A 115,343-nucleotide genomic window follows, 5' to 3' on the forward strand; every position below is an offset into this window, starting at 1 on the left:
ATGGACGTGCAGTGGGTGTGGTGTCACCCACGATCGCGATATCAACGCGGCACGTAACATTCTCGCGGCCGGGCATGGTCGTCTAGCAGTAGGAATCCCCGTCCTTTAGGTCGGGGAGGATGTCAATCAAACCTAACGTGAATCATTAGTCTGCACGACTGGGTGATAGCAGCTCAATCTTGTAACCATCTGGATCTTCTACAAATGCCAAAATACTTGAGCCGTGTTTCATGGGACCTGGCTCACGGGTGATTTTTCCACCACGCGCACGAATTTCTTCACAAGCTTTATAAACATCTTCAACTTCCAAAGCGATATGACCATAACCATCACCAAGATCATACTGATCCACGCCCCAATTATGAGTTAATTCAATCACACTATTTGTGGCCTCATCACCATAGCCAACAAACGCTAGAGTAAACTCACCCTCTGGGTAATCACGACGACGCAATAATTTCATACCCAATACTTCTGTATAAAAAGCGATGGAAGCCTCAAGGTCACCAACACGCAACATTGTATGTAAAAGCCTCATTGTTTACTCTCCTTAACGCTATAACAACATAAATAAAGCACTGCCACGCAGGCCGGCTGAGTCTACCCATATGACGTATTATTTCACAGTCTCCTACCCAGACACTATGGCAAACATTCTTATCTTACCAGTGACTAGGTAATCCCCCCATTTATAACAGGGTTCAAAAGTAGATATCAGGCCACTATGGCCAACTTTTGTTTAGGGGTAATGCCGCCAAGCCCCATATTAGGGCGTTCGTTATTGTAGTGCCAGAGCCATTGAGTCGCATAATCTTGAACAGCTGCAATGCTCTCAAATAAATACTGGGCGAGCCAGTCATAACGCACAGTACGATTGTAGCGTTCGATATAAGCATTCTGTTGCGGATTACCAGGCTGAATAAAATCAAGTTTAGTTGCCCAGGCACCTAGCTTTCCGCTGATATATTCGGGTCCATTATCACAGCGAATTGAGCTAGGCTTACCGCGCCATTCAATAACCCGATCCAGTGTTAGAATCACGCGCTCTACCGGTAGTGAAAGATCAACTTCAATGCCCAAGCCTTCGCGATTAAAGTCATCGATGATATTCAAAAGCCGGTAATTGCGACCATCACTCAGCTGATCATACATAAAGTCCATTGACCAGCAGGCATTTATAGCTTCAGGAACGGCCAGAGGCTGCGGTTTATCACGCACTAAGCGTTTCCTAGGCTTGATACGTAGGTTCGGCTCAAGCTCTCGATAGATGCGGTAAATGCGCTTATGGTTCCAGCAAAAGCCTTTCACGTTACGCAAATATAGAAAGCACAATCCAAAGCCCCAGTTTCTATGGTTATGAGTCAGACGAATCAGCCAGTCAGCAATTTCAGCGTTTTCATGGCTGAGTTTGGCTTGAGAGCGATAGCAGGTTTCACTGATGCTAAAAATCAGGCACGCCAATCTAATGCTGATTGCTTTTTCATTAACGGCTCGTTGTGCCATCTCACGACGCCGAGACGGCTTCACCACTTTTTTTCGATGGCCTCTTTAAGAATCTCGGCTTTCAAACGCTCCTCAACGCTCATTGTTTTAAGACGACGGTTTTCTTCTTCAAGCTCCTTTAAGCGGGCCATCATTGACGCATCCATGCCGCCAAACTTGGTGCGCCATTTATAAAAGGTTGCACTGCTCATGCCGTGCTCACGGCACAGCTCAGGAACTGGCACACCATTTTCGGCTTGCTTCAAGACTGAGAGGATTTGGCTGTCGGTAAATCGTGATTTTAGATCGCTGCGCGTTACTGCGTTGCATGCAGAATCTCCTTGCATATAGCTTATGGAAAATTCTACTTATGAGCACTGCTATTTTTCGGGGGGATTACCACTATTTCTTGTTATCAATGCTGACGCGCCGCGAGCGAGGCCTGATTTCTTAGGCAGCAGCCGTTGACATACCGGACTTATGCCGGACTTACGTAAACCTCCGCAGACAGAGACGAGTAGCATTCCCCAACTTCACTATACTTTGCTGCTTGATGTTGAGTGCCGCGCTGACGCCCTCATGCTGCGGGTACGAAGATTTACGCGGAGCTTACTAAGCCTGAAAACTTTTATTAGGATCTTTGACAGGTACCTGTTCGAGTAGCTGAATGATGGCTGCATTACCACCCAACTCAGCCAGTTCCAAAAGATAACTTTTCTCAACATCAAGCATGGAACGATCAACTAAATACTGCTTTACCACGGTTTCTTCGCCATTGATGATGGCACTTTTCAAAGCAATGAAATGTCCCATGCGATGCTTGTTTCTTGTAGACATATCACGCCCTCTTAAGCAATAGGATACGACCTTCCACTTAACATGCAGCATTAGTGGCCCGTCAAAATTTAACCAATTAAAAATAAATCCATAAAATGATTAACCGCTGTAGCTTCAAGCTGAGCTTGATCTTTACATAAACTGAAGATGGTTTCGGATTGCTGGCTCGGAAAACGTGTGGCTAAATTCGCTTTAAACTTCTCCTCCAGCAGAGGGATCCCTTCTTTACGACGGCGGCGATGGCCCACAGGATATTCCACAACCACTTCCTCTGTACCACTACCATCTTTAAAAAACACCTGGATTGCGTTAGCAATTGAGCGCTTATTTCCCTCCAAATATTCGGCACTGAAGCTTTTATCTTCAATAATCTCCATCTTTTCACGCAACTCATCGATCAACGGATTCGCCGCATGAAAATCATCCTCATAATGCTCCGCTATTAAATCTCCAAAAATTAATGGTACAGCAACCATATACTGCAGACAGTGATCACGATCTGCTGCATTAGCTAAAGGACCTGTTTTAGAAATGATACGAATAGCTGACTCATGAGTACGGATGACGATTTTCTCAATCTCTGCCCACCGCCCCTTAACCATTGGGTGCAAAGTAACAGCGGCTTCAGCCGCAGTTTGAGCATGAAATTCAGCCGGAAAAGAAACCTTAAATAAGATATTCTCCATCACATAAGAACCGTAGTCTTGCGAGAAAACAAACTGGCGTTCAGACAGCGGCTTAAGCATATGATCTTTATTAGTCGTTGCAAAAGAAACGTCATAAAAGCCCCACTGCGGAGCTGTTAAAACACTCGGCACCCCCATTTCACCGCGCATTGACATGTCGGCCAAACGTACTGCTCGTGACGTCGCATCACCTGCAGCCCATGACTTGCGTGAGCCTGCATTGGGTGCATGGCGGTAAGTGCGCAAAGCTGAACCATCGACCCATGCCTGGGAAATTGCAGCCATAATTTGCTCTCTATTGCCTCCCATCATTTTAGTTACAACCGCAGTTGAGGCAATTCGTACCAATAAAACATGACACAAGCCAACACGATTAAAGGCATTTTCTAATGCAATCACTCCTTGAATTTCATGAGCCATAATCATAGCTTCAAGGACTTCGCGCACGAGCAAAGGTGGCTCACCTCGAGCCAACCGAACCTGAGACAAATGATCCGCTACAGCTAAAATACCACCTAAATTATCTGATGGATGCCCCCACTCAGCAGCTAACCAGGTGTCATTGTAATCTAACCAACGAATAATACAGCCAATGTCCCAAGCTGCTTTAACCGGATCAAGTACATGTGATGTGCCAGGTACACGAGCACCATTCGGAACCAAAGTGCCAGAGACAATAGGGCCAAGATGTTTAGTGCACTCTGGAAAGCGCAACGCTAGCAAACCACACCCTAGTGTATCCATTAAACAGTTACGAGCAGTATCTAGTGCTTCGACACTGATGACCTTATAAGTTAATACATAATCTGCGATATCTTGAATGACCTGATCATAATCAGGTCTTATATTTATGTCTGCATTACTGGTCATTTTATTATCCTTATTTGTCTGACTGATTGTTTAAGCAAACTCCTATCTGTTTTATCTCCGTTTAATGATGCTTTTGCACACCATAGCTCAACTGAAACACCCAAAAGCACTCTATTTGAAATAAAAAAGCCACCGCAAGGGTGGCTTTTTTAGAGTTCAAGCAACAATTGCTACTGCTAGCTTACAGCAAGCGACGACCTTTAGAAGCCGCAATACGTAAGCGCAATGCATTGAGCTTAATAAAACCTGCTGCATCAGCTTGATCATAAGCTCCAGCATCATCTTCAAAGGTTGCAACGGCAGCATCAAAAAGTGAATCGTCTGACTTGCGACCAATGACAATAATATTACCTTTGTACAGTTTTAAACGTACAACACCATTAACATTTTCTTGCGATGCATCAATCATCTGCTGCAACATGGCGCGCTCAGGGCTCCACCAGTAACCGTTATAGATCAGCTCTGCATACTTAGGCATCAAGCTATCTTTTAAGTGTGCAACCTCTCGATCAAGGGTAATAGACTCAATCGCACGATGCGCTTTAAGCATGATGGTACCACCTGGGGTTTCATAGCAACCACGCGCTTTCATACCCACATAACGGTTTTCGACGATATCAATACGACCGATACCGTGCTCACCACCAATGCGATTCAACTCTGCCAATACTGTTGCCGGTGTCATTTCAACACCATCAATGGCAACAATGTCGCCCTTACGATATGTCAGCTCAATGTATTGTGGCGTTTCAGGTGCTTTTTCTGGAGAGTTAGTCCAGCGCCACATATCTTCTTCACTTTCTGCCCAAGTATCTTCTAAAACCCCGCCTTCATAGGAAATATGCAGTAAGTTAGCATCCATTGAGTATGGTGATTTTTTATTACCATGACGCTCAATTTCAATACCATGCTTAGCTGCGTAATCCATCAATTTTTCACGGGATAGTAAATCCCACTCACGCCAAGGAGCAATGACCTTAACACCAGGCTTAAGCGCATAAGCACCTAGCTCAAAACGTACTTGGTCATTACCTTTACCCGTTGCACCATGTGCAATTGCATCAGCACCGGTCTCATTAGCAATTTCAATTAAACGCTTAGCAATCAAGGGGCGTGCAATAGAAGTACCAAGCAAGTACTCACCTTCATAGATGGTGTTAGCACGGAACATTGGGAAGACAAAGTCACGAACAAACTCTTCGCGCAGATCGTCAATGTAGATTTCTTTAACACCTAGGGCTTCTGCTTTAGCACGTGCTGGCTCGACTTCTTCACCTTGACCTAAATCAGCGGTAAAAGTAACAACTTCACAGTTGTACGTATCTTGCAGCCACTTAAGAATGACCGAAGTGTCCAAGCCACCGGAATAGGCGAGAACCACCTTCTTGACGTCTGTCATGCCTTCAACTCCACGAAAATATGCAATAAAAAATCTATTCTACTGCTGACAGCCAATAATTTATAGTGCCATCCAAGCGAAGAATAAAATAACGTACCAACAAATGGCGCAGCTAGATTTAAATACGCTATATCAAAAAGAGCGTACAAAATTACAGCTACGCAATATAAGGCTGTGCAGCCCTCATTTTACAATTCAAGCCTTTTTCATAAACTCTGATTTAAGCATAATTTTTTGTCCATCAATACGACAATCTAAATCATGGTCACCGTCAACAATACGAATATTAGTTACGCGGGTACCCATTTTAATCACAGTTGAGCTACCTTTAACTTTTAAATCTTTAATCAAAATAACCGTATCTCCATCAGCCAAAGGCGTACCATGGGCATCTCGGACCACTTTTTCATGACTTTCTTCGACTTCCTGCTCTGCATCCATAGGCCACTCATGACCACAGGTTGCACACACATAGTTCTGAAGGTCAGGATAAGTGATTTCTTCTTTACAAGCAGGGCAAGGTGGAAACTCTGACATACAATTACATCCTTCTAACACGTATTGATAATCCAGCATGGTTTTAATTGGCCCAATCAGCATTTAAAACTGGCATGCCCGTTCGAAACTGCAAGAATAACCAACTCCACCGATTAAGGCTATTAAGCTTCATCAAACCCTGATCGCTGATCATCGCCCTTTGAGTTGCTCCATTCATTGCGGGACACTAATGCCGCTGGCGACGCACCTCAATAATATTTGGCAACTGTGAAATACGTCCCAATAAGCGCCCTAACTCATCTAAACCAGGCACCTCTACAGTAATATTCATCGTAGCCGTGTTATCTTCTTTACTGACGCTAGTTTGCAGTGCGACGATATTCATCTTTTCATTCAACAAGACTTGTGACACATCACTGAGCAAGCCCGAGCGATCGTAAGCGCGTATCAGCACATCCACAGGGTAGGTCTTCACAGGCTCAGTCCCCCAGCCCACTTGAATCATACGCTCTGGCTCACGGCGACTGAGCTGTAAAGCCGTTGAGCAATCTTGTCTGTGAATCGTCACACCGCGCCCCACTGTGATATAACCTACAATGGGCTCGCCCGGCACAGGCTGACAACAACCGGCCATCTGTGTCAGCAAATTCCCTACGCCATGGATCCGCACCTCATCTCGGCCTGGTGCATGTTCACTGGGTTTACGTGGAATCAGATCCAACTGCTGCTCGCGTCGCTCATGCGGCTCTATTAGATACTGTGCAGCACCTAAAGCGTGCGCCAAGCGCACATCTCCCGCACCAAGACCAGCAAATAAATCTTCACTGGTTTTAACGTTCAAGCGCTCAGCTAAACGTTCATAATTAATGGGGCCGATAGCCAGTCGTGCTAACTCACGCTCGAACATCTGCTTACCTGCCGCAACATTCTTATCACGTGCTTGCAGCTTAAACCACTGCGCTACTTTTGCTCGTGCGCGTGCGGTGGTCAGATACCCTAAATGCGGGTTCAACCAATCCCGGCTAGGGGTACCATTTTTACTGGTAATTACCTCAACTTGCTCACCGGTTTTCAAGCTGTAATTGAGCGGTACAATGCGTCCATTTACTTTAGCGCCACGACACTTATGACCAATTTCTGTGTGTACACGATAAGCAAAATCCAAAGGCGTTGCACCTTGCTGCAAATCAATAGCATGACCATCAGGCGTGAAGACATAAACACGATCTGGAACAATATCAATCCGCAGTTGATCCGCTAAACCTCCAATGTCCCCCAACTCTTCATGCCACTCAAGCACTTGACGCAACCAAGAAATTTTTTCTTCATACTGATCTGACTGGCTATTAATATCGGTGCCTTTATAACGCCAGTGCGCACATACCCCTAACTCGGCTTCTTCATGCATTTCATGAGTACGAATCTGTACTTCTAGCACCTTTCCCTCAGGCCCAATCACTGCTGTGTGCAACGAGCGGTAACCATTTTCTTTAGGGTTAGCAATATAGTCATCAAACTCTTGAGCAATATGACGCCAGCGTGTATGTACAATCCCAAGTGCGGTATAGCAGTCCCGTACTTGCGGCACTAAAATACGCACAGCTCGAACATCGTAAATCTCACTAAACTGCAAACCTTTCTTCTTCATTTTGCGCCAAATCGAATAAATATGTTTTACTCGACCACTGACATCGGCATCCACATTGGCTCTGCTCAATTCGTCACGCAGTTGTTGCTCAACATTACGAATAAAGCGCTCACGATCAATCCGACGCTCATGCAGCAAGCCAGCAATTTCCATATATTGCTCTGGCTCAAGGTAGCGGAAAGATAAATCTTCCAACTCCCACTTGATGTGCCCAATTCCTAACCGATGGGCAAGCGGTGCATAAATATCAAAAACCTCACGAGCAACACGTAAACGCTTCTGCTCTGGTGCATTTTTTACTTCACGAATGGCACAAGTACGCTCAGCTAATTTAATCAGTGCAACACGCACATCATCTACCATAGCCACGAGCATGCGACGCAAGTTTTCCACCTGACCTTGCGCATTCAAAACAACATTAGTATTCGGATTAAGGCTAGCGCTAATGGCAGCCATCCGTAGAACCCCATCAACCAGCTTACTTACAGTTGGGCCAAAGAGGCGCTCAACCTCTACGAGCTGTGCTTTTTCTTCTCGCACAGTGCGGTATAGAATCGCGGCAACTAAAGTATCCTGATCAAGCTTTAAATCCACCAATATTTGTGCAATTTCTAAACCAGTGCGCAGACTCGATGCACCCTCCGCCCATACCCGCTGAGCAACATTCGCTTTATGTTCTGCTGCTTGGGCAAACTCCGTGGCCTTTAATAGGCCCTCCGCATCAAGCGTAGGATCTATCGTAAGAATTTCACCGACCCATTTCGGCAAATCAATGCTGCCATCTTCACGAACGGGATGTTCTGTTCTGACCTGTACCATGACCAATCCTTCGAGCCTAAGACTCTCACAACCTGCGAGCTCAATAGGCCGCCTATTTTTTCACAAACAATGCCATTGCTTCGGCATGCCCCGTCTGGGCAAACATATCCAGTACACCTGCTTTGTGTAAACGGTAGCCACGTGACGTTAATACTGCAGCATCACGCGCTAATGTAGCAGGGTTACAAGAAACATAAACAATACGTGAGACTTTCAACTTCGCGATATCTGCAACAACAGCTTGTGCACCCTCACGTGGTGGATCTAATAAAGCAGCTGCAAATTTACTACAAGCCCAACTATTCTCACGCAAGGGCCGAGTTAAATCACTGTGATAAAAGCGCACATTATTAATCCTATAGGCCTCTGCATTGCCACTTGCACGTCTCAACATAGCAGCAACCCCCTCAACAGCCACAACCTCTGCAGCCTGCAGTGCCAATGGCAAAGCAAAATTACCTAAGCCGCAAAACAAATCTAGAATACGCTCATCTGCCTGCGGTGCTAACCATTCCAATGCTTGTACAATCATGGCTTCATTCATGATCGCATTCACTTGAACAAAATCACCTGGCTGATACGCAATATCTAAAGCAAAACGAGATAAAGGATAGCTCAGCTCTTGCCCCGCTTGAGCAGGTTGAGGTTCACCTACCCCCTGCAGCCATAATTGAGCCCCCTGCTCAGCGCAATAAGAGCGTAGTTGTTGCAAATCCTCAGGGTGAAGTGCTTGTATATGGCGTAATAATAATGCAGTACTGCGACCACTAAATAATTCCACATGACCTAAAGCTTGCGGTTGCTTAAACCCATTCAATAAGGTTCCTAAGCCAGCGAATAAAGGCTGTAATTCATCAACTAAAACGCTGCAGTCCGTCACTTCCACAATAGTAGAACTGGCTAAACCACGAAATCCCACATACACATGCTTCTGCTTAGCATCGTAACGTACTGATACACGTGCACGGCGACGATAAGCAAAAGCTGGCCCCAATAAAGGCTTTGCCCACTCTTCAGGTGTTACTCCCTCACGGCTGAACTGCTCGACCAAATTGGCATGTTTGAGTTCAACCTGCTGAGCATGGGTAATGTGCTGCAATGTACACCCACCGCACTGCCCCACCCATTGACACTTCGGTTCAATACGTTGAGAACTACGGCTGTGTAAGGCCACCACTTGCGCCTCCACTACTTTACTGCGCGCGGATAATACCTGCACCTGTACCTGCTCACCCGGCAAGGCACCACTGACAAACCAAGTACGCCCTTCAACAAATGCAATACCACGACCATCATGAGCTAAGCGCTCAATCTTGAGCACCTGTTTTTTGCCCACAGGCAAAGTATTTCGCTCACCACCGGCAGGTTGAAAGCGCAAGCTTTTAGGTGCTTTGGAACGTTTCATACAGACTCCAGAGCAAAGACACCGCTCGATAGATAGCGATCACCCCGATCACAAATAATGGCTACTAAAACTGAATTTTCAACGGTCTTAGACACTTCCAACATGGCCGCCACTGCGCCACCGGAAGAAACGCCACAGAAAATACCTTCTTCACGGGCCAAACGGCGCATACAATCTTCCGCATCTTCTTGCCCCATATCGATCACCTGATCCACTCGACTGGCCTCAAAAATACTGGGCAAATATGCTTCAGGCCAACGACGAATTCCCGGAATGGTTGCTCCATCAGTAGGTTGCAAACCAATCACCTGAATCTTAGGGTTTTGCTCTTTCAGATAGCGAGAAACCCCCATAATAGTTCCTGTTGTTCCCATAGAACTAATAAAATGGGTAATTTGGCCTTGGGTCTGCTGCCAAATTTCTGGTCCTGTAGAATTATAATGCGCTACCGGGTTGTCTTGATTAGAAAACTGATCCAGAACAATCCCCTTACCCAGATCTTGCATCTCTAATGCTAGATCACGAGCCGTTTCCATAGAATCCACCAGAATTAATTCAGCACCGTACGCCGTCATTGCAGCTTTACGCTCAGCTGTTGAGTTATCCGGCATGATTAACAGCATTCGATAACCTTTAATTGCTGCAGCCATAGCTAAGGCAATACCTGTATTGCCTGATGTTGCCTCAATTAAAGCATCACCTGGTTGAATACGCCCGCTACGCTCTGCGCGCTCAATCATAGATAAAGCCGGTCGATCTTTAACCGAGCCCGCAGGGTTATTACCCTCGAGCTTGACCAATAACGTATTTGTTGTCTCACCGCCAAGACGCTGTAAGCGGATGAGTGGAGTATTGCCGATGCAGTCGGCCAAGGTTGGGTAGTGAACAGTCATAGAATAAAAACAGCATCAAGTTTAGAAAAGATGCCTATGATAGCGCCAAATGCAGCCAGTCCATAACCCGCGTATGCATCAACTTATAACCTAAGACTATAAAGCTTAAGTATATTGCAAATTTACTGGTTATTGCATGCTGCTATACCGGCATCCCTCAGGCACATACACTGCCCTTTACAGGTCCAACCCTGTTTGAACTACCGCAGCTTTCGGCAATTTCCAATCAATAGGCGTTTGCCCTGTACGCTGTAAAAACTTATTGCACTGACTGAAATGACCATTGCCTATAAAGCCCCGATAAGCTGATAACGGAGACGGATGCGCCGAGGTCAACACCAAATGCCTAGTACCATCAATGCGCTCACCTTTACTACGGGCATGAGCTCCCCACAATAAAAACACGACGTTCTCACATTGCTCATTCACACAATCAATGACTCGATCCGTAAAACGCTGCCAGCCAGTCTTAGCATGAGAGCCGGCTTTGGCTTGCTCCACTGTCAAAGTCGTGTTGAGTAGTAACACTCCCTGCTCAGCCCAACTTTGTAGGCAACCGTGTTCAGCAATAGGAATATTCAAGTCCCGCTGCAACTCTTTATACATATTGAGTAAAGAAGGTGGAATCGCGACCCCTTCAGGCACAGAAAAGCTCAAGCCATGCGCCTGCCCTGGGCCGTGATATGGATCTTGGCCTAAAATAACAACCTTGACCTGAGGCAATGGAGTTAAATTCAATGCATTAAAAATCTGTGCCCCTGGTGGGAAAATCACTTTTCCCTGCTGTTTTTCCTCGCGCAAAAAATCAGCCAAGTTACGCATATAAGGCTGCTTAAACTCATCTGCTAAAACAGCCTTCCAACTTGCTTCTAATTTCACCCGGTCATCTTGCGTCATACTTTAAACCTATAATAAAAACAGCCCTATATACTTAAGGCGCTATTAAAAACGATACACCAGTCAATCAACCTATCCATCACCAGTTTATGGCTTATTGCCTAACTAGGCGTCGATTTTCAATATGAACCGGCTCTGAGCTGCGCACAGGGTTTATATCTAAACCTCCACGGCGTACATAGTGCGCACTAACACTTAAAAATTCCGGCTGCAGACACTGATATAGATCTAGATAAATACGCTCTACACACTGCTCATGAAAGTCTTGATGCTGACGAAAGCTCACTAAGTAAGTTAATAAGCTAACATGATCTAAAGCAGGGCCGCGATAATTGATGATCACAGTCCCCCAGTCCGGCTGACCTGTTACGGGACAGTTCGATTTTAATAAGTGACTATAGAGCTGTTCTTCTACTTGATTAGTACTGCAGGCCAACATTTCGCTATGGGGATGCTCATAAATACTTAAATTAACATCCAGGTCATCAATGCATATACCTTGCGGCTCATACACCCCTTCAGCAACTGCATCACGCAAGGCTTTAATCTTAACCTGCACCGGTGCTTGTGCAACTTTAGATAAATCCTCAACTAGCACCGCCTCAACGTCAGCAAAACTGGCAAAAACACTTTGATTTAAAGAGTTGAGATACAACTTAAAGGATTTGGATTCGATAATCTGCGCTGAGTCTGCAGGCACTGTGAACTGTGCCATGGCTACAACAGGCTTACCTGATGGCAACAACCACGACAGCTCATAACAATTCCAAATATCAACACCTACATAAGGGAGGTTTTCAGCGGTAAAATCCAACTCTTGCCACTTGACACTTCGAGCAATACCAAAAAGCAAGCTGGGATCATACTGACTGATATAAGCGCTAGTTTTCCCGAGAGGAGAATCTTGGGCTGGATGATTTGGCATGAATGCTGCTCCGTAAATAAGTGGGAGCAGCATTGTAAAGAAAGTTAAAAATAGCGCCAGCTTTGTACCGGTTTAGATCTGTAGAGCAACGATCCCAACCACAATACAAGCAACACCGATCATACCTTGAGTACCTAAACGAGAGTTAAACAACCAACGGTCTAGCAACACTGTACCTAAGACCCCTAACCCTCCCCACACGGAGTAGGCAACACCTAAAGGAATATGGCGTACAACAAAGCTTAATAAAACAAAGGCCGCAATGATGGCTAGCAACCCAGCAATGCCCCAAACTGCTTTCTTAAACCCTTTTGAGCGCTTAACACAATAACAAGCAATCAAATCAAGTGAAACTGAACCGACTAATAAGGTAACTGGAACAATCATAGCGCCACCTCACCTAACCTAGACTTAGATGCTTTAGCTTGTTGTTGCACGGCAACTTTCTGCAGCGCTGGCTGCTTTTTCGCTTCACTGACTTCCTCTTCCGGCTGTCCCTTATCAAAGGTGACCAACAGCAAACCTGTCAACATCAAACCAATAGCAAACATTTCAACCATAGTGAGATATTCGCCAAACAATACAACACCGGCAAGACCAATCAAGAACAAACCTAAGCCTTCCCAAATGGCATAAGACACCGCCAACGGGATACGTATCACTGCTCGCGAGAACAAATAGAAAGACAATGAAATCATAACTGCCATGACTAAATAGCCAATAACAGGTGAGCTGGTTGCTGCGTATTTCATACCTACTGTGCTGATTACCTCAGCAATTACGGCTAAAGCCAACATTAACCAGTAATACATTTTAAAACCCCTTATAGGGATTCTCTGAAAAAGCACTCAAACCTTAGTCTTGGTTTATATACAGCAGCTCTTTTAGAGAGTCCTTAATTTCTAGATACAACTATTCGTTCAAGTTGCTCAACAACTCGAAAGACCTTAAAACAAAAATGTTTAAATAAACTGTGTAACAAGAAGGGATTAGCTATGTACCGCTGCGCCAGCGTTTCTCATAGATATGAAGCTTTAAGATGGGAGTGAAACCAAACCACGAGCTAGACATTAAACCACTTTTGGGTGACTTCGATACATGTAGTCTAGCATAAAAAATAAACAAATCCTAATTTAGGTCTATACGCATCATTCGAGGAAACTGTCAAGAGTTGCCCCTCTGTCCTAATAATTACGTTTATAGAAAATATCCAATGAGTTCGCTAGTCCACTAGCCGCTTCTAGGTACATGCGCTTACTCAACTCATAACGCAAAGCTAAAGTACTCGCAGGCTCAAAGACGCCAACCCCATAACGCAAACTCATACGCTCACTAAGACGCCCTGTTGCCACAACACTTGAAGTGACACCACTGCCTTCGCTTTCTAAGCTAAAATCTTGGACACCAAATGCTTCTGCAATTTTGCTGGTGATAGGAGCAGTACCCATAAGGCCTAAAGCCAATGCAGCTTGTGCCATCAAATTACCATCGTCATCGCCCCCATGGAGTGGGCGTCCTAATAGCAACCAAGACAGTGCTTGTTCTTGACTCATTGCAGGGTTAGAAAAAATCTCACTTTGCGGCTGCATGGCCGGTCCAGTTAAACGCAAGCCCGCTGTAACGTCACCCGTCACACGCACCGCTTCTATATCTAAGAATGGATAACTTAAGGGCCCTGCAAATAACAACCGCGCTCGGCGCAACTCTAAACGCTGTCCATACGCACGATAGCGCCCATTGAGCAGTTCCAACAGCCCCCGCCCTGCTAAATTATCCCCCACTTGTAATTGCCCACGCAGATCTGCCTCCAAACCAAAACCAGTAAAACGTAAGCGATCAGTACCAACATCCAAATCAATGTCCATCCCTACCTGTAAGGCACTCGTAGGTTCTCCTTGCCCTAAAACTCTTGCGTCAGCAGAAACATGCACTGCCTGTTCAGGCAGCTGAGGAATGGTAATTAAACCTTCAGGCACAGCAACTTTACCACTAATAAATAAGCGCTCATCCTTCAAGCTGATATGCAAGTCTGGCGCCATTTTAATATCGGCGTAAGGTTCAACATGCAAAGGTAGCTGATCACCTTTTACATCAATGTCCACCAATAGTTGATCCGCCCAACGCACAACACCGGCAATGCTACCCACTCCCTTATCACCACTTTTCCAGCCACCATTGAGCTGTAAATGCTCACCTTTAATGTCAGCACGCAACTGCAACTGCTGAAAAGGCACCGGTAAATCTCCACCACTCAACTGTGCTTCACTGATTTGTACGAAGCCTGTTACCAGCGGTTTAAGCAAGGTGCCGGCTAACATACCACGCCCTTCGAGCTGTCCTTTAATTGTTTCAACCTGACTCACAAATGGACGTAAAGCAGATAAATCAACATTATTGATATCAAAATGACCTTGAAGTTTTTTCTGCTCACTGCGCGGATCAATATTAGCAAGTACTTCTAAATGCCCACTCTCAACGCCTGTCAGTTGCAGTTTAGAGCTAATTGCTCGATCACCTAGATCACTATTGAGCTGTAAAGTTTTCCAAGCAAAGGTTTCCCATACTTCTTCATGCTTAACTCGCAACTCCCCCTGCCCAGCATCCAAACGGATTACTCCAATGGGCCCCTTATCACGCAACTTAACTTGAAAAACACCGTTGATCTGCCCATCTAACTGTGCTTCTTCTGGTAAAAATGCCTGAAAAGCTGCCAAAGGGAAGTTCAATAAGCGATAGTCAATTTGAGCTTGCGGTAATAAACGCTGTTTGCCTGCACATAAACTCGCACCGTTATGCTTAAAACAATGCGCAGCAACCATTAACTCACCATTATCTCGGTATTCAATGGCAGTCTTTTTGTCTAAAGCCCAATCTTGCTCATGGCTGCTTAAGAGTAGTTTATTTAACTGACCCAACCAGTTTCCCTTATGCAAACCACCAGCCAATTTAATCTCTGTGTTTAATAGTGGCCCTGCAAGCGTCAACTGTCCTTGGTGCTTGTCTAGACGCCCTCTACCATCAATATGTAAAGCACCAATTTCGGTTTCACCACTCCAAATATGCTTGGCATCCAAACTCAATTCAGCACGCTGTTGAGATAATAATTCCGCCAACAACTCAAACTGTCCGACGCGCTGACCATCGTAAGCAACACCCTCAGCTTGCAACTGTACTTCAGCCAACGGGTCAGCCAAATGACCAGACAGCCGAATATGACCGTTGGCCTGTCCCGCCAAACCAGGCCACAATTGCACTAAACGTGGCAACTCAATACGAACATCACCTGCTAATGCATCATCAACTCTAGCAACCGCATAAATACGATTATCACCTAAACGAACATCCGCATTGTTTAATTGCCAAACCGGCGTCTGCTGGGGCTTTTGCTCACCCTGCAGATCCATCTGAAAAAGAGCAGGAGAGCTGCGTAGAGTACCTTCTAAATCAGTCTGCACGCTCATTTGCAGCAGGCCATCTGACATTACCCCTTGAGTTTGGATATGCCCAGCCAGTTCTCCAGACAACTCTGCGAGCCAGTAAGCAGGGTCCAGCTGGCTAGCTTGAACATCAGCTAGCCACTCCAACCCTTGAGCGAATCCCACTGTAGCCGTTCCCAGTAAGCGGCCTTGTCCTGCTTCGAGCAAGAATTCACTGAGTTCTATCTTTTGTTCATTACCAAAAAAACTTGTCAGTAACGTAAAAGGCCCTGCAGGGCCTAGCAAATCACCATCGATCTGCCCCTGATATTGACCTGTAGCATAACTGACTTGTCCGGTTAAACGTTGCAATTGCACAGGAACTTCTTCTTGCTGCAATAATTGATGCCAAGGAAAATCCTGCCACTGCAATTGAACATCAGCTGTTAATTCATTTTTCCAATGAGCTACACCCTGCACAGCCACAAAAGCTTTTTCGTTGGCACTTAGACGTAATGATTGCAAACGCGCCTCTGTCGTCTGCACTAAAGCGGTCAGACTAAGCTCCATTTTATCTGCCGTGCTCGAAAGTACACCTAGGCCATCCACGTGATAGCCTTTTTGTAAGTCCCCTTGCAACTCCAATGCCAAATCAGCAACCGTCAAAGTATCCGGCAAGTCTGGCGTCGCCTTAAAGTCAGCAAGTTTAATACTGATCTGTGCCGGCACATTCACATCTAGCGCCTGCACTTGCCCTTTAAGCTGAGCTGCAGCATAACCCTGAGTCGCTGCAACAAGGTTTAAGTTTTGTAAACTGCCTGTGAGCTGCGCCACTACATCCAAAGCGGGCGCATCGGGTACCGGCACATATGCATTGACTTGTAAATCCACAGGCCACCCCAAGCTAGGCATTATACTGCCTGTAACATTTACCTTATATTCCTGATATTGCAAAGCAAATTCAGAAATGTAAATCCCTTCTTCTACCCAGCTAGCACGCAACTCTGCATGACTTACTAGGGATTCTCCGTTAAGGCTAAACTCATCCACCCGCACCTCTCCCACTTCAATGCTCAGTGGCAGTTGCAGATCAGGCAATTCAATGCCTTGTGCAGGCTCATTTGTGGGCATCGATTCAGGTAACTGTAATTCAATTCGTGCAGCAGTCAACGCATCTAAGCACAAAGTACTGCGCAATAAACAGCTGGGACTCAAACTCATGTGCGCCTGATTGATTTGCACCCTCATATCATCATTTTCCCAAAGCAGCTCCTCTGCATGCCATTGCGATAATAGAGCACCACGCCAACCTTGCACTGTTAAACCGGGCACTTGTTTAAGAACCCAACGACTACCACCCTGAGTAGCCAACAAAGCACTAGAAAGACCAAGTAATACAATAGTCAGAATTAAAACACTCAACACAATACCAATGCTGATGCGCTTCATAATTCAGGCCCCATAGAAAAGTGAATCCGCCATCCCTTGTTTTCATGGAACGCACGAGCCAAATCAAGACGTATAGGCCCCACAGGAGAAATCCAACGAATACCCACTCCCGCACCTGTATTCATCGTATCGCTTAAAGCGTTAAATGCGTTGCCTTGATCAATAAAGGTGGCAAAGCGCCAGCTTTCAGCAAAGCTATATTGATACTCAATACTACCTGCAAACATATAACGCCCACCTTCACGATTATTCTGCTCATCTCTTGGCGACAAGGTTTGATAACCATAACCTCGTACACTTTGGTCTCCCCCAGCAAAGAAGCGTAATGATGGCGGAAATTTTTTATAATCATTGGTACCAATTGCACCAATTTGTGCACGACCGAGCAGACGATGCTTATCGGCAAAAGTGTGCAAACCACGTGCTAATGCCGAAACATGAAACACATCAGCATCAGCTAAAAGACCTTGCTTCGCCCCACGTAGATCCCACTGTAAGCGATAGCCGTGACTAGGGTCGATCGGCGAGTTACTGCGCAATACTGAATAACCAATTCCAGGCATTAAGAAACTATGACGACCACTTCGCCCACCACTGCCAAAATCATACTTTTCTTCTTCCCAACGTAGCGACACAACCCTCATCCATTCACTGGGCAACTGTGCATGCCACTGCCCCCCAAAACTGGTTAAACGACTATCGGCATCGACCAACTCCTCACTCTGATAACCGGCAGAAAAGCGTAGGTGATCAGTAAGCGCAGCCTCTAAAGGAATTTGATACCAAACAGCTGCACTCTGCCTAGGTTGCGACACCTCACTCTCAACCCCTAGTTTATGCCCACGTCGATTTACCCGATGCTTCTCCCAACCAAACCGGCCACGTGGGCCCACATCAGTGGAGAAGCCTGCACCTAAACTAACCGTCCGTGGCTTAACCGGTTCCAAAACAACTTTTACAGGTATATCTAAAGGACCATTAGGATCACCCACTGCATCCACACGCACGCGCTCAAAGTAACCTGATGATTGTAAATTTTGGCTGAATTTCGCCACTAAAGCAGCCCGATAAGGAGTGCCTGGTTGAAAGGGTTGTAAATTCCTTAAGAGCTTCTGATTAATTTTGGACTGTTCAGAAAATGTAACCTCACCAAAACGATAACGAGGCCCGCTGACAAATACTAAATTAATATCTACCACGCCCATTTGCGGGTCGATTAATAGTTCTTGCTGAGTAAAGTGCGCTGCAAAAAAACCAAAGCGTAAAGCTTGGTTCTGGAGCATGTTTTTTACATCATCATAAGCACTGTGATCCAAGCGTGCGCCCACTTTTAAACGCTTATCATCAGGTATCGCAAAAGCAGGTAGTTGTGCAGCCTCACCCTGTACTTGAATATTCACTGTGCGCAAACGCACCGGCTCCCCAGCCTCAATCCGAACCTTTAATTGAGGCTTAGTATCCTCAGTCACTCGCACTGAAATCTTGGCTTGGTAATACCCCAAAGCCTCACTCGCGAGGCGTGTTTGTTGCCTGACTGCTCGCTTTGCAGCATTTAATGCTTTCGCATCACCTACCGCCAGCGGCTTAAGATAGGCTTCAATATTGTGCTTTAATTCAGGCAGCTCAGGCTCCACCTTCACATCTAAAGACTCAGCTGCCCATACAGATATAGGCAAACAAATACAGAAAGTCATTAAAAAACAAATGGCAATACGCCTGATGTCAGCACTCATAAAGAACCAGTAATTGGATTAATAAATTGTATCATCCGCAGAGTTACACTGACTTGCATGCGACTGGATGAGTTGCGAGCACTCTACAGGTCAAAATAACAGTCAAAGTATAGCCTGCAAAAAAAAAGAATTTCACCCTTTATCCTCCGCACTCTCAGCAGAGCCGTAAACACCTTTACCATTACACTAAAGTAAACTTATAGAGCACCTTGCCTGAGCTTCGAGTAAAATCACTCAACTTCGCCGGAGAATTTCACCTCATAACTCTCAATCAGCGCAACAAGGATCTATAATCCCTTGCATTACACTCAGTCTTTACTGAGGCGTATGTATTTTTAAACCACCGGACTGTATTTCAAACAAGGGTTAGTATGAAGTTTATTTCTTTTAATATTAACGGGTTACGCGCACGCCCTCACCAACTGGCTGAACTCATTGCCAAGCACAACCCAGATATCATTGGCCTACAAGAAATCAAAGTGGCCGATGAGCAATTCCCTGAACAAATGATCCGAGATCTAGGCTACACCGTGCACTACCACGGACAAAAAGGTCATTACGGTGTCGCTCTGCTTTCTCGTCAAGAGCCCCTATCCATCCATAAAGGTTTCCCAGATGATGACGAAGATGCTCAACGCCGCTTTATTTGGGGTGTCTATAATGACCACTCTGGCAATCCAGTGACCGTCATGAATGGCTACTTTCCACAAGGTGAGAACCTCAGCCATGCAACCAAATTCCCTGGAAAAGAGAAGTTTTACGCTGACCTACAACAACTGATCGAAACCCAGTTTACCCCTGCTGACCCACTGATCGTCATGGGTGACTTTAATATCTCTCCAGAAGATAAAGACATTGGTATTGGCGAGCAGAACGCTAAACGCTGGTTACGCACTGGTAAGTGCAGCTTCCAACCAATCGAACGTACATGGCTAAAAAAGCTTAAAAACTGGGGTTTAGAAGATAGCTTCCGCGTCCTACACCCGCAAGTTAACGACCAATTCAGCTGGTTTGATTACCGCAGCCGTGGCTTTGAAGACCAGCCTAAACGTGGCCTACGCATCGATTTAATTATGACTAGTCAGGCACTCAATGCTCGCTTACTCGATGCCGGTATTGACTACGAGCTACGCGCTATGGAAAAACCTTCCGATCATGCACCAATCTGGCTGGAGCTCAAAGCATAAAGCAATCAATAACGACTGTTGTCTGATTGAAAAAGCATACGCTAGCCATTTAATTATGGAAGGTAACGCTCCAACCATAAACAAATATAAGAGCTCGATATACCACTTGCCAATCAAACCATTCAAACGCTCGACGGCGAAGGGCTCAATGCTGCGGCTGTCGTCCGCTATCTCAAGCCACCACCGCATCTGGAAACTGGCGAACCCACAATTGGCCAGTTTCCAGATGGTACATCCAATTTGACGTATTTACTGTCTTCCCCTGAGCAAGACCTTGTCCTGCGCTACCCTTCTTTTGGCAACAAGGCTCAGCCTACACAAGTGATATGGAGCGAGAATTTTAATTCTTAACCGACTCAATGCAGACTTTCCATACTGCCCAAAAGCCTATGTGCATTGCACTAGGCAATGGCAGTATTATTAATGTCGCCTCAATCAGTGATGTAACCTCGGCACAAATGCAGGGCATTTATTCCATTACAAAAGCAGCGGTAATTAGTATGACTAAAGCTTTTGCTAAAGACTGCGCCAACGTTGGTATCCGCTGCAACACCCTACTAACAAGTATAACCAATACTAAATTTGCAGCTGCACTCACTTCTAACGACGCCATTTTAAAGCACGCCCTATAACTCATTCCTCTTAAGCGTGTGGCTAACCCTAGCTGAATGGGTGGAGCTGTAGTGTACTTGGCCAGTGATGCTTCTAGCTACATCACAGAAACCACACTGACCGTAGTTGGCAGAATACTGGCCTAGGCCCCTCACGGCGACAAGTTGAAGGTATTACTGCAATTGACGTGCCTTATACTTGACCAAAAGAGTCTTTTTACTCTATTCCTACTCGGCCCTGTGTATGGCGCTCAAACGCTCACACCCTTCGACACTTTGCATTACAAGCTCGGCATTACAAGCTCGTGATCGCACCGCTATTCTTTTAACATGACCAGATAACAACACTGAACAAGCTTGCCTCAAGCTCAGTATAATCTCTAGCAGAGAACCTCCTGCGTTGCATTCCCACACTCGGCGTACGAGGTATTTTGCCTTTCTGGTAAACTCTGCTACCTGAATGGATGCGTCACTCTGTACGCTCGCTGTTTTTCATTGAAAAGGAACATCTGTGCGCCCCTCAACTGATAACAACTACCAAGGTCATAAGCCGAACTGGAAAATCATTGCCGAACTCTGGCCCTACTTAACGGAATTTAAAGGCCGTGTTGTCCTCGCTGTAGGCATGCTCATACTGGCCAAAGTCACCACAGTTTCTACGCCCATTGCCCTTAAATATATCGTCGATTACCTAGATCAACATCGTGCTGCTGATATGCTCCTATGGGTGCCTATTATGTTGGTTATTGCATACGGCACACTACGCTTTAGCAGCACTCTCTTTAGTGAATTGCGCGATGCTATCTTTGCTCGCGTCGCAGAGCGCGCCATGCGCCGTGTTTCTTTACGTGTTTTCCGTCATTTACATCAACGCGAACTGGCCTTTCACCTCGACCGTAAAACCGGTGGTTTAGCCCGAGATATTGAACGCGGCACCCGCGGTATCAGCTTTCTGCTACGTTTCACCTTATTCAATATAATTCCAACTCTTCTAGAGATCGTGATGGTCGCTAGTATTCTTTTGGTTGCCTTCAATGCCAGCTATGTTCTGGCCATTTTTATATCAGTACTGATATATGTAGTTTTTTCCATACGTGTTACAGAGTGGCGCACCGGCTTTGTTCGCGAAGCCAATATCCGTGATAATCAGTCAAATTCGAAAGCCATCGATAGCTTACTGAATTATGAAACCGTTAAATACTTCAATAACGAGCGCTTCGAAGCTGAACAATATGACAATGACTTGGTACTGTGGGAAAAAGCACGCCTCAAAAACCGCCTATCAATGGCTGCATTAAACACTGGGCAAGCCTTTATTATTGGAGCATCCCTCATAGGGATTTTAATCATGGCCGTTAACGAAGTGGCCAGCGGTGCAATGACTTTAGGTGATTTCACTATGGTGAACGCCTATCTCATCCAACTTTTTATTCCGTTAAACGCACTGGGTTTTGTCTACCGTGAAATTCGTCAATCATTAGTCAATGTAGAACGACTCTTTGGTTTGCTAGAAGAACACCCCGCCATTGAAGATGCACCTTATGCTCAAGCACTTCATTTAACTCAAGGCGAGATAGCCTTCCATGATGTGCACTTTAGCTACAATCCTGATCGCACTATTTTAAAAGGCGTCAGCTTTACAATCCCAGCAGGGCATAAGGTTGCAGTAGTTGGCGCAAGCGGGGCTGGCAAGTCCACACTCGCTCGCCTGCTATTTCGTTTTTTTGATGTCAGCAGCGGTCACATCAGCATTGACGGTCAAGATATTCGCCAAGTGACCCAAGACAGCCTGCGTAACCTCATTGGTGTCGTACCGCAAGATACAGTGCTGTTTAATGACAGCATCTACAATAACCTTGCCTATGGTCGCCCGAGCGCTAGCCAAGAGGAAGTTGAGCATGCCGCACGGCAAGCTAACTTACATGATTTCATCATAAGCTTACCAGAAGGATATAAAACCAAAGTTGGTGAACGTGGTCTTAAGCTTTCAGGTGGTGAGAAGCAGCGTGTAGCTATTGCGCGAGTATTATTAAAGAACCCACCGCTACTGATTCTAGATGAAGCTACATCCGCTCTGGACTCGATCTCTGAGCATATCATTTTAGATGCCCTGAACGAAGTCAGCCGACAACGCACGACTTTGGTCATTGCCCACCGCCTTTCAACAGTCAGCGATGCCGATACCATCTTAGTAATGGAACAAGGCGAAATTATAGAAAGTGGCAGCCATAATGCGTTGTTGGCTCTAAACGGTTACTACGCCAAGCTCTGGCAGCAGCAACAGCACACTACTAAAACCTGAGTCCAAGCCAGAACAATCTTCATGAACTACCCGCCACTTTAGTAGTGGGGGGCCTAGGTCATGCACGGACTTAGTGGAGGGGGCGTTACACCACAGCAGAGGTTATGCTAATTGACTCGGCTAACTCTCTAGCACCGAGGGTTTCTGTCATTGATATCCAGCAGCGTAACCCTTCCTTGGGGAGGTTGATGCTGGCGTTATAATCACGATCTAGAGTTTTATTGCAACTTGGGCACTGCCATTGCCGCATGGCTAGGGTGAGCTCACCCTTACCAAGCGCATGATCGCAACCTGAACAGGTTTTAAACGATGGAAACCATCGTCTAGCTTGATGAGCTGTTTGCCATACCACTCTGCTTTGTAGTCCAGCATCGTGGCAAACTGTGACCATGAACTGTCGCTGATCGCTGTAGCTTAATTGAGCGGTTGGTAACAGCAATCGTGCCTTTTGGGTTGTTGGTCGTGTAGCTTTCCTTAATGCCTTTCCTTTTGAACTTAGGGTAGCCAAAACCACCCTTGAAAAAACGTTGAAAGGCGCTTTACAGGTCAAGCTGGACGTTGGCCAGCGCCAAGCTGTCCACTTCTTTAAGCCATTCAAATTCTTTTTTGTACTGGGCAGGCGTGTTTCTTAGTGTGGTCTTAGTTTTTTCATAATGCTCTACTTTATCGTGGAGCATTTTATTGTAAACAAAGCGAGCGCAACCAAACGACTTGGCAAAAAACACCTGCTGTTCTACCGTTGGGTAGAGCCTGTATTTATAGGCTTTAAGGACTTGCTTGCTCATTTTACTGGCCTTACCCCTGACTTACGATGTACTGCTTTACAACATCAAGCGGTGCACCACCTTTGCTCTGCTCGATACAACAGCATCAAATACCTTTCTGCGGTACTTGGTGATAAGTATCAAGTGATAATTGAGCAAAAAGACCGAATGATAATTTGTGTCTAAGAGCATCTATTTTCAAGAACCCCTAGCCTTAAGACTGAATCTTATTTCATCATGCAAACACCTAAAGGTAAGATCAAAAGCGCATTCATCCCACCACCTAAGACCTAAAAGTTGGGGAAATTCTGCTAGCAATTGTTAAAGACCTACTGTAGCCGCTACTACAAGTAATCGACAACCTGGGCAGCAACCAACCCAATCGGTGTGTCGCACGCATAGCATACATCTATTATTTCAATGCTAAACATCAGTAACTTTAAATGCTTTAAAGTTTAGCTAAGTGCCCAATCACAATATCCATTAACTCATTGGTAATTTCATCTTGGCGCACACTGTTTAAATCTTGCTGCACGGCATCCAGCTGCTCATCTACCGATTGCTCAGCCTGCTGCATCAATGCCAAGCGCGTAGCATTCTCTGTGACCATTGCTTCCGCCGAAGCACGAAAAACACTGGCAAACACATGATTACGTATCAATGAAGCTAAAAGATCCTTCGTCCTCATGGTGTAATCAGGTAAGGAACGCGACGACCAACGCTGCTGCGGTTGCAACAATGCTTCATCCAAAGGCAATAAAGGACGTATTACTGTTTCTTGATAGCCATGCTTAGCTCGTTGAGTAAAGATTAAAGTTACTGCTAAGTACGCCAACGCCTGCCCCCGACCTAAACGCTCAATATGCGTCACTATATCCCCAGCTAAACGCCCTATCCCATCGGCCGAAGCGGGCGGCATCAAAATTGCATCAGGAATAAAATCATGCTCGTATAACGCATTAGCTAATCGTGATCCAATACAAAGGATATGTTGCTGCAACATAGGTTGTTTCTGCGTATATTGCACAACTGCACCAGCGACAAGCTCGTTATAGTTGCCGCACAAACCATGATCCGAACCAAAAGCAACAAGCAAACGTTGAGCAGGCTGAGTCACTTCAGTCAGCTGACTCATACCACCAGTGCGGTAAACAAATGCAGCCAACCCCTGCAACACCGTACGGTGATAAGCCTCAATGGATTCTGCAGCTTGTTCATAGGGCGCAGCATTAATTGCTGAGAGAGTTTTCATGGTATGCACAATCCCTCTAATACTGGTGAGGGTGTCATTTTTACGGCTTAAATGCTCTAGGGTTTGCGCCATTTAAATTCTCACTCAGAATCAGCAACTTCAGGCAAATCAAATGCAGTTAGGGCATTGCGCGCGCACTTCACGATCAGCTTATGATCATCATCTTGCAGGGGTTGGTTGTCAGCAATACGCAGCTCAATCTCGAGCAGCTCTTGCCGTGCCGCTTGGCGCACCACCCCCATCGCAGCATTGATCTCTGTTTCACTTAACCGATCATACAAGCCTGCTATCGCCGCAACCAAAACCACTAATTGCTCTAAAGCAGGCATTGGATCACGTTCAGCTTGGCGCAACGCCGTCCGCACTGCATTGCCACGAGCTAAGCGTGCACGAGTGGTATCATCTAAGCGTGTGCCAAAACGAGCAAAATCTTCCAGCTCTTCAAATTGCGACAATGTAACTCGCAAGTTACCGGAAACACCACGTAAAGTACGGTTTTGTGCTTTCCCCCCCACACGGGACACGGACAACCCTAAATCTACTGCTGGAAATTGGTTTTTACGCACTAATTGCGGTGATAAGTAAATCTGCCCATCGGTAATAGAAATCAAGTTCGTCGGAATATAAGCAGATAAGTTACCTGCTTGCGTCTCTACCACCGGCAAAGCAGTAATAGAACCACCGCCTATTTCTTGGCCAAATTGACCAGCCCGTTCCAACAAACGAGCATGAACATAGAAAATATCGCCCGGAAATGCTTCCCGCCCTGGCGGTCGACGCAACAATAAAGACAGCTCACGGTAAGCACGCGCATGGTGCGTCATATCATCAAAGATCAGTAATACATCCTTCCCCTGAGCAGAAAAGTACTCTGCCATGGTCATAGCCGCATAAGGCGCAAGATAAGACAACCCAGGCGCTTCTTCATCACCTGCACTGACCACAATACTGCGCTGCAACATATCGCCATCAGTTAAAGCACGAATCACTCGTGCCACAGCATCACCACGTTGACCAATGGCACAATAAATACAAATCACTTCTGAGCGGGCTTGATTCAAAATAGTATCAATAGCAATAGAAGTCTTACCAGTTTGACGATCACCAATAATCAGTTCTCGCTGACCCAACCCCACAGGAATCGCTGCATCAATCGCTTTAATCCCCGTTGCTAAAGGTCGATAAATCGGGGTGCGATTCATAATGCTTGGTGCTTCTGCTTCTATTGGATGCTCTGCAATAGCATCAACAGGACCTAGTTGGTCCCGTGGCCGGCCCATGGCATCCAGCACGCGCCCAAGTAAGCTCGGACCTACTGGCACACTCACCACTTGACGGGTGCGATACACAGTTTCCCCTAAGTGAATATTTTCTGAAGGCCCTAATAAAATCACTCCGAGGCGACCAGGTTCCAAGTCAAGAACCACACCTTGAACACCGCAGGCAAACAACAACATCTCATCAGCTAAGGCGCGTGCTAGCCCTGACACAATGGCGACGCCATCTGCTACTTCAGTAACCACCCCTGTTTCAGTAAGCACAGGCTTAGGTGACGGGCTACGAGTCAAGTGCTCAAGCCAAATACTAAAGCTCTGTTCAGATGTTTGAGGAATCGAATGATCAAATTGGCTCACGATGCTCTCCTTAACGCGTTTCAAGACGTACAGAAGTAGCTGTGGATGCGTGCTGGGTGAGCAGCTCAGACAGTTCATCCATATAACTGTCAGTGGTCCAAGATACTTGCGCGCCCCCAACCTGCATCACCAAGCCTGGGGCTTGCTCTATATCGGTTGCAAACTCTAACGTCACCTTAGGTAACCATTGCTGTACTTCCTGCTGCAACAGTGCCTGGGTAGAGTCAGGCAGCTTATCACGGGTTGTTACTCGTGCTTGCTTACTGTCAGCCGCTGCTTGCTGCAGATCTACAGCAACCGCCTGCAGCTGCTTACCAATATGGCGCACTATAGCGTCTTCTAAATTTTCATCAGCTAAATCATGTAAAGCTTTACGGGTCAATTTTAATAAGACCGTGGATCCTGCCTGTTGCAAACGCTGATTAAAGAGGTTCCGTTCATGCTCTAAGTGCTGACGTAAATCCTGCTGCTCTTGTTGAAGTTTGGTACGCGCCTCTAGCAAAAGCTGATCTCGCTGTTCTTCTGTTACAGCGAGGGCTTTTTCCAACAAAGCATCTTGCTCTAATACCAACTGAGCACGCTGCTTAACATACTGGCTTTGTGCAGTTTTCGCTTCTTGCTGTGCTTGCTCAGCTGCCGCCATACGCTTAGCAATCTCTGCTTCACGAGCATCAATACCCTCTAGAATTGGGCGGTATAAAAAACGTTTAAGCAACCATAACAGCACTAAAAAGTTAGCAATTTGCGCCAGCACTGTAATCCAATCAATGGACATATGCGATTAACCTCCGGCCGCCACCTGCATGGCATCCCAAAACGGGTTGGCAAAAATAAGAATCATAGCCACTACAAAGCAATAAATCGCGGTGGACTCAATCATCGCTAAACTGACAAATAAAGTACGCGATAATGTCGGTGCAGCATCAGGCTGCTGAGCAATCGCAGCAATCGCTGCTGCCGCTGCACGCCCCTCACCCAGTGCAGGCCCAAGTGAACCAATGGCCATGGTTAAGCCGGCAGTAAAAATAGAAACAACTGCAATTAGCGCAAGTTCTGTCATGATTTTTTATCCTTGTCAGATTTAGAAAGCGGCGGCTCAGCCATCGCAGAAGAAATATATACAGTCGCCAAAATGGCAAAAATATAGGCCTGAATAAAACCTGTGAGCAGGCCTAACATATCCATCACTACAGGAAAAAAGAATGGAGCAATACTGAGCAAAATAGCGGCAATCACGGCCCCACTCATTACATTACCGTATAAGCGCATCGCCAACGATACCCCTCGTGAGAACTCTCCAATAATATTGAACGGCAACATAATCAAAGAGGGCTCAATAAACTTATGCAAATACTGACGCACCCCCCCGTTAACAATTCCAAATAAAGGTATGGCAATCAACACCGATAAAGTTAGGGCTACAGTGGTAGATAATGATGATGTAGGTGCAGCAAACCCCGGTACCACAGTCAATAGATTGGAAGTCGCAATGAATAAAAACAAAGTGCCTGCAAAATAGATCACATGGCGCGCACCTGTGTGAGTCACTTCCTGAATTTGACTCTCAATCATAGTCACAATCAACTCTAAAGCACTGCGCCAACGGCCTGGAGCTTGATCAGCACGTAAATTACGGGTTACCAAAAACGAAACCCCTACCAATAAAACCATCACGATCCATGTATTGACAATGGTTGCACTCACTGGCCAACTGCCTAAGTGAAAAATAATGCTTTGATCGGGGCTAAGCTGCATCTACGCACCCTCCTGCTGGGCCAAAACGGTGCTTTTCGCACGCCAGACAGTCAAAATACGCACCAGTAAAAATGCCAACATATAACCTACTAATGCCCATAAAGAACCATTGAACTCGATTAATGCAAAACCGACCCCTAACAAAATGCTTAAACGTATAAAAAAACTGAGCATTAATAAGCGCCCTGGGGTTGCTGATCCCAACGCTTTGCGTATACCCCAGTTTAAGCCCCAAAAAAACAACGCAGCCATAAGTAAACCTACAGCAAAACCAATCAAGATTGCGCTTGTCTGAAACTCAATCATTCCATATCTCCCTATTTAACACATCGCCGTCAGGACGTTTATTTATCGCGATTTTTCTCAACCCAGCTCCAAGCCACCATGCCACCGACAACAACACCACCTAGAATTAAAGCTATTGGCCAAGAAAAATTTTGCGGAGCAATACGATTAAGCCACATTCCCAAAAACGCACCAGTAACAGTAGGAATAGCAATTGACCAACCAATTACACCAAAGACGCCCAAACCACTCAGCGGACTATACTTAGGCTCACCACGTGTTTTCTGCATGCGCTCAGCTCGACGACGAATTGCCTTAGCAGGCTTATCCTCCTTCATTCCAGTCATATCAGTGGCTTCCGTAGATCACTGAAGCGTCGCACAATACCTGCTTCAAGCTTAGATAATGCTGTACGCGCCACTCTCTCGTCTTCATCCACTTCAGTAAAAGTATGCTCAATAGTTTCATGTAAAGTAGCTAAATCCGAGCCTTGCACACCACGACGCACTGCAATATCAACATCATAGCCCTGTTTAACCAGCACTCCCTGATCGATACCAAAATACTGCTCCTGCCCCTGCTCATCAGTGATGACCAAAACCGATGGCACAAGCGCAGTGACAAAGTCCGTATGTTTAGGCAGCAAGGTAAAAGCACCATTTTCTGCTTCAGCAAACACTTTACTGGCACTACCACTCCAGAGTAGTAGTGTTGGCAAGCGCACATTGACTCTCACAGGCTGACTCATGTTTCCACCTTGAACTCAGGCAAAGCACCAATCATGTAGTAATCCATCTCATCATCCTCAAATTCCGTTTGCTGCAAGATGCGCTCACAACCTGTCAAAGTATCCTCAATAGAAACACGTTGACCGGCTTCACCGCTAAAAGACTCCGCGGAAAAAAAAGGTTGCGTTAAAAATCGCTCTAAACGGCGTGCACGAGCAACGACCGCACGGTCCGCACTTGACAACTCTTCCAGACCTAACATGGCAATAATATCGCGCAGTTCCTCATATTCAGCCAAGGTACGCCGTACCGCCCGTGCGATATCATAGTGACGCTGCCCTACCACAGCAGGTGTCAACATGACTGAAGTTGAAGCCAACGGGTCAACAGCGGGGTACAACCCCTCACTAGCTCGTTTACGGGATAACACCACAGAAGCCGACAAGTGTGAAAAAATATGTGCCGCTGCGGGGTCAGTAAAGTCATCCGCAGGTACATAAACAGCTTGAATCGAGGTAATAGCTCCCTTACGCGTAGAGGTGATACGCTCTTGCAGTGTTGCCAGCTCTGTGGCTAGAGTAGGCTGATACCCCACTCGCGAAGGCATTCGCCCAAGCAGCCCAGACACCTCTGAACCGGCCTGAACAAAGCGGAAGACATTATCAATGAGAAGCAAAACATCCTGTCCAAGGTCATCTCGGAAATATTCAGCCATAGTTAAAGCTGTCTTACCCACCAAATAACGCACCCCTGGCGCCTCGTTCATTTGACCAAACAGCATCACTGTTTTATCACGAACGCCAGCCTCACCCATTTCCCGATACAGTTCTTCCGCTTCTCGAGAGCGCTCGCCAATTCCACAGAACAAACTGACACCTTTATAATGCTGTGCAGTGTTGTTAATTAACTCTGTAATTAAAACGGTTTTTCCAACACCAGCACCACCAAAAAGCCCTGTTTTTCCGCCACGCTCAATGGGCGAGAGTAAATCAATAGCTTTAATTCCAGTTTCGAGGATAGCACTATGTACCACGCGTTCTTCTAGCGCTGGTGGAGGTTGATGAATCGAACGGAGCAGTGAAGTGTTGGGGGCAGGTAGATCATCAATAGCCTGCCCAAAAACATTCAACATACGGCCTAGGACAGCTTCACCTACTGGCACCTGAATCGGAGCGCCCGTCGCCCGCACTGACATACCCAGACCTAAGCCGCGCACAGGGGCCAGAGCCATACAACGCACAGTGCCTCGATCCAATAATGCAGCCACTTCCATGGCTAAATCGCCCGCGTATAAAAGATCTTGGATACGCGGCACATGATCATCAAAGTGCACATCAACCACGCCACCACGAATTTTAATCACTCGACCTTGCGGAGCATCTGTTGAGACACTGCGCTGTGCATTAACAGCTTCTACTAAACTGGCAGACTCTGACATTTGTTCTACTCCTTTACTCATGCCACACCCTACCTTCAATATCTGATCTATCGTTGAGTTGTAAGGCAAATACTCTGCTTATTCATAATCTTCAGCCGTAGGTATTCGCACATCGTTCCACTCAATAGCACGACTGCGCCAATGTTCTTCGATGGTTTGCGCAAAATCAGCACGCACCAGCTTAGCACGAGCCTCGCACCACATGTCTGAATCATGTCGCATCACCACCCCCTCAGGATTACCTGCACGGTAACGGCTGTCCACTGTATCCAATAAGTGTTTTAATTCATCTAAAGTGGTATACCCCTCAAACAGCGTTGGCACAACTGCTAACCCCATTTTCCCTGCAAGCTCATTACGTCGTGTACAGCTCCAAAACTTACCCTCAGTACGGTCATACACATCAAATACAACAAACCAGTCCGGTAAGTTATCGTACTCAAGAGAGTGCCGTGCGGCACACCACTCACCAAACAAAATACAGTCTGCGCGCAAGTGGTCAGCAATAGCATATTGGTGCTGGCCAAGCCATGAATTTAAGCGTGAGAATTGCCCTGCAAAAGGTTCTAACAGATACTGCCCTCGGTTTTGTGCACGTAACTCTCCATTATCGCGCAGCGAAATCCCTAAGTTCGCACCATCTAGCTTTTCTTCTACGCGCAAAGGTTGAGCTAAAATACTTTCAACTTCTGCGCTATTCAGAACTTTATCATCACGTGGCATACCATCGCCGAGCCAGTCAATGTGAGGTGTGTGAGGAAATCGAAAAAAATCAGACATCTAATTACTCTCCGGCATCGCAGGGCTTGGCACATGCCGCTGCTTTGGGAACTTGATATTATGAAAGCGCAACGCATCCGCAGCGCACAAAAATTTAACTTTAATTCCATGCTCAGCTAAAGTTTGCCACCAATCAATCCACTTGCAGTCCGCTGCCTGCCAAATAGTGGGCTTATCAGGGTGAGCATTCGCTACGGCTGGAAATACTCGATCTGGCGGATCAAACTCAGCCTGCAAGTTTGGGTCGGGAAACTCAGCATAAAGATCAACTCCAACGGGGCTTATGTTGACCATTTCAACCCGTTTAGGGTTACCCATATTGCGCAGCAACCACTTTAAAAACACATCACCAACGCCACGTGGTGGGTTAATGTTCGTTTTATTTTGGTACTCACCTAAGATATGAAAACCATCGTCAATGACAACAATGCCTTCCGTTTGTATCTTCTGTAAGTGCTCAATACAACTAGCAATACAATCTTGCGAAACATCATCATGTTGTTGGTTAGCTACCAATAAAACGTTGGTATCAATGACTGCTTTAAACATCATCAACACCTGATGCATTGTCTTGACGCTTGCGCCGCACAGCCGCCATTGCTCGTGCAGCAATATCTGTCATTTCATCACCAAACAAATTGGTTGGCCAATTGCTAATTTCACCGTAAGTATCCACGTTTAAGGCTTCAATGTGAGTCTCTTGCTCCTCATTACGACTGCAAAAATACAACGCCACATCTTCATGGCTGATTACACCTTCAGCGATGCGTCTTTGTAACCTATTTAGAAAATGCTCGGAGTGACTCTCAACAATAATTTGTACATTACGCGCTTGATGATTTTGTTTTGCCTGCACACCAGCAATGAGTAAGTCAGCTAGACCTGCCTGCACATGAGAGTGCAAATGAATCTCCGGCTGCTCCAACCAAACAGTTGAGTGGGGCTGAGCATAAAAAATCTGCACGATAATCGGTAATAACTGAGAAATACCGAAACCTACATCCATTAAATTAGCAGCGCTAGCTTCCCTATGGTTTTTCAGCACCACACAGTAGTTATCAATACTCTGTGCCACCAACTGCACGCTAAAGTCCGTCGCGACTCCAATCTGCTTGAGCCAATACGCAACCGCTTGTTGCAAACTCTGCTCTGGCAACTCGTCAGCCACTTGTAAAGTACGCTGTTCAGCACCTGCGGCTAATATAGCTGCAACAGCTGACCTACCATCACGACCGACGTCAGCGGGCGTGTCACCTTGCCAAATATAACGACGTTTTGGCGCGACACGTAAAGCGGCCAATGAATGTAGATGAGTTAAAATATGCGCAGTCTGAGCTGCTAGACTATGAACCCATGATGCAGCTGAATCTTCCGTTACAGGCAATTGATCAAAGCGTTTAACACGCTGTTTTGCAGCCAATGGAATCCGCTCGCAGTGCTGTCTAATCTGCACTAACAGAGTGTCTTTATCACTCGCAGAGTAGGACACTTGCAGTAATTCTTCGCCCTTCTGTAACCCCTTATAACAAATAAAATCAACCTGTGGCTGTTGTGTCAGATCTGCAACGAAACTGACCCGCAACTGCAAACTATCTAAAATTATAGGTGCCTGTTCAGGCATACACTTGAGTTTAAGCGTTGGGGCCAACTGCCAGTGCAATTCAAACTCTAAAGGCTTATCAAGCTGTCCTTGATGTAGGTTCTGCGCAAAGCCCCCTAAATCAATAAGACTTTGCGCATTACCAAAATCCAGTGGTTGCGTAACAGTACTGGACTGCACTGTTTGTTTAAGTGCTAATAATAATTGACCAAGGCTACTTTTTCCCACGCTGTTCTCGCCAAAGAAAACAGTCAAAGGTGCCAATTTAATCGTCCCTGTATCCTGCCAAGCTTTAAAGTTTTTAATACGCCATGAGGTCAACATTCTTTAGCCTTCCTTAACAAACTGAATCTTCACAATAGCATTGCAGCAGCCCAACCAAAGGCCAATAATGGCAAATTATAATGAATGAAAGTCGGTACTACGGTGTCCCAAATATGATTGTGTTGGCCATCCATATTTAAACCCGCAGTTGGCCCTAAAGTTGAGTCTGAAGCTGGTGATCCGGCATCACCTAGTGCACCTGCCGTACCTACAATACACACAATCGCCAATGGGCTAAAACCTAACTGCAAAGCTAAAGGTACAAAAATTGCTGCAATAATTGGCACAGTAGAAAACGATGATCCAATACCTAAAGTGATCAACAGACCCACTAAGAGCATCAAGATTGCCCCTAATGCCTTGCTATCACCAATCACACTCACAGATGAGTCAACCAAGGTTTGAATATGACCTGTTTCACGCATCACCTCGGCAAAACCTGAGGCAGCAATCATAATAAAACCGATCATTGCCATCATTTTCATGCCTTCGGTGAACAAGCCTTCGGTCTCTTTCCAGCGCACAACACCGGCTAGAGAGAACACTACAAAGCCAAGTAAAGCACCCATTATCATAGAGTTCAGCCATAATTGCGCAACAAAGGCGACAACCACTGCAACGCCTGCTGCCAGCAAGCTTTTAGGATTATAGTCATTGCTAGCCGAACCCACCTGACCTGTGTCAACAGTCTGATAAATACGTTTTTTACGGTAGCTAATAAAGATTGCAACTAGCAGTCCGCACAGCATTCCCAAGGCAGGAATCATCATTGCTTGCATCACGCTAAGACCTGTCACATCAACCCCACCCTTTGCCACATTAGCAAGCAGAATCTCCTTCAAGAAAATGCCACCAAAGCCTACGGGTAAAAACATATACGGGGTAATCAAACCAAAGGTCAGCACACAAGCCACTAAACGACGGTCTAATTGCATGCGCCCCATAACATACAACAACGGGGGAACCAATAACGGAATAAAAGCAATATGAATAGGTAGAATATTTTGCGAGGAAATTGCCGCAACGAGCAATAACATAATCAGCATCCACTTCACCAACTCTGTGCCTTTACCTTCTTGTTGGCCAATCATATTCAACACTTTTTCAGCCAGCACATTGGCGACACCTGACTTACTGATGGCTACTGCAAATGCACCTAGCAGTGCATAAGACAAGGCCACTGTAGCTCCCCCTCCTAAGCCTTTCTGAAAAGCTGCAAGTGTGCTCTCTATCCCCATACCTGCCAGCAAACCGCCAGCAACAGCCCCCACGATGAGTGATACCACCACGTGTACACGCAGCAAACTCAGCACCAGCATTATAGCTACTGCGATAACAACAGCATTCATTTTGCCCCCGGTCTTCTTACTATTAATCTGATACGCAGTTGTTGCGTATTCATTTCCAAGCGCGAAGTTTACACCGGTGGTCTAAAGAATAAACTCTAGTTTCCCCATCAACTGAGTAAACCCGGTATTCTGTTGCCAATATACGTCTATTGTAGAACCTCAAAAATCCTGCCCCAATGCAGTTCTGAGGTCTTTAACACATAACACTCTTCAGACAGGATAGCAGCATGACAGGCACAAACGACCCACTCCATGGCCTCACCTTAGCAGCCATACTTGAACGTTTAGTCGCACATTTTGGTTGGGAGCTCTTAGCTCAACAGATCAATATCAACTGTTTTAAAACGGATCCATCAATCAAGTCCTCATTAAAATTTTTACGTAAAACGCAATGGGCACGAGATAAAGTGGAAACGTTATATATATCGACATTTAATACTTGACACACTCCCACACTAAAAACAAGGAGCGACACAGCTCGACAGCCAGCTTCGACTGCAAAATATTTCCCAACTATATTGATAGCGCAGCCGTAGACAGCAGCATGCTCACGACATACCTATTTTTTCATACCAAGTACTGCGTGTTCATGCACTGCACTATCGGACAATGACCACAACAGCTATAAAACTAAGGTGATGCATGTTGCGTGAACACCTCTAAAACAGCTCTAGCATGAATACATTTGTATTCCAGCATTGTTTTTAATTAACCCAGCCAGTACCAACACTGACTGGGCCATCTTAATTTTAATAACTTTTAAGCTGCTGATATAACCCGCACAAATTTCATCGCTAGAACTGACCAATTCTTAGCAGAATGTATGCAATCTTGCTATTCCGCTCCGAATCAAAAGTACGATGCTTTCACTTTGCAGTAAAAGTATTATGGCAGTGCGATATGGTTGTAAATGCAGAATACTCAGTCGTTACTTTGCGCCACAAACTGAGTACCGGCATGACCAGACAGCATAGCGAGCGCATCCGACAAACGACCAATAGCACTGAACCCACCGGACGCTGCAAAACTGCTTGCAGCCTTAATTTTAGGCCCCATTGACCCTGCAGGCACATCCAGCCTCCCCCCTTGCGCAACAGTCAGCTTACGCAAAGGTCGAGCTTGCGGCGTTCCAAAGTTTTGATACACCGACTCCACATCCGTCAACAACAATAAAGCATCAGCACCCAGTTTTTCAGCTAAAAAAGCACTGGATAAATCTTTATCAATCACCGCTTCGATACCTTGCAAGCTCTGATCAGCTCGACGTACAACCGGTATACCACCCCCACCATTACACACCACAACTACATTCTGCTCAACCAGCAGCTTTAACACCTGCAAATCAGGTATGTCTTTAGGTTGCGGAGAGGCAACAACACGTCGCCACTTATCACCATCTTGAGCTATCTGCCAACCTGATAATGCAGCGCGCGCCTCAGCTTCTTGCTGATTATAAACAGGCCCTATGTATTTAGTTGGATGAGCAAAAGCAGGATCATTCAGATCGACTACCACCTGGGTTAACAAGGTAGCGATGGGTTGCTTATGCTTCAGCTCATTCTCCAACTCTTGTTCAATTAAATAACCGATCATTCCTGCTGTCTGAGCACCCAATACATCTAATGGGTAGCTTTCTTCCGGTTTATAAGCATCATTTTGCAATGCCAACAAACCGACCTGCGGACCGTTACCATGAGTGATTACCAAACGATGTCCAGCACGAACAATATCTGCCAGAGCTTTTGCTGCAACCTTTACATTTTCGCGCTGGACTTGCGCAGTCAAGGGCTCACCGCGCTGCAATAACGCATTGCCACCTAGGGCTGCTACAACCAACATAATATTTATCCTAAAGTCGCCACTAACACTGCTTTAATGGTGTGCATACGATTTTCTGCTTGCGCAAAAACAATAGATGCTGGACTTTCAAAGACTTCATCAGTGACTTCCATGGCATCAATGCCAAACTTTTCTTGAATATCCTTACCTACTGCTGTCTCAGCATTATGAAATGCAGGTAAGCAATGCATGAACTGTGCACGTGGATTACCCGTTTTGGCCATCATTTGTGCATTCACCTGATACGGCATTAGCAACTCAATACGCTCAGCCCACACTTCATCAGGCTCTCCCATAGATACCCACACATCGGTATAGACAAAGTCCACTCCTTTAACGGCTGTATCAATGTCCTCAGTAATAGTAATACGTGCACCGGTGGTTTGAGCGATGGAATAAGCTTCATCCTGAATGTACTGCTCAGGCCAACAAGCTTTAGGAGCACATAAACGCACATCCATACCCATTTTAGCACCGCCAATTAGCAGACTATTACCCATATTGTTCGCTGTATCACCAACAAACACATAAGCGATTTCATGCAACGGTTTTTCGCTATGCTCTTGCATTGTAAGCAGGTCTGCTAGAATCTGAGTGGGGTGAAAATCATCGGTTAAACCATTATAAACGGGTACACCAGAGTACTCTGATAACTCATTCACGATCTCTTGACCGAAGCCACGGTACTCAATGGCATCATATATACGACCCAATACACGCGCGGTGTCTTTAACCGATTCTTTATGCCCAATATGTGTCCCACTTGGGCCTAAATAAGTGACCCGTGCACCTTGATCTAAAGCGGCCACTTCAAAACTGATCCGAGTACGCGTTGAATCTTTTTCAAAAATCAGCGCAATATTTTTACCTTGCAAACGCTGCTTCTCAGTACCCGCGTACTTTGCTGCTTTAAGATCCGCAGATAACTTCAGTAAAAATTCAATTTCTTGGGGGGCGTAATCGCGCAACGTCAATAAATCGCGATTTTTTAGGTTAAAAGGCATGCATCTGCTCCTTGGTTAGCAGCTGGATAAATGAATTGCAGGAAAAATAAATATTAAATAGGTTCACGTACCGTTGGACAGCTCATACATCGACTGCCACCGCGCCCACGACCTAACTCGGCGCCAGGTACTGTCAGCACCTCAACACCTGCAGCAGCCAATGCTGCATTTGTATCATCATTACGATCGTAGCCAATCACTACACCTGGGCTAAGCGCCAACATATTGTTACCATCATTCCACTGTTCCCGCGCCCGCTCTGCGGGATGTTCGCCGCCAATTGCGACAACATTGAGTGAGGCATAACCTAAAGCCTCAGCAATGACACTAAACAAATGACGCGAATCTTGATAGCAGGTATAGGATGTACCGCTTGCATCTGGACGCAGATCATAACAAATCATTTGATCTACGACCTCAGTAAATGCAGTGACAATATTACCACCACAAAAGGTAAGGACGGTATCTAAGTGCATCGCGGCTCTTGCTTTAGGCATTTGGCAAGCAATAATTCGATCCGCACTTCCCTTAGCAAATAATGCCAACGCCAACTGCTCAACAGCTTGAGGTGAGCTGCGTTCCCCCATACCCACCAGCACGACGCGATTACCGATTGGCATTACATCGCCACCCTCTAGCGTAGCTAAACCATAACTGTTCAGCCGGCATCCCAAAAGCACATCCACCCGTCCAGCAAACTTAGGATGGAATTTATAGATTGCAGCAAGCAATAATGTTTCCGGCTGACGTACAACCCAAAACATCGGATTGAGCGTTACACTGCCATACACCCAAGCACTGCTATCTCGGACAAATAGAAGGTTAGGCAAAGGCGGTAAAATAAAACCGTCTCCAGAAAGTTGCTGAACCAATAAAGCACTGGATCTAAAAGGCAAATCTCTCACCTCTAAACCACCAATCAAATACTCAGCTAGCTGCACCGCGGGCATTTCATCTAGCCAAGCGCGCAATTCTGCAAGTACTCCTACACCAACCTCATTCCAAGTAATACGCTGATTTAGAACCCACTTACGCGCTATTGAATTCTCGAGAGTCTGAGCCAACAACTCATTGACATCTAACACCTCAATATTCCGTGCCCGCATCAAGCTAACAAATATATCGTGATCCTTTTGCGCTTGTTTCACCCATAAGACATCATCAAACAATAGGTCTTTACAATTACTCGGTGTTAAACGCCGGTGCGCTAATCCTGGACGACACACCAAAACTTGGCGCAATTGGCCTGCCTCAGAATGCACACCTAAAGTAAACTCTGTCATTCCAGTATCCTTGACTCACCTAAAGAGTAAACCTAACCAGATTAGCAGCCTAACGAGTCAGTAACTGCATCCTGACACACCAAACAATAAACAGCTCCAATCGACCCAAGCCACTTCTACAGCCTGCAACCTCTTACATCAACGCTCACTAAGAACAGCTGCACCCATGAAGACCACTGGAAGAAAAATTAAACATACTTACCCAACTGGCAATAACCAAGTTGTAGGATCTTTAGAAAAGACATACAAATTCGAGCAAGCTCAAATAAGAATGGAAATGGAAATTTTGTATAATGATAAATTAAAGACGAAAAAAAAGAGCCTTGCGGCTCTTTTCTTCTTAGCGTTAACGCCAAATTTGGAGCGGGAAACGAGACTCGAACTCGCGACCCCAACCTTGGCAAGGTTGTGCTCTACCAACTGAGCTATTCCCGCAAATATGGCGTCCCCTAGGGGACTCGAACCCCTGTTACCGCCGTGAAAGGGCGGTGTCCTAGGCCACTAGACGAAGGGGACGCAGCCTTGGAGCTTAACAGCTTGCAACTTCTAAACTTATTGCATCAGCCTTTTGGCTTTGCCTTGTTGTCTGGAAGTGGTGCGTATATTACTGATCGCCCCACCTCTCGTCAACCCCTTTTTTAAAAAATATTTCAATTTTATTGCTTAGGGGTATCTTCCGGCATAAACATGAGCTGTAATTCCTGCGCCCAATTAAAATCCTCTCCCTTTTCTAAAGCCTCAAAGCGGCGCTCTTCCAAGATTTGAAACTTATCAATTTCCTCATCAGGCATAAAATGTAAGCAGTCACCACCAAAGAACCAGAGCAAATCACGCGGCACCAAATGCGCAATTTGCGGGTAACGCTGAAATACCTGACTTATAATGTCTTGTCCCATATACAAATCTTCTGTGCTTTCACGCAGGCGAGCCACCATGTCATCAAAACGCTCAATAAACAACGCATGATGATTTTCAGGCACCACCTCAGCATCCGCAACGGCCACTAAAATGGTACGCAAATGTTCCAGAAGCTGAATATGATGTTCGACGTGCGGTGTAGTCATAGCAATATCCCCTTAAAAATAAGCCGCGCAGTATAGGGCTTGCATAATATTAACCCAAGACGCACTGCTGTATTTACCGTGCGCGACCATCAGCTTTACTGTTCTTGCTGCGTTAATAACTGCAAACCTACCCACTGCTTGGCAAACTGCGCAGCACAACGACCATTACGATTACCTCGAGCTTGCGCCCAACTGATAGCAGCTTTAGCCAACTCATCACTAAACTGCCACTGCAGCTTAAGCGGTTGTGCATAGTGCTCAATCCAGTGTCGCACCACATCCAAGTAATGTTCTTGGCTAAATGGATAAAATGACAGCCACAAACCAAATCGATCAGATAAAGCAATTTTATCTTCAACCGCTTCGTTAGGATGCAGCTCACCTCCCGCACCACGTTGCCAGTTTTCATTATCACTATGATGCTCTGGTAGCAAATGTCGACGGTTCGACGTTGCATACAAAAGCACGTTATCCGGCGCACGCTCTAAGGAACCATCTAACACGCTTTTTAAGATGCGGTAATCCCCCTCCCCCGCATCAAACGATAAATCATCACAGAACACAATAAACCGTTGCGGCAAACCTACCAAGGATTCAACAATCATAGGTAAATCAGCCAGTTCATTACGTTCAACCTCAATTAAGCGCAAGCCTTGCTCAGCATATGCGGATAAAAGTGCACGCACTAAAGAGGACTTTCCCGTACCACGTGCGCCCCACAATAAAGCGTGATTTGCGGGATAACCACGCATAAACTGTTGGGTATTGCGTAACAGCTGCTTTCGCTGAGTGTCAACACCTAACAAATCACTCAGCTGAATATCAGCTCCCAATTCAATGGTCCGAAAGAAGCTACTATTACCTTTGCGCTGCCAACTAGCCGCAAAAACCGTATTCCAATCCACAGGCTCAGACCGCTTCGGCAGTATTTGCTCCACCTGCTGCAACACTTGGTTGGCACGACGCAAAAACTCATCCTTTAACTTAGACACAAGACTCACTCCAAATTCATTAGATTCTCATACTAGCCAAGTTCGCACCTACTCAGCTCTCAGGGTCGAGCTGTAATGCCACTGAGTTAATGCAATAACGCAACCCTGTTGGCTCTGGACCGTCAGGAAAAACATGACCTAAATGTGAATCACAACGCGAACATACCACCTCAATGCGCTGCATCCCCAAGCTGTTATCAGGGTACTCTATCACCGCATCTAACGTAATCGGTTGCCAGTAACTCGGCCACCCACAACCTGCGTCAAATTGATGCCTAGCATCAAATAATGGCTGCCCACAACATACACAGTTAAAAACACCTTTAAATTGAGGTAATTGATATTCACCAGTAAAAGGTCGCTCAGTTCCAGCTAATCGACAGACCCGAAACTGTTCAGCAGACAACTCAGCACGCCACTGTTCTTCACTTTTTTTAACTTTTTTCATCTCTTTCTCCCATTAAAGCGCAACGATAAGCGTAACGCTCCCTTTCACCTTTGCCAGCACAGTCGTATGATAGACATCATTAAACACATCGACCTAAGCTGCCAATATAAGGCAGCATGCAACTATAAATTGCACGGGCACCTATGCGACAGCGTTCATCACCGCTGCTTATCGACAGTTCGCCCCCTTATTGACCTATTTTATTCGGGATACTCAACATCATGCAGTTCAGCAAATCGAACAAGCTCGCTAACGTCTGTTATGACATTCGCGGTCCTGTCCTGGAGCACGCTAAACGCCTTGAAGACGAAGGCCAGCGTATCTTAAAGCTTAATATTGGTAATCCTGCACCCTTTGGCTTCGAGGCGCCAGAAGAAATTCTTCAGGACGTTATTCGTAACTTACCTACAGCACAAGGCTACAGCGACTCTAAAGGCTTGTTTAGCGCGCGTAAGGCGATTATGCAGTACTATCAACAAATGAATGTACCCGGTGTTGGTATTGAAGACATTTATTTGGGTAATGGTGTTTCTGAGCTGATTGTAATCGCCTTGCAAGCTTTGCTTAATAACAACGATGAAGTCCTCTTGCCTGCTCCAGACTACCCATTATGGACGGCAGCAACGAGTTTGGCCGGTGGCAAGCCGGTACACTACCTGTGTGATGAGCAAACCGGTTGGTTTCCGGACGTTGACGATATGCGCTCAAAAATCACAGCCAATACCAAAGCTATAGTGTTGATTAACCCTAACAACCCAACAGGTGCGGTATATTCTAAAGAAGTCCTGATGGATATTATGGAGTTAGCACGCCAACACAATTTAGTGGTATTTGCTGACGAAATTTACGATAAAATCTTGTACGATGACGCCAAACACATCTGTGCAGCTTCACTTGCTCCAGATGTTTTGTGCCTCACCTTCAACGGTTTATCTAAGTCTTATCGCGTTGCGGGTTTTCGGTCTGGTTGGGTTGTAGTGTCTGGCCCTAAACACCGTGCTCGTAGCTACATTGAAGGTCTAGATATCTTATCTAACATGCGTCTCTGCGCTAACGTACCGGCGCAGCACGCTATTCAAACAGCACTAGGCGGTTACCAAAGCATTAATGACCTTGTCTTGCCCAATGGCCGTTTGCTTGAGCAGCGTAACCGCGCCTGGGAACTCCTCAATGATATTCCAGGCATCAGCTGCGTAAAACCAATGGGCGCCTTATATGCTTTCCCTAAAATCGATCCTAAAGTTTGCCCTATCCATAACGATGAAAAATTTGTTCTGGATTTATTGCTTTCCGAGAAACTCTTAATCGTGCAAGGAACAGCGTTTAACTGGCCTTGGCCTGACCACTTTCGAGTAGTAACGCTGCCACGCGTAGACGATCTGGAACAAGCTATTGGACGAATCGGAAATTTCTTAAAAACTTACCGTCAATAAACGAGCTCTAACCAGATTTTTTTATCAGAATCGCGTAAGACCTCGTACTTTTAGTGCGGAGATGAATAGCGAGGGCTGCGTAAGCAGCCCCTTAACAGACTGCTAAAGTCTTTGCAGTATAGGTTGACACTGGTATTGTATACAGCATGATAAAGCACACCAAAACATTAACAGTCCGAGTACGAGACAGGCATGTGCCCTTGCTAAAGCGCATGGCTCGCAGCGTCAATTTCGTCTGGAATTTTGTCAATGAGTTAAGCCAACGCTCGATTAAAGAGCGTGGTGTGTTTTTGTCTGCTTTTGATATGCACCCTTACACTGATGCATTGCACAAGTTCAGCCCTAAGCTAGTCAATCGCTGCGGTGAAATCTATGTGGGCAATGTCAGTAGCTTAAAACTCGTTAAAACCACGATGGCCAAGTCAGTGTTGGACGCTGGCTGGGGTCAATTAAAAACAATGTTGGACTATAAATGCGCTCACGCAGGCATTGTTTTTAAGGGAATTGACGAGGCATACACCACCCAAACCTGTTCGAGTTGCGGCAGCTTGCCCGAATCGAGGCCGAAAGGTATCGCAGGACTTGGAATAAGAGAATGGACGTGCAGTGGGTGTGGTGTCACCCACGATCGCGATATCAACGCGGCACGTAACATTCTCACGGTCGGGCATGGTCGTCTAGCAGTAGTAATTCCCGTCCTTTAGGTCGGGGAGGATGTCAATACCTTTTTAAATTGATCCCGTGCTTCACTCAAACTAGCACGCACTTTAAAATATGCAGTAAAAATAGGCGGGGGGTTCTGCAATCGCAACGCCTTGACACAGCTTGCAACAGTCCCCCACTTGAAGTGCCGTAGCACAACCCTTATATAGTTCATGGTTTAAATTTTTGGAGTTTTTCGCACATGATGCGTATCTTTTTATTCTTAGCCACCAACCTTGCAGTCTTGTTGGTTGCCAGTATCACTCTAAGCTTATTGGGCGTAGACCGTTATACAGGCACAAACTATGGAGACCTCTTAGCATTCTGTGCTGTTTTTGGTTTTGCAGGCTCGCTAGTGTCTTTATTTATATCCAAATGGATGGCAAAAAAAAGCACGGGCACACAAATCATTACCGAGCCACGTACCCGCCAAGAACAATGGTTATTACAAACCGTTGAAGAATTGGCACAAAAAGCAGGTATCGGCATGCCAGAGGTTGGTATTTTCCCTGCCCATGAGTCCAATGCTTTCGCCACTGGTTGGAACCGCAACAGCGCACTCGTCGCAGTCAGCCAAGGCTTACTCGAGCGCTTTTCTCCTGAAGAAACCAAGGCAGTCTTGGCTCACGAAATTGGTCACGTCGCTAATGGGGATATGGTCACTCTTTCATTAATCCAAGGTGTTGTTAACACTTTTGTAATGTTTTTCGCCCGTATCTTCGGTGATTTTGTCGACCGTGTTGTTCTCAAAAATGAAGAAGGTCGTGGGATTGGTTACTTTGTGGCGACCATTGCTGCCGAGCTAGTCTTAGGCATTTTAGCAAGCATCATTGTCATGTGGTTCTCGCGTCGTCGTGAATTCCGTGCGGATGAAGCAGGTGCAGACCTAGCGGGGAAACACGCTATGATTGGTGCGCTTAACCGCTTACGTGCTGAGCAGGGTTTACCATCTGAAATGCCAAAAACTCTAACCGCTTTCGGTATCAGTGGTGGTTTAAAAGATGGCTTAGCAGGCTTATTAATGAGCCACCCTCCTTTGGAAGTACGCATTGCAGCTTTACAGCAGCGCAATTAAAGACTCATACATTAAAAGCCCAGTCAGTACTCTATAAGCTGACTGGGCTTTTTTTTGGCCATATCTTTCAACCATGTGAGTAAGCACTCGCCAAAGCTTTACTTAAACGCTTACGCATAGCCGCGGTATTGCAAACTGAATCTTTAGCAATGGCTAAAAAACGTTTCTTCACAACCACTGGTGGTTCAAGCGCTTCAAAACGTCGTAGCAAATCATGCGCCTGCAAATATTTTTGCATAGTTTGCTGCTCCGCTAGAATATAATCGGCTTGCCCCTCAATCACTTGATACGTCGCCTCTTCAAGGCTGGCTAGCTTACGTAATGGCCAATACTGCAACTGTGCTTGCCGATCAAAGTCCGGCATCTGCTCTAACTCAGCAACATGCACACCGCGCAAACCACGCAACTCTGGCCACTTTTCAACTGTTGTATACTCAGCCGTTCGCACCCATAAGCGATAAATGGTCTGCAAATAGGCAGGTGCAATATAGTTGAGCTGCGGATCGGGCTCGGGTTCAGCACGCACCCCTACAACCAAGTCAACACGACCACTGCGCGCCTCCGTTAAAACATCAGCACTACCCACCTGTTCCAGTTTAATATTGACTGCAGAGCCTTGTGCTAACGCTTTCAAGAGCTCGGAATTGAGCTGCTGCTGTCGCAGCCGCTGAGCTGCCGTAAAGTGAGGCGAAACATAACTTACCGCAATCAAAGCCTCACATTCTTGCTGCTGTGCATAAAGATTTTGCGGCACCACCCAACTAAAAAAAAGTCCGGTAACATATAAGGTAAATCGGCTTTTCATAAAACTCTGCCTGATCATAAATCTATGCTTTCCATATTACACAGCCCACACAAACTAAGCGCTATCTCTAACGCTTTTAGTTAAAAATTCAGCGCAACACAAAGCCGTTCAAAATCTATTTCCATAAAGAAAAAAACCCGCTCATGAGCGGGTTTTTTAAAGCGAAGCAATCTTATAAGGCTGCTTCTAACTCTGGTACAGCATCAAATAAATCAGCTACTAAACCATAGTCTGCCACTTGGAAAATCGGAGCATCCTCATCTTTATTGATCGCAACGATCACTTTAGAATCTTTCATGCCTGCCAAGTGTTGAATAGCACCGGAAATACCAACAGCAATATACAGTTCTGGCGCAACGATCTTACCTGTTTGCCCCACTTGCATATCATTTGGTACAAAGCCAGCATCAACAGCAGCACGCGAGGCACCCACTGCCGCACCCAACTTATCAGCAACACGGTTGAGCATTTCAAAATTCTCACCGTTCTGCATACCACGACCACCAGATACCACAATACTTGCTGCAGTCAGCTCAGGACGATCAGATTGTGCTAGCTCCTCACCAACGAATGCAGAAATACCTGCATCACCACCTACAGAGACCGCTTCAACGCTTGCAGATCCACCCTCAGCAGCCACAGCATCAAAACCAGTACCACGCACAGTGATCACTTTAATCGCTGCACTAGACTGCACAGTAGCAATAGCGTTGCCCGCGTAAATTGGACGCTTAAAGGTATCAGCACTTTCTACAGCAATGATCTCAGAAATCTGATCAACATCAAGTAATGCTGCTACACGCGGCATAACGTTTTTACCTGTTGTTGTCGCTGCTGCAAGGATATGTGAATACTCTTTGCCTAGCTCAGCAATTAAAGGTGCAACGTTTTCAGGCAACTGATGCTCAAATGCAGCATTATCCGCTGATAAGACTTTGCTCACACCATTGATTTTTGCAGCTGCATCAGCAACTGCAGCAGAGCCTGCACCAGCGACCAGAACGTGGATGTCACCACCAATCGCCTGAGCTGCTGCAACTGTGTTTAGAGTAGCAGCACCCAAAGCGTCATTAGAATGCTCAGCAATAACTAGAATAGCCATTAGATTACTTTCGCCTCATTTTTAAGTTTCTCAACCAACTCAGCCACATCTTTTACTTTGATTCCTGCACTACGTGCCGCAGGCTCTTCAACCTTCAAAGTCGTTACTGTGGACTCGGTAGAAACGCCTAAAGATTCTGGAGTAATGGTTTCCAGTGGCTTTTTCTTCGCTTTCATAATGTTAGGCAATGATGCATAACGTGGCTCATTTAAGCGTAAATCTGTGGTTACAATAGCTGGCAAGTTCAGTGCAACAGTCTGCAAGCCACCATCAATTTCACGGGTCACATTAATCTTATCGCCATCAACTTCAACTTTAGAGGCAAAAGTACCCTGTGCATAACCGGTTAATGCACCTAGCATTTGACCAGTCTGGTTATTATCGCTGTCAATTGCTTGCTTACCCAGCATAATCAACTGCGGCTGCTCTTGATCAACCACTGCCTTCAACAGCTTTGCCACCGCAAGCGAACGCAACTCATCATTGCTTTCAATCAAAATGGCACGGTCGGCACCCAGTGCCAACGCTGTGCGCAACTGCTCTTGGGCAGCTGCTGGACCAATAGACACTGCAACAACTTCTGATGCAATACCCTTTTCCTTTAAGCGAATGGCTTCTTCTACACCAATTTCACAGAAAGGGTTCATAGACATTTTAACGTTGGCGAGTTCAACGCCAGATTTATCCGCTTTAACACGGACCTTTACGTTGTAGTCAACCACTCGTTTGACAGCTACTAGAACCTTCATGGTTTCCTCGTTATCTCGGGTGAATAAATTATTATAATGCCAAGGCTATCTTGGCCCGTTTAGATTGGGTTGGTTGAATATATAACTAACTCATCTAATAAGTACACAAGTTTTGTTATCTTGAACGTTACGCTATGGGCGGTCAAGATCACAATCTATGCCTTTGCTTCGCATGCATTTGCCATCCATTCTAACAGGCTTTGAAAAAATTCAAACGATCGTTTGCATTGGAAGACAACACCATGATAGATATAATGCCAAGAAGTTTCGTACTATATATGAGTTAAACCACGCTTTAAAAATAAAATAATGTACAACCTGTGCAGGAGATAGCTTGTGGAACGCGAATTTATGGAGTTCGATGTCGTCATCGTAGGTGCTGGCCCTTCTGGCCTATCAGCAGCATGTCGACTCAAACAAAAAGCTGCAGAAGCGGGTCAAGAGATCAGCGTTTGCGTAGTAGAAAAGGGTTCTGAAGTCGGTGCCCACCTTCTTTCTGGTGCTGTATTTGAAACCCGAGCGCTCGATGAGTTATTCCCAAACTGGAAAGAACTTGGTGCTCCACTCAACACCCCAGTCAAAAGAGATGACATTTATTTACTGAAAGACGCCGAAAAAGGACAAAAACTGCCTAATTTCTTTGTGCCCAAAACTATGCACAACGAAGGCAACTATATTATATCTCTCGGCAACCTATGTCGCTGGCTTGCAGAACAAGCTGAAGGTTTAGGGGTGGAAATTTACCCTGGATTTGCCGCACAAGAAGCACTAATCAATGAAGATGGCGCTGTATACGGCATTTTAACTGGCGAAATGGGTGTAGATCGCGACGGCAATCAAAAAGACGGCATGTATGTTCCTGCGATGGAGTTACGTGCCAAGTACACTTTGTTTGCTGAAGGTTGTCGCGGACATATTGGTAAACAGCTGATCAAACGCTACAATCTTGACAGCGAAGCAGATGCTCAGCATTACGGTATTGGCATCAAAGAAATCTGGGACATCGACCCAGCCAAACATGAAGAAGGCCTAGTACTACATACTACGGGTTGGCCGCTAGATAATGACAATCCAGGTGGCTCTTTCCTTTATCACACTGAAAACAATCAGGTTGTGGTAGGTCTTATTGTAGACCTCTCTTACAGCAACCCATACCTTTCACCCTTTGATGAGTTCCAACGCTATAAACACCACCCCGTCATCAGCCAATACCTTGAAGGCGGTACCCGTGTTGCCTATGGTGCACGAGCAATTGCTAAGGGTGGCTACAATTCTCTGCCAAAAATGGTTTTCCCAGGCGGAGCGCTTGTAGGTTGCGACTTAGGCACGTTGAACTTTGCCAAAATTAAAGGCAACCACACCGCAATGAAATCAGGCATGCTCGCTGCAGAAGCAGCAGCAGACGCCATTATTCAAGGCCGTCAAGGTTCTGATGAGCTGAGTGCTTATGTGGATGCATTCAAGTCCAGCTGGTTATATGAAGACCTTTACACTAGCCGCAACTTTGGTCCAGCTATTCATAAGTTCGGTACAATTCTTGGCGGTGCTTTCAACTTTATCGACCAAAATATCTTTGGTGGAAAAATACCATTCACACTGCGTGACACCACTCCAGATTACGCCCAACTAAAGCCTGCCTCCGAGTCAAAGAAAATCAACTATCCAAAACCCGATGGCAAGTTGAGCTTTGATAAACTCAGTTCAGTCTTCCTGTCCAATACAGCTCACGAGGCAAACCAACCGGTACACTTAAAGCTCGCCGACCCAAGCATTCCGCTTGGTAAAAACCTCTCTATGTACGATGAGCCGGCACAGCGCTACTGCCCTGCGGGTGTCTATGAAATCGTTGAAGACACTGAAGGGAAACGCTTCCAAATCAATGCTGAAAACTGTGTCCACTGTAAAACATGTGACATTAAAGACCCAGCACAAAACATCACTTGGGTCGCTCCAGAAGGTACTGGCGGCCCGAATTATCCAAACATGTAAGCATGTACGGATACAGTGATCTCTACGTCAGTAGCTAGCCCACAAGGACGCTAACCTCTCGCTCACCCAAGAGGTTAAACGCTAGAAAACTTATCACTGATCAAACCTTGGAAACCTCCCACACCTAAAATAAAGGGGGAGGTTTCCTACTACTAAACAACTATCCCCAAGTGACAGAATGTGCTGAGCAGCACCTATGTCACAGCCACGCGACACTACAGCCTGCACGCTTATCCTACTACTCCTAGCCCTGCAATAACCTTCTGCCGACTATCAAACAATGGACTACAACAACGACCCCTTTAAATAGCGTATGCCCCATTAACCTCCTTAAAAAATAGCTGCATAAACGCATTTATAGTCCAACTTGTTTTTAAGTGCCCCAGCCAACAATCTGCCCCGATTTAGCTCTCTTGGTTTTAACAAGTTTTAAACGACTCAATACAGCCCAAATAGCTTTCATCACAATGATTGACAAACTTATTGCTAAACGTATATAGCACACTTTTCTCTACATTCGGCGATCTTTCTACGAAGGACAGCCCATATATGCCTTCAAGTAAATTTCTCACCAAAACGTTCAATTTTAAAGTTAGTGAATAGTCTGAACAGCGTATTCAGTCACAGGCCAAGGCAGCAGCACCCTAATTCATTAGTCTGCATATATGAAAAACTTTCTATGGGGTCCCAACTACTTATGTTGGAAGTGTCAGCAGCACCACTCATTTTGTGGTGCTCCGACAATACACAGCGAACAACAAGACAGCCCAATCAAGGGAACTTTCGCCTCCCTTTATTAACTTTCCCACTCTAAAAAGTACCGAGCTGCACACTGAACCCGCACCAAAACGATGCGCTTACGTCACAATGTTGTTTTGAATGGATGATTCACTTCTTTTTTACATACAACACAAGATTATGGTCGACCATTTCATAACCCATCTCTTCAACAATCTGATGCTGTCGCCTTTCGATTTCTTCATCGTAAAACTCAAAAACCTCACCTGAGTCAACGCAGACAATATGATCATGGTGCTCTCCATCATCCAGCTCAAACACTGCGTGACCACCATCAAAGTTATGTCGAATCACCAACCCTGCAGCTTCGAACTGAGTTAAAACACGGTACACCGTAGCTAAACCAACGTCCTCTCCCGCCTCCATTAATGTTTTATATACATCCTCAGCACTCATATGCCGAGGCTCACATGTTTCAAGGATTTGCATGATTTTAACGCGTGGTAAAGTGACCTTTAAACCCGCTTTACGTAATTCATTATTTTCAGGCATAGATATTTTCTCACTATTGCGGTTTCGCTAAGACGCATAATGCAGGTATAGTCAGTGTATCTGTAATCTATTCACGATAGTGGAAGTCTGTCTCCAATGCAAAATAGCTCACGTATTATTCGCAATTTCACCCTCGCTAGCTTACTCGTACTAGCAGGATGCTCATTTCCTGGCGTCCATAAAATTGATATCCAACAAGGCAACGTTGTCACCCAAGACATGGTCGACCAACTTCGTCCTGGCATGACCACTCGCCAAGTTCGCTACATCATGGGCTCCCCCTTGATCGCAGATACTTTTCATGGCAATCGTTGGGACTACTTATACAGCATCCAAATTGCTGGTGGCACACGCAAACAAGAGCGCATCAGCTTAATCTTTGACGAAAATGGACTTTTGCAAGGTCTAGGCGGTGACTTTATTCCTGGCATCAGCCGTGATCAAGCCATTTTAGGTGAGGTAACACCAACCACTTACGACGAAGCAAACTCTGAAGTAACTACACCTATTATCACCCACCCTTTGCCAACCACACCTGAAATGCCCCCGGCTCCTGGTTCACTGCAAGAAAAAATCCAACGCGAACTGGATGATGCTGAAGTTGAGCCAATGCCAACCTCTCGACTCAAAGAGGGTGAGCAACTCTAAAATCTACTCTATTTTTTGTACTTACCAGCCCCCGCCTAAAGACGGGGGCCTACTGCTAGATAACCCATGCCCGACTACGAGAAGGATCTTAGCTGCATTCATATCTGAGTCAAAGCTGGTTAAGTTCAACTGTAGGCTGATCATGTATGCCTTCTGGTGACTTTCCTACCAAGTACTCGGTAACGTACTGAGTTAATTCTACGCAGCAAAAATTACCATCAAACACCCTCTGTTTGCTGCTGCTCTGCTTTGGCTTTAGCTTTAGCTTTGGCTGCACGCTGCCGGCGCACTTCTTTTGGGTCTGCTAGCAAAGGACGATAAATCTCAACGCGCTCCCCTTCCTCTAAAATATGCGCCTCAGGCTTAGGAATAGCTTTACCAAACACCCCTAACGGACTGCTCTGCAAATCTAGCCCAACAAATTCTTGATCCAACCCTGAACGCAACACAGCCTCTCGCGCATGGGTTCCTTGCGGCACTTTAAGCTCGACTATCTTTTGCTTATCTGGCAAAGCATAAGCCACCTCAACACAAATTATCGCCTCACCCATAAAGTTCTTTCGCCCTCTGACAAAATGCATCCACCATTGTGTTAGCCGCTTGAGTAAACAGTGGCCCCAACGTCGCTTTCATAATAGCCCCCGAGTAGTCAAACTCTAAATCTAAGCTGATTTTACAAGCATTTTCACCCAACGCTTTAAACTCCCAACTTCCCTGCAGCCGTGTAAAAGGTCCTTCTTCAAGGGTCATACTGATTTTCTCATTGGGCACCAACGTATTTTTAGTGACAAAGCGCTGTGACAATCTACCTTTAGCCATTGTCAGCCCAGCACGCATGCACTCTTCACTATGTTCTAAAATCTCGCTTGCAGAACACCAGGGCAAAAACTCAGGATAACTAGCAACATCATTCACCAAGTCATATAAAGCAGCTGCGCTGTACGGTAATAACGCAGACCGTTGAATTTGTGTGGCCATATAAACTCTTTATCCAGAAAAAAGGAATGAATACACCACTTGCAAGCCTAAACTTCGCCTCGTAGCGCATTTAAATGCAACTCTATTGTCATGCATTCGCGACACTGCCTCAAGCAAAGTTAAAGATTCTTGACATCCTCCCCGACCTAAAGGACGGTGATTCCTACCGCTAGACGGCCATGCTCGGCCGCGAGAATGTTACGTGCCGCGTTGATATCGCGATCGTGGGTGACACTACACCCACTGCACGTCCATTCTCTTATTCCAAGTCCTGCGATACCTTTCGGCCTCGACTCGGGCAAACTGCCGCAACTCGAACAGGTTTGGGTGGTGTATGCCTCGTTAACTTCCTTAAAAACAATGCCTGCGTGAGCGCATTTATAGTCCAGCATTGTTTTTAATTGACCCCAGCCAGCATCTAACACTGACTTGGCCATCGTGGTTTTAACGAGTTTTAAACTACTGACATTACCGACATAGATTTCACCGCAGCGGTTGACCAGCGTGCGGCTGAACTTGTGCAGGGCATCTTTTCTACGGTTAGCGATTTTCGCATGAATGGTTTTGACTTGGGTTTTATTTCTGGATCGTTGCGCTATGGCTAATTTTTCCTCAAGGCCACGATAGAAGCGGCCCGCTTCTAGCTTGGTGCCGTCCGAGCAGGTGGCAATGTCGGTCAAACCAAGGTCAATACCGATACAGTCCTGGCCTTTGGTTGGCTCGACCTCCATATCAACCACAACATTGAAGTACCAGCGGCCACGGGCATCTTCGTTGAAGCTACCAGAGCGGAATTTATATTGGCTCAGGCCGTAACTGTCCCACACCTTGAAGTAGTGGCCATTATGGTAGACCTGCCCGTTTTTCCATTGAGCTGCACCTGTATTGACGGGTATCCAACCCAGTGAGCGGCGTACACCGCCTGATTTACGCCAATTCAGCCGCACTTTCTTAAACTGCTTGCGGCGTGCGACATACTCACCCGCGATGCACTGTAAGGTTTGGCTGTGCAGCCCAAGCTCTTTACCTGCGCCCTTTGTGTAGGGATGCATATCAAAAGCAGACAAAAACACACCACGTTCTTTAATCGAGCGTTGACTTAATTCATTAACAAAGTTCCAGACGAAATTGACGCTGCGAGCCATGCGGTTTAGCAAGGGCACATGCCTGTCTCAGACTCAGACTCGGACTTTTAATGTTTTGGCGCGCCTTATCACACTGTATATAATACCAGCACAACCTATACTGCAAAGACTTTAGCAGCCTGTTAAGGGGTTAAAGGGCTACTTACGCAGCCCTCGCTATCCATCCTCGCACTAAAAGTACGAGGTCTTACGCGATTTTGATAACGAGTACTCGCCAGATGAGAAAATACGTCTTATAATCCCATGTTATGGCTAAACATAAAAAACAACCGAAAGGCACTATTGCGCTCAATAAAAAAGCGCTACATGATTATTTTGTCGAACAGCGCATGGAGGCAGGTATTGCCTTGTCCGGCTGGGAGATCAAAAGCTTACGGGCTGGTAAAGCGCAGCTCGTGGATAGCTACGTCTTATTAAAAGACGGTGAAGCATGGTTAATGGGCTGCCACATCAGCCCCTTAAAAACTGCTAGCACCCATGTCATTGCAGACCCAACTCGTACTCGCAAACTGCTTTTGCATCGCAGAGAGCTTGATAAGCTCTTTGAAGGTGTCCAACAAAAAGGTTATACCTGCGTTGCTTTGGCTTTGTACTGGAAAAAACACTTAGTCAAATGTGAAATTGCGCTAGGTAAAGGTAAAAAAGCTTACGATAAACGTCACGTACAAAAAGAGCGTGATTCAAATCGCGAAATGCAGCGCGCATTACACGACCGTAAAAAAGCACTCTAATACAAACAAGGTCAGCACTTTAGGGAGCTGACCATCCCTCATCACTTAACACCTGCAAGATACTGTCCAGTGTCTGCTCACCCTCTAACTTACGCACCCAAACACCTTCAGGATTAACAATATAGCTTACGGGCAACCCATGTACAGTTGGCAAAGCAAAACGCTGCGCGGGGTCCTTAGCTAGCACCGGAAAAGCAATACCTAACCGCTGACTATCGGCCTGCAACGCCTCACCTTGCAACTGATCATAATTCACACCAAATACCCGTACACCCTTATCACTTAAGCGGTGATGTAATGCATTAAGCTCGGGTATCTCATTACGGCATGGAGCACACCACACTGCCCAGTAATTAATAACCAACCACTGATCCGCTAACAGCGCTTCGGAAACCGGTACACCATGCTGATCGATACCTAATGAGTCACTTTGTCCGCAAGCTGTTAAGATAGTAAGTACAATTAAAAATAGGTATTTTTTCAAGGTATTCTCACTTTAGTACAGATATATCGACCAAGTCGATGAGCCTGTTAGAATGCCTGATGCATCTTTAGAGGTAAAAAAATGACAGATATCACTTTGTATCACTATTCACGCTGCAGCAAATCCCGAGCAGCCTTAGCACTACTGGAAGAACGTGGTATTAAGGCAACAGTAGTACACTACTTAGATACACCACTGAACGCCAAGCAAATCAGCCAACTCCTGAGCAAGCTTGGAATCAATGCGCGCGCCCTAATACGTACTGGAGAAACAGCTTACAGTGAAATGGCATTAGATAATCCTGAGCTCAGTGAGTCTGAATTAATCGACGCTATGGTTAAAGCTCCCATATTAATTCAACGCCCCATTCTTGAAGTAGGCGAACGTGCAGCCATCGGCCGCCCCATCGACAATATCATTGAGCTTTTAGCATGACTGCACCTTATATTTTAGTACTTTACTACAGTCGCTATGGCGCTACAGCAGATATGGCACGCTACATTGCTAGAGGTGTAGAGCAAGGCGGGATGGAAGCCCGCCTTCGCACCGTACCGGCCGTATCAACCGAATGTGAAGCGATCGCACCACAAATCCCTAGCGAGGGTGCCATCTACGCAACTCTGGATGACTTAAAAAACTGTGCCGGTTTAGCACTCGGCAGCCCTACACGCTTTGGTAATATGGCAGCACCAATGAAGTACTTCCTTGATGGCAGCAGCAGCCTTTGGCTTACTGGGGAATTAGTTAACAAACCAGCTGGTGTTTTCACTTCCACATCTAGCCTACATGGAGGCCAAGAAAGCACTTTGCTTAGCATGATGCTGCCATTACTGCATCACGGCATGTTAATTTGCGGCCTACCTTATAGCGAATCTGCTTTACTCAATACTCAAGCAGGCGGTACCCCTTACGGCCCCAGTCATGTTGCTGGCGCTGATAGCAAGCGCTCGCTCGACGAGCATGAAATTAGCCTCTGCACAGCTCTGGGACTACGCCTAGCGAAATTTGCTCAGCAACTGGAGTCGTCCCATGGCTAAAAAAAATGACAAGCCGCTTCCTGAGCTCAACTGGCTGAAACCCCGCCTACGCATCAGCCGCCTCATTAGCCTAGTTTCATTGGCCGCACTCGCAGCACTGCTAGTGGTATGGAATTTATTTTTCATTAACCGACCGGATACCCCAGGCTTAGGCGCTGCAGCAATTATCACCATCGCCTTAACACCACTGATGATTGTGGCCTTAGGTATGCTATTAGGCTCAGAAAAAACTCATATTTGGGCCTGTATTTTAATTAATATCTACTTCATACATGGCGTCGTAGCTAGCTTCTCACCAGTGAATGCCTGGTTGGGATATACAGAAACCTTCTTAAGCGTTCTGTTATTTTGCAGCGCCTTCATGCATACGCTATGGAGTTTTAAATACAAACGCAAATTAGCTGGCGAAGCCTAAATAAACCTCAGCAAAAAAACGCCGCTTTGCAAGTTGCAATAGCGGCGTTTTTTCGCACATTTTAAGCTTAATTCTCTAAATATTTTTCAGCATCCAATGCAGCCATGCAGCCTGCGCCAGCCGAAGTAATGGCCTGTCGATAGATATTATCTGCCACATCTCCTGCAGCAAAAACTCCAGGGATACTGGTTGCGGTCGCATTCCCTTCGCGCCCCCCATTGACTACCATATAACCATCTTTAAGTTCTAACTGACCTTCAAAAAGACTTGTGTTAGGTGTATGGCCGATAGCGATAAAGACACCATCCACTGCAAGCTCTGTGGTGCTGCCATCATTATTTAATAAGCGTACACCAGTAACGCCCATATCATTACCCAAAACCTCATCAACCTGCGCATTCAACACCAGCTCAATTTTCCCCGCAACAACTTGTGCTTGCAGTTTGTCTTGTAGAATTTTCTCAGCACGGAAGGTGTCTCGACGATGGACCAAAGTGACTTTACTGGCAATATTAGACAGATAAAGCGCTTCTTCTACCGCAGTATTGCCTCCACCTACAACAGCGACTTCACGATTACGATAGAAAAAACCATCGCAGGTAGCACAAGCTGAAACCCCTTTCCCCATAAAGCTTTCTTCTGAAGGCAGACCTAGGTAACGTGCACTCGCCCCAGTAGCAATAATCAACGCATCACAAGTGTAAGTTCCACTATCACCAATTAAAGTAAATGGTTTATTTTTCAACTGTGCGGTATGAATATGATCAAAAACAATCTCTGTATCAAAACGCTCAGCATGCTGCTGCATACGTTCCATCAGTGCAGGCCCAGTTAACCCTTCAGGGTCACCTGGCCAGTTATCTACATCAGTAGTTGTCGTGAGCTGGCCACCTGCTTGCATCCCCGTTATCAATAAAGGATTTAAGTTAGCGCGTGCTGCATACACAGCTGCGCTATAACCTGCAGGACCGGAACCTAGAATAATAACTTTTGAATGGCGTACTTCAGACATACATAACTCCTAAAAGGGACCTAAGGCCAAAAACGTGTCATAGATTACAGCTTTCAGGTTCGCTAACCTAACTCTAACCTTTTAAAATATTGAACGAATGTAGATTACAATACTTTATAACAGCACCAAGCTGCTTATATAGTCTACCAACGTCACTTACCACGCCACTCGCAAAGGATACACTTTATGTCAGCCCAACCTCTTGGCGGCCCTTATTACTTAACTGCTGGCTTTAAAATGATCACACGGCCCGGACTGCGTATGTATGTATTACTACCGCTGTCGATTAATATTGCTGTATTTTTCGGACTCATTTATTTTGCTGTACAAGGCTTCCGTGGGTGGGTCGAACAATTGATGCCGAACTTACCTAGTTGGTTATCTTTTTTAGATTACTTGCTCTGGCCTTTATTTGTTGTATTAGTACTGCTGATCATTTTCTTCACATTCACTACCATCGCCAACTTAATTGCTTCGCCTTTTAACAGCTTCCTCGCTGAAAAGGTTGAGGTGATTGCACGCGGCAACGATCACTTCCCACCCTTTAGTTGGAAAGCATTGCTCGCCATGGTTCCCCGCACCTTGGCACGGGAAATGCGTAAACTGGGTTACTTTTTACCACGCGCCTTAGGCTTACTCATCCTATCCTTAATTCCTGGGATCAACATTATTGCCGCGCCACTGTGGGTAGTTTTTAATATTTGGATGATGGCTGTACAATATATTGACTACCCTGCCGACAATAACAACATCAGCTGGCCTTCAATGATAGAGTGGATTCGCAGCCGACGCATCTTAAGCTTAGGTTTTGGTGGTATCACTTACCTAGCATTGATGGTGCCTGTATTCAACTTAATTGCTATGCCCGCAGCAATTGCTGGTGCCACACTGCTTTGGGTTGATCATCACAAGCCACCTGCTTCTACTTATTGATATCCTCCCCGATCTAAAGAACGGGGACTCCTGCTGCTAGACAACAATGCCCGACCGCGAGAATGTTTTGCACCACGCTTATATCGCGGTCATGGGGGACACCGCACCCGCTGCACGTCCATTCTCTTATTCCAAACCCTGCAATATCTTTCGACCCCTGACTCAGGCGGGCTCGCAGGGAGTGTTAGAGGCGCACCTAGCACAGTGAACCGATAATATAGTGAGCAGCAAACAAGACTCCAATAGGCTGTTTACGCACTTATCGCTTCCCATCTTCGCACTCAAAGTACGAGCTCTTGTGCAACTCCGACAAAACCCACTCATTTTGTACCTCATCACTCACCATGAAATACATTCAAAATATAATGAACGGGTTTACTTGATGTACTTAAAGTACAGCACTTAAATCAAGCTGCCCATCGACCATTGGCGGACACCAGTAATAACCTCCAGTCACTGGACGACTAAAACGGAACAAAGCATCTGTAATACCATCATCCAAACCAATCATACGACGCAACTGTTTCTCATAAGAATCCAACGTATCGCCAAAAGACAAAAAGACCAAGCCCGCATCATCGCCATCGATATAAGGCATAGAGCGGCGTACTACAAACGCTTCAGGCTCAAAATCCTCCATCGCAGTACGCTTTACATGAGCTGATTCTGGCGCATCATCAATCTCTTCATTATCACTTAAGCGACGACCAAAAATATGATCTTGCTCCTGCTGTGGTAAATGTTTAAAGCTCACCAAATCATGCACCCAATGCTGCACAGCAGCGTAGCTTCCACCTGGGGCTTGTGTATCAAACGCCGCATCAATCGCCGCCTGCCCCACTGGGTTTTCGGTGCCATCTTCATAGCCGGTTAGATCATGACCATCTAAATAACGGAAAGACTCGGTGACTTGAACTACAGACAACGCAGGAGCAAGTGCATTAATTAAAGTATTAGTACGATGCAATAATTCACCACGATCATCGCCTAGCAACCAACACCACATCGCATACTGAGTCGAAGGAATATCAATACCGTGCGCACTTAATGCTGGGAAAATACGTAATTTATCCAGCCTCATACCTACAGCTTGCAAAAGTGATGAACCCAAACCAACAACAATATTTTTACCATCTGCTAACTCAGACAAACGACGCAATGCCGCCGCAAGTTGCTCATTTGACTCTAAGGTAAAAAACACATGTCGTGCTAACGGGGGGACCGGCTCAGCCAGAATTGCAGTTTGGTATTTATTCATATCATCTCCTCAGACCACCGACAATAAATGGTGAATACGTTAGGCTATGCTTACAAAGATAAATCTTTTCACTCGGAGTTTAAACCATTGACGAAGCACCTCCCATTGATTCGAGAAACGTTTCCCGTCGGCCCATTACAGTGCAATTGCACCATCATTGGTGATCCCATTACAAAAAAGGCACTGGTCATTGACCCCGGCGGTAATCATGAATTGATTTTACAACGCCTTGATGAATTGGGCCTACGCGTTGTAAGCATTATCCATACCCATGCCCATCTAGACCATTTTTTAGCCTCAGGCCTGATGAAAGAAAAAACAGGGGCTACTTTACACCTGCACAAAGAAGATCAATTTCTCTGGGATAATTTAGAAATGCAATGCTCAATGTTTGGCGTTCCTTATACCCCAGTACCCGCTCCAGATTATTGGCTCAACGATGATGAAGAGCTAGCCTGTGGTTGCGGTGTAGCACTCCACACTCCCGGTCATACCCCAGGCTCTATGAGCTTCTGGTTCCCCAATGACAAACTACTGATTGCCGGTGATACTTTATTTAAACAAGGCATTGGCCGCACTGACTTATGGGGAGGCGATTACAGCACCATTGAACGCTCCATTCGCCAACGTTTATACACCTTGGATGAAGAAGCAACAGTCGTCACTGGACATGGAGCCGACACCATACTCGGAGATGAAATGCGTAATAATCCTTTTGTACGTGCCTAATGAACTAACTATATTAATTCGGTTCTGATTCACATAGAGTAAACAAGCAACACACAACAAAAGCTTATAGCTTATAAGGAATTGACCATGCGAAAACTCTCCAAATCACGCACCTTGATTGCCACAGGTATTGTTGCGCTACTAGCTGGTTGTGCCAACAACCCTTACGATGGCCAGCAAGGTGGATCAAATAAAACAGCAATCTACGGAGGCTTAGGCGCGCTTGGCGGTGCAGCAATTGGTGCAGCAACCTCTAGCAAAAAAGACCGCGGTAAAGGCGCATTAATTGGTGCTGCGGTGGCAGGTGCAGCAGGTGCTGGCTATGGCTACTATGTTGATAAACAAGAAGCCGAATTGCGTCGCAGCATGCAAGGCACAGGAATTGATATCCAACGCTCTGGTGACAACCTCACTTTAATTATGCCGGGCAACGTGACCTTTGCAACTGACTCAGCAACAATTTCTAGTAACTTCTACGGCACCCTAAATAACTTAGTACAGTCGTTTAACCAGTATGATCAAAATACCATTGAAATTGTTGGTCATACTGATAGCACAGGTCCATATCAGCACAACATGAACCTCTCCCAGCGCCGCGCACAAAGCGTTGCTAACTATTTAAGTAACCAAGGTGTAAGTAGAGCACGCATGAGCGTTCACGGCGTAGGCCCTGATCAACCCATCGCAGATAACAACACTGCACAAGGCCGTCAGCAAAACCGCCGCGTAGAGATTAACTTGCGCCCAATCCCAGGCGCTTACCAGTAATGTTAAAAGCCCTGCTAGCCTAACGCTAGCGGGGCTTTTTTAGCTCTACTAACAGCTCATTACTAGGAGCGTAGAGTAATTGTTCTTTAAGCGCTTTTGGTAAACGTTTAATAGCTATTTCACGACGCAATGCACTGGATTTATCTGCACACTCTTCCACATAAACTAGCGCTTTGGCCGGACTAGTCGAAAAAAAACGCGCCCCCTTACCTGAACAATGCTGAGCAAAACGCTTATCTACATCCAAGCTGACCCCGCAATATAAAGCTTGATTTTCTGCACGCACTAAGTACACATACCACATCTGTTCTGCTGCTGTTGTCATAACACTTCCGAATCTATGCATAGCTTTCATCATGCCTTCTAAGCAATAATCCATAGTAAACCCACCCTTAGCAGATAGGATTACGCAATCTAATGCATATTCATATTCTAACCACGGGGGGTACTTTTGATAAAATTTATCATGATGCCCTTTCGGAATTTACCATTGGTGAACCTATGGCTCCCGAGCTGCTTGATGAAGCCGGCGTTAATTTAACCTATACGGTAGAGAGCTTATTAAAAAAAGATAGCCTAGAGTTTACTGAAAGTGACCGTGAGCTCTTACGCCAACGAGTGCTCAGTAGCCCTCACACACATATTTTAATTATTCATGGTACAGATACGATGACCTTAAGCGCACAGTTTTTAGGACAAGTGAATCGTAAAACTGTTGTCTTCACCGGTGCCATGCAACCAGCTCGTATGCGAAAAAGCGATGCCCCTTTTAATTTAGGTTTTGCGATCGGTATCTTGCAATGTTTAGACTCCGGTATTTACATTGCCATGAATGGTCAAGTTTTCAATACTGATAATGTTCAAAAAAACCGCCAAATGGGGCGTTTTGAAACCCTTTAAGATGAGTTATTCATGATCAAAAATGCATTAATTGTTGAGGCCCTACAACCGGCCAATGCGTGTGTCATTTGGCTGCATGGACTAGGCGCAGACCGCACTGATTTTGAGCCTGTCGCACGCATGTTACAGCCACAACTGCCAAGCACACGCTTTATCTTACCGCAAGCTCCAAACCAAGCCGTCACCATCAACGGTGGTTACCAAATGCCCAGTTGGTACGATATTTTATCAATCAGCCCTGGTAAACGCGCAATTAATAGCGAGCAATTGGAAACCACAACCCAGCAATTGATCACTCTCATGGAGCAACAACGTGACAGTGGTATTAACCCTGCTCGCATCATTCTCGCAGGTTTCTCGCAAGGTGGCGCTGTTGTGTTACATACTGCATTTTTACGTTGGAACGAACCCTTAGGTGGTGTCATGGCATTATCAACCTATGCACCAACCTTTGAGCAAGTCACACAACTGAATCCAGTGCAAACCAAGATACCTACACTGTGCATGCACGGTGTGCAGGATCCAGTGGTTCCCTTATTTATGGGACAAGCCGTAAAAAAACAACTTCAAGAATGGGGCGTTACAGTAACATGGCACGATTATCCCATGGAGCATGCTGTGTGCCACGAGCAAATTGCAGATATTGGCCGCTGGCTCAGTACGCAACTTAAATCAGCTTGATACCCTCCCGCCCCAATGGGCGGGACTCCCACAGCCATTCTCTTATTCCAAGTCCCGCGATACCTTTCGGCCTCGATTCGGGCAAGCTGCCACAATTCGAACAGGCTTGGGTGGTGTATGCCTCGTCAACTTCCTTAAAAACAATGCCTGCGTGAGCGCATTTATAGTCCAGCATTGTTTTTAATTGACCCCAGCCAGCATCTAACACTGACTTGACCATCGTGGTTTTAACGAGTTTTAAGCTACTGACATTGCCCACATAGATTTCACCGCAGCGATTGACCAGCTTACGGCTAAACTTGTGCAATGCGTCTTTTCTACGGTTAGCAATCTTAGCGTGAAGGGTTTTGACTTGGGTTTTATTTCTAGCCCGTTGTGCTATGGCTAATTTTTCCTCAAGGCCACGATAGAAGCGGCCCGCTTCCAGTTTTATGCCATCCGAGCAGGTGGCAGTGTCGGTCAAACCAAGGTCAATACCGATACAGTCTTGGCCTTTGGTTGGCTCGACCTCCACACCCACCACCACGTTAAAGTACCAGCGGCCACGGGCATCTTCATTGAAACTGGCCGAGCGAACGCCTAGCACCGTCTGATTTGCGCCAGTTCAGCCGTGCTTTATTAAACTGCTTACGGCGCGTGACATACTCACCTGCAATGCACTGTAAGGTTTGGCTGTGCAGCCCAAGCTCTTTACCTGCGCCCTTTGTGTAGGGATGCATATCATACGCAGACAAAAACACACCACGCTCTTTGATCGAGCGTTGACTTAATTCATTAACAAAGTTCCAAACGAAATTGACACCTCGAGCCATGCGGTTTAGCAAGGGCACATGCTTGTCTCATACTCGAACTTTTAAAGTCTTGGTGCTTTTAATACCTTCAAGAATAATTGACCTATGATTAAAAATAACCCATACAGATCAGGTAGACACTGTATTTTTGAAATCCATGCTCACTTGATCTTTGTACTAAGTACCGAGGTGCTGTGTTCAGCAGTCAACACCTAAAATCGCTTGAAAGTATTTTTAACGGTGTGTGCGTGAGCTTTGAGTCAGAATTGTTTGAATTTAATGGCGAAGCTGACCACGTACACCTTCTGGTAAACTTTCCTCCCAAGGTTTCTTATCACGCTTAGTAAATAGCTTGAAAGGCATATCAGACCGCCGACTTAAACAAATGCATCCTGAGTTGGTTAAGTCTACATACATGAAAAATGCATTATGGAGTCCGAGTTACTATGCTGGCAGCATAGGCGGAACGCCTATTGCAGTGATCCGGCAATACATTGAGCAGCTGACAAGCTCCTAGTAGGGCTGCTTACGCCCCTTGCTATCCATTCTCACACCAAAAGTACGAGATCGTGCGAGACCTCGATAAAAGTGTTTATTTGATTTTTTAAAGATAGTGCTTGCTAAATCTTTTTATGGTGCCTATAATACGCACCTCTTCGAAAGACATGGGTGATTAGCTCAGCTGGGAGAGCATCTGCCTTACAAGCAGAGGGTCGGCGGTTCGATCCCGTCATCACCCACCATATCTTTCAAGAATTGCGCAGTGGTAGTTCAGTTGGTTAGAATACCGGCCTGTCACGCCGGGGGTCGCGGGTTCGAGTCCCGTCCACTGCGCCATATTAAGAAAACCCGTTAAGTAGTTGATACTTAACGGGTTTTTTCGTTTCTGAATGATAGATGTGTTAGTCTGTAGTGTGTGCTGTAGGTAGGTGTATTTTTACATCCCTAACTTAACAGTATAGTCCGAGCGCGGGTTTTGGAGCGATATCGGTGAGTACTTTATTGATGAATACAGTGTTTGTCGGTATAGGGTATGTGCTCCATAACACCACACACTGCCGGCTCATGTTCTTACTCTCAAAACCGCGCGTCCTGCTATGAAGCATCTCGCCATCTAAATAAGTGACCGTGCCAGTTAGCCCTCAATCAACGTTGAGTTGGTATTGACATGAGAGCATCCCAAGTTTCACCTCTGCCTGCCTTTTAATCTAGATTCAGCGCCTCGCCTTACCCAAAGATCTGCTTGGTATTTACACTCACTTTGACCACCAGCAATGAAACTGTTTCTACTCAGCACTACGATGGCTTACACTAGTATGAATTTATAGACTACATATAAGAGAATGCCGTGCTCAAAGCACTTAAGAATATTTTTAAAAAAGAGCCTGAAGTCACTCATGCTGAGCAAACCAATAACACCACTATGAAATCAGCAGAGTCTATTCACTCCACTTCAGCAAAAAAAGCTGCTGAACAGAACACAACACCTGTGAAAACTGCCGTGTCTAAACCTCATACACCTAAAAAAGAAAACCTAAAGTCTACTGATAAGCCCTGGTCCATTGAAGACTTTGTAGTGGAAGAGCAAGATGGAAAAACACGCTTCCATGACTTTAACCTTGCTCCAGAACTGATGCACGCAATCCAAGATTTAGGCTTTCCTTACTGCACACCAATCCAAGCGCAAGTATTAGGTCACACTTTAGCTGGTAAAGACGCCATTGGCCGTGCACAAACTGGTACCGGTAAAACTGCCGCGTTTTTAATTTCCACCATCAGCCAGCTGACACAAACCCGCCCTCCTAGCGAACGCTATATGGGCGAACCACGAGCGTTGATTATTGCGCCTACTCGAGAGTTGGTTGTCCAAATTGCCAATGACGCGATTGCTTTAACAAAGTACACCGACCTGAATGTAATGGGTTTTGTGGGAGGTATGGATTTTGATAAACAACTGCGCCAATTAGAGGCACGTTATTGCGATATTTTAGTGGCCACTCCTGGTCGTCTATTAGACTTTAATCAGCGTGGTGAAATCCATCTAGATATGGTTGAAGTTCTCGTAATGGATGAAGCCGATCGCATGCTCGATATGGGCTTCATCCCACAAGTACGTCAGATTATTCGCCAAACACCCCCTAAATCAGAGCGTCAAACTCTCTTATTCTCGGCCACCTTTACTGACGATGTCATGAACTTATCCAAACAATGGACCACAGATCCAGCCATCATTGAAATCGAACCTGACACTGTCGCCAGTGATTCTATTGAGCAACATGTATATGCCGTTGCAGGCAGTGATAAGTACAAACTGCTTTACAATCTGATTCAACAAAATAACTGGCCCCGTGTAATTGTCTTTGCCAATCGTAAAGACGAAGTGCGCCGAATTGAAGAACGCTTAACCCGCGACGGCATTAATGCCGCCCAAATGTCAGGAGACGTGGCACAGCATAAGCGCACCCGTGTGTTGGAAAACTTTCGCTCCGGCCGTGTACGTGTTCTAGTTGCTACAGACGTTGCTGGACGCGGTATTCATGTTGATGATATCAGTCACGTAGTGAACTTCACCTTACCTGAAGACCCCGACGACTATGTGCACCGCATTGGCCGTACCGGCCGCGCAGGTACCACAGGTGTCTCCATTAGTTTTGCGGGTGAAGATGATGCGTACGCCCTACCAGCAATTGAAGAACTGCTTGGACATAAAATTCATTGTGAGACACCACCGGAAGCACTATTAGTAGAGCCTCCAAAAAGTCGCTAAAAAACGAACAGTCATCGTAATGCCCATTGCTCTATAAAAAAACCAGACTCAACGTCTGGTTTTTTTATAGAGCAATGTGGAGTGCCCCCTTTTCTTGGACTCCTAAGCCACGCTTTTTCTTAGGTACAGAGCTCTGTATTGAGCAGGGCTCATCTTTAAATTAAGCATGATTCGTTCGTTGTTATAGTAGCTAATGTAATCTTTTATTTCCTTCATCAGTGATTTTTCTGATTTGCCCTTGAAACGATAAAAGAACTCTTTTTTAAAAGTAGCGAAGAAACTTTCCATGGCTGCATTATCGTAGCAATTACCCTTGCGAGACATGCTTTGAGTGATGTTGGTGTTAGCCAATGACCTTTTAAAGTCATGCATGCGGTAATGCCAACCTTGATCTGAGTGCAGAAGCGTTGTCTTGCTGCTATCAAGCTGCGGTAGCAGTTTTAAAGCATGCTCCTGCCTTAATGCATCAACAATTATCGTTTTTTCTTTGGCGCTGACTTTTTGCTTTGCATTAAGGCGTCCAGCTTTTTTAGGCATCATATCGGGTTGATACCTTCAGTTCGACATCAAAAGCAGATTTACCATGCTGTTTATAACGATCAGCCCATCGCTTTAATGTTGCGTCATTAAGTAAGTATTTTTTTGAAAACTCAGCACTACTTAAATGCCCTTTAAGGTATTTTCGTACCGCGTTTATTTTAAAAGCTTTGGTGTGTTTCGGTCTTTTCATTGTGAACCCTTCCAGTTGAAAATTCAGTCCAACTTTAGGGGTTCACTCCAAATGGTTCACTCCTACACTTTCATCCGACGAATACGACGCAGCAAGACCATCATCACTAGCATAAAAGTCAGTAAAATTGGCATCACACCAATATTAAAGAACTTCAACCGGGTTCCTAACGCTTCAATATCAGCACTAAGCTGGTAGCGTACCTCACGTAACTCCTTACGTATTTTCAGCTTTTGCTCTAAAAACTGTTGCATGGTCGCTTCCTGTTCCACCGTTAACTCTTGCTCTTGAGACGGATCCATTTCTTGCTGCAAGGCAAACAACTTGTCTTCAGTTTCCGCTAAACGAGCCTGTAAAGCTTGTTCCTTTTGCAAAAAACGCTCCTGCGCTACACGCTGTAACTGATCCACCACAGTAAACGGACGATTAGAGTTACCACGAGAACGGATACCAATTAAAGCATCTGAGCCAGATAAGTTTTCTAAAGCATTGATCGTAAAACTACCGTTATCCGCCCAGGGTTGTGGCAAGCGTTGACCAAAAAAATTCTGCACATGCACCCACATCCTGTCACTCAAGATATCGCTATCTGCTATCACAATAACATTGATGTTATCAGCCTGTTTAAGCCCCTCACTTTGCCCTTCAACACCATCGATAAATGCACTATGTGCAGGACCACTGATACGTGCTGCGAGTACATAACGCTCACCAGTCGGCTCTAACTCAGCCAGCAATTGAGCTGGATTTTGCAGCATAGCCATGCGCTGCGCAGCAAAAGGCATAGCATATTCTGAACTATATAAGAGTGGTGTAAATTGCGTCGTAGCATCAGCCAAAGGCTCTAAAATCCCTGCACTAGCTAAAGTCACATTATTTAACTGCGAAGTCAGCACATCGGTATCATTAAGCGCTTGTTGAGGCAGCTCCAACCACCCGGGATGGCGCACTGCTCGCTGTTCAGGGCCAACGCCTACAGACATCGCATAAGCACCATCGCCCACTACCTGCTCCGGCACCATGCGCAGCCCCCATGCTTGAAATAATGTTGGCAAGTTAGACTCTTTATCCATCCCCGCCGCGCCAAGCATAATTCCCCCTATATCGGCCTCACTAAAAGGATCAACAAAGGCCAGCAATTTACCGCCTCGCAAAACAAACTGATCGATGGCGTATTTTGTGGCTTGACTTAAGTTTTTAGGATGAACTAAAAATAGCGTGTCCACCTCTTCAGGAATTAAATCCACATCATCAGCTAAGCTTTCAATATGAAACTGTTGACGCACCTCTTCTAGAATCGTCCATACAGGCAAAGCTCTGCCCGCTTGCATATCAAAGCCACCATTAAGTGGCAAACCACTGAGCAACCCAATCACCGGACGCTCAGGCTGAGCCACGCTACTGATTAAACGGCTCAGTTCATACTCTAAAAGTGCTTCTTGATCTAGGGTAAAAAACGGGATGATATATTGATCACCTTGGTTGTTTTCTGCGGCTAAACCGAAATACAGTTGAGCCCCTCCCTGATCTAAAGGTATAGCTTGTAGACCAAGTGCAGCGGCACGGTCTTCCGCTTCAGAAAAAGGTTCTGGATCAATGACTTCTAAACTGAGCTTACCCTCTGCCATGCGCACATAAGTGCCCAGCAACTCTTCCACTCGCCGTGCATAATTACGTAATGTCGGCACATCACGAGTAGCTTTATCCGAGTAAAAATACTGCAAGCGTATAGGCTCTTGCAGTTCCAGTAAGAGCTGTCGTGTGCCATCAGATAAGGTATAGAGTTTTTGCTCTGTAAAATCGATCTGGGTATTTTTAAACCAATGATTAGATAACAGATTAAAGCCCAAAAAAACAATGACAATGAATAACAAACCGACACTAGAATACATCAATCTTTTCATGATTAGTCTGCCTTCTTTAAATCAATAACCACCGCCGTTGCCATCAGCCATGCAGCTATAAAACTGGCAAAATAAAGCAGATCACGCACATCGATCACGCCTTTACTGATTGCTTGAAAGCGTGTTAAAAAACTAAAAGAAGCGACTGTATCAATCAGCCACTGCGGCGCCCAACCTGTAAATATGTCCAGCACCAATGAAAAGCCACTCAGTACAAAAACGAAACACACACTGACCGTTAAAATAAAGGCGATGACTTGGTTTTTTGCCCAAGCTGACATACAAGCCCCTACGGCTAAGTAGGATCCAGCCAACAACCAACTGCCTATATAACCAGTCAAAATAGCTCCATTATCAGGATTGCCTAAATAATTCACCGTTAAAACCATAGGAAAGGTCAACAATAAAGCGATACCCGCAAATACCCAAGCCGCTAAGAATTTTCCGACAACACTTTCAAAACGCGTAATAGGTAAAGTCATCAGCAATTCGATGGTGCCGCTTTTACGTTCCTCAGACCACATACGCATAGCTAAGGCTGGTACTAATAATAAATATAACCAAGGGTGAAAGTTAAAAAATGGAAGTAAGTCAGCCTGACCACTTTCATAGAAATCGCCTAAATAAAAAGTAAATACACTGGTTAACACCAAGAAAATCAATAAAAACACATAAGCTAAAGGCGTCGCAAAAAAACTAGAAAACTCTCGTTTAAAAATAATCGGCAGCTGTTTCATGCAGCATCTCCACGTGTCAAACTACGAAACACTTCATCCAACCGGCCGCGCTCCACTTCTAATTCACGCACCTGCCAGCCTTGCTGATAAATCAGTTGATTAATTGCTGGGAAAATCACCTGACCAGGTGCCGCAACGAGAGTCAAGCTACCATCCAATGGATTCTCCTCCACAGCAAGCACACCTGGTACCGACTGCAGTAACTGACGATCTAGTGGCTGCTCTGGCAACAAAGTTACTGCTTGATGATAACGGGAGCGGCTTTGCAAAGCGTAAGGAGTTTCATCCACTAGCAAACGCCCTTGATGGATCAGCATCGCTCGAGTACAGAGTGCACCGACCTCTTCTAAAATATGCGTTGAGATAATCACAATGCGCCCCACCGCTAAGTTTTTAATCAGTTTGCGCACTTGATGCTTTTGGTTTGGATCAAGGCCATCCGTGGGCTCATCTAAAATCAAAACTTGTGGCTCATGCAACACGGCTTGCGCCAACCCCACACGACGTTTAAAACCCTTAGATAAAGTTTCAATACTCTGTTCAACAACCTGCTCAAGTTCAACCAAAGCAATGGCACGCATGACACGCTCTTTCAATGCTTGCCCACGGTAACCACGGATCTGAGCAATAAATACAAGAAAATCACCAACTGTCATATCACCATAGCAAGGCGCACCTTCTGGCAAATACCCTATCTGACGTTGAGCCTTTAACGTCTGTCTCTCAATATCAAAACCACAAATACTGATGCTACCTTCACAAGGTGCTAAAAAACCCGTTAGCATTTTCATGGTAGTGGATTTACCGGCACCATTCGGCCCCAAAAAACCCACCACTTCACCTGGCTCAATGGTAAATGATAAATCATCCACTGCGACCTGCTGCACAAAGCGTTTTGTTAAGTGCGCTACTTTGATCATTATTGTTTACCCTTCTACATCATCACTGCAGGTTTACCGCACAATCCACTCGCGATTAAAAACCACAAAACTGTGCCATTACACTTTATAAAAAGAAAGAGCATAACAGCCAAGCTCAGTATTTAAATGACAATTATTACTTTATAGCTGCACTGTGAATAATTTTACCCCCACAACGGGTCTGAAAAGCGTAACCTATCAACCATTGCGTACATGCACTCACTCACGGATTTTCACTTTCCCGCAGGTAGTTCTGATTCATTTGAGGCTGATTTCTTTATGTTTTTACCATCAATACGTCGCCTATACTTTTCAGTCTTACGACACTTATTATTAATTTGGGTGCGTTCAGAAACCATCGATAACAGCGTCTTTCATAACCTACGTAGTGACCTACCCTTAGTTTATGTACTGCAACAACCGTCTATAAGCGATCTTATTGTGCTGGACAATGAGTGCCGGAAAGCTGGCCTACACCGTCCAGTCGAACGCTTTAACGAACCCAGTTTAGAACACCTCAGCTGCTTTTTTTACTTACGCCAAGAACCCAACTGGACAGGTCGTAAAAGTAAGCAGCATATTGCGCCAACCTTAAAGCAATTGGTCTGCGCAGTGGACGCCGGCCACTTGAAAAATGTGCAAGTGGTACCTATTAGCGTGTACTGGGGGCAGTCCCCCGACCGTGAAACCAGTCCATGGAAACTTATCTTTGCTGATAGCTGGGCAGTGACAGGTCGCTTACGCCGTTTTTTTCAAGTTTTGATTTTAGGTCATAAAACGCGTGTGCAATTTTCTGCTCCTTTACAATTATCCGAACTGACTGACCAAGGTAAAGGCCAAGTGCGCACTCAACGTATGCTGCACCGTCTACTTCGCGTACACTTTCGCAATAGCAAGGCCGCCGTGATAGGTCCCGATCTATCCCACCGTCGCACCTTAGTCAAGGCGCTGATCCATGAGCCAGAAGTTCAGAAAAATATTACCCTAACAGCTGATCGCGAAGGCATCAGCCTAGAAAAAGCACAAAAACGCGCATTGAAGTACGCCAATGAAATTGCTTCAGACTACTCTTATATAGCCATTCGCTTTTTAGAATTGGTACTCAGTTGGTTTTGGAATAAGTTTTATGATGGAATAAAAGTCAACCACATAGAAGGCGTACGCGAAGTAGCTCACGGACATGAAGTCATCTACGTACCATGCCACCGCAGCCATATTGACTATCTGTTAATGTCATATTTGTTATTTACCAACGGCTTAACTCCTCCACACATCGCCGCAGGCATTAACCTCAACATGCCTATTATTGGTCGTTTGCTACGCCGTGGCGGTGCTTTCTTCATGCGCCGCACTTTCCGTGGAAACCCCTTATATACAAGTGTTTTTAACGAGTACATGCATACCTTATTTAATAAAGGCTTTCCAGTAGAGTATTTTATTGAAGGGGGCCGCTCACGTACGGGGCGTACCTTACAACCCAAAACTGGCATGCTTGCTCTTACACTAAGTAGCTTCTTACGCTCACAACGCTTACCCATTGTTTTTGTACCGGTGTATATCGGTTATGAACGTGTTTTAGAAGGTCGTACCTATCTAGGCGAGTTACGAGGCGCCAACAAGAAAAAAGAATCTTTCTTTGATGTATTTCGTGTTATCGCTGCTATTCGCAAACAACGTTTCGGCAAAGTTGCGGTGAATTTTGGTCAACCGTTAAAACTGGCTGACTTCTTAAATGCACAGCACCACAACTGGCAACACATCCCACTCGAAGAACGCAAAACCTTTACTGGCCCTGCAGCACAACAATTAGCCACCCATATTGCTCGATATATCAATGCAGCAGCAGACATTAACCCCGTCAACTTAGTCGCCTTAGCGATGCTTTCCACACAGCGCTTAGCCCTAGATGAAAATGCACTGACACGCATCATTAATTTATACCTCTCTTTACTGCGCAGCGTACCCTATTCCAAACACACTAGTGTGACCGAAGGTGATGGCCTCAGCATAATTACACATGTGCACCAGATGAAATTAATCAGCGAACAGCAGGATGCTCTAGGTCGTATTTATTACTTGGATGAAAACAATGCGGTGCTCATGACCTATTACCGCAATAATGTACTGCACGTGTTTGCACTCCCTGCGTTATTGGCCAGTTTTTTTCACAGCAATGCCCGCATGACCCGAGAACACATTTTAGAATTAACCCACGCTCTCTATCCCTATTTACAAGCAGAGCTCTTTACCCATTACGCAGCTGATGAAATCGAAAGCGTCGTTGATCAATGGTTAACCTGTTTTATAGAGCACGGTTTATTACAACGTGACGGTGAGACCTATCAGCGTCCTGCACCAAGCTCCACTCAATATGTCTTGCTCAGCTTACTGGCGCGCACCCTTATTCAGACTCTGCAACGCTTTTATATGGCCATCGCCTTACTGCTCAATAAGGGGCAAAATGCACTTGATGCGCAACAATTAGAAGAACTCTGCACGGTTATGGCACAGCGTTTATCTATTCTGCATGGTTTAAATGCACCGGAGTTTTTTGATAAAAGCCTATTCCGTCACTTTATTCAAACATTGATTAACGAAGGTGTCATACAAACTGACGATGAAGGCAAATTGAGCTATCACGATAGACTAGGCACTTTAGCGGAAAGTGCCGCAAAGCGAGTACTGCCAGCTGAAATCCGTCTATCTATCCGCCAAGTCACCACGACGGATGATGCTCCAGCCTCATCAAAACCAGATTGATTTAAAGGTGTGAGTTACTTAAGATAGCAACCTTCTTGAGGGAGTAGTCGGCTATGGAGTAAGCCATAGCATGCACGTCAACATACTTGATCCTTTGATCATGGCGTGTATACCCTAAGTTATGTTGCAGTACGCCATAACATACACTGGGGCTGACGAGACTCATGACATACATAATCTTCCTGGGTGGCAAGGCTATGTATGCCATGATTATTTCGTCTGTCCGCCCTAAGGTTAACTTATGTTTGACACATTGCTGATTTCTACGAGTATTGTTGCCCTTGCCGAAATCGGTGACAAAACTCAACTACTCGCGCTATTACTTGCTGCACGTTATCGCAAGCCAGTTCCCATAATCCTCGGTATTTTAATCGCTACCTTGGCCAACCATTTTATCGCTGCGGGCATTGGCCACCAAGTCTCACAACTGTTTGAGCAATCAACCTTGCTCTGGATTTTAGCTGCTAGCTTTCTTGCTGTAGCAATCTGGACTTTAATTCCCGACAAACTGGATACTGATGGCCATATTATCTCCAAATATGGACCCTTTATAGCTACTTTAGTAGCTTTCTTTTTAGCTGAAATGGGCGATAAAACTCAAGTTGCTACGGTCATGCTCGCTGCTCAGTTTGATTATTTCTGGCTTGTCGTCTGTGGCACCACACTCGGCATGCTTCTCGCGAATGCACCAGTGGTGCTCATGGGAAATTTTGCTGCCGAACACTTACCGCTTAAGTTAATTCGTTCTTTTGCAGCAGCCAGCTTCCTAGCCTTTGCCATTTACTGTGTATGGCAGGCGATGTACTTAACTTAATAGTCCGCATAAGACTTGACACTGCCACTCAAGAGTGAGTGAACCTAGAGTTACACAGAGGTCAATCAACACTGACACCAGATACAACCTTTAGGCACCGTAAGTTTGCACACTGTACTCAACAAAACCTACGGTGCCTCCTCAAGATATTACAGCCCGATTCAGGACCACAGCTTTACTCTTCAGAGATGTGTAACACAACCTTACCATTCACTTGATTACTAGCTAACCGGGCAAACGCAGCGTCAGCATCATCCCAAGCAAATACCTCATCCACCTGTGCAAGAAGCTTCCCTTGCGTAAAGAGTGGCCACGCTTTTTCGGCCAACTGCGCCATCAATTGACCTTTAAAGTCATCACTGCGACTACGCAAAGTAGAACCAATCAACTTAATTCGCTTACCTAGCAACTGCGCTAAATCCAATTCAGCACGACGTCCCCCCATTAAACCAATATTGACCCAACGCCCCTCCATTGCCAGCATCTTTAAGTTCTGTGCAGCATAATTGGCACCAACAGGATCGAGAATCACATCAAAAGGGGCAAAATCATGCAACCCTTCAATATTGTCACCCCGTACCACACCCCCTTCAGCCCCTAAATCGACGCAGTATGCTAAACGCTCAGCAGAACCAACGCTCACCCAACATGGACTAGCAAAAGCTTTGCACAACTGGATAGCTGCCGATCCTACGCCGCTAGCTCCCGCATGAATTAAAACTTTTTCACCAGGCTGCACTTGCCCTAATTGAAAGATATTCAGCCATGCAGTAGCGTACACCTCAGGAATCGCTGCTGCTTCTAACAGGCTGAGCCCTTCAGGGACCGGTAATATGTGACGCTCATCAACACACACCTCTTCAGCCATTCCACCACCAGCCAACAGAGCACAGACTCGATCCCCCACTTTCCAAGCGCTACGCTCGCTCACTTCGCTAATCACACCAGCGCACTCCAACCCCAACACGTCAGTGACTCCTGGCGGTGGCGGATACAAACCTGCTGCTTGTAATAAATCCGCACGGTTTAGGCCAGCAGCAACAACACGAATACGAACCTGTCCAGCCTCACAGTTGGGAGTCTCACACTCAATCAACGTTGGACGACCTTCACTACCTTGCAATGCTTTCATTGTGCCTCCATATTGTTACTTATATTATTCATTGTTATCTATTTTTCACCGATTACAGCCTACAATGGAACTGTAAACACTTTAGGTGGCCTAAAATGCGTCATAACTCACTCAATAAAAGAATCAGCATGAAGCACACTTTAACTCGCTCTGCCTTGGCTTTAGTAATTAGCCTTGTGGCTTTGCCGGCATCCTATGCAATGAGCAAAGCACAACAATGGGACTACTTACAACCCGACCGCGACCAAATGATCGCCAGTTTAAACGTGGTTGAGCTACTAAAACGCCACCACTATAGCAAGCCCCCCTTGGACGATGCCCGTTCTCGAAAAATGTATGCAGGCTACTTAAAAATGCTAGATCCAGCACGGGTCTACTTTACGGCAACAGATATTCAAGAGTTTAATCGTTGGGAAACACAGTTTGATGATTTTCTTAAGTCCGGCAATCTTAAGCCTGGCTATGCAATGTACAACCGCCAACTGAGTCGCCAAGACCAATACCTTGACTATGCTTTAGAAAAGTTGAGTAAAGGTGTTGATGCAATCGACTTTACCCTTACTGAAACCTTCGAAACTGATCGTGAGAAAGCCCCATGGGCAGCCGATGAAGAAGCTCTTAAAGATTTATGGCGCAAACGCTTAAAGGATCAAATTCTGCGCTTAAAAATTGCTAATAAAGAACCTAAAGCCATTGAAGAGCTGTTGACTAAACGCTACAAAAATCAAAAAAAACGCTTACAGCAAACCCGTAGTGAAGATGTATTCCAAACCTACATCAATGCTTTTGCGCAAACCTACGATCCACATACAACCTACCTATCACCAGACAATGCAGAAAACTTTGATATCAACATGAGCCTTTCGCTCGAAGGTATTGGGGCTATGCTACAAAGTGATAATGAGCACGTAAAAATCGTTCGATTAATCCCAGCAGGCCCAGCCGAAAAAAGCAAGCTAGTAGCCCCTGCAGACAAAATCATTGCCGTTGGTCAAGGTCAAAAGGAACTGGTGGATGTCATTGGCTGGCGATTAGATGAAGTAGTTAAGCTGATTCGTGGTCCTAAGGGCTCACAGGTGCGTTTGGAAATTATTCCAGCCAGTAATGCTCCAAATGATATGACTAGCAAAGTCATCACTTTGACCCGCGAAGCTGTCAAACTGGAAGAGCAAGCTGCGAAAAAATCGATTCTCAACCTCGATCAAGACGGGCGCCAAGTCAAATTGGGAGTCATTGAAATCCCAGCATTTTACCTTGACTTTAAGGCCTACCGTGCAGGCAAACCAGATTATAAAAGCACCACTCGTGATGTGAAGCGTCTCATCACCGAACTGCAAGATGAGCAAGTGGAAGGCATCGTCATAGACTTACGCAATAATGGTGGTGGCTCATTGCAAGAAGCGACGGAACTCACTGGGTTGTTTATTGAGCAAGGCCCAACAGTCCTTGTACGCAATAGCGATGGCCGCATCGACGTCTTAACTGATGATCACGAAGGCGTGTTCTATGATGGCCCACTTACAGTACTGGTAAACCGTTTATCGGCTTCTGCTTCAGAAATTTTTGCCGGTGCAATGCAGGATTACCGCCGTGCGCTGATTATTGGTGGACAAACTTTTGGTAAGGGTACTGTGCAGACTATACAGCCTCTCAACCATGGTGAATTGAAACTGACTTTGGCCAAATTCTACCGTGTTTCAGGTAAGAGTACACAACATAAAGGGGTGATTCCTGATATCAGCTATCCAGCTGATATGGACATCAATGAAATCGGGGAAAGTGCTCTGCCTGAAGCCATGCCTTGGGATAGCATTAAGCCCGCTATCCACCTTAAAAAAGATCCATTTCAACCATTTATTGCCGAGCTAAAACAGCGTCACAATGCACGCACTAACAATGATCCTGACTTTGTCTTTAGTCGCGAACGACTCGCTTTAAATCAGCGGTTGCAGAAAGACACTCTCGTCAGTCTCAATGAAGCCGAGCGCCGCGCTGAATACGCTAAAATTGAACAAAAACAACTCGCCCTTGAAAATGCTCGCCGCGCCAGTAAAGGCGAAGATCTCTTAAAGACCTTAATCAAAGAAGATGAAGACGATCAGATTATTGCTGCCGCAGCAGAAAAAGATGCTCAAAAGAAGCCCGAGGATGATGCTTACTTAGCTGAAACAGGGCGTATTTTATTAGACTGGTTAAAGCTTTCGCCAATGGCCAGCCGCTAGTTCATTGACATCCTCCCCGACCTAAAGGACGGGGATTATTACTGCTAGACGTCCATGCCCGAGCACGAGAATGTTTTGTGCCGCGTTTATATCGCGGTCGTGAGTGACACCGCACCCACTGCACGCCCATTCTCTTATTACAAGTCCTGCGATACCTTTCGGTCTCGATTCAGGTAAGCTGCCGCAACTCGAACAGCTTTGGGTGGTGTATGCTTCGTCAAATTCCTTAAAAACAATGCCTGCGTGAGCGCATTTATAGTCCAGCATTGTTTTTAATTGACCCCAGCCAACGTCCTGTACTGACTTGCTCATCGTTTTTTACAAGTTTTAAGCGACTGAAATGGCCCACATAAAATAAGTTTTCATTCAATTAATAAACTTAAATAAACCCTTGCACCACCGCTAGATGCTCTTTAACTCGCTGTGCATCATCCGGACTCGCAGGTAAATGAGCCGCACCCTCTTCATAAAGTTGCAATAATCGCCGTAAAGCCAGTGGATGCCCACCCCGCCCTGCTAACTCTAACCAATATACCGCCTCAACCGCATCTGCTGGCTCATTCAGTGCCCCTTCCAAAGCATGTATACCCACCTGATAAGCAGACTTAGCATCTCCCGCCTCTGCAGCCTGAACCAATAATCGTAACCCTTCACTTTTAGCACCTAAACCTTGGCCACGGTGCAGCAACAAATGACCATAAAAAGCACGTGCATCCACATCATCATAGCGACTCATACGAGCAAAACGCTCTTGCATCCAAGCCCAAATACGCTGATTCTCTACTGCCCAGCGCTGATTAAACAACTTACGCGCCATTGCATAACCGAGTTGGGTACGTAACTTAGCAAATAACATGCTTACACCTCTGGATAACTATATGAATAAACTTGTGCCAACTCGGTCTCAAGCCATGCAGCAACGTTCGACTCATCCATATGCCCTTGAAATCGCCCCAATTTTTGTACGTACTCCATAAACCCCAATTGCGGATGCGCTGGCTGAGCCTGACTCACTACTAAAGCACTGCGTAAAGGTCGTTGATGCTGATGATCCTGCTGTGCCAACCTTTCTAAGGTTGTAGCCAAACGCCGCACACTCGGAGCCGGAAGTTGTAACTTCTCAATCACTTGCCGATAAGTCATCACTCTGCGTTGCTGTTGAGCAACCGCTAACAATTTTAATAAGCCAATATATTGCTCATTATTCAATGCTAAAGTTTCACTCATCTTTCCAGCCTGGAATATTTAATGCGCGAGCCAAAGTACGCTTAATGACATCACTGGCCTCGCGCTCCCCGCTTTCAATCATTGCTAAATAATGCGGGCTGATGCCAGCTTCATGTGCTACAGCTTCTAACGTAAGTGATGCCCGCTCACGGAGCACTTTAAGTTCACGCAAACTTTCTAATTTTTTTTGTTCTTGAGCAGCTATCGCCGGTTTGTATTCACGTCCTGCTGCTTGCAATAACATTTGATACTCTGCCCAAGGTAAAACCGCATACTCTGGTTCTCCATCACGGGCAATAATTTGTACACTCATTGATTTTTATCCAAATAGTATGAACGACCCACCACTTTATAAGTGGAGAGCTCCTAGTTCATGCACAGACTTGATGGGGTGCCTGCACCTCAACAGTGGTTATGCAAATTGACTAAGCTAGCGCCCTCACACTGGGGGTTTCTATAACTGATAACCAATAGCGCAACCCTTCCTTGAGGATGTTGATACTGGCGTTATAATCACGAACTAAGACGAAGTTACAGCTTGGGTATTGCCATTACCGCTTGATAAGGGTGAGTTCACCCTTATCAAGCACATGATCACATGTTAGATATGGTCGCCTAGCAAAAGGAATCCCCGCCCTCAGGGCAGGAGGAAGGAGGACGTCAGTCAGCTGCTTCTGTGTCCTTTTCATCTTCCACAGATTGACTTGGTATATCTAGCAACTCCACCTCAAAGATCAAAGTAGAATTTGCAGGAATCGCTGGCGATGGGCTTTGTGCCCCATAAGCCAAGTCACTAGGTATATAAAACTTATATTTAGCTCCGACATTCATCAGCTGCAATCCTTCCACCCAACCTGGAATCACTGCACCCACCGGAAACTCAATAGGCTCACCACGGTCAATAGAACTATCGAAAACACTGCCATCAATTAAAGTACCGTGGTAGTGCACACTCACCGAATCATTAAGTTTAGGTTGTGCTCCTGAAGCATCTTCTAAGACCTCATATTGCAACCCCGATTCTGTAGTTTTCACACCATCACGCTTAGCGTTTTCAACTAAAAAATCAGCACCTGCTCTAGCTGTTTCATCGTTTAACGCTGCCATTCGCTCTTGCGCACGCTCTTGTAAAAAGCTAAAAGCCTCCATGAGCTCTTCATCAGCAACACGTTGCTCATCCTTTAAGGCATCTTCAATACCCAAAGCTACAGCTTGTGCATCTAAATCATCCATGCCCTCAGAACTGAGGCTTTTACCCACACTTAAACCAATACCGTAAGATGCTTTTTGCGCCGGCGTTTTTAACTCAGATTTATTATCACAGCCTACTAATGCTAGAGTGAGTACAGCAACCGAAGCTGCTAAATGATGTAACTTCATTAAATAGTATCCTTGCCTAATGCCTTACGGCTTATGGGTATAAAGATCATGATCTTAGCAGCCGACCTGTTCACTGGCTACCGACTTTAAGAGGATCAAACCTTATGTTAGTTCAATATTTGAGTGTCTTTTCTACAGCTCACCCCTGACTCATTTTAAGTCTTGCTGTGCCCTATTACGCGACGCTCAGAAGGCCGTCGAGCTCCTGCCACCAGTTTATCCATTGCCCGTGCGGCCGCTACTAAACCAAAACTGGCCGTGACTGTCATCGCTGCTCCAAAACCACCCGCACAGTCTAAACGCACCCCTTCTCCAACAAAACTTTTACTCGAACATACACTACCGTCGGGCTTGGGATAACGCAGTTGCTCAGTGGAAAACACGCAAGGCACACTATAATGCCGTCCCGGTGTTCGAGAAAAACCATACTCACTGCGCAATAATGAACGCACTCGAGCTGCCAGTGGGTCATTGAAAGTTTTATTTAAATCACCCACACGAATTTGCGTTGGGTCAACCTGTCCACCAGCACCACCTGTGGTTACGATTTGTATTTTACGACGCTTGCACCATGCAATTAAGGCCGCTTTAGCTTGCACACTATCGATACAATCTACAACAAAATCCAAATCTTCGGTGATGTAGTCGGCAAGCGTTTCTTGATTGACAAAGTCCGCCACTGCATGCACTTTACAATCGGGATTAATCATATTTAAACGCTGTGCCATGACATCTACTTTCATCTGTCCCACAGTGTCGTTTAACGCGTGCGCCTGACGATTGGTATTAGTGATACAAATATCATCCAGATCAAACAGTGAGATCTCACCCACTCCAGATCGTGCCAAAGCTTCGGCAGCCCAAGAGCCTACACCACCTATACCGACCACGGCCACATGCGCGTGCTGCAAGCGCTGTAAAGCCTCTACACCATACAACCGTGCAATACCACCAAAACGCAAATCATCCATTCGATAACCTCAACAATTTGTTACCCCATTCTAACAGTTATCCCTTTGTCACCTTCTACTCCAGTAGAATGAAGATCCCTACAGCTAGACGACTGCAAGTTGAAGTGCACTCAATCCAAATACGTTACACAGTTTGACTGTTCAACCATAAAAACACTATGTTCTTGAATAACGCACTGACTGAGCTCATTAACAAAACCCAATGACGAATGTAGTGCTTCTAACCATGCTGCTGAACAGACCTGCACTCAAGCTTTTGATGTTTTAACCCACTTAATCGTGCAACAGGGCTTTTAATTGCTTATTAAGAAGATACTCGCATAGCGCTCGTTATCTAGCCTCACACTCGAAGTGCAAAGCTTTACGCAAAACTGATAACGCTTACAAAATCCAACCTATTTCACTACACTGTATACGTATTTTACAGCACTGCTTAGCGTTGTCCTGCACAATGCACAATCTATATTTTTATCTTTGTATCTAGCCCATATATGACCTAAGGTTCGGGGACCGACATGCTTATTTGCCCCATCTGCCAATCGGCACTGACAGAACACGAAAATAGCGTGTGCTGTATCTTTCAACATAGCTTTGATCGCGCTCGCCAAGGCTATTTCAACCTACTGCCTGTTCAACATAAAAAAAGCCGTGCACCAGGTGATAATCTCGCCATGGTACAAGCACGCCGCGATTTTTTGTCTGCAGGTTACTATGCCCCCGCAGCACAACGTCTTGCGACTTTAATGCAAGAACGGCAACCTCAGCGTTGGCTCGATATTGGTTGCGGCGAAGGTTATTACTCTGCACATATTGCTCAAGCCATACCCAATAGCCAAGGTTATGCACTTGATATTTCCCGCGATGCGGTGAAACAAGCTTGTAAACGTGATGCGAAAACTACATGGCTCGTGGCCAGCATGGCTCGCCTGCCATTAGCCTCCAACAGCTGTCAAGCCATTACCAGCATTTTCAGCCCCATTGACTGGGCTGAGGCTGAGCGTGTCCTTGCTCCTGGTGGTGCAGTTTTACGCATAGGGCCTCACAGCGATCACCTGTTGGAACTGCGCGAAAAACTCTACGATAAGGTGTATCACTATGACGACAGCAAACACCTACAACATGTCCCAGTAAACATGCAATTAATTCACAGCGAAACCTTACGCTTCAAACTCACCTTAGATGAGGCTCAAGCACGCGAAAACTTATTAGCTATGACTCCTCACGGCTGGCGTGCCAGCACAGAAAAACGTCAAGCAGTAATCAATCATCCACTCACAACCACAGTAGCAATCCGCTATGATTGGATTGAAAAAATGGAAGATAAATAATAATGCGCCAGCCCGATATTGAAATTTATGTCAAAGACAGTGACCGCAGTACAGTAAGTCTTTGGCTAGCCACTGCTTTAAATATGCCCGTATGCACTTGGCTAGAAAAAGGGCGCGTCTCGCGTTGTCAATATGGCGACATTCCTGCAGTGTGGTTTGAGCATGCCGTGGGTAAATGGCACAGTTTACTACTCGAAAGCGAAAATACCCCATGGGCCACCGACCTTGAATGCGCACAAGCTGCCGCAGCGTACTTGCAAGTACAAGTACGCTGTGCAACAGGTAGTTGGCAAGAAGCCGATGGTGAAGAAGATGCCGACCGCTGGTTGCAAGTCAACGCCGACACCTCACTCGAAACCATCACTTGGTACACTGCTAATAAATAAAAACCATATCAAACTGATTAAAAGTGAAGGACACTCTATGCGTTGGAAAAAAGCACGCCGCAGCGACAACGTCGTCGACCAGCGCGGTAAGGGCCGCAGAAGTGGCAAAGGTTTAAGTTTAGCTGCAATTGCAGCTATTGTGATTATGGGACTAGTCAGCGGCCAAGACCCGATACAGATTATCAGTAATATTGCAGGGCAAGCCGTACAGCAAGGCGGCATCAATCTAGGCGGCCAGACCGCTGAACAATCAGAGATGTTAAAAAGCGATCCACAAAGTGAATTTGTTCGCGCCATTTTAGGTGATACCGAAGATACTTGGCGAGACATCTTTAGCCAAGCTGGCAACCACTATACAGACCCTAAGCTTGTGCTCTTCAGTGGCAGCGTACGCTCAGCCTGTGGTTATGCAGACGCAGCTATTGGCCCCTTCTATTGTCCTGCCGATCAACAAGTGTACTTAGACCTCTCCTTTTTTACAGAAATGGAACAGCGTTTTGCCGCTACTGGTGAATTCGCTCAAGCCTATGTAATCGCCCACGAAGTGGGCCATCATGTCCAAACTTTATTAGGTGTTTCTACTCACGTACAAGCTGCCCGCCAACGAGGCGAACGTGTAGAAGGTCATAACGGCCTTCTTGTGCGTCAAGAATTACAAGCAGATTGTTTAGCTGGTGTTTGGGCACATCATGCACAACAGCGTCACAATTGGCTCGAACCAGGTGATTTAAAAGATGCGCTTAACGCTGCCCAAGCCATTGGCGATGATCGCTTACAAAAGCAGGCTCAAGGCTATGTTGTACCTGACTCCTTTACGCACGGCACCTCACAACAGCGTGAACACTGGTTCACCCAAGGCTATAAAACAGGTAAAGCTAACCAATGCGACACCTTTAGCGCACAGCTTCTTTAAGAAATAACATTACGATTGACTAGGAACATCAAGCACGCAACAACAGGAGAGTTTATGTTTGTTATACGTTACACCTTATTTGCTGCCGCCATTGTAGGCAGCGTACTCACCTTACTACTAGCCTTAACTAGCCCTTGGTGGCTCTTGCTCAGCAGCATCTTCCTCGCATTAACTACTGTGGGCATTATGGACTTACGTCAGACCCACTCTACCTTACGTCGCAACTATCCCGTTGCTGCGCATATTCGTTTTATCTTTGAAGAATTGCGCCCTATGTTGCGCCAATACATTGTTGAAGCCGATGACGACGAGGTCCCCTTCTCTCACGAACAGCGCTCACTGGTCTACCAACGCTCAAAATCTGAATTAGAAACACGCGCCTTTGGTACAGAGCAAAATGTGTATGGCACACGTTATGAATGGATCAACCACTCCATCGCCCCAACCAAAATTATTGACGATAACTTCCGTATTCAAATCGGGGGCCCCGATTGCAAACAACCTTATTCAGCCAGTATTTTTAATATTTCTGCAATGAGCTTTGGCTCACTATCCCCAAACGCAATACGTGCGCTGAATAAAGGTGCACAGCTGGGTGGTTTTTACCATGACACTGGTGAAGGATCGATTTCCACTTATCACCGTGAGTACGGTGGCGACATGGTGTGGGAGCTAGGCTCGGGATATTTTGGCGCCCGCAATGAAGATGGTAGTTTCAGCCCTGAACGCTTTGCTGAACGCGCAAGTCTAGACCAAGTCAAAATGATTGAGTTGAAACTATCACAAGGAGCTAAACCTGGGCATGGTGGCATGTTACCCGGACCTAAAGTGAATGCAGAAATTGCTCGTACTCGAGGCGTTCCTGAAGGTGAAGACTGTATTTCTCCTGCTTTTCACTCGGCTTTCTCCACACCTGAGGAACTCTTGCATTTTATTGCTCAATTACGCGACCTGTCTGATGGGAAGCCAACCGGTTTCAAACTAGCCATTGGACACCCTTGGGAGTGGTTTGCCATTGCTAAAGCGATGCTCAGCACTGGCATTACGCCCGACTTTATTGTTGTAGATGGCGCCGAAGGCGGAACCGGCGCAGCACCCTTAGAGTTTGCAGATCATATCGGCACACCAATGCGCGAAGGCTTAATGTTAGTGCACAACACTTTAGTCGGCCTCAATTTGCGGGATAAAATTAAAATTGGAGCCGCCGGAAAAATCATTACTGCCTTTGATATTGCCCGTACGCTAGCCCTAGGAGCTGACTGGTGTAACTCAGCACGTGGCTTTATGTTTGCCCTCGGTTGCATACAATCACAAACCTGCCATACAGATCGTTGTCCTACTGGAATTGCAACGCAAGATACTCAACGTTGGCAAGGTTTAGATGTGCCAGACAAGGCTACCCGTGTATACCAGTTTCACGCACGCACCGTAGCGACACTGCGTGAAATCATTGAAGCTGCTGGCTTACAACACCCAGGACAACTGGGACCTGAACACATTATTCGTCGGGTTTCACCGACTTTGGTGCGTTCACTCTCGACTTTGCATCCTTATTTAGAACCCGGCGATTTACTCAAACCTGATAGCCTGCCCGAACACATTGTGTTTCAGCGCTTCTGGAATGCAGCACGCCCCGATACCTTTGCTTTTATACCGTAGGCTTTACTTAAATACTTATCTTAAGCCTACTTGCACGGCTGCACTCGTATGCCTAAAGATCAATGCATCACCACAATATTCTGTACCGAAACAACCAATCGAAGGTACACAATCCACAAACAAAAAAGCCAGCTCTATGAGCTGGCTTTTTTTCAAGATCAACTTGAATATGGCGTCCCCTAGGGGACTCGAACCCCTGTTACCGCCGTGAAAGGGCGGTGTCCTAGGCCACTAGACGAAGGGGACAAAACCTTCGAAAACAAACAAAAAATGTGTTTGTTAGTGTTAATTTGAGCTTAACGATTGCAGCCGTTATTACTCTATATGTAACTTTCAAGATGTGACTGACTTGATCAGCTCAGTTACATTTCAGAGTACAGGCTCTGAGAATATGGCGTCCCCTAGGGGACTCGAACCCCTGTTACCGCCGTGAAAGGGCGGTGTCCTAGGCCACTAGACGAAGGGGACAAAACCTTCAAAAACATAACACATTCATGTTATGCCACTGATTCGTTAAGAAAAAGTGGTGGAGCTAGACGGGATCGAACCGTCGACCTCTTGCATGCCATGCAAGCGCTCTCCCAGCTGAGCTATAGCCCCATTTCGTGGACGGGGCGTATATTAAGACTCCACCCACCCCATGTCAAGCACTTTTATTAAAATTATTTTACCAAGGCCGCTAAAAACATATGCCACTGCTCAACAGCATGACTAGAAGCATCAATTTCGCCTGAAGCTTTATCATTAAAAAGCGTTGTGTACTTTTGTCTGCCCTCGGACATTTAGATATATACCCATGGCGCCGGTAAGTAGTTAGGGCTGCACTGCCAAACGGTGCAGTGTATTGCAGCTGAGCACAATACGCACCGCAAGCAGTTCAAAAAAGCTCGATAGAAATGGCGTTAGTCAAGTGTGTATGCCGCTCACAGGACTGCCCCTTGGCGCAAGATCCGCTTAACAATGGTAACTCTTCAGGCCCCGCAAACCAACTTGATTAACGCTGCAAAGCCCCATATAACTGAGCATACAAACCACCTTGAGCCAACAGCTTATGATGCTCACCACTTTCCACAACACGCCCTTCGCTCAATACTAAAATACGATCTGCTTGCTTCACTGCACTTAAACGGTGGGCAATAATAAAAGTGGTACGCCCCGCGAGAAATTCATTTAAAGCCTCATGCACAGCATATTCAGTCGCACTATCTAGAGCCGAAGTTGCTTCATCCAAAATCACCACCTTTGGATCACTGAGTACCATCCGCGCGATAGCTAAGCGCTGCCGTTGGCCACCTGATAACCGCACCCCTGCACGTCCAATGACCGTGTCTAATTTCTTGGGTAAAGCGTGAACCATATCAGCCAACTGAGCAACTGCTAAAGCTTGCCAGCACTGAGCATCATCCACCTGACGTCCCATGCTCAAATTAGCACGCAAACTATCATTAAATAACGCCGGTGTTTGTAACACCACTGCTACATGCTCACGCACACAAGATAATCCTATTTCCTGTAAGGTCGCGTTGCCATAACGAATTAACCCTGATTGAGCGGGATATAACCCAAGTAGCAATTGCACTAAAGTGCTTTTCCCTCCACCACTCGACCCCACAATAGCAACCTTTTCACCAGCAGCCACACTAAATGAAAGATCATCTAACACTCGCTCACTACCATAGGAAAAGGTTAAATGCTCAACGCTTACTGGCAATGTCTTACGCCCTACAAATGGATTCTGGGTCGCTGGATAATCGACTTCATCCTCTCGCGCTAGCAATTGATTAATACGCACCATAGCGCCATCGGCAGCATAAAATGCATACTGCATACTCAACAGCTGCTCAATTGGACTAATCATAAACCATAGATAACTAAATACAGCCAGCATCTGGCCTATGGACAGATCAGAAAACAGCACTGTAAGCATTGCCACAGCACGAAAAATATCAATTCCATATTGAAAAAGTAAGGCACTAGCACGCTGTGCCACATCCGTTTTCCAGTGAGAACTGATGGCGCGATCACGCACATGACGCGCATGTTGAATTAAACGCTGAAAAAAGAATCCTTGGTGATTGCCCGCTCGCACTTCTTGAATTGCATCCAAAGTCTCATTTAGACTTTGGGTAAAAACAGCAGTACTGTCATTCTCTAGTTTTTTAAGGTGTTTAACCCGTTTCCCCAGTTTAATTGTGCAAAAAACCACTACTGGATTCAGCAACAAAATCAGAAGCGCTAACTTCCAATGCATCCATAAGAGAACCGAGGCCGTTCCTGTTAAAATCAGTATAGATACTAAAAAACGACTAAGTGTTTCACCAATAAACTGATCCAGCGTATCTAAGTCCGTCACCAAATGCGTGGTAACCGTACCACTCCCAAGACTTTCGTATTCCTGTAATGAAATACGCTGTAAACGCAAGAGCAAATGTTCACGCACGCGATACACCACATCTTTAGACAAATGGGTAAACATCTTGCTTTGACCGACATTAAATACCAGCCCAGCGACTCGCAATATCAAGCTCAGCGCCAAAATAAAGCCAATATAACCTATGGCCTGCTGCCATGCATCGGGCAATAGCGCATTCATTAACTCTAGGGAACGTCCACCCTGCTCTAACAGTACTGCATCCACTAACAAAGGTAGCAATAATGGGATAGGTACACTGCATAGCGCTGCTAGAATAGCCAAGAGATTTGCTAGCACCAAGCTGCGCTTGTGCTGCATTGCCAAGCGACGAATATACGCCCAACTGATGCGGTCAGATGCGGGCATGATTCGAAATCCAGCGCATAAGAATCGGTTCTAATACTGTGTAAGATTGATAGCCATTCGTGATCAATGCATATTGCTGCTGATCTTCTGCTAGCAAAGTCGGAAATCCATTCACAGCCAACTGTCTGACCCAGGCAAACTCTGCCTGGGTTTCCGTTTGTGTTTCTGGAGCATCAAAAGCCTCAGAAAAAGCGTCTTGATTGTAGCCCACTTGCACAGCCAGTCGGCTTAACACCCGAGGTTGCGTAATATCTTGCGCTTCTTGATAAAAGGCCTGCTGTAAAAGATCTAAATAAGGAAACAAAAGTCCCGCATTGAGTTGTCGAGCAACCACCAGCGCTCGACAGGCTGGCTCTGTGTCATAAAAAAAACCTTCTGGCATCGCCTGCACAAAGTTAAAGGGTTGCCCTGTGGCTTGGGCAACGTTATGCCAGTGGTGCAGGATATATGCACGCTTTTTTTCATTAAGTACAGCTTGAGCGCCTGTGCGCAACCCCCCAACACGCAACGTCATCTTTACTCCAGCAGCTTGAGCTTGTTGACGTACTTGCTGTAACACTGGGCTAAACCCCCAACACCACGAACACATAGGGTCTAAAATATAAATCAGTTGCGCCATACATGGCTCCTACTGCTATAGGGTACCCACTGAGGCAGCACAAACACTTCACCCAAAGGCTAGCTCAGACAAATTTGCCTGCTCATGCTACGGCGTTAATACCAATGACTTTACTTGTTTCAACCTTCAGTTTAAGGCTTTAGCATATTTTTTGTCAGTCTTGACCTGTTTGAAAGCCCCATGAATGCCCTAAAAACCATCTAAAAAACAAAACAGCGCTGCAAGCTCTCACCTACAGCACTGTTTTTACAGACCTATAATTCTATTTTTACAAACTCGCCGCCACACGTGAACCTTGATTAATGGCACGTTTGGCATCCAATTCGGCGGCAACGTCCGCCCCACCAACCAAATGCACAGTCACCCCATTGGCTTCTAGCTCACCCTGTAGTTCACGTAACGGTGTTTGCCCTGCACATAAGATCACATTATCCACGGGTAATACCTGCGGTGCATTACCTGCTACACTGATATGCAACCCCTCATCGTCGATACGCAAGTACTCAACTGCGGGAATCATTTTCACTTGTTTCATGCGCAGACCTGCACGATGCACCCAACCCGAAGTTTTACCTAAACCGGCACCCACCTTGCTTTTTTTACGCTGCAGCAAGTAAACTTGGCGAGCAGCCGCTGTTGGTTGCGGTTGAATCCCCTCAACACCACCACGCGCTTCTAGACCTAAATCAATCCCCCACTCTTTCCAGAAGGTTTCAGTATCTAAACTACTGCTCTTACCACTATGGGTCAATAATTCAGACACATCAAAACCAATTCCCCCAGCACCAATTACAGCAACGCTTTTGCCCACTGGCTGGCGCTCTAAAATTGCATCCAAATAGCCCATTACTTTAGGGTGATCAATACCCGGAATATCAGGTACACGCGGCACAATTCCTGTAGCAAGGATCACCTCATCAAAACCTACAGCCAATAGATCCTGCGCCTTAACACGCTGCCCCAAACGAACCTTCACCTGAGTGGCTCGTAGCTTTTGCTCAAAATAGCGCAAAGTTTCACAGAACTCTTCTTTACCTGGAATCAGCTTAGCCACATTAAACTGGCCACCGATTTCTTTGGCAGAGTCATAGAGCGTTACCTCATGTCCCCGTTCCGCTGCTACAGTAGCGGCTGCAAGACCAGCAGGTCCGGCTCCTACCACCGCAACCTTCTTCACCACCGCAGTTGGAATATAGTTCAACTCAGTTTCATGACAGGCTCGTGGGTTCACTAAGCACGAAGTTAACTTACCACTAAATGTATGATCCAAGCAGGCCTGATTACAACCAATACAAGTATTGATTTCATCCGCCTTACCCGCTGCAGCTTTATTCACAAACTCTGGGTCAGCTAAGAACGGACGCGCCATAGAAATCATATCTGCATCACCATCGGCTAAAATCTGCTCCGCCACCTCTGGTGTATTAATCCGATTGGTCGCTATCAGCGGAATCGAGACCTCACCACGCAGCTTAGCAGTGACCTTGGCAAATGCACCTCGCGGCACTTTAGTAACAATGGTTGGAATACGTGCTTCATGCCAACCAATACCTGTATTAATGATAGTAGCACCAGCCATTTCTAGGGCCTTGGCCAACTGCACCACCTCATCCCAACTACTGCCTTTTTCGACAAGATCCAGCATCGACAAGCGGAAAATAATAATAAACTTAGATCCAACTACTTCACGCACACGACGCAAAATTTCCAAGGCAAAACGCATGCGGTTTTCGTAACTACCACCCCACTGGTCGGTCCGCTGATTAGTATGAGTAACCAAAAACTGATTAATTAAATAACCTTCTGACCCCATAATTTCTACGCCATCATAATTAGCTTTCTGGGCTAATACGGCGCAATTTACAAAGTCTTGAATCTGCTTTTCAATACCCATCTCATCGAGCTCAATGGGTTTAAATGGATTGATCGGCGCTTGAATAGCACTTGGCGCTACTGACTTAGGGCTGAAAGCATAACGGCCAGCATGTAAAATCTGCATACAAATTTTACCACCTACATCATGTACAGCTTGGGTCACAATCTTGTGCTGCTCAGCTTCTTCTGTAGTACTTAACTTAGCGGCACCTGCATACACACTACCTTCCTCATTAGGTCCTATTCCCCCAGTTACCATCAGCCCAACACCGCCGCGAGCGCGTTCAGCAAAATAGGCAGCCATACGTTCAAAGCCATCGGGACGTTCTTCAAGCCCTGTGTGCATTGAGCCCATTAATACGCGGTTCTTTAAGGTAGTAAAACCAAGGTCCAACGGCGCCATTAAATGTGGATAATGTGGATTTGACATCAAGACTCTCCAAAACATAAAAATGCACAACACTGACGCTTTACACAAACACGGTCAGATCAGTAGTGTTTAACACAATAGACAGCTCTTCTACGCTTCTCAATGACCCTAACCAACAGTTTCATGATTATAATGAACACCTTAACATTCAAATTTAAAGCGCTGTTATGACATCACGACGCTCTAGCATACGTCTCGGAGATTTATCCGTAGGCTTTGTTCAAAGTATTAGTGCTGCTGTTAAGCAACATGGTCATCATGTCAGCCAACTGCTCGAGCGCTTTGAGTTAAGCCCAGAACGCCTTGCTGAACCTCATGCGCGCCTTTCCATTCCCCGCTATATGCGCTTAGGGCACGCAGCTACTCAACTGACAGGCAATCCAGCTTTAGGTCTAGTCATTGGCCAACACAGCTCGCTCAATCACCTTGGACTGGCAGGTGTAACTGCTTTGCAAGCGCCTACAGTACGTGCAGCCGCCCGCTGCATCACGCGTTTTGAACCTTTATATGCAAAAAACTATCGAGGCAAGAGTCAGTTCTATGAAGATAGTAATGGAGCTTGGCTGAGTTTCTATTCCATTGCACCTTATAATGCATACAATTTTTTTGTCGTCGAATCGGTACTTCTCGGTTGGCTCAACCACCTTAGACAAGTCTGCCGAAGCCAAATGGATATTGAGTGCCTGCAGATAGAATACCCAGAGCCCAGCTATGCTGCGGACTTTGCCACCTACACTCAAGGCACTGTAGACTTTTCCGCCGCACACAACCGTTTACGCTTAAGCCAACCCAGTTTAGCGCTGAGGAATCCACATCATTGCCCAAATACTTGGCATGCTTTACTTGAGCTTTGTGAAGAACAACTTGCCTTAAAAACACACAACTATGGCTTAGTCGAGCAAGTTGCCCAACTCATAGCCCCTTTATTAAAAAATGGCGAACCTCACATTGAACATATTGCACAAAAAATGCAGATGCCCAGCTGGACACTGCGTCGCAAACTGGCAACTCAGGGCACACAATTTCGCCAGCTGGTCAATGACACTCGTTTTGATTTAGCTTGCAATTATATTCGCGATACAGATCTGAGTTTTAGTGAGATTTCTTGGCTACTGGGCTTCTCCTCTCCTGAAGCCTTTCAACGTGCCTTTAAACGCTGGGCTAAACAAACACCCGGCGAGTTTCGCAAAGCGATGACACGCAACTAAAGAGTCTTCAATATTCATATGCAGCGCGAGAAGCATTTGGCATTATTAAGCAACAACGCTATATACAACACTCATACACAGCTATACTTTCAACAATCAGTATATGCTGTTCTTTTTTCCTTTTTGACGACTCTTAATCTATGTATAAAATTTTCGACACAGTAGACGAAGTCTCTCGCTACACAACCCAACGCCTGCTGGATAAAATCAGAACACAGCCGACCGCAACCTTAGGTTTAGCTACAGGCAGTACAATGGAGCCTGTATACGCGCAGCTTTTAGCAAGCCTTCACAATTCACCACTGAATGTATCTAAGCTCACCACATTTAATCTTGATGAATACATTGGCTTAAGTGCGGACCATCCACAAAGCTATAACTATTACATGCATCAACACTTATTTAATCAGCTTGATATTCCAGAAGAAAGTATCCATTTACCTGACGGTTTAACCGACAACATTGACTCAGCGTGCCAATGTTATTCCAACGCCATTAAAGATAAAGGAGGTTTAGATCTACAACTGCTAGGTATTGGTACCAATGGCCACATTGGCTTCAATGAGCCTTTAACCAGTTTCAATAGTCGTACTCATGTAGTTGAGTTATCTGAGCAAACTCGTATCGATAACAGCCGCTTCTTCAACAACAAAGCTGAAATGCCAACCCATGCATTAACTATGGGTATCCTAGATATCTTAGAAGCCAAGGAAATTATTTTAGTGGCTACTGGGAAACATAAAGCTCAGGTCATGGCTCAACTATTTCACAGCTCGATCGACGAAAGCCTACCGGCAAGCGCATTGAAAAAACATAACAACCTAACCATTGTCTTAGATCGTGAAGCAGCAACATTACTTCCCGAGCAGGTATGCAAAAACGCTGTTTAAACGCAACACCTACCGAGGAAAAACACTATGCGTATTTATCTAATTGGATTCATAGGACTGGTGTTTACTGCTCAAGCCTACGCCTTCTCTATCAGTGATTTAGGCCAAATTGTGAGCCAAAACCAAGCGCAGTCCCCAACACAAACTCATAATGATTTACGTTCCATTCTTGAGCAAAGTGCACGCCTTGCTGTTGAGCAGTTAGGACAACCTGGTGGTTTTAGCAGCAACCCTAAGGTACAAATTAGCCTGCCTGGCAATTTAGGAAAAGCAGCTCAAGCGATGAAAATGCTTGGCCAGGGCCAGCAAGTGGCTGCTCTAGAAGCTAGCATGAACAGCGCAGCAGAAAAAGCTATTCCACAAGCACAAGTGCTCCTGCTTGATGCGATTAAAAACATGTCACTAACTGACGCTAAAGATATCCTAACCGGCCCTGAAGACTCCGCCACTAGCTACCTAGCCCGTAGCAGCCGCGACCAACTGCGCAATCGTTTCCTACCTATCATTCAACAAGCAACAAAAACATCAAATTTAGCCCAGCAATACAACAACTTTGCTACACAAGCAGCAAACTATGGGGTCATTGATGCTAAAGATGCTTCTTTAGAAAGCTACGTAACTGAACAAACCTTAAATGGTTTATTTAGTGTTATGGCTGAGAAAGAAAGTGCAATTCGTCAAAACCCTGGACAAGCTGCCGGCGATATTGCTGAAAAAGTTTTTGAGTTCTTACGCTAAAAAAATCCGAGTTCGAAACACTATCGAACTCGGATCTTAGGCATTCTGCAACGAAAAAAAGCCAATACGGTGCTCGGCTCAAGCAAGTATTTTATTAGAAAATAAAACAACATCTGAATCTTATTTTTCTACAAAAGCACGTTCAATCACATAGTCAGCGGCATGCCCTATGCGCTTCGATACTTGCATACCAAACTCATCCAACATTGCACTAATATCTTGAAGCATATCGGGCCCCCCACAAATCATAGCGCGATCTTGCCCAGGATTAATGGTTGGTAAGCCAATATCTGTAAACAGCTTACCACTGCGCATCAGCTCGGTAATCCGTCCCTCATTGCGAAAGGACTCACGCGTTACCGTTGGGTAATAAATCAACTTCTCGCGTATTTGCTCACCAAAATACTCATGTTTAGGCAAGTTCTCAGTAATAAAATCACTGTAAGCCAAGTCACTCACACGGCGCACACCGTGCACTAAAATAACCTTCTCAAAACGCTCATATGTTTCAGGGTCTTGGATCACACTAATAAAAGGTGCCAATCCTGTTCCAGTACTAAACAGATACAAGTTTTTTCCCGGTAACAAATCACTGAGCAACAAAGTACCCGTTGGTTTTTTACTGATACGGATCAAATCACCAGCTTTTACATGCTGCAAACGCGATGTTAATGGACCATCTGGAACCTTAATGCTAAAAAACTCCAGATGATCCTCATAATTTGGGCTCACAATGGAGTAGGCACGCATTAAAGGTCGTCCTTCGACCTCTAAACCAATCATCACGAACTGCCCATTCTCAAAACGCAAACTAGTATCGCGGGTGGTTTTAAAACTGAACAAGCTCTCATTCCAGTGATGGACACTGAGTACTTGCTCAACATTAATATTGCTCATTACTGGCTCCAACATAAGAAGAATGCTTAAAGTGTAGGTTTAAAATTCTAGCCTGTTAAATGGTTAATAGGCATAAGCATAAGCGCAAACTGCCATTATGTTCGCTGTAACCGAGTTGCAATCCATGAAGCGAAGAGCACCACTCTTTAAGGGCAAGAAAAATTACGCAAATCGCTCTTTTAGATAAGCAATAATATCATTGGACTCATACATCCAACGCACGCCCCCCTGCTCTTCAATGCGTAAACATGGCACCTTAATGCGACCACCTTGCTCGAGCAGTTCTTGACGGAACTGTTCATTATTTTTTGCATCACGTAGTTCTACTGTTAAATTTAAGGCATGCATGGCACGTCGTACTTTTACGCAAAAAGGGCACGCTTTAAATTGGTATAGAGCCAAAGAAGCGGTAGCTTCATCAACCTCTGCCTGTTTTTCTACAGTGCGCTGCTGCGGCTTTGGACGGGTTAACCAGTCACCGAAAATAATGAGTTGGCCTAAGCCATTACGCAAACCTTTTACAATCATTTGATCCCTCTTGAACAAGAAAATAAGAGCTAAGCTTATAATTTAAGTTTAATGTTAGACACAGGTGCACATCTAGATAATATTTGCGACTATAGCAGTCTCACCCATTCTTATGTAATTAAGCTATGCAACCCAACGACTTACAACGTCTCGTAACTATACGTATGCCATTTGGAAAATACCAAGGTCGCCTCATTGCCGACCTACCTGGGCAATATTTAAACTGGTTTGCCCGAAAGGGTTTTCCGAAAAACGACTTAGGGCGACTACTCGAGCTCATGCATGAAATCGATCACAATGGGCTAAGCGATCTACTGACACCACTACGCAATTGATATTCTCCCCGCACTAAAAGCGTGGACTCCTACTGCTCGACAACATACCCAGCTGCAAGAATTTCTTGCACTGCGTTTACGTGAGTAACGCCACACCCACCACTCGTCCATTCTCTTATTCCAAGCCCTACGATACCTTTCGGCCTCGATTCGGGAAAGTTGCCACAACTCGAACAGGTTTAGGTGGTGTATGCCTCGTCAATTTCCTTAAAAACAATGCCTGCGTGAGCGCATTTATAGTCCAGCATTGTTTTTAATTGACCCCAGCCAGCATCCATCACTGACTTGGCCATCGTGGTTTTAACGAGTTTTAAGCTACTGACATTACCCACATAGATTTCACCGCAGCGATTGACCAGCTTACGGCTAAACTTGTGCAATGCGTCTTTCTCTACGGTTAGCAATCTTAGCGTGAAGGGTTTTGACTTGGGTTTTATTTCTAGCCCGTTGTACTATGGCTAATTTTTCCTCAAGGCCACGATAGAAGCGGCCCGCTTCCAGCTTGGTGCCGTCCGAGCAGGTGGCAGTGTCGGTCAAAAATCTCTTTTGCTCTGCTCGATACAACAGCATCAAATACTTTTCTGCGTTACTTGGTGACAAGTATCAAATGATAATTGAGAAAAAGACTGAATTCACACTTATATCTAATAGCACTTACTTTCAAGCCCATCCATGCTTAAGACTGAATTTTTATTTCATCATGCAAACACCTAAAGGCAAGATCAAAATCGCACTCATCCCACCACCTAAAAGCTGGAGAAATTCTGCTAGCAATTGATTAAAAAGTACACGAAATCCAAGCAGACGGCTAAAGCACTCGCACTTTTAAGCTGCGACCTTTAATTTTACCTGCTTCTAAACGCTGCTGCGTTTCGCGTGCTAACAAACGCTCAACAGCAACATAAGCCTGATGATCAAAAATAGAAATCTTACCCACCTGCGTGCCTTTAAGACCGCCGATCCCAGTCAATGCACCTAAAATGTCACTAGGACGTAATTTATCTTTACGGCCCGCTGATATACACAAAGTTGCCATTATTGGTAATAAAGGTCGATCATCAGACACCTTCAAACCATTCATCGCATGCCAGTTCAATGGCCTTTTCAGTTGCTCTTCAATAGCGTTAGCACGCTGCCCTTCTTTAGGTGCAACTAAACTGATGGCTATCCCTTTAGCACCTGCGCGCCCCGTTCGACCAATACGGTGGGTATGAATTTCAGGATCACGTGCCAACTCAACATTAATCACCATGGGCAGGTCATCAATATCCAATCCACGTGCAGCCACATCTGTAGCGACCAAAACACAGCAGCTACGATTACTAAATAACGTCAACACCTGATCACGGTCACGCTGCTCTAAGTCGCCGTGCAGTGCCAGTGCTGATATTTTCTGGCTATTGAGATAATTGGCCAAGTCTTGCGTTTGTTGCTTAGTAAAGCAAAATGCCACACAAGCTTCTGGTCGATAATGTCGTAATAAACGCTCAACAGCTGCTTCACGCTGCTCAGGAGTGATTTCGTAAAAATGTTGCTCTATCTGATACTCGGCATGTTCAATATCAGCTTCAATATGCGCCGGTTCCCGCAAAAAGCTCGCTGCCAATTGCTGAATACCCTCAGGATAAGTAGCTGAAAATAAGAGCGTCTGACGGCGTTTTGGCGTGAATTCAACAATGCTGGCAATGCTGTCATAAAACCCCATATCCAACATTCGGTCCGCCTCATCTAACACCAAGGTGTTCAACCCAGACAAGTCCAACGTCCCTTTACGAGCATGCTCTAAAATACGTCCTGGCGTGCCGACCACAATATGCACGCCATGCTCTAAAGAGCCAATTTGCGGGCCAAAAGGTACACCACCACATAGTGTGAGGATTTTAATGTTATCCAACGCGCGAGCTAAGCGACGAATTTCTTTAGCCACTTGATCTGCCAACTCGCGAGTTGGACACAATACTAGAGCTTGGCAGCCAAAGTAACGCGGATTCAATGGTGATAACACACCAACACCAAAAGCAGCCGTTTTACCACTCCCTGTTTTAGCTTGGGCAATAACATCCTTGCCTTTCAAAATCACCGGCAGGCTTTGCGCTTGAATCGCAGTCATACGGCTATAGCCTAGATCATTTAAGTTACTTAATAACGCCGCCGGCAACGGCAAACTTGCAAAATCAGTTGTTGTGCTCACAGAATCTCTAACCTTAGTAAATACAACGCTCAGTGTAACAAGCCCCGTCTATCTTGAGGCACTTTATCTAGGTTTTAATGTTAAAAAGCATGTAATGGCGTTTTGTGCGGTTGCCCAGCCTCCTCACGCACTAGCTTTGGTACTAAGTAGCCAGGTAAGCGAGCCAACATTTGTTGATATAAAGCATATGCCTGAGCGCTGCTCACATCAAAATGTTGTGCGCCTTGCACGCGATCTAACACATGCAAGTAATATGGCAACAAATAATGATTAAAAAGCTGCTCACTGAGTTCAATCAGCACCTCTGCTGTATCATTCACACCTTTAAGCAGTACTGTCTGGTTAAGCAAGGTCACCCCTGCTTGACGCAATTTCAGTAAACGCTCTGCATGTAACGGCGACAACTCTTGCGGGTGATTAACATGCAATACTAAACTGCTGCGCAAGCGCGTAGCCGTTAAAATTTCAGTGAGTTGATCTGTTAATCGCTCAGCGATCACGACCGGCAAGCGTGAATGAATGCGCAAACGCTGCACATGTTCAATCCCTGATATCTGCTCAATCAACTCTGCTAAATGCTCATCCTGCAGCATCAGAGGGTCACCACCACTTAAAATCACTTCGCTGATACTGGCGTCTTGCGCGATATAAGTTAAGGCAGACTGCCACTGTGCCCGAGCCAATCGATTTTCGTTGTAAGGAAAGTGCCGACGAAAGCAATAACGGCAGTTTACTGCACATCCACTGGCAGCCAATAACAATACGCGCCCGTGATATTTATGAATAATTCCCGTAGCAACATTCGTGTTTTGCTCACCTAATGGATCGACGGTGTAACCTGGGTGCATTTCTTCCTCGACCCGTTGTGGCAAGACCTGCAATAATAGGGGGTCACGAGGATTACCTTTTTGCATACGCTGCATAAATGGGCGTGGCACCAAGACAGGAAACTGCTTGGCTGCACTGAGCCCATCAGGAAAATTCTCTGGATGCAGTTCCAGTGCTGCTAATAACTCATCACTACTGCGTAGAGACTGTGCAAGCACGTGTCTCCAATCTGTTTTAATAAAAATATTCTCGGTTTGCGCTACAATAGGCATTTAATAAGACCTTAAACACGACAGGATTGCATTATGGCCAACTATTCTACCAACGAATTCAAACCAGGACTGCGCGTCTTGGTCGATAATGAACCTTGTATCATGATTGATATCGAGTTTGTTAAGCCAGGCAAAGGCCAAGCATTTAGCCGCGTAAAGCTGCGTAACATCCGCACTCAACGCGTCTGGGAGCGTACATTTAAGTCCGGTGAAAGCGTAGAAAGCGCTGATATCGTTGAACGTGACATGGAGTACTTATACTCAGATGACGAATTCTGGTACTTCATGGCCACAGATGGCTCGTTTGAGCAGCTCGGTGCTAGCCGCGAAGCTTTAGGCGACACAATCAAATGGCTTAAAGAACAAGTGGTTTATGAAGTTTTACTATACAACGATGCTGTTGTTTCAGTATCCGCACCAAACTTTGTTGAGCTGGATGTGATTGAAACGGACCCAGGCTTAAAAGGTGATACTGCTCAGGGCGGCTCTAAACCCGCTAAGCTTAGCACCGGAGCTGTAGTACGTGTACCACTGTTTATCGTAGAAGGTGAAAAACTTAGAATTGATACCCGTACTGGCGAATACGTCAGTCGTGCCTAAGCTTTAACCAGTATCATGATAAGGGAGCTTGAAGCTCCCTTATTTATTTTCCGATCTTCAACAGGACTTCATTGACTATGCATACATGGTCACCTAGTGCGCCACGCAGTGCTTTAGTAGCGCGCCAACAACTATACCGTAACATTCGTGAGTATTTTTATAACCGCGATGTGCTTGAAGTGGAAACGCCCCTACTCTGCCAGGCCCCAGTTGCCGACCCCAACATCACGCCTATACAAGCTGATCAACGCTGGCTACATACTTCACCTGAGTACGCAATGAAACGCATGTTATGTGCAGGCTACGGTGATATCTATCAGATTTGCAAAGTCTTTCGTCAAGGCGAAGCTGGTAAACGCCACAATCCGGAATTTACCATGTTGGAGTGGTATCGTGTGGGTTGGTCATTACCTCAATTAATGGATGAGGTGGCAGACTTACTTAAAATACTCTTAAGCGAACGCTTTAACCCGCTTCCCTGCCTGCATCTTTCTTATGCACAAGCCATGCAAACCTATGCACAGCTCGATATACATCACTGTAGTGCGAATCAGATCTCAGCACTGGGTCAGCAACTTGCCAATGCTGATTTAGACCTCAATCGTGACGGTTGGCTCGATATCATTATGAGCCACCAAGTTGAGCCGGCTTTACCCAAAAACACACTAGTATTTATCAGCGAATTTCCAGCCTCACAAGCAGCTTTAGCTCGGCTCGCTAACAATGCCGAAGGCATCACTATTGCTCAACGTTTTGAAGTATTTTTTAACGGCATGGAACTGGCCAATGGGTACCACGAACTCACTGATGCAAAACAGCAGCTCGAACGCTTCAAACATGAATTGCAAGATACACAACGTCCACATGATGCACATTTGATCAGCGCATTAGAATATGGTTTACCAGATTGCTCTGGTGTTGCACTAGGGCTGGACCGTGTTTTGCTACACCTCTTAAATGCACAGCATATTGCTCAAATCATCAGCTTTGATTGGACTCGTGCTTAGTTGGCTCGCTTAACCCTATCCCAATGACCTACAAACGACTCTATAGCCCACTAGCGCTCCATGCTAAACTGCTCATCCCATAACCTACTCACGTAATCAGCCGCCCCAAAATGCTAGGGCAACCCTGCTACGCTTAGACATCGAGGTCACTATGCTCAAGAAAATTTTACTCTCTGCTTGCCTGTTATTTACGGCACAGACCACGCTCGCTGCTAATAACCCTCACGTGGTGATCCATACTAATTTTGGCGAAATTGAATTAGAACTCAATGCCGAAAAAGCTCCCATTACCGTACAAAACTTTCTCGGTTATGTGGATGAGCAACGTTATGACGGAACCATTTTTCATCGCGTCATCCCAGGTTTTATGATTCAAGGGGGTGGTTTTGATAGCAAAATGCAACAACAAGATACTCGACCTGCTATTAAAAACGAAGCCAATAACGGTTTACGCAATGATCGCGGCACTGTAGCCATGGCTCGTACCAGCGCACCACATTCAGCAACCATGCAATTTTTTATCAACCATGCTGACAATGACTTTTTAAACCATAGCTCTCGCGACTTTGGCTATGCTGTGTTTGCCACAGTGGTACGCGGCATGCCTATTGTTGATCAGATCGCTCAAGTTACAACAGGCAGCTACCAAATGCACCAGAATGTACCCGTTGAACCCGTTCTCATTCAAAGCATTAAACGCGTTGAATGAGTGCTTCACTGAAATAAAAAGCGCGCTTAAAGCGCGCTTTTTATTAACTAAATCAGCCTTGCAGAGTATAACGTAAAATTTCAACAACCTGCTCCGACGTCGTCGCCCACGCCATCGCGGCTGCATCCACTTCCTTCAACGGATGGACAATATCCTCTGTATGCAAAGTAATATAAGGCTTACCTAAAGCAGCACAATAACCCGCATCAAACGCAGCATTCCACTGTTTATACTTATCACCAAAACGAACTACCACTAAATCGCTTTGCTCGATTAAAGTTTTAGTGCGAATGGCATTCACTTTTGCCGATTGATGATCTCGCCAAAAGTTATTTTCTTGCGCACCAAGGTGATCCCCTGCAGCATCGCTCGCATCATGATCAGTCACAGGTGCAGTAAAAACAACATCTAAGCCTAAAGCTTCAGCTCCCTGCTGAATTTCTTCACGCCATGAGGTATGAATCTCTCCGGAAAGATAAACATTAAAACTCATTTTCTTACTTCTCCTTAATAAAGCAAAGGCATCTGCAAGCAAATGCCTTTGTCATACACAGGTCCCGCTTAATCATCACTGATTTCAATATTAGGCATAGCACTGCCTTGCGCATTTAACACACTTAAACGAGCGCCTACGGTACGTGCCAACTGCTGATACACTAGCGCAATTTGGCTTTCAGGATCAGCTCCTGCTGTGGGTTTACCACCATCGCACTGCAAGCGAATAGCCATAGATAAAGGTAATGAGGCAAGCAGCTCAGCGCTATAGCTCTCTGCCAAGCGCTCACCTCCCCCTTCACCAAATAAGTGTTCGGCATGGCCACAATTAGAGCAAATATGCACAGCCATGTTTTCTACCACACCTAAAATTGGAATGTTCACCTTACGGAACATCTCAATTCCCTTGCGCGCATCAAGCAAAGCAATATCTTGGGGTGTGGTCACAATCACGGCACCAGCTACTGGCACTTTTTGCGCTAAAGTCAGTTGAATATCGCCAGTGCCTGGCGGCATATCTACGACTAAGTAATCTAAATTATCCCAAGCTGTTTGGGTGATCATTTGTAATAAAGCACCAGATGCCATAGGCCCACGCCATACCATGGGCGTATTATCAGTGGCTAAAAAAGCCATCGACATAATGGAGACACCATGCGCCTGAATTGGCACAAAATACTTTTCATCACGAATAACAGGCTTCGTTCCACTTGGCACACCAAACATAATGCCCTGGCTCGGCCCGTAGATATCACCATCTAAAATGCCAACACGTGCCCCTTCGCGAGCTAAGGCTAAAGCCAAGTTTGCTGCAGTAGTTGATTTACCTACGCCACCTTTGCCTGAAGCCACTGCAATCACATTTTTTACACCAGCTAAAGTAGGAACTTCTGCCTTACTCGGCGCGGCCTTAATATCAGTCGTAACACTGACTTCTGCGCTGCTTAAACCTGGCATCTGCTCCAGACTCATTTTTAGCATCTGTGCCCAACCCGCTTTAAATTGATCTGCGGGGTAGCCCAACTCCAGTTGTACAGCAACACGATCGCCTTGAATATCAATAGCACGCACACAACCTGCGCTTACCGGATCTGCATTTAAATTAGGGTCTATCAAGCCACTCAGGGTTTCTTCAACCGCAGCTCGGGTTACTGCACTCATGATGTTCTCCACTGCAAAATAGACTAAACGATAGGCATTCTAACCTAATCTAACCACTAAGACCTCAACCCTAGACAAACCAAACTAGCACAAGGGGTGAAAAAAACGGCCAGTGCCTATATAGTAGACTGCTTATTTCTATTCACTTTTAGTAGTTAGGAAGACCATGAGCGAAGCCCGCAAAATTTTAGTGACCAGCGCCCTCCCCTATGCCAACGGTTCTATCCACCTAGGCCATATGCTTGAGTATATTCAAACTGATATGTGGGTTCGCTTTCAAAAAATGCGCGGCAATCAATGCGTTTATGTCTGCGCTGACGATGCCCATGGTTCAGCAATCATGTTGCGCGCTGAACACGAAGGCATCACCCCTGAGCAGCTGATTGATAATGTCCACGCCGAACATAGCGCTGACTTTGCCGATTTCTTAGTTGATTTTGATAATTTCTATACCACTCACAGTGAAGAAAACCGAGAGCTGTCAGAAGAAGTTTATAAGCGTCTAAAACAAGCCGGTCACATTGCTACACGTTCAGTGACACAGTACTTTGATCCTGAAAAAGGCATGTTTTTAGCTGACCGTTTTATTAAAGGCACCTGCCCAGAATGTTCAACACCTGATCAGTACGGTGATAACTGCGAGAAATGTGGTGCCACATATCACCCAACTCAACTTAAAGATCCACATTCAGCTATTTCCGGTGCCACACCAGTTTTAAAAGACTCGGAACATTATTTCTTTAAGCTGCCTCACTTTGAAAGCATGCTAACAGAGTGGACCCGCAGTGGCACCTTACAAGACTCTGTTGCCAATAAACTTGCAGAATGGCTCGACAGCGGCTTACAAGAGTGGGATATATCCCGTGATGCACCTTATTTTGGCTTTGAAATTCCAGGTGCGCCAGGCAAATACTTCTACGTTTGGCTTGATGCCCCCATTGGCTATATGGCCAGTTTTAAAAACCTGTGCGCACGCCGCCCAGAACTGGATTTTGATGAGTTTTGGAACAAAAACTCTCAAGCGGAGCTCTACCATTTTATTGGTAAAGACATCATCAATTTCCACGCTTTATTCTGGCCAGCCATGCTCGAAGGAGCTGGTTTCCGCAAACCAACAGCAGTAAATGTACATGGTTACTTAACCGTCAATGGTGCAAAGATGTCTAAGTCACGAGGCACCTTTATCAAGGCACGTACCTATCTTGATCACCTTAACCCAGAATATTTGCGCTACTACTACGCATCGAAACTCGGGCGCGGTGTGGAAGATCTAGACCTCAATCTTGAAGACTTTATTCAAAAGGTTAACTCTGACTTAGTCGGTAAAGTTGTCAACATTGCTAGCCGTACAGCAGGATTTATTCAAAAAGGTAATGCGGGCAAACTTGTTGCTGAAATACCTAATCCTGAACTATGGGATAAATTCCAAACAGCAACCCCTTCGATCGCCAAAGCCTTCGAGACCCGTGATTTTGCTCGAGCCATGCGTGAAACCATGGCGTTGGCCGATGCCGCTAACGCTTGGATTGCCGATCAAGCACCTTGGGCGATGAATAAAGTAGAAGGCCAACAAGCGCAAGTTCAAGCCGTTTGCTCACAGGCAATTAATCTCTTTAAGCAACTGATTATTTTACTCAAACCCGTACTGCCTAAACTTGCAGCTGATGCTGAGCAGTTCCTTAACGTCTCAGCACTGGATTGGAACGATCTCGGCGTGTATCTAGGTGAGCACCAGCTCAATCCATTCACCCCTTTATTAACGCGTATCGACCCGAAAAATATCGAAGCTATGATTGAATCATCAAAAGAAGATTTATTAGAAATGGAAAATGCTACCAACACCGAAACAAACAACAGCAATGGCGAGTTAGATAAAGAACCACTAGCTAAAGAAATTGACTTCAATACCTTTGCAGCAGTGGATTTGCGCATTGCCTTAATTGAAAAAGCAAACTTTGTCGAAGGTGCAGATAAGCTATTACAACTGACTCTCGATTTAGGTGGAGTCAAACGCAATGTCTTCTCAGGTATTAAAAGCGCCTACCCCGACCCTTCAGTCTTAGAAGGCCGTCTCACTTTATATGTTGCCAACCTCGCAGCACGTAAAATGAAATTTGGCACATCTGAAGGCATGGTACTGGCTGCTGGCCCTGGCGGTAAAGAAATCTATCTACTCAGCCCTGACGCAGGAGCTCGCCCAGGTCAGCGTGTCATGTAAGATGTAAGCCCCTCAAAGCATAGCTGCTAAAGTAGCAGCTATGCTTCAAAGTAAGGGATCAGATATCAACCTTAGGCCTACAGCTATTCACTTAATTACAGCTCCAATCCTAGCGTCCTAGATACACTCGACGCTTCAGCTCCCCCTGCGAGATACTGTTATGTGTAAACGCTTGCTCACGCCACTTCTACTTGTCCTCAGCTTACTGAGTACTTTCTCGCTCTCCAGCCAAGCTAAAGAGGTGTCTACTGATTACCAGTTCCCACTGCACAGTCCATTTGAAGCTACCATTGCTGGCACTCCAAGCGCATTGCGTCCGCCTCTACCGGATAGTGACAATATTCACCAGCATGATTACACTTTACGTTTGCGCCCAGAACGCGAACATTCTTTACCTAGCAACTTCTGGCCCGTAAAAACTTTTCGCTACCGCTTAGCATCGCAAAAAGGACCAGCCCCCTTAGTTTTTATTATTGCTGGTACAGGCGCACACTATACTAGCGGTACTATGGAGTACTTAAAGAAGCTGTTTTATGGAGCAGGCTTTCACGTTGCACAAATTTCCTCGCCTACCTCTTATGATTTCATGGTGGGCGCCTCCCCTTACGCAACACCAGGCTACTCACCACAGGATGCATTTGACTTATATGCAGTCATGCGCGCCATTAAACAACAACAAAGTAATCTTGAGGTCACTGCGTGGCATTTAACCGGTTACAGCTTAGGGGGCTTACAAGCAGCCTTTGTCAGCCACTTAGATGAACGCGAAGGCACCTTTAATTTCAAGCGAGTACTATTACTGAATCCTCCAGTGAATCTCTATACTTCAGTGAGCAATCTAAACCGGCTCGTTCATACTCAAGTACTCGATGAGCAAGACCCTCGTACGTTTTATCAGTTGATGCTGGATAAAATCACCCACTATTTCAGCAGCAAGGGACACTTCAATTTTGATGAAGCAGTCCTATTTGAACTACAAAGCTCATCACAAAAATTGACCTCTAATGAATTAGCTATGCTCATTGGCAGTGTCTTTCGTTTTGCTGCCGCCGATATCAACTTCACATCGGATCTCATTAACCGCCGCGGTATGATCACTCCCATCCAAAAACGAATTTATGATGGTACCAGCCTCACCCCCTACTTTAAAAAAGCTTTACTATGTGACTTTGAATGCTATATCGAAAAACAATTACTGCCGCTATGGCGAGTGCACTTCAAAGATAAAATGAGCATTCGCAGTAAGGGCTCTGACCTAGAAAAACTCACTTATGCCAGCAGTCTGTATGCACTGTCAGGTTATTTAAAAGCCAATCACAAAATAGCGGTCATGCATAATGCTGATGACATTATTTTAGGCCCCGGTGATCTAGGGTTTTTAAAGCAACACTTTGGTGAGCGCGCAACCATTTACCCCTATGGTGGACACTTAGGTAATTTAGATTACCGCGATAATGCTGCCGACATACTGGAGTTTTTCCATGAGTAAAGCCCGCTTATTACGTAGCCTTAGCGCTGGAAGCGTACTCTGCTTAGCAGCTTTTCAAGCCAGTTGGGCAGAAAATATTGATGCTGACGGTTTTAAAAACCCACTACAACAATTGCAATTTAATTCTCAGCAAGATGTCTTTGAATTTGAGCGCGCTACTCTTGATGCACTGCATATCAGCGACCCTTTAGAGCAATGGAATCGTCGTGTTTATCACTTCAATTACCGTTTTGATCAATGGGTATTTTTGCCCGCCGTGCGAGGCTACAGCACAGTTACGCCCCACTTTATTCGCAAAGGTGTCAGCAACTTCTTTAGTAATCTCGGGGAAATCCCAACTCTAGCTAATAATATCTTGCAGCTGAAAGGTCACCGTAGCATGGAAACTACAGCCCGTATTTTATTTAATACGATCCTCGGTATAGGAGGTCTATGGGATCCAGCAAGCAAAATGGGATTAATAAAGCACAAAGAAGACTTTGGTCAAACGCTTGGCTTTTACGGTGTACCGCCAGGACCTTATTTGATGCTGCCATTCCTAGGCCCATCAAACGCACGTGACACTGGTGGTATTGTGGCCGATTTCAGTTTAGATAAAGCCGTAGATTGGATGAATATGGCGGAAACTAGCCGGCGTAATCCAGAAATTTATGGCTTACAAATCGTTGATCAGCGCTACATCACCAAACTGCGCTACGGCCAACTGAACTCCCCCTTTGAATATGAAAAAATTCGCTACGCCTACACTAAAGCAAGAGAATTACAGATTGCTGAATAACCCATAATTATGGCTCTTCAAAAAAACGCCGCACTGGAGCAAATGAGCGGCGGTAAATAGGTGTGGGACCCAATTCTTGCAACGCCTTCAAATGTGCAGGTGTAGGGTAACCTTTATGCTTAGCAATCCCATAACCAGGATATATCGCATCCAACTCAACCATTTCACGATCACGGCTGACCTTAGCTAAAATTGATGCAGCAGAAATTTGCGCGATTAAGCCATCTCCTTGCACCACCGCCTCGCTTGGCATACTCAACTTGGGGCAACGATTACCATCAATTAATGCCAAGTCAGGCCGAATGGATAACCCCTCAACCGCACGCTGCATAGCTAGCATGGTCGCCTGTAGAATATTCAAGCGATCAATTTCCTCAACATCCGCACGGGCAATGCACCAAGCTAAAGCTTTCTCTTGAATCTCATCAAATAAAGCCTCACGTGTTTTCTCTGTGAGTCTTTTTGAATCATTAAGACCCGCAATAGGACGTAATGGATCAAGAATCACTGCCGCAGTTACAACCGGACCACATAAAGGCCCACGCCCAACCTCATCTACCCCAGCAATACGCTTAGCTGTATCCGCTTGCTGTAATAAATCCAACTGCATCACCGAAACTCAACCAGTTGCAAAACACTTTGAGCTGCCCGTTCAGAAGCATTACAACGTATCGACTCATGCAGTTCAGCAAATCGCTGTATCTGCTTCGAACCATCTTCAAGCTGTTCCAAAACAGCCTCAGCCAAAGCCTCTGGCGTGGCTGCATCCTGGATAAACTCTGGCACAAGCATTTCTGCTGCTAATAAATTGGGCAACGAAACATACGGGCTTTTGACCATCTTTTTGAGTAACCAATGGCTAGTCGGTGCAAGTTTATAAGCCACTATCATAGGCTTTTTAAACAACATTGCCTCAAGCGTTGCCGTACCTGACGCAATGAGCACCACATTACAAGCCTGCAGTGCAGTTTGTGACTGTCCTGCTAAAATCTCAATGGGTAGATTCGGCATATCTTTTATGATTTCAGCCAACTGTTGCTGACGGGCAGCATTAGCTGCTGGAATAATAAAACGCAGCTGCGGTTTTTCAGCCAGTAATAGACGCGCTGTTTCTACAAACAAGCCACCTAACTTCGCCACTTCTCCACCACGGCTCCCTGGGAGTAAGGCAACCACTTGTGCATCACGAGGCAATCCTAATTGCTCACGAGCCGGCGAAGGATCATGTTTCATCGCTATACTGTCAGCCAAAGGATGACCAACAAAGCATACAGGCACCTGATGCGCTTTATAAAACTGCGCTTCAAAAGGCAATAAAGTCAGCATTAAATCGCAAGCTTTGCGAATTTTAAATACACGCTTCTGTCGCCAAGCCCACACAGATGGGCTGACATAGTGCACAGTCTTAATGCCCGCTTGGCGCAGCTTCAGTTCAATATTGAGATTAAAGTCCGGCGCATCAATGCCAATAAAAACATCTGGCTTTTGCTCAATTAGGGTTTTAATCAGGCGCTTACGGCGTGCCAACAATTCTGGCAGACGTCCTAGCACTTCCACTAACCCCATAATGGCTAAACGCTCCATTGGAAAGTACGAAGTCAAGCCTTGCGCTTCCATTAGTGGACCGCCAACACCAATAAACTCAATATGCGGGGAATGTCTGCGCAGTGCTTGCATCAAGCCTGCACCCAATATATCGCCCGATGCTTCTCCAGCAACTAAAGCAACTTTTAAAGGTGCTTGCACGCCTAGCATTAGCGAGTAATACCACGTGAAGATTTGCGAATCGAATCACAAAATAGTGCTACCTCAGGGAATTCTGCTGCACTGTTTTCCAGTGCACTTAAAGCAGCATCAATCGTTAAGCCTTGACGATAAACCACCTTGTAAGCTCGGCGTAAGGCTTGAATCGCCTCAGTAGAAAACCCACGGCGACGCATACCTTCAAAGTTCATGCTCCGCGCTTGTGCTGGATTACCTGCAGCAGTAATAAAAGCGGGGATATCTTTCCCTACGGCTGTACCCATTGCGGTAAAACTATGGGCACCAATATGACAATACTGATGCACCAAGGTGTAGCCCGACAAAATCGCCCAATCATCAATATGCACATGACCGGCTAGAGCTGTGTTATTGACGATAATACAATGATTGCCCAACACGCTATCATGGCCAATATGTGCATAGGCCATAATTAAATTATGATTACCAATGGTTGTTTCCGACCGGTCTTGCACTGTCCCACGATGAATTGTGACCCCTTCACGAATCACATTATTATCACCAATAACTAAGCGCGTCGCTTCACCACGGTATTTTAAATCAGGAGTGTCCTCACCAACGGAGGAGAACTGATAAATATGGTTATTGCAGCCAATACGCGTTGGCCCTTTAATCACCACATGTGAGGCAATAATTGATCCAGCGCCAATTTCAACCTCTGGACCAATGACCGTCCAGGGTCCAACAGTTACATCATCCGCAAGCTTCGCTGACGGATCAATAATGGCTCTAGGATCAATTAAACTCATAGCTTACGTTCCGCACAAATAATTTCAGCTGAACAGACTATTTTATTACCCACACTGGCTTCGCAGTTAAACTTCCAAATACCGCGCTTAGCACTGATAAAACTCGCTTTAAGCTCAAGTCGATCTCCAGGAACTACCGGCTGACGAAAGCGTAACTTATCAGACCCAACAAAATAATACAGCGTACCATCGTCTGGTGACGCATCCATCATTTTAAAGCCCAGCACACCTGCCGCTTGAGCCATAGCTTCAATAATCAGTACACCTGGCATAATTGGATGCTGCGGAAAGTGACCGTTAAAAAAAGGCTCATTAATCGTTACATTTTTATAGGCATGAATTGTATTCTGCTCTAAATCAACATCTACCACACGGTCCACAAGCAAAAACGGATAACGATGTGGTAATAGCTGACGAATTTCGTTGATGTCCATCATTTATATAAAGCCTTGATCAAATAAGTGAGGCTGTGAATACCATATACACAGGCCTATCACCTGTAATCTAACGGCACTTAATACGCTAAATTTAAAAAAACCAATAGCAATAAAGTTCGATAAAGAATCAGATGATATATCTATATTAAAGGTCACTTCTGATTGTTTTTTTCCAATGTCCGGACCCGTTTAGCTAAATCATCGAGCTGACGGAAACGCACGGCACTTTTCTTCCAATCAGCTGCCGGTTGCATTGCTGTACCTGATGAATAAGCCCCAGGTTCAGTAATTGAGTGCGTTACCATTGTCATGCCTGTAATAAATACGTTATCACAGATATCGATATGACCGACTAACCCTACTCCGCCGGCCAACATACAATGACGACCAATTTTTGCGCTACCAGAGATACCTACGCAGGCTGCAATCGCTGTATGATCACCAATTTGCACATTATGAGCGATTTGAATTTGGTTATCTAACTTAACGTCATTACCAATTAAGGTATCTGACAAAGCACCACGATCAATCGTGGTATTAGCACCAATTTCAACATCATCTCCAATGGTGACCCCACCAATTTGCGCAATTTTATGCCAACTTCCCTTGTGCTTAGCAAAACCAAAGCCTTCACCGCCAATCACTGCACCCGATTGAATCACCACACGTTTACCAATTTTAACATCATGATAGAGTGTGACTCGAGGCGCTAAACGGCCACCCTCTGCAACAATGCTGCGCGCACCAATAAAGCATTGCGCACCAATGCTTGCACCAGCACCAATTACAGCATGCTCATCAATAACGACGCCAGGTCCAATGCTTGCAGTTGAATCAATTAAAGCGCTTTCAGCTACAACCGCACTAGGATGGATGCCAGCAGCTTGTTTTGGTGTGCGATCAAAGTGATGAGACAGCTGTGCATAAGCCACATAAGGGTCATCGACAATCAAGCAGTCACCCGAGTACTCAGCAGCATCCGTAGCGGATAAGAGCAAAGCACCGGCTTGGGTGTGTTCTAACAGTTTTCGGTAGTGCGGATTGGATAAAAAACTCAGCTGCTCTTCGGTTGCATCTTGCAGTGTTGCTAAGCCGTAAATCACTTTTTGCGCATCACCGCGCAGCTCAGCACCGAGAGTCTCGGCCAGCTGAGCTAGGGTAAAATTAAGTTGTTTCATATCAACGCATCTGATTCATGCGCTCAATGACACGCAACGTAATATCATGTTGTGGCTTAACATCAACCACTGCACCTGCTTCTAGCACGATATCGTAGTTACCTGCTTTAATAACGGCCTCAACAGCTTTGTCTAACTTAGGTTTTAATTGCTCAAGCATTTTACGGTCTTCCAATGCTTTAGCTTCATTTAAATCTTTAGACTGAGTTTGAAAGTCACGCGCCTTCTGCTTGAACTCCAGCTCTAAACGCTCAAGTTCTGCCTGTTGCATACGCTCACCACCTTTAATTAAGCGGTCTTGAATGCGCTTTGCATCACTTTCTAAGCCTTTGAGTTTATTCAATTGTGGACCAAATTTTTTCTCAGCATTAACAGCATACTTTTTAGCCTCATCAGACTCCAATAACGCCATCTGATAATCTAAAACTGCGATTTTCATATTCGCAAATACTGGGCCACTGATTAGCACTGTAGCCAGTAAAAACAACCGAGTTAACTTACGCACAATAATGCACTCCTAAAACCATAGTTATTTATCAAGTTAAAATTCATTTAGAACGTTTGACCCAGTGAGAATTGGAACACTTGGGTATCTGCATTATCAGGCTTTTTAATTGGCGCACCTAAACTAAAGCTTAACGGTCCAAGCGCAGTTACCCAAGTCAGGCCCACACCAACAGAACTGGCCAGATTATCGTACTTAATGCCACACCCTGCTTCATTACGATTCTTCTGAGCCTTACTACAGTTGGTGTCAAACACATTACCTACATCCCAGAACAAGACCGTGCGTAACGAACGCTGATCTTTAACAAAAGGCATCGGGAATAATAATTCCGCACCACCTTGAATCAATACGTTACCGCCAAAGGGTAATGGGTCATCTGGATCATTATCACTTGGCGTACCACGCGGACCTAAGCTACTGTCTTTAAAGCCGCGTACTGAGTTAAAGCCACCGGCATAGTAATGCTCATAAAATGGCATTTCAGACGTTGAACCGTAACTATCGGCATAACCTAAATCAGTATGGAAACGTAAGGTGTAGTTTTTAGTCAAGGGGGCAAAAATTTGCCCGCTATAATCTAAACGGTAAAAACTTAAATCACTGCCAGGAATCGTCACTTCACCCACTAAGCTCTGCGAATGACCGCGTGTAGGCATCAAACCGCGATTCAGTGCAGACTGCGACCAACCAGCAGAAGCTTTAAAGTTCGTATACTTATCACCCTCTTTCTCAGTAAACTCATGAATTTCTTGAACTGTATATCGCCCCGTCTTTAGCTTATCTTGTTGCGCATTCAGACCAAAATTCAAGCGTGACGTTTCACTGATCGGATACCCCACATTAATACCGCCACCAAAGCTATCAACGGTATAGTTTGAAATCTCATCATTAAGCTTACTGTAGTCAGTAGAGCGGTAAAACGCATTGTAACCTAGACTGACACCATCAACGGTCCAGTACGGATCAACAAAACTAAAATTATAGTTACTTTGGTAATCACTGCGTGTCAAACCTAAGCTTACTTTATTACCAGTTCCTAAGAAGTTACTTTGACTTATAGAACCACCTAGAATCAAACCCGCATTCTGTGCAAAACCAACACTGGCAGTAATGGAGCCTGATGGCTGCTCTTGTACACTGTAGTTCACTTCAATTTGGTCATCAGTTCCCGGCACTGCTGGAGTTTCTACGTTAACTTCCTTAAAGTAACCAAGGCGCTCCAAGCGTGTTTTAGACTGATCAATCAAATAGGTTGAAGCCCAACCGCCTTCCATTTGACGCATTTCACGACGCAACACCTCATCTTTAGTTTTGGTGTTACCACGGAAGTTAATACGGCTGACATAAGCACGTTTACCCGGATCTATCACATAGGTCAAAGAGACTGTATTGTCTTCATCATGCGGTTCCGGTACACCGTTAACGTTAGCAAAGGTATAACCTTCGTTACCTAAACGACGAGTAATCAATTCGGTTGTCGTTGTCATAACTTGACGTGAAAACACCTGCCCTTCACGCGACAATAATAAAGCTCGAATATCTTCTTCAGGGACTTTTAAGTCACCCGATAACTTAACATCACGAATAGTGTACTGCTCACCTTCGTCAACGTTAACAGTGATATAAACGTGTTTTTTATCCGGTGTTATCGATACTTGCGTTGAAGTTATATCCATATTGATATAACCGCGGTCAAAGTAATACGAGCGCAAACGCTCTAAGTCACCAGACAATTTTTCCCGAGCATACTTGTCGCTGCTACTAAAGAATGAGCGCCAGTTTTTAGTTTTCAGCTCAAATAGATCCGTAAGCTCTTCATCATCAAAAACCTTGTTACCAACAATATTAATGTGTTGGATGGAGGCCACAGCGCCTTCTTTAACTTTAATTTTTAAAGCCACACGGTTACGTGGCTGTTTAATCACTTCGGTTTCAATATTGGCTGAGTAACGCCCTTGAGCAACATACTGGCGCTGCAACTCATTGCGTACACCATCCAGTGTAGCCTGTTGGAAGATTTCCCCCTCAGCTAAGCCAGAGTCTTTCAAACCTTTTAATAAGTCATCTTTACTGATGGCTTTATTTCCCTCGATCTCCAAGCTAGAAATCGAGGGACGTTCAACTAGATTAACAATCAGAACGTTACCATCACGACTGAGCTGAATGTCTTCGAAAAAACCTGTTTTAAAGAGTGCTCGAGTGGCTTCAGCCAAACTACGCTCATCAATAGTCTCACCAACATTAAGTGGTAAAGCACCGAATACACTGCCCGCAGACACACGCTGTAAGCCGTTAACACGGATATCAGAGACAGTGAAGGGCGCAGCGTGAGCTTCAGAAATTATTAGCGCGGATATAACCGCAGGTAGCAGCAGACGTTTCATGCACACCTTTCTATTTCAACGATATATATAAACAATCCGCCGCACTGGCAGCGAATCAGTAATTTTATTACAAACGTGCTAAATCATTAAATACCGCAAGTAACATCACGCAAAGGACTAAAGCGATACCGATTTGCATTCCGTAACCTTGCACGCGCTCTGACAAAGGTCGCCCGCGCACCAATTCGACAAGGTAAAATAGCAGATGTCCGCCATCAAGCACAGGGATAGGTAATAAATTCAACACACCCAAGCTAATACTGAGGTAAGCCATAAAGCCCAAGAAGCTACGTAGACCGCTTTCAGCCGAAGCGCCTGCCACTTTAGCAATGCTGATGGGGCCACTCAAGTTTTTTACCGAGAGTTGGCCAAATAGCATCTTTTTAATCGAGCTTAAAGTCAAAACACTCATGGTCCAAGTTTGCTGTGCACCTTCAACAACAGCGCCGAGTGGTCCAAAGCGCACCTCACGCAGCATGTGCTCAGGCCATTGCCCACCAGCCACACCTACACCTAAATACCCTCGCTGCCCTTGATAATTATCTTGCGCAGTTAGAATCACCGAAATATCTTTCAGCTGCCCTGCACGCTCTACAGTAAACAATACCGCAGCCTTTGGGCGCGCCTGTACATAATTAACGACTTCTTGCCAATCACTCACCGGATGCTGATCAAGTGCCACAATTTTATCTTGCAGTTGTATACCTGCATATTGTGCCGGTCCTTCAGGGTCAAGCTGCGCTACTACAGGATCAGCTTGAGGACGCCAAGGTATAACACCTAACTCACGAATTGGATCCGGTGCATCAGCACCATGCAGCCAATCTTGAAGTGGCAGCGTATAGTGGCTTGCTGCAGTGTTACCAGGCGTTTGCACATCAACACGTAAACTACCACTATCACCAACACGTTGGATTAAACGCAGATTTACATCCGCCCACCCCGTTACAGCCTCGCCATCTACCGCTAAAATTTCCTGCCCTGACTGTAAGCCAGCATTGTGCGCTAAACTATCTGGCACGACACTTCCTACAACAGGCTTAACTGCCTGATTACCCAACATCGCCAAAAGCCAAAATAAAACAAAAGCGAGGGCAAAGTTTGCAACAGGACCAGCAGCAACAATAGCAATACGCTGCCCCACTGTTTTACGATTA

General features: G+C 45.6%; 115 protein-coding genes, 7 tRNA genes, 4 pseudogenes and 1 riboswitch (1 of these 127 running past the window's edge). Of the genes and pseudogenes, 40 read left to right on the forward strand and 86 right to left on the reverse strand.

Annotated elements, in window-relative coordinates:
* Positions 1-109 (forward strand): zinc ribbon domain-containing protein (locus TOI97_RS03240; RefSeq protein ID WP_321552891.1); only part of this gene is annotated, 109 nt, incomplete at its 5' end.
* 36 nt (positions 110-145) lie between these two features.
* On the opposite strand, the gene gloA is transcribed toward TOI97_RS03240, so the two are convergent.
* The 15 genes from gloA to TOI97_RS03315 form a co-directional block, all read right to left on the reverse strand.
* Positions 146-538 (reverse strand): lactoylglutathione lyase, encoded by a 393-nt coding sequence (gene gloA, locus TOI97_RS03245; RefSeq protein WP_321552695.1) that lies wholly within the window; start codon positions 536-538, stop codon positions 146-148.
* 176 nt (positions 539-714) lie between these two features.
* A protein-coding gene (locus tag TOI97_RS03250; RefSeq protein WP_407651309.1) for an IS3 family transposase occupies positions 715-1,829 on the reverse strand; the annotation gives its coding sequence in 2 pieces (ribosomal slippage) (positions 715-1,538 and positions 1,538-1,829; 1,116 coding nt in all).
* Between the two features lie 265 nt (positions 1,830-2,094).
* The gene (locus TOI97_RS03255) at positions 2,095-2,319 is read right to left on the reverse strand and encodes a hypothetical protein (RefSeq protein WP_321552697.1); all 225 of its coding nucleotides are present in this window, start codon (positions 2,317-2,319) and stop codon (positions 2,095-2,097) included.
* A gap of 68 nt (positions 2,320-2,387) precedes the next feature.
* Complete coding sequence (gene prpD, locus TOI97_RS03260) at positions 2,388-3,875, reverse strand: 2-methylcitrate dehydratase (protein WP_321552698.1); 1,488 nt, start codon at positions 3,873-3,875, stop codon at positions 2,388-2,390.
* A gap of 181 nt (positions 3,876-4,056) precedes the next feature.
* The gene (locus TOI97_RS03265; protein WP_321552699.1) at positions 4,057-5,274 is read right to left on the reverse strand and encodes an argininosuccinate synthase; all 1,218 of its coding nucleotides are present in this window, start codon (positions 5,272-5,274) and stop codon (positions 4,057-4,059) included.
* Between the two features lie 195 nt (positions 5,275-5,469).
* Positions 5,470-5,811, reverse strand: coding sequence for a zinc ribbon domain-containing protein YjdM (locus tag TOI97_RS03270; protein WP_321552700.1), 342 nt, complete (start codon positions 5,809-5,811; stop codon positions 5,470-5,472).
* A gap of 187 nt (positions 5,812-5,998) precedes the next feature.
* Positions 5,999-8,239, reverse strand: coding sequence for a GTP diphosphokinase (relA, locus tag TOI97_RS03275; RefSeq protein ID WP_321552701.1), 2,241 nt, complete (start codon positions 8,237-8,239; stop codon positions 5,999-6,001).
* 52 nt (positions 8,240-8,291) lie between these two features.
* Positions 8,292-9,644 (reverse strand): 23S rRNA (uracil(1939)-C(5))-methyltransferase RlmD, encoded by a 1,353-nt coding sequence (rlmD, locus tag TOI97_RS03280; protein WP_321552702.1) that lies wholly within the window; start codon positions 9,642-9,644, stop codon positions 8,292-8,294.
* Entirely contained in the window at positions 9,641-10,537 is an 897-nt protein-coding gene (gene cysM, locus TOI97_RS03285) for a cysteine synthase CysM (RefSeq protein ID WP_321552703.1), read from the reverse strand. Before cysM ends, rlmD begins: the two co-directional genes overlap by 4 nt.
* A 177-nt stretch (positions 10,538-10,714) precedes the next feature.
* A complete protein-coding gene (ung, locus tag TOI97_RS03290; RefSeq protein WP_321552704.1) occupies positions 10,715-11,434 on the reverse strand; it encodes a uracil-DNA glycosylase in 720 nt (239 codons plus the stop codon).
* Between the two features lie 94 nt (positions 11,435-11,528).
* On the reverse strand, positions 11,529-12,359 hold the full coding sequence (queF, locus tag TOI97_RS03295; RefSeq protein WP_321552705.1) for an NADPH-dependent 7-cyano-7-deazaguanine reductase QueF: 831 nt from the start codon (positions 12,357-12,359) through the stop codon (positions 11,529-11,531).
* Between the two features lie 72 nt (positions 12,360-12,431).
* Positions 12,432-12,746, reverse strand: a complete 315-nt coding sequence (locus TOI97_RS03300) for a DMT family transporter (RefSeq protein ID WP_321552706.1) — start codon at positions 12,744-12,746, stop codon at positions 12,432-12,434.
* Entirely contained in the window at positions 12,743-13,171 is a 429-nt protein-coding gene (locus TOI97_RS03305; RefSeq protein WP_321552707.1) for a multidrug efflux SMR transporter, read from the reverse strand. Before TOI97_RS03305 ends, TOI97_RS03300 begins: the two co-directional genes overlap by 4 nt.
* A 372-nt stretch (positions 13,172-13,543) precedes the next feature.
* The gene (locus tag TOI97_RS03310; protein WP_321552708.1) at positions 13,544-17,224 is read right to left on the reverse strand and encodes a translocation/assembly module TamB domain-containing protein; all 3,681 of its coding nucleotides are present in this window, start codon (positions 17,222-17,224) and stop codon (positions 13,544-13,546) included.
* Positions 17,221-18,957 (reverse strand): autotransporter assembly complex protein TamA, encoded by a 1,737-nt coding sequence (locus tag TOI97_RS03315; RefSeq protein WP_321552709.1) that lies wholly within the window; start codon positions 18,955-18,957, stop codon positions 17,221-17,223. The genes TOI97_RS03310 and TOI97_RS03315 overlap by 4 nt, the downstream gene beginning before the upstream one ends.
* 371 nt (positions 18,958-19,328) lie before the next feature.
* Here TOI97_RS03315 and xthA point away from each other — a divergent pair, with 371 nt between their 5' ends.
* From xthA to TOI97_RS03330, 3 genes and pseudogenes are all read left to right on the forward strand, one after another.
* Positions 19,329-20,144, forward strand: coding sequence for an exodeoxyribonuclease III (xthA, locus tag TOI97_RS03320; RefSeq protein ID WP_321552710.1), 816 nt, complete (start codon positions 19,329-19,331; stop codon positions 20,142-20,144).
* Between the two features lie 404 nt (positions 20,145-20,548).
* Positions 20,549-20,902 (forward strand): annotated as a pseudogene (locus TOI97_RS03325) (SDR family oxidoreductase); the annotation flags it as partial.
* A 364-nt stretch (positions 20,903-21,266) separates the two neighbouring features.
* Complete coding sequence (locus TOI97_RS03330; protein WP_321552711.1) at positions 21,267-23,057, forward strand: ABCB family ABC transporter ATP-binding protein/permease; 1,791 nt, start codon at positions 21,267-21,269, stop codon at positions 23,055-23,057.
* An 85-nt stretch (positions 23,058-23,142) separates the two neighbouring features.
* Here TOI97_RS03330 and TOI97_RS03335 read toward each other — a convergent pair.
* The 16 genes and pseudogenes from TOI97_RS03335 to TOI97_RS03410 form a co-directional block, all read right to left on the reverse strand.
* Positions 23,143-23,429, reverse strand: a pseudogene (locus TOI97_RS03335) (zinc ribbon domain-containing protein).
* A gap of 167 nt (positions 23,430-23,596) precedes the next feature.
* Positions 23,597-23,842, reverse strand: coding sequence for a helix-turn-helix domain-containing protein (locus TOI97_RS03340; protein ID WP_321552713.1), 246 nt, complete (start codon positions 23,840-23,842; stop codon positions 23,597-23,599).
* A 60-nt stretch (positions 23,843-23,902) separates the two neighbouring features.
* Positions 23,903-24,013 (reverse strand): annotated as a pseudogene (locus TOI97_RS03345) (transposase); the annotation flags it as partial.
* A 256-nt stretch (positions 24,014-24,269) separates the two neighbouring features.
* The gene (locus TOI97_RS03350) at positions 24,270-25,145 is read right to left on the reverse strand and encodes a F0F1 ATP synthase subunit gamma (protein ID WP_321552714.1); all 876 of its coding nucleotides are present in this window, start codon (positions 25,143-25,145) and stop codon (positions 24,270-24,272) included.
* An 8-nt stretch (positions 25,146-25,153) separates the two neighbouring features.
* Positions 25,154-26,707, reverse strand: a complete 1,554-nt coding sequence (locus TOI97_RS03355; protein WP_321552715.1) for a F0F1 ATP synthase subunit alpha — start codon at positions 26,705-26,707, stop codon at positions 25,154-25,156.
* A gap of 10 nt (positions 26,708-26,717) precedes the next feature.
* Positions 26,718-27,482 carry a F0F1 ATP synthase subunit B family protein gene (locus tag TOI97_RS03360; RefSeq protein ID WP_321552716.1) on the reverse strand — a complete coding sequence of 255 codons (765 nt, stop codon included), beginning with the start codon at positions 27,480-27,482 and terminating at the stop codon, positions 26,718-26,720.
* Between the two features lie 6 nt (positions 27,483-27,488).
* A complete protein-coding gene (locus tag TOI97_RS03365) occupies positions 27,489-27,767 on the reverse strand; it encodes a F0F1 ATP synthase subunit C (RefSeq protein WP_321552717.1) in 279 nt (92 codons plus the stop codon).
* Positions 27,764-28,462, reverse strand: coding sequence for a F0F1 ATP synthase subunit A (locus TOI97_RS03370; protein WP_321552718.1), 699 nt, complete (start codon positions 28,460-28,462; stop codon positions 27,764-27,766). Before TOI97_RS03370 ends, TOI97_RS03365 begins: the two co-directional genes overlap by 4 nt.
* On the reverse strand, positions 28,463-28,768 hold the full coding sequence (locus TOI97_RS03375; protein WP_321552719.1) for an ATP synthase subunit I: 306 nt from the start codon (positions 28,766-28,768) through the stop codon (positions 28,463-28,465).
* A gap of 38 nt (positions 28,769-28,806) precedes the next feature.
* On the reverse strand, positions 28,807-29,094 hold the full coding sequence (locus tag TOI97_RS03380; protein WP_321552720.1) for an AtpZ/AtpI family protein: 288 nt from the start codon (positions 29,092-29,094) through the stop codon (positions 28,807-28,809).
* Positions 29,091-29,495 carry an ATPase gene (locus tag TOI97_RS03385; RefSeq protein ID WP_321552721.1) on the reverse strand — a complete coding sequence of 135 codons (405 nt, stop codon included), beginning with the start codon at positions 29,493-29,495 and terminating at the stop codon, positions 29,091-29,093. Before TOI97_RS03385 ends, TOI97_RS03380 begins: the two co-directional genes overlap by 4 nt.
* Positions 29,492-30,934 (reverse strand): F0F1 ATP synthase subunit beta, encoded by a 1,443-nt coding sequence (gene atpD / locus TOI97_RS03390; protein ID WP_321552722.1) that lies wholly within the window; start codon positions 30,932-30,934, stop codon positions 29,492-29,494. Before atpD ends, TOI97_RS03385 begins: the two co-directional genes overlap by 4 nt.
* 57 nt (positions 30,935-30,991) lie before the next feature.
* Complete coding sequence (locus TOI97_RS03395) at positions 30,992-31,693, reverse strand: RNA ligase family protein (protein ID WP_321552723.1); 702 nt, start codon at positions 31,691-31,693, stop codon at positions 30,992-30,994.
* Positions 31,694-32,242, reverse strand: coding sequence for a hypothetical protein (locus TOI97_RS03400; protein ID WP_321552724.1), 549 nt, complete (start codon positions 32,240-32,242; stop codon positions 31,694-31,696). It abuts the gene before it with no gap.
* Positions 32,235-33,617 carry a DUF3696 domain-containing protein gene (locus TOI97_RS03405; protein WP_321552725.1) on the reverse strand — a complete coding sequence of 461 codons (1,383 nt, stop codon included), beginning with the start codon at positions 33,615-33,617 and terminating at the stop codon, positions 32,235-32,237. Before TOI97_RS03405 ends, TOI97_RS03400 begins: the two co-directional genes overlap by 8 nt.
* A gap of 29 nt (positions 33,618-33,646) precedes the next feature.
* Positions 33,647-34,966 (reverse strand): Na+/H+ antiporter family protein, encoded by a 1,320-nt coding sequence (locus tag TOI97_RS03410; protein WP_321552726.1) that lies wholly within the window; start codon positions 34,964-34,966, stop codon positions 33,647-33,649.
* Between the two features lie 227 nt (positions 34,967-35,193).
* Between TOI97_RS03410 and TOI97_RS03415 the strand changes: the two genes are divergently transcribed.
* On the forward strand, positions 35,194-35,409 hold the full coding sequence (locus tag TOI97_RS03415; RefSeq protein ID WP_321552727.1) for a VF530 family protein: 216 nt from the start codon (positions 35,194-35,196) through the stop codon (positions 35,407-35,409).
* 478 nt (positions 35,410-35,887) lie between these two features.
* Here TOI97_RS03415 and arcC read toward each other — a convergent pair whose 3' ends face one another.
* From arcC to msrB, 8 genes are all read right to left on the reverse strand, one after another.
* Positions 35,888-36,805: a carbamate kinase gene (arcC, locus tag TOI97_RS03420; protein ID WP_321552728.1), complete on the reverse strand. Its 918-nt coding sequence runs from the start codon at positions 36,803-36,805 to the stop codon at positions 35,888-35,890.
* 5 nt (positions 36,806-36,810) lie between these two features.
* Positions 36,811-37,809 carry an ornithine carbamoyltransferase gene (locus TOI97_RS03425; protein WP_321552729.1) on the reverse strand — a complete coding sequence of 333 codons (999 nt, stop codon included), beginning with the start codon at positions 37,807-37,809 and terminating at the stop codon, positions 36,811-36,813.
* Positions 37,810-37,862: 53 nt separating this feature from the next.
* Complete coding sequence (locus tag TOI97_RS03430) at positions 37,863-39,092, reverse strand: arginine deiminase (protein WP_321552730.1); 1,230 nt, start codon at positions 39,090-39,092, stop codon at positions 37,863-37,865.
* Between the two features lie 359 nt (positions 39,093-39,451).
* Positions 39,452-39,527 (reverse strand) — tRNA-Gly (locus TOI97_RS03435).
* A gap of 5 nt (positions 39,528-39,532) precedes the next feature.
* Positions 39,533-39,608, reverse strand: a tRNA-Glu gene (locus TOI97_RS03440).
* A 140-nt stretch (positions 39,609-39,748) separates the two neighbouring features.
* The gene (locus tag TOI97_RS03445; RefSeq protein WP_321552731.1) at positions 39,749-40,156 is read right to left on the reverse strand and encodes a PA2817 family protein; all 408 of its coding nucleotides are present in this window, start codon (positions 40,154-40,156) and stop codon (positions 39,749-39,751) included.
* A gap of 95 nt (positions 40,157-40,251) precedes the next feature.
* Positions 40,252-41,148: an ATP-binding protein gene (locus TOI97_RS03450; protein WP_321552732.1), complete on the reverse strand. Its 897-nt coding sequence runs from the start codon at positions 41,146-41,148 to the stop codon at positions 40,252-40,254.
* 52 nt (positions 41,149-41,200) lie between these two features.
* A complete protein-coding gene (msrB, locus tag TOI97_RS03455; RefSeq protein WP_321552733.1) occupies positions 41,201-41,596 on the reverse strand; it encodes a peptide-methionine (R)-S-oxide reductase MsrB in 396 nt (131 codons plus the stop codon).
* Positions 41,597-41,817: 221 nt separating this feature from the next.
* Here msrB and TOI97_RS03460 point away from each other — a divergent pair, with 221 nt between their 5' ends.
* The 3 genes from TOI97_RS03460 to htpX all read left to right on the forward strand — a co-directional run bounded on the left by TOI97_RS03460 (position 41,818) and on the right by htpX (position 44,806).
* Positions 41,818-43,029: a pyridoxal phosphate-dependent aminotransferase gene (locus TOI97_RS03460; protein ID WP_321552734.1), complete on the forward strand. Its 1,212-nt coding sequence runs from the start codon at positions 41,818-41,820 to the stop codon at positions 43,027-43,029.
* A gap of 212 nt (positions 43,030-43,241) precedes the next feature.
* Positions 43,242-43,733: an RNA-guided endonuclease InsQ/TnpB family protein gene (locus TOI97_RS03465; RefSeq protein WP_321552735.1), complete on the forward strand. Its 492-nt coding sequence runs from the start codon at positions 43,242-43,244 to the stop codon at positions 43,731-43,733.
* Between the two features lie 200 nt (positions 43,734-43,933).
* Positions 43,934-44,806: a protease HtpX gene (htpX, locus tag TOI97_RS03470; protein WP_321552736.1), complete on the forward strand. Its 873-nt coding sequence runs from the start codon at positions 43,934-43,936 to the stop codon at positions 44,804-44,806.
* A 67-nt stretch (positions 44,807-44,873) separates the two neighbouring features.
* On the opposite strand, the gene TOI97_RS03475 is transcribed toward htpX, so the two are convergent.
* The 3 genes from TOI97_RS03475 to TOI97_RS03485 all read right to left on the reverse strand — a co-directional run bounded on the left by TOI97_RS03475 (position 44,874) and on the right by TOI97_RS03485 (position 47,462).
* On the reverse strand, positions 44,874-45,611 hold the full coding sequence (locus TOI97_RS03475; RefSeq protein WP_321552737.1) for a transporter substrate-binding domain-containing protein: 738 nt from the start codon (positions 45,609-45,611) through the stop codon (positions 44,874-44,876).
* A gap of 172 nt (positions 45,612-45,783) precedes the next feature.
* Entirely contained in the window at positions 45,784-46,713 is a 930-nt protein-coding gene (locus TOI97_RS03480) for an electron transfer flavoprotein subunit alpha/FixB family protein (RefSeq protein ID WP_321552738.1), read from the reverse strand.
* Positions 46,713-47,462: an electron transfer flavoprotein subunit beta/FixA family protein gene (locus TOI97_RS03485; protein WP_321552739.1), complete on the reverse strand. Its 750-nt coding sequence runs from the start codon at positions 47,460-47,462 to the stop codon at positions 46,713-46,715. Before TOI97_RS03485 ends, TOI97_RS03480 begins: the two co-directional genes overlap by 1 nt.
* Positions 47,463-47,798: 336 nt before the next feature.
* On the opposite strand from TOI97_RS03485, the gene TOI97_RS03490 reads away from it, so the two are divergent.
* Positions 47,799-49,451, forward strand: coding sequence for an electron transfer flavoprotein-ubiquinone oxidoreductase (locus tag TOI97_RS03490; RefSeq protein ID WP_321552740.1), 1,653 nt, complete (start codon positions 47,799-47,801; stop codon positions 49,449-49,451).
* 888 nt (positions 49,452-50,339) lie between these two features.
* Here the strand turns inward: TOI97_RS03490 and fur are convergent.
* The gene (gene fur, locus TOI97_RS03495; RefSeq protein ID WP_321552741.1) at positions 50,340-50,741 is read right to left on the reverse strand and encodes a ferric iron uptake transcriptional regulator; all 402 of its coding nucleotides are present in this window, start codon (positions 50,739-50,741) and stop codon (positions 50,340-50,342) included.
* Between the two features lie 96 nt (positions 50,742-50,837).
* Between fur and TOI97_RS03500 the strand changes: the two genes are divergently transcribed.
* Complete coding sequence (locus TOI97_RS03500) at positions 50,838-51,389, forward strand: outer membrane protein assembly factor BamE (protein WP_321552742.1); 552 nt, start codon at positions 50,838-50,840, stop codon at positions 51,387-51,389.
* Positions 51,390-51,607: 218 nt separating this feature from the next.
* Here TOI97_RS03500 and TOI97_RS03505 read toward each other — a convergent pair whose 3' ends face one another.
* From TOI97_RS03505 to TOI97_RS03515, 3 genes are all read right to left on the reverse strand, one after another.
* The gene (locus TOI97_RS03505; protein WP_321552743.1) at positions 51,608-51,940 is read right to left on the reverse strand and encodes an RnfH family protein; all 333 of its coding nucleotides are present in this window, start codon (positions 51,938-51,940) and stop codon (positions 51,608-51,610) included.
* Positions 51,933-52,367, reverse strand: coding sequence for a type II toxin-antitoxin system RatA family toxin (locus TOI97_RS03510; RefSeq protein WP_321552744.1), 435 nt, complete (start codon positions 52,365-52,367; stop codon positions 51,933-51,935). Before TOI97_RS03510 ends, TOI97_RS03505 begins: the two co-directional genes overlap by 8 nt.
* Before the next feature lie 146 nt (positions 52,368-52,513).
* On the reverse strand, positions 52,514-53,512 hold the full coding sequence (locus TOI97_RS03515) for an RNA-guided endonuclease InsQ/TnpB family protein (RefSeq protein WP_321552745.1): 999 nt from the start codon (positions 53,510-53,512) through the stop codon (positions 52,514-52,516).
* A gap of 248 nt (positions 53,513-53,760) precedes the next feature.
* Here TOI97_RS03515 and smpB point away from each other — a divergent pair, with 248 nt between their 5' ends.
* Complete coding sequence (smpB, locus tag TOI97_RS03520; RefSeq protein ID WP_321552746.1) at positions 53,761-54,243, forward strand: SsrA-binding protein SmpB; 483 nt, start codon at positions 53,761-53,763, stop codon at positions 54,241-54,243.
* Positions 54,244-54,262: 19 nt separating this feature from the next.
* Here smpB and TOI97_RS03525 read toward each other — a convergent pair whose 3' ends face one another.
* Positions 54,263-54,727 (reverse strand): TlpA disulfide reductase family protein, encoded by a 465-nt coding sequence (locus TOI97_RS03525; protein WP_321552747.1) that lies wholly within the window; start codon positions 54,725-54,727, stop codon positions 54,263-54,265.
* A gap of 81 nt (positions 54,728-54,808) precedes the next feature.
* Here TOI97_RS03525 and arsC point away from each other — a divergent pair, with 81 nt between their 5' ends.
* Genes arsC through TOI97_RS03540 form a run of 3 tightly spaced genes read left to right on the forward strand, consistent with a single transcriptional unit; the run spans position 54,809 to position 56,179 of the window.
* On the forward strand, positions 54,809-55,162 hold the full coding sequence (gene arsC, locus TOI97_RS03530; protein WP_321552748.1) for an arsenate reductase (glutaredoxin): 354 nt from the start codon (positions 54,809-54,811) through the stop codon (positions 55,160-55,162).
* A complete protein-coding gene (wrbA, locus tag TOI97_RS03535; RefSeq protein WP_321552749.1) occupies positions 55,159-55,764 on the forward strand; it encodes an NAD(P)H:quinone oxidoreductase in 606 nt (201 codons plus the stop codon). Before arsC ends, wrbA begins: the two co-directional genes overlap by 4 nt.
* Positions 55,757-56,179 carry a DUF2069 domain-containing protein gene (locus TOI97_RS03540; RefSeq protein WP_321552750.1) on the forward strand — a complete coding sequence of 141 codons (423 nt, stop codon included), beginning with the start codon at positions 55,757-55,759 and terminating at the stop codon, positions 56,177-56,179. The genes wrbA and TOI97_RS03540 overlap by 8 nt, the downstream gene beginning before the upstream one ends.
* Positions 56,180-56,246: 67 nt before the next feature.
* Here the strand turns inward: TOI97_RS03540 and trxB are convergent, their stop codons facing one another.
* A complete protein-coding gene (trxB, locus tag TOI97_RS03545; RefSeq protein ID WP_321552751.1) occupies positions 56,247-57,191 on the reverse strand; it encodes a thioredoxin-disulfide reductase in 945 nt (314 codons plus the stop codon).
* A 186-nt stretch (positions 57,192-57,377) separates the two neighbouring features.
* Between trxB and cysZ the strand changes: the two genes are divergently transcribed.
* On the forward strand, positions 57,378-58,124 hold the full coding sequence (cysZ, locus tag TOI97_RS03550) for a sulfate transporter CysZ (RefSeq protein ID WP_321552752.1): 747 nt from the start codon (positions 57,378-57,380) through the stop codon (positions 58,122-58,124).
* 388 nt (positions 58,125-58,512) lie between these two features.
* Here cysZ and TOI97_RS03555 read toward each other — a convergent pair whose 3' ends face one another.
* Positions 58,513-59,382 (reverse strand): Dyp-type peroxidase, encoded by an 870-nt coding sequence (locus tag TOI97_RS03555; protein WP_321552753.1) that lies wholly within the window; start codon positions 59,380-59,382, stop codon positions 58,513-58,515.
* Positions 59,383-59,469: 87 nt separating this feature from the next.
* On the opposite strand from TOI97_RS03555, the gene TOI97_RS03560 reads away from it, so the two are divergent.
* Both TOI97_RS03560 and TOI97_RS03565 read left to right on the forward strand, forming a co-directional pair.
* Complete coding sequence (locus TOI97_RS03560) at positions 59,470-60,111, forward strand: MBL fold metallo-hydrolase (protein WP_321552754.1); 642 nt, start codon at positions 59,470-59,472, stop codon at positions 60,109-60,111.
* An 87-nt stretch (positions 60,112-60,198) separates the two neighbouring features.
* Entirely contained in the window at positions 60,199-60,879 is a 681-nt protein-coding gene (locus tag TOI97_RS03565; protein ID WP_321552755.1) for an OmpA family protein, read from the forward strand.
* A gap of 25 nt (positions 60,880-60,904) precedes the next feature.
* Here the strand turns inward: TOI97_RS03565 and TOI97_RS03570 are convergent, their stop codons facing one another.
* Complete coding sequence (locus TOI97_RS03570; protein WP_321552892.1) at positions 60,905-61,204, reverse strand: GIY-YIG nuclease family protein; 300 nt, start codon at positions 61,202-61,204, stop codon at positions 60,905-60,907.
* Between the two features lie 92 nt (positions 61,205-61,296).
* Between TOI97_RS03570 and TOI97_RS03575 the strand changes: the two genes are divergently transcribed.
* Together TOI97_RS03575 and TOI97_RS03580 are read left to right on the forward strand one after the other, a co-directional pair.
* Entirely contained in the window at positions 61,297-61,779 is a 483-nt protein-coding gene (locus tag TOI97_RS03575) for an asparaginase domain-containing protein (protein WP_321552756.1), read from the forward strand.
* A 15-nt stretch (positions 61,780-61,794) separates the two neighbouring features.
* Positions 61,795-62,460 carry an alpha/beta hydrolase gene (locus TOI97_RS03580; RefSeq protein ID WP_321552893.1) on the forward strand — a complete coding sequence of 222 codons (666 nt, stop codon included), beginning with the start codon at positions 61,795-61,797 and terminating at the stop codon, positions 62,458-62,460.
* Here TOI97_RS03580 and TOI97_RS03585 read toward each other — a convergent pair.
* Positions 62,447-63,046 carry an RNA-guided endonuclease InsQ/TnpB family protein gene (locus TOI97_RS03585; RefSeq protein WP_321552757.1) on the reverse strand — a complete coding sequence of 200 codons (600 nt, stop codon included), beginning with the start codon at positions 63,044-63,046 and terminating at the stop codon, positions 62,447-62,449. The two genes, TOI97_RS03580 and TOI97_RS03585, sit on opposite strands and share 14 nt — an antisense overlap.
* Positions 63,015-63,272, reverse strand: coding sequence for a hypothetical protein (locus tag TOI97_RS03590; RefSeq protein WP_321552758.1), 258 nt, complete (start codon positions 63,270-63,272; stop codon positions 63,015-63,017). Before TOI97_RS03590 ends, TOI97_RS03585 begins: the two co-directional genes overlap by 32 nt.
* Positions 63,273-63,356: 84 nt before the next feature.
* Here TOI97_RS03590 and tnpA point away from each other — a divergent pair.
* The 4 genes and pseudogenes from tnpA to rhlB all read left to right on the forward strand — a co-directional run bounded on the left by tnpA (position 63,357) and on the right by rhlB (position 66,018).
* Positions 63,357-63,768, forward strand: a pseudogene (gene tnpA / locus TOI97_RS03595) (IS200/IS605 family transposase).
* Between the two features lie 150 nt (positions 63,769-63,918).
* Positions 63,919-63,994 (forward strand) — tRNA-Val (locus TOI97_RS03600).
* Between the two features lie 17 nt (positions 63,995-64,011).
* Positions 64,012-64,088: transfer RNA gene (locus tag TOI97_RS03605), tRNA-Asp, on the forward strand.
* 511 nt (positions 64,089-64,599) lie between these two features.
* Complete coding sequence (gene rhlB, locus TOI97_RS03610; protein ID WP_321552759.1) at positions 64,600-66,018, forward strand: ATP-dependent RNA helicase RhlB; 1,419 nt, start codon at positions 64,600-64,602, stop codon at positions 66,016-66,018.
* Between the two features lie 102 nt (positions 66,019-66,120).
* Here rhlB and TOI97_RS03615 read toward each other — a convergent pair whose 3' ends face one another.
* The 5 genes from TOI97_RS03615 to TOI97_RS03635 all read right to left on the reverse strand — a co-directional run bounded on the left by TOI97_RS03615 (position 66,121) and on the right by TOI97_RS03635 (position 70,309).
* Positions 66,121-66,558, reverse strand: coding sequence for a transposase (locus TOI97_RS03615; RefSeq protein WP_407651310.1), 438 nt, complete (start codon positions 66,556-66,558; stop codon positions 66,121-66,123).
* Entirely contained in the window at positions 66,548-66,748 is a 201-nt protein-coding gene (locus TOI97_RS03620) for a helix-turn-helix domain-containing protein (protein WP_321552760.1), read from the reverse strand. Before TOI97_RS03620 ends, TOI97_RS03615 begins: the two co-directional genes overlap by 11 nt.
* Positions 66,749-66,810: 62 nt before the next feature.
* Positions 66,811-68,652 carry a GldG family protein gene (locus TOI97_RS03625; protein WP_321552761.1) on the reverse strand — a complete coding sequence of 614 codons (1,842 nt, stop codon included), beginning with the start codon at positions 68,650-68,652 and terminating at the stop codon, positions 66,811-66,813.
* Positions 68,653-68,654: 2 nt separating this feature from the next.
* Positions 68,655-69,389 (reverse strand): ABC transporter permease subunit, encoded by a 735-nt coding sequence (locus TOI97_RS03630; protein WP_321552762.1) that lies wholly within the window; start codon positions 69,387-69,389, stop codon positions 68,655-68,657.
* Entirely contained in the window at positions 69,386-70,309 is a 924-nt protein-coding gene (locus TOI97_RS03635) for an ABC transporter ATP-binding protein (RefSeq protein WP_321552763.1), read from the reverse strand. The genes TOI97_RS03630 and TOI97_RS03635 overlap by 4 nt, the downstream gene beginning before the upstream one ends.
* A gap of 279 nt (positions 70,310-70,588) precedes the next feature.
* On the opposite strand from TOI97_RS03635, the gene plsB reads away from it, so the two are divergent.
* Entirely contained in the window at positions 70,589-73,069 is a 2,481-nt protein-coding gene (gene plsB / locus TOI97_RS03640) for a glycerol-3-phosphate 1-O-acyltransferase PlsB (protein ID WP_321552764.1), read from the forward strand.
* Positions 73,070-73,108: 39 nt separating this feature from the next.
* A riboswitch (yybP-ykoY riboswitch) is annotated at positions 73,109-73,305 on the forward strand.
* A 5-nt stretch (positions 73,306-73,310) separates the two neighbouring features.
* Positions 73,311-73,883 (forward strand): TMEM165/GDT1 family protein, encoded by a 573-nt coding sequence (locus TOI97_RS03645; RefSeq protein WP_321552765.1) that lies wholly within the window; start codon positions 73,311-73,313, stop codon positions 73,881-73,883.
* 175 nt (positions 73,884-74,058) lie between these two features.
* Here the strand turns inward: TOI97_RS03645 and TOI97_RS03650 are convergent, their stop codons facing one another.
* On the reverse strand, positions 74,059-75,015 hold the full coding sequence (locus TOI97_RS03650) for an NAD(P)H-quinone oxidoreductase (protein ID WP_321552766.1): 957 nt from the start codon (positions 75,013-75,015) through the stop codon (positions 74,059-74,061).
* Between the two features lie 128 nt (positions 75,016-75,143).
* Between TOI97_RS03650 and TOI97_RS03655 the strand changes: the two genes are divergently transcribed.
* Positions 75,144-77,237, forward strand: coding sequence for a carboxy terminal-processing peptidase (locus tag TOI97_RS03655; protein ID WP_456077544.1), 2,094 nt, complete (start codon positions 75,144-75,146; stop codon positions 77,235-77,237).
* A gap of 21 nt (positions 77,238-77,258) precedes the next feature.
* On the opposite strand, the gene TOI97_RS03660 is transcribed toward TOI97_RS03655, so the two are convergent.
* From TOI97_RS03660 to tcdA, 6 genes are all read right to left on the reverse strand, one after another.
* Positions 77,259-77,549, reverse strand: coding sequence for a transposase (locus TOI97_RS03660; protein WP_321552768.1), 291 nt, complete (start codon positions 77,547-77,549; stop codon positions 77,259-77,261).
* Between the two features lie 67 nt (positions 77,550-77,616).
* Positions 77,617-78,093 (reverse strand): SEL1-like repeat protein, encoded by a 477-nt coding sequence (locus tag TOI97_RS03665; protein ID WP_321552769.1) that lies wholly within the window; start codon positions 78,091-78,093, stop codon positions 77,617-77,619.
* Between the two features lie 2 nt (positions 78,094-78,095).
* Positions 78,096-78,464, reverse strand: a complete 369-nt coding sequence (locus TOI97_RS03670) for a hypothetical protein (protein WP_321552770.1) — start codon at positions 78,462-78,464, stop codon at positions 78,096-78,098.
* A complete protein-coding gene (locus TOI97_RS03675) occupies positions 78,457-78,777 on the reverse strand; it encodes a helix-turn-helix transcriptional regulator (RefSeq protein WP_321552771.1) in 321 nt (106 codons plus the stop codon). Before TOI97_RS03675 ends, TOI97_RS03670 begins: the two co-directional genes overlap by 8 nt.
* 347 nt (positions 78,778-79,124) lie before the next feature.
* Positions 79,125-79,844, reverse strand: a complete 720-nt coding sequence (locus TOI97_RS03680; protein WP_321552772.1) for an FKBP-type peptidyl-prolyl cis-trans isomerase — start codon at positions 79,842-79,844, stop codon at positions 79,125-79,127.
* 155 nt (positions 79,845-79,999) lie between these two features.
* Positions 80,000-80,815: a tRNA cyclic N6-threonylcarbamoyladenosine(37) synthase TcdA gene (tcdA, locus tag TOI97_RS03685; RefSeq protein ID WP_321552773.1), complete on the reverse strand. Its 816-nt coding sequence runs from the start codon at positions 80,813-80,815 to the stop codon at positions 80,000-80,002.
* Between the two features lie 515 nt (positions 80,816-81,330).
* On the opposite strand from tcdA, the gene TOI97_RS03690 reads away from it, so the two are divergent.
* The 4 genes from TOI97_RS03690 to TOI97_RS03705 are packed head-to-tail and all read left to right on the forward strand — an operon-like array spanning position 81,331 to position 85,101.
* Entirely contained in the window at positions 81,331-82,143 is an 813-nt protein-coding gene (locus TOI97_RS03690) for a putative RNA methyltransferase (protein ID WP_321552774.1), read from the forward strand.
* A 2-nt stretch (positions 82,144-82,145) separates the two neighbouring features.
* A complete protein-coding gene (locus TOI97_RS03695) occupies positions 82,146-82,529 on the forward strand; it encodes a hypothetical protein (protein ID WP_321552775.1) in 384 nt (127 codons plus the stop codon).
* A gap of 37 nt (positions 82,530-82,566) precedes the next feature.
* The gene (gene ypfJ, locus TOI97_RS03700) at positions 82,567-83,442 is read left to right on the forward strand and encodes a KPN_02809 family neutral zinc metallopeptidase (protein WP_321552776.1); all 876 of its coding nucleotides are present in this window, start codon (positions 82,567-82,569) and stop codon (positions 83,440-83,442) included.
* Between the two features lie 54 nt (positions 83,443-83,496).
* On the forward strand, positions 83,497-85,101 hold the full coding sequence (locus TOI97_RS03705) for an FMN-binding glutamate synthase family protein (RefSeq protein ID WP_321552777.1): 1,605 nt from the start codon (positions 83,497-83,499) through the stop codon (positions 85,099-85,101).
* Between the two features lie 170 nt (positions 85,102-85,271).
* Here TOI97_RS03705 and TOI97_RS03710 read toward each other — a convergent pair.
* The 6 genes from TOI97_RS03710 to TOI97_RS03735 form a co-directional block, all read right to left on the reverse strand.
* A tRNA-Glu gene (locus tag TOI97_RS03710) sits at positions 85,272-85,347 on the reverse strand.
* A 146-nt stretch (positions 85,348-85,493) separates the two neighbouring features.
* Positions 85,494-85,569, reverse strand: a tRNA-Glu gene (locus TOI97_RS03715).
* 56 nt (positions 85,570-85,625) lie between these two features.
* A tRNA-Ala gene (locus TOI97_RS03720) sits at positions 85,626-85,701 on the reverse strand.
* A 394-nt stretch (positions 85,702-86,095) separates the two neighbouring features.
* Entirely contained in the window at positions 86,096-87,880 is a 1,785-nt protein-coding gene (locus tag TOI97_RS03725) for an ABC transporter ATP-binding protein (RefSeq protein ID WP_321552778.1), read from the reverse strand.
* Positions 87,867-88,499 carry a DsbA family protein gene (locus TOI97_RS03730; RefSeq protein WP_321552779.1) on the reverse strand — a complete coding sequence of 211 codons (633 nt, stop codon included), beginning with the start codon at positions 88,497-88,499 and terminating at the stop codon, positions 87,867-87,869. The genes TOI97_RS03725 and TOI97_RS03730 overlap by 14 nt, the downstream gene beginning before the upstream one ends.
* 268 nt (positions 88,500-88,767) lie before the next feature.
* Positions 88,768-90,804: an NADPH-dependent 2,4-dienoyl-CoA reductase gene (locus TOI97_RS03735; RefSeq protein WP_321552780.1), complete on the reverse strand. Its 2,037-nt coding sequence runs from the start codon at positions 90,802-90,804 to the stop codon at positions 88,768-88,770.
* 167 nt (positions 90,805-90,971) lie between these two features.
* Here TOI97_RS03735 and TOI97_RS03740 point away from each other — a divergent pair, with 167 nt between their 5' ends.
* From TOI97_RS03740 to TOI97_RS03750, 3 genes are all read left to right on the forward strand, one after another.
* A complete protein-coding gene (locus TOI97_RS03740) occupies positions 90,972-92,012 on the forward strand; it encodes an AraC family transcriptional regulator (protein ID WP_321552781.1) in 1,041 nt (346 codons plus the stop codon).
* Between the two features lie 140 nt (positions 92,013-92,152).
* Positions 92,153-92,902 (forward strand): glucosamine-6-phosphate deaminase, encoded by a 750-nt coding sequence (gene nagB, locus TOI97_RS03745; protein ID WP_321552782.1) that lies wholly within the window; start codon positions 92,153-92,155, stop codon positions 92,900-92,902.
* 27 nt (positions 92,903-92,929) lie between these two features.
* Positions 92,930-93,640 carry a DUF4197 domain-containing protein gene (locus TOI97_RS03750; RefSeq protein WP_321552783.1) on the forward strand — a complete coding sequence of 237 codons (711 nt, stop codon included), beginning with the start codon at positions 92,930-92,932 and terminating at the stop codon, positions 93,638-93,640.
* Between the two features lie 120 nt (positions 93,641-93,760).
* Here the strand turns inward: TOI97_RS03750 and TOI97_RS03755 are convergent, their stop codons facing one another.
* Positions 93,761-94,537 (reverse strand): ferredoxin--NADP reductase, encoded by a 777-nt coding sequence (locus TOI97_RS03755; RefSeq protein WP_321552784.1) that lies wholly within the window; start codon positions 94,535-94,537, stop codon positions 93,761-93,763.
* A gap of 162 nt (positions 94,538-94,699) precedes the next feature.
* Positions 94,700-95,065, reverse strand: coding sequence for a glutathione S-transferase N-terminal domain-containing protein (locus TOI97_RS03760; RefSeq protein WP_321552785.1), 366 nt, complete (start codon positions 95,063-95,065; stop codon positions 94,700-94,702).
* A gap of 125 nt (positions 95,066-95,190) precedes the next feature.
* On the opposite strand from TOI97_RS03760, the gene TOI97_RS03765 reads away from it, so the two are divergent.
* Entirely contained in the window at positions 95,191-95,400 is a 210-nt protein-coding gene (locus TOI97_RS03765; protein ID WP_321552786.1) for a DUF3820 family protein, read from the forward strand.
* Between the two features lie 179 nt (positions 95,401-95,579).
* Here TOI97_RS03765 and TOI97_RS03770 read toward each other — a convergent pair whose 3' ends face one another.
* The 4 genes from TOI97_RS03770 to epmB form a co-directional block, all read right to left on the reverse strand.
* Positions 95,580-95,780, reverse strand: a complete 201-nt coding sequence (locus tag TOI97_RS03770; protein WP_321552787.1) for a transposase — start codon at positions 95,778-95,780, stop codon at positions 95,580-95,582.
* A complete protein-coding gene (locus TOI97_RS03775) occupies positions 95,767-95,937 on the reverse strand; it encodes a hypothetical protein (RefSeq protein WP_321552788.1) in 171 nt (56 codons plus the stop codon). Before TOI97_RS03775 ends, TOI97_RS03770 begins: the two co-directional genes overlap by 14 nt.
* Positions 95,938-96,208: 271 nt before the next feature.
* Entirely contained in the window at positions 96,209-97,591 is a 1,383-nt protein-coding gene (gene dbpA, locus TOI97_RS03780; protein WP_321552789.1) for an ATP-dependent RNA helicase DbpA, read from the reverse strand.
* Between the two features lie 80 nt (positions 97,592-97,671).
* On the reverse strand, positions 97,672-98,691 hold the full coding sequence (gene epmB, locus TOI97_RS03785; RefSeq protein WP_321552790.1) for an EF-P beta-lysylation protein EpmB: 1,020 nt from the start codon (positions 98,689-98,691) through the stop codon (positions 97,672-97,674).
* Positions 98,692-98,724: 33 nt separating this feature from the next.
* Between epmB and efp the strand changes: the two genes are divergently transcribed.
* From efp to TOI97_RS03800, 3 genes are all read left to right on the forward strand, one after another.
* Positions 98,725-99,291, forward strand: a complete 567-nt coding sequence (efp, locus tag TOI97_RS03790; RefSeq protein WP_321552791.1) for an elongation factor P — start codon at positions 98,725-98,727, stop codon at positions 99,289-99,291.
* Between the two features lie 77 nt (positions 99,292-99,368).
* Positions 99,369-100,298: an EF-P lysine aminoacylase EpmA gene (epmA, locus tag TOI97_RS03795; protein ID WP_321552792.1), complete on the forward strand. Its 930-nt coding sequence runs from the start codon at positions 99,369-99,371 to the stop codon at positions 100,296-100,298.
* 151 nt (positions 100,299-100,449) lie between these two features.
* Positions 100,450-101,007 (forward strand): peptidylprolyl isomerase, encoded by a 558-nt coding sequence (locus TOI97_RS03800; protein ID WP_321552793.1) that lies wholly within the window; start codon positions 100,450-100,452, stop codon positions 101,005-101,007.
* A 52-nt stretch (positions 101,008-101,059) separates the two neighbouring features.
* Here the strand turns inward: TOI97_RS03800 and TOI97_RS03805 are convergent, their stop codons facing one another.
* On the reverse strand, positions 101,060-101,500 hold the full coding sequence (locus TOI97_RS03805; protein WP_321552794.1) for a YtoQ family protein: 441 nt from the start codon (positions 101,498-101,500) through the stop codon (positions 101,060-101,062).
* Between the two features lie 68 nt (positions 101,501-101,568).
* Positions 101,569-102,663: an iron-sulfur cluster carrier protein ApbC gene (gene apbC / locus TOI97_RS03810; protein ID WP_321552795.1), complete on the reverse strand. Its 1,095-nt coding sequence runs from the start codon at positions 102,661-102,663 to the stop codon at positions 101,569-101,571.
* A gap of 166 nt (positions 102,664-102,829) precedes the next feature.
* Here apbC and metG point away from each other — a divergent pair, with 166 nt between their 5' ends.
* From metG to TOI97_RS03825, 3 genes are all read left to right on the forward strand, one after another.
* The gene (gene metG, locus TOI97_RS03815; RefSeq protein WP_321552796.1) at positions 102,830-104,881 is read left to right on the forward strand and encodes a methionine--tRNA ligase; all 2,052 of its coding nucleotides are present in this window, start codon (positions 102,830-102,832) and stop codon (positions 104,879-104,881) included.
* Between the two features lie 160 nt (positions 104,882-105,041).
* Positions 105,042-106,370, forward strand: a complete 1,329-nt coding sequence (locus TOI97_RS03820) for an alpha/beta fold hydrolase (protein WP_321552797.1) — start codon at positions 105,042-105,044, stop codon at positions 106,368-106,370.
* Entirely contained in the window at positions 106,363-107,148 is a 786-nt protein-coding gene (locus TOI97_RS03825) for an MlaA family lipoprotein (RefSeq protein ID WP_321552798.1), read from the forward strand. Before TOI97_RS03820 ends, TOI97_RS03825 begins: the two co-directional genes overlap by 8 nt.
* 7 nt (positions 107,149-107,155) lie before the next feature.
* Here TOI97_RS03825 and rnhB read toward each other — a convergent pair whose 3' ends face one another.
* The 8 genes from rnhB to rseP all read right to left on the reverse strand — a co-directional run.
* Positions 107,156-107,758, reverse strand: a complete 603-nt coding sequence (rnhB, locus tag TOI97_RS03830; protein WP_321552799.1) for a ribonuclease HII — start codon at positions 107,756-107,758, stop codon at positions 107,156-107,158.
* On the reverse strand, positions 107,758-108,903 hold the full coding sequence (lpxB, locus tag TOI97_RS03835) for a lipid-A-disaccharide synthase (RefSeq protein ID WP_407651311.1): 1,146 nt from the start codon (positions 108,901-108,903) through the stop codon (positions 107,758-107,760). Before lpxB ends, rnhB begins: the two co-directional genes overlap by 1 nt.
* Complete coding sequence (lpxA, locus tag TOI97_RS03840) at positions 108,903-109,679, reverse strand: acyl-ACP--UDP-N-acetylglucosamine O-acyltransferase (protein WP_321552801.1); 777 nt, start codon at positions 109,677-109,679, stop codon at positions 108,903-108,905. Before lpxA ends, lpxB begins: the two co-directional genes overlap by 1 nt.
* On the reverse strand, positions 109,676-110,116 hold the full coding sequence (gene fabZ, locus TOI97_RS03845; protein WP_321552802.1) for a 3-hydroxyacyl-ACP dehydratase FabZ: 441 nt from the start codon (positions 110,114-110,116) through the stop codon (positions 109,676-109,678). The genes lpxA and fabZ overlap by 4 nt, the downstream gene beginning before the upstream one ends.
* A gap of 152 nt (positions 110,117-110,268) precedes the next feature.
* Positions 110,269-111,294, reverse strand: a complete 1,026-nt coding sequence (gene lpxD / locus TOI97_RS03850) for a UDP-3-O-(3-hydroxymyristoyl)glucosamine N-acyltransferase (protein WP_321552803.1) — start codon at positions 111,292-111,294, stop codon at positions 110,269-110,271.
* Position 111,295: 1 nt separating this feature from the next.
* Positions 111,296-111,799 (reverse strand): OmpH family outer membrane protein, encoded by a 504-nt coding sequence (locus tag TOI97_RS03855; RefSeq protein ID WP_321552804.1) that lies wholly within the window; start codon positions 111,797-111,799, stop codon positions 111,296-111,298.
* Between the two features lie 47 nt (positions 111,800-111,846).
* Complete coding sequence (gene bamA, locus TOI97_RS03860) at positions 111,847-114,186, reverse strand: outer membrane protein assembly factor BamA (protein ID WP_321552805.1); 2,340 nt, start codon at positions 114,184-114,186, stop codon at positions 111,847-111,849.
* Positions 114,187-114,253: 67 nt separating this feature from the next.
* Positions 114,254-115,343 carry the 3' portion of an RIP metalloprotease RseP gene (rseP, locus tag TOI97_RS03865; protein WP_321552806.1) on the reverse strand. 263 nt of this gene lie beyond the right edge of the window, so 1,090 of the gene's 1,353 nt are visible here — the last part of the coding sequence; its start codon lies off the right edge, out of view — the gene reads right to left on this strand; the stop codon is at positions 114,254-114,256.

Origin of the sequence: Denitrificimonas halotolerans, assembly GCF_034259425.1 — a bacterium.
Classification (GTDB): domain Bacteria; phylum Pseudomonadota; class Gammaproteobacteria; order Pseudomonadales; family Pseudomonadaceae; genus Denitrificimonas; species Denitrificimonas halotolerans.

Bases quoted from the DNA above. Each gene is read 5' to 3' on its own strand.
- gloA (WP_321552695.1), bottom strand. From the start codon at position 538: ATGAGGCTTTTACATACAATGTTGCGTGTTGGTGACCTTGAGGCTTCC.
- TOI97_RS03255 (WP_321552697.1), bottom strand. From the start codon at position 2,319: ATGTCTACAAGAAACAAGCATCGCATGGGACATTTCATTGCTTTGAAA.
- prpD (WP_321552698.1), bottom strand. From the start codon at position 3,875: ATGACCAGTAATGCAGACATAAATATAAGACCTGATTATGATCAGGTC.
- TOI97_RS03265 (WP_321552699.1), bottom strand. From the start codon at position 5,274: ATGACAGACGTCAAGAAGGTGGTTCTCGCCTATTCCGGTGGCTTGGAC.
- TOI97_RS03270 (WP_321552700.1), bottom strand. From the start codon at position 5,811: ATGTCAGAGTTTCCACCTTGCCCTGCTTGTAAAGAAGAAATCACTTAT.
- relA (WP_321552701.1), bottom strand. From the start codon at position 8,239: ATGGTACAGGTCAGAACAGAACATCCCGTTCGTGAAGATGGCAGCATT.
- rlmD (WP_321552702.1), bottom strand. From the start codon at position 9,644: ATGAAACGTTCCAAAGCACCTAAAAGCTTGCGCTTTCAACCTGCCGGT.
- cysM (WP_321552703.1), bottom strand. From the start codon at position 10,537: ATGACTGTTCACTACCCAACCTTGGCCGACTGCATCGGCAATACTCCA.
- ung (WP_321552704.1), bottom strand. From the start codon at position 11,434: ATGACGCAAGATGACCGGGTGAAATTAGAAGCAAGTTGGAAGGCTGTT.
- queF (WP_321552705.1), bottom strand. From the start codon at position 12,359: ATGCCAAATCATCCAGCCCAAGATTCTCCTCTCGGGAAAACTAGCGCT.
- TOI97_RS03300 (WP_321552706.1), bottom strand. From the start codon at position 12,746: ATGATTGTTCCAGTTACCTTATTAGTCGGTTCAGTTTCACTTGATTTG.
- TOI97_RS03305 (WP_321552707.1), bottom strand. From the start codon at position 13,171: ATGTATTACTGGTTAATGTTGGCTTTAGCCGTAATTGCTGAGGTAATC.
- TOI97_RS03310 (WP_321552708.1), bottom strand. From the start codon at position 17,224: ATGAAGCGCATCAGCATTGGTATTGTGTTGAGTGTTTTAATTCTGACT.
- TOI97_RS03315 (WP_321552709.1), bottom strand. From the start codon at position 18,957: ATGAGTGCTGACATCAGGCGTATTGCCATTTGTTTTTTAATGACTTTC.
- xthA (WP_321552710.1), top strand. From the start codon at position 19,329: ATGAAGTTTATTTCTTTTAATATTAACGGGTTACGCGCACGCCCTCAC.
- TOI97_RS03340 (WP_321552713.1), bottom strand. From the start codon at position 23,842: ATGAGCAAGCAAGTCCTTAAAGCCTATAAATACAGGCTCTACCCAACG.
- TOI97_RS03350 (WP_321552714.1), bottom strand. From the start codon at position 25,145: ATGGCGCAAACCCTAGAGCATTTAAGCCGTAAAAATGACACCCTCACC.
- TOI97_RS03360 (WP_321552716.1), bottom strand. From the start codon at position 27,482: ATGTCCATTGATTGGATTACAGTGCTGGCGCAAATTGCTAACTTTTTA.
- TOI97_RS03365 (WP_321552717.1), bottom strand. From the start codon at position 27,767: ATGACAGAACTTGCGCTAATTGCAGTTGTTTCTATTTTTACTGCCGGC.
- TOI97_RS03370 (WP_321552718.1), bottom strand. From the start codon at position 28,462: ATGCAGCTTAGCCCCGATCAAAGCATTATTTTTCACTTAGGCAGTTGG.
- TOI97_RS03375 (WP_321552719.1), bottom strand. From the start codon at position 28,768: ATGATTGAGTTTCAGACAAGCGCAATCTTGATTGGTTTTGCTGTAGGT.
- TOI97_RS03380 (WP_321552720.1), bottom strand. From the start codon at position 29,094: ATGACTGGAATGAAGGAGGATAAGCCTGCTAAGGCAATTCGTCGTCGA.
- TOI97_RS03385 (WP_321552721.1), bottom strand. From the start codon at position 29,495: ATGAGTCAGCCTGTGAGAGTCAATGTGCGCTTGCCAACACTACTACTC.
- atpD (WP_321552722.1), bottom strand. From the start codon at position 30,934: ATGAGTAAAGGAGTAGAACAAATGTCAGAGTCTGCCAGTTTAGTAGAA.
- TOI97_RS03395 (WP_321552723.1), bottom strand. From the start codon at position 31,693: ATGTCTGATTTTTTTCGATTTCCTCACACACCTCACATTGACTGGCTC.
- TOI97_RS03400 (WP_321552724.1), bottom strand. From the start codon at position 32,242: ATGTTTAAAGCAGTCATTGATACCAACGTTTTATTGGTAGCTAACCAA.
- TOI97_RS03405 (WP_321552725.1), bottom strand. From the start codon at position 33,617: ATGTTGACCTCATGGCGTATTAAAAACTTTAAAGCTTGGCAGGATACA.
- TOI97_RS03410 (WP_321552726.1), bottom strand. From the start codon at position 34,966: ATGAATGCTGTTGTTATCGCAGTAGCTATAATGCTGGTGCTGAGTTTG.
- TOI97_RS03415 (WP_321552727.1), top strand. From the start codon at position 35,194: ATGACAGGCACAAACGACCCACTCCATGGCCTCACCTTAGCAGCCATA.
- arcC (WP_321552728.1), bottom strand. From the start codon at position 36,805: ATGTTGGTTGTAGCAGCCCTAGGTGGCAATGCGTTATTGCAGCGCGGT.
- TOI97_RS03425 (WP_321552729.1), bottom strand. From the start codon at position 37,809: ATGCCTTTTAACCTAAAAAATCGCGATTTATTGACGTTGCGCGATTAC.
- TOI97_RS03430 (WP_321552730.1), bottom strand. From the start codon at position 39,092: ATGACAGAGTTTACTTTAGGTGTGCATTCTGAGGCAGGCCAATTGCGC.
- TOI97_RS03445 (WP_321552731.1), bottom strand. From the start codon at position 40,156: ATGACTACACCGCACGTCGAACATCATATTCAGCTTCTGGAACATTTG.
- msrB (WP_321552733.1), bottom strand. From the start codon at position 41,596: ATGAAAAAAGTTAAAAAAAGTGAAGAACAGTGGCGTGCTGAGTTGTCT.
- TOI97_RS03460 (WP_321552734.1), top strand. From the start codon at position 41,818: ATGCAGTTCAGCAAATCGAACAAGCTCGCTAACGTCTGTTATGACATT.
- TOI97_RS03465 (WP_321552735.1), top strand. From the start codon at position 43,242: ATGGCTCGCAGCGTCAATTTCGTCTGGAATTTTGTCAATGAGTTAAGC.
- htpX (WP_321552736.1), top strand. From the start codon at position 43,934: ATGATGCGTATCTTTTTATTCTTAGCCACCAACCTTGCAGTCTTGTTG.
- TOI97_RS03475 (WP_321552737.1), bottom strand. From the start codon at position 45,611: ATGAAAAGCCGATTTACCTTATATGTTACCGGACTTTTTTTTAGTTGG.
- TOI97_RS03480 (WP_321552738.1), bottom strand. From the start codon at position 46,713: ATGGCTATTCTAGTTATTGCTGAGCATTCTAATGACGCTTTGGGTGCT.
- TOI97_RS03485 (WP_321552739.1), bottom strand. From the start codon at position 47,462: ATGAAGGTTCTAGTAGCTGTCAAACGAGTGGTTGACTACAACGTAAAG.
- fur (WP_321552741.1), bottom strand. From the start codon at position 50,741: ATGCCTGAAAATAATGAATTACGTAAAGCGGGTTTAAAGGTCACTTTA.
- TOI97_RS03500 (WP_321552742.1), top strand. From the start codon at position 50,838: ATGCAAAATAGCTCACGTATTATTCGCAATTTCACCCTCGCTAGCTTA.
- TOI97_RS03505 (WP_321552743.1), bottom strand. From the start codon at position 51,940: ATGGGTGAGGCGATAATTTGTGTTGAGGTGGCTTATGCTTTGCCAGAT.
- TOI97_RS03510 (WP_321552744.1), bottom strand. From the start codon at position 52,367: ATGGCCACACAAATTCAACGGTCTGCGTTATTACCGTACAGCGCAGCT.
- TOI97_RS03515 (WP_321552745.1), bottom strand. From the start codon at position 53,512: ATGGCTCGCAGCGTCAATTTCGTCTGGAACTTTGTTAATGAATTAAGT.
- smpB (WP_321552746.1), top strand. From the start codon at position 53,761: ATGGCTAAACATAAAAAACAACCGAAAGGCACTATTGCGCTCAATAAA.
- arsC (WP_321552748.1), top strand. From the start codon at position 54,809: ATGACAGATATCACTTTGTATCACTATTCACGCTGCAGCAAATCCCGA.
- wrbA (WP_321552749.1), top strand. From the start codon at position 55,159: ATGACTGCACCTTATATTTTAGTACTTTACTACAGTCGCTATGGCGCT.
- TOI97_RS03540 (WP_321552750.1), top strand. From the start codon at position 55,757: ATGGCTAAAAAAAATGACAAGCCGCTTCCTGAGCTCAACTGGCTGAAA.
- trxB (WP_321552751.1), bottom strand. From the start codon at position 57,191: ATGTCTGAAGTACGCCATTCAAAAGTTATTATTCTAGGTTCCGGTCCT.
- cysZ (WP_321552752.1), top strand. From the start codon at position 57,378: ATGTCAGCCCAACCTCTTGGCGGCCCTTATTACTTAACTGCTGGCTTT.
- TOI97_RS03555 (WP_321552753.1), bottom strand. From the start codon at position 59,382: ATGAATAAATACCAAACTGCAATTCTGGCTGAGCCGGTCCCCCCGTTA.
- TOI97_RS03565 (WP_321552755.1), top strand. From the start codon at position 60,199: ATGCGAAAACTCTCCAAATCACGCACCTTGATTGCCACAGGTATTGTT.
- TOI97_RS03570 (WP_321552892.1), bottom strand. From the start codon at position 61,204: ATGACAACAGCAGCAGAACAGATGTGGTATGTGTACTTAGTGCGTGCA.
- TOI97_RS03575 (WP_321552756.1), top strand. From the start codon at position 61,297: ATGCATATTCATATTCTAACCACGGGGGGTACTTTTGATAAAATTTAT.
- TOI97_RS03590 (WP_321552758.1), bottom strand. From the start codon at position 63,272: ATGGCTCGAGGTGTCAATTTCGTTTGGAACTTTGTTAATGAATTAAGT.
- TOI97_RS03615 (WP_407651310.1), bottom strand. From the start codon at position 66,558: ATGATGCCTAAAAAAGCTGGACGCCTTAATGCAAAGCAAAAAGTCAGC.
- TOI97_RS03620 (WP_321552760.1), bottom strand. From the start codon at position 66,748: ATGAAAAGACCGAAACACACCAAAGCTTTTAAAATAAACGCGGTACGA.
- TOI97_RS03625 (WP_321552761.1), bottom strand. From the start codon at position 68,652: ATGAAAAGATTGATGTATTCTAGTGTCGGTTTGTTATTCATTGTCATT.
- TOI97_RS03630 (WP_321552762.1), bottom strand. From the start codon at position 69,389: ATGAAACAGCTGCCGATTATTTTTAAACGAGAGTTTTCTAGTTTTTTT.
- TOI97_RS03635 (WP_321552763.1), bottom strand. From the start codon at position 70,309: ATGATCAAAGTAGCGCACTTAACAAAACGCTTTGTGCAGCAGGTCGCA.
- plsB (WP_321552764.1), top strand. From the start codon at position 70,589: ATGTTTTTACCATCAATACGTCGCCTATACTTTTCAGTCTTACGACAC.
- TOI97_RS03645 (WP_321552765.1), top strand. From the start codon at position 73,311: ATGTTTGACACATTGCTGATTTCTACGAGTATTGTTGCCCTTGCCGAA.
- TOI97_RS03650 (WP_321552766.1), bottom strand. From the start codon at position 75,015: ATGAAAGCATTGCAAGGTAGTGAAGGTCGTCCAACGTTGATTGAGTGT.
- TOI97_RS03655 (WP_456077544.1), top strand. From the start codon at position 75,144: ATGAAGCACACTTTAACTCGCTCTGCCTTGGCTTTAGTAATTAGCCTT.
- TOI97_RS03660 (WP_321552768.1), bottom strand. From the start codon at position 77,549: ATGAGCAAGTCAGTACAGGACGTTGGCTGGGGTCAATTAAAAACAATG.
- TOI97_RS03665 (WP_321552769.1), bottom strand. From the start codon at position 78,093: ATGTTATTTGCTAAGTTACGTACCCAACTCGGTTATGCAATGGCGCGT.
- TOI97_RS03670 (WP_321552770.1), bottom strand. From the start codon at position 78,464: ATGAGTGAAACTTTAGCATTGAATAATGAGCAATATATTGGCTTATTA.
- TOI97_RS03675 (WP_321552771.1), bottom strand. From the start codon at position 78,777: ATGAGTGTACAAATTATTGCCCGTGATGGAGAACCAGAGTATGCGGTT.
- TOI97_RS03680 (WP_321552772.1), bottom strand. From the start codon at position 79,844: ATGAAGTTACATCATTTAGCAGCTTCGGTTGCTGTACTCACTCTAGCA.
- tcdA (WP_321552773.1), bottom strand. From the start codon at position 80,815: ATGGATGATTTGCGTTTTGGTGGTATTGCACGGTTGTATGGTGTAGAG.
- TOI97_RS03690 (WP_321552774.1), top strand. From the start codon at position 81,331: ATGCTTATTTGCCCCATCTGCCAATCGGCACTGACAGAACACGAAAAT.
- TOI97_RS03695 (WP_321552775.1), top strand. From the start codon at position 82,146: ATGCGCCAGCCCGATATTGAAATTTATGTCAAAGACAGTGACCGCAGT.
- ypfJ (WP_321552776.1), top strand. From the start codon at position 82,567: ATGCGTTGGAAAAAAGCACGCCGCAGCGACAACGTCGTCGACCAGCGC.
- TOI97_RS03705 (WP_321552777.1), top strand. From the start codon at position 83,497: ATGTTTGTTATACGTTACACCTTATTTGCTGCCGCCATTGTAGGCAGC.
- TOI97_RS03725 (WP_321552778.1), bottom strand. From the start codon at position 87,880: ATGCCCGCATCTGACCGCATCAGTTGGGCGTATATTCGTCGCTTGGCA.
- TOI97_RS03730 (WP_321552779.1), bottom strand. From the start codon at position 88,499: ATGGCGCAACTGATTTATATTTTAGACCCTATGTGTTCGTGGTGTTGG.
- TOI97_RS03735 (WP_321552780.1), bottom strand. From the start codon at position 90,804: ATGTCAAATCCACATTATCCACATTTAATGGCGCCGTTGGACCTTGGT.
- TOI97_RS03740 (WP_321552781.1), top strand. From the start codon at position 90,972: ATGACATCACGACGCTCTAGCATACGTCTCGGAGATTTATCCGTAGGC.
- nagB (WP_321552782.1), top strand. From the start codon at position 92,153: ATGTATAAAATTTTCGACACAGTAGACGAAGTCTCTCGCTACACAACC.
- TOI97_RS03750 (WP_321552783.1), top strand. From the start codon at position 92,930: ATGCGTATTTATCTAATTGGATTCATAGGACTGGTGTTTACTGCTCAA.
- TOI97_RS03755 (WP_321552784.1), bottom strand. From the start codon at position 94,537: ATGAGCAATATTAATGTTGAGCAAGTACTCAGTGTCCATCACTGGAAT.
- TOI97_RS03760 (WP_321552785.1), bottom strand. From the start codon at position 95,065: ATGATTGTAAAAGGTTTGCGTAATGGCTTAGGCCAACTCATTATTTTC.
- TOI97_RS03765 (WP_321552786.1), top strand. From the start codon at position 95,191: ATGCAACCCAACGACTTACAACGTCTCGTAACTATACGTATGCCATTT.
- epmB (WP_321552790.1), bottom strand. From the start codon at position 98,691: ATGCCTATTGTAGCGCAAACCGAGAATATTTTTATTAAAACAGATTGG.
- efp (WP_321552791.1), top strand. From the start codon at position 98,725: ATGGCCAACTATTCTACCAACGAATTCAAACCAGGACTGCGCGTCTTG.
- epmA (WP_321552792.1), top strand. From the start codon at position 99,369: ATGCATACATGGTCACCTAGTGCGCCACGCAGTGCTTTAGTAGCGCGC.
- TOI97_RS03800 (WP_321552793.1), top strand. From the start codon at position 100,450: ATGCTCAAGAAAATTTTACTCTCTGCTTGCCTGTTATTTACGGCACAG.
- TOI97_RS03805 (WP_321552794.1), bottom strand. From the start codon at position 101,500: ATGAGTTTTAATGTTTATCTTTCCGGAGAGATTCATACCTCATGGCGT.
- apbC (WP_321552795.1), bottom strand. From the start codon at position 102,663: ATGAGTGCAGTAACCCGAGCTGCGGTTGAAGAAACCCTGAGTGGCTTG.
- metG (WP_321552796.1), top strand. From the start codon at position 102,830: ATGAGCGAAGCCCGCAAAATTTTAGTGACCAGCGCCCTCCCCTATGCC.
- TOI97_RS03820 (WP_321552797.1), top strand. From the start codon at position 105,042: ATGTGTAAACGCTTGCTCACGCCACTTCTACTTGTCCTCAGCTTACTG.
- TOI97_RS03825 (WP_321552798.1), top strand. From the start codon at position 106,363: ATGAGTAAAGCCCGCTTATTACGTAGCCTTAGCGCTGGAAGCGTACTC.
- rnhB (WP_321552799.1), bottom strand. From the start codon at position 107,758: ATGCAGTTGGATTTATTACAGCAAGCGGATACAGCTAAGCGTATTGCT.
- lpxB (WP_407651311.1), bottom strand. From the start codon at position 108,903: ATGCTAGGCGTGCAAGCACCTTTAAAAGTTGCTTTAGTTGCTGGAGAA.
- lpxA (WP_321552801.1), bottom strand. From the start codon at position 109,679: ATGAGTTTAATTGATCCTAGAGCCATTATTGATCCGTCAGCGAAGCTT.
- fabZ (WP_321552802.1), bottom strand. From the start codon at position 110,116: ATGATGGACATCAACGAAATTCGTCAGCTATTACCACATCGTTATCCG.
- lpxD (WP_321552803.1), bottom strand. From the start codon at position 111,294: ATGAAACAACTTAATTTTACCCTAGCTCAGCTGGCCGAGACTCTCGGT.
- bamA (WP_321552805.1), bottom strand. From the start codon at position 114,186: ATGAAACGTCTGCTGCTACCTGCGGTTATATCCGCGCTAATAATTTCT.